Raw genomic sequence first — 108,138 nt, 5'->3', positions numbered from 1 at the left:
GGATCAAACTCTTCAGTTCAAACCTGTTACTGTTTTTCGGTTCCGTTAAGAACCGGTCGCTCACTCAACGTACTGACGAATTGTTCGACTGTCTTTCGACACTCAAACCTTCCTTTCATTACTGTGTGAGACTTGATACTTTCGCTTTACGGCAGACTCCGGAGAGTCCGCCTCGCGTCTCGCATCAAGCGCCCACACTTATCGGCTGTTAATTTTTAAAGATCGATACGCATTTGCTACCGAACCTGCGCCGTGCTGCCAACTTCACAACCATCCGGCACCGCTTCGTTCTGCGTCGCTGCATCTGCAGCAGAGAAACGAGATTATGAAGGCTCTTTTTCGTTTCGTCAACAACATTTTTTCGCTTTCGCTTAAAACTTTGTCGACGCTACGGCCGCTGGTTTCTGCCGCGACCCTCGTTCGCAAACGAGGAGGCGAATCTTAGGCGAACATTCGCCATGTGACAAGGGTTCGATGGAAATGTTTTCCCGCGGCTCATTTGCGCGTGGAATTTACTACTGCGTCCAGCGGGACGGCGTCTGCCATTGCTGCATAGCCAGCATCGCTTGGATGGATGTGGTCGCCACTGTCGAAGTTACGCTGCAGGCGGTCCGGCTGCGCCGGATCACGCAATGCCGCGTCGAAATCCACGACGCCGTCAAAAACGCGGCTGGTCCGAATCCACTGGTTGACGGCGAGTCGGATGCCCTCCCGCTGCGCCGGCAGCGAAGCAGGCGTCAATGTTGCCCCGAACACCTTCACGCCGGCGTGCCGCGCCGACGCAACCACCCGTTGGTACCCCGCGATCAGATCGGGCGCCGTCACCGAGGTGTGCGGGAAGTCGCAGTCGAGGCCGCTCCGGGCCGGCATCGAGGCGAAATTGATGTCGTTGATGCCGATCAGCAGGATCGCCGTCTTGACGCCGGGCCGCCCGAGGACATCGCGCTCGAAGCGTCTGGCGAGCGCATCCCCGTAGCAAGGCGAGTCGCTCAGCAGCCGATTGCCGCTAATGCCGAGGTTGACGATGGCTGTCGTCCGGTCGTTGCTGCCGGCCAGCCGGCGCGCCAACGCGTCCGGCCAACGGTGATTCTGATTCAGGCTGGAGCGCATGCCGTCGGTGATCGAGTCGCCAATGGCGGCGACCGCGGCCGATGACGTCGCCGCTTCTACCGATACCCCGCTCACCCACACGTACTGGGTGAACCGCCCGCGGAACGCTTCGGCGGAAGCATCCGCAGCGTGATTCCCCGGGGCGGAAACGTAATTGACCTGGCTCGATACGCGATGCCACGCCACGATTCGCTGCTCCGGGCCCACGAACGCGCTGATGGCGTACGGTGCGCCTTCGGCGATATCGATCGTGACCGGATCGCTATCCAACTCGCCTCCCGCCGGGATGCTCACCGTAGATTTGCCGCCGAAGGTCACGCGCGCCCCGTCATTAGCCACCGCCGCCGCGCCGCCGGCCGAGCGGGCGATGCGCAAATCTTCAATCACGAGCGGCGTTTTGCCGTACTCGTTGCTGAGGTGGATTCGCGCGGCCCGTCCCGACAGCGTCGGATAAACGATCTGGCGCACGGTGCGTCCGGCGACTTCCGGCGCACGATACAGAGGTGGCAAGTCCGCGCGCTGCGGAATCGGCTGCAGCGCGGTCGCCCAGGCGGCGACCCAGTGCGCGGGGGCATCGGCGGCGAAAACGGTGGGGGAAACAGCGAATTGGGCAAGCAGTGCCGCGCCGCACGCAGCAGCCAGGGTGCGAAGGGTCATTCGGATAGTCGGTTCGAGGCGAAACGTCCATTGTGCCCGAACGCCAGGTCGATCGCGCGCGCCTTGGGTGCTGGGCGTCCGGGCGCCGACTTGGGTGCCGGGCCTTGGGTGCCGGGCCTTGGGTGCCGGGCCTTGGGTGCCGGGCCTTGGGTGCCGGGCCTTGGGTGCCGGGCCTTGGGTGCTGGGCCTTGGGTGCTGGGCCTTGGGTGCCGGGCGTCGAGCGCCGGGTTCCGGGTTCCGGGTTCCGGGTTCCGGGTTCCGGGTTCCGGGTTCCGGGTTCCGGGTTCCGGGTTCCGGGTTCCGGGTGCCAGGTTCCGGGTTCCGCGTTCCGGGTTCCGGGTTCCGGGTTCCCGGCATCTAAACACTAGGTGTCGAACTCAGGGTGCGGGGCCTCGAAATCGAGCCCCGCTCACCAAGCCTCAGACGCCAACCTCACCCACTGCGACCAAGACCAACCCACTACCCACCCACAACCGCACCGTCCCACGCCTTAATACCAGCCGCCCCGCCCCTCACTCACCCGCCATCTTCAGCGCGACCGCCTCCGCCACCTCGATCCCATCGATCGCCGCCGAATAAATCCCGCCGGCATACCCCGCGCCCTCACCCGCCGGATACAAGCCCTCGACATTCATACTCTGATAATCATCCCGCCGACGCACCCGGATCGGCGACGACGTTCTCGTCTCCACCCCCGTCAGCACGGCGTCATGCATCGCAAAACCGGCGATCTTTTTGTCCATCTGCGGCAAGGCTTCGCGAATGGCTTCGATCACGTAGTCGGGCAGCGCGGTGCTGAGATCCGTGGGATGCACGCCCGGCTTATACGAAGGCACCACCGAGCCCAACGACGTGGACGGTCGCCCAGCGATGAAGTCGCCGACCAGTTGCCCCGGCGCCATATAGTTACCGCCGCCCAGCTCGAACGCCCGCTCTTCCCACTTGCGCTGGAACGCGATACCGGCGAGCGGTCCGCCCGGATAATCCTCCGGCGTAATGCCAACGACGATCCCCGCGTTCGCATTGCGCTCCGCCCGCGAATACTGGCTCATGCCGTTCGTCACCACACGGCCCGGCTCCGACGTGGCCGCCACCACCGTGCCGCCCGGGCACATGCAGAAGCTATACACCGCTCGCCCGTTGTTGGCGTGATGCACGACCTTATAGTCGGCGGCGCCCAGCTGCTTATGGCCGGCAAACTTGCCGAACCGGCTGCGATCGATCAAACCCTGCGGATGCTCGATCCGGAAACCGAGCGAAAACGGCTTCGCTTCTATATAGACGCCGCGATCGTTCAGCATCTGGAACGTATCGCGCGCGCTGTGTCCAACCGCCAGCACCACGTGATCGCAGCGCAGCGTCTCGCCGGTCGACAGCTTCAGCGCGCGCACCTTGCCCTGATCGATCTCGATATCGTCGACGCGCGTCTCGAACCGCACCTCGCCGCCGAGCTCATGAATGGTCGCGCGCATCTTTTCGACCATGCTGACGAGCCGGAACGTGCCGATATGCGGCCGGCTCAGGAACAGAATGTCTTCCGGTGCACCAGCCTTGACGAATTCGTCGAGCACCTTGCGGCCGTAATGCTTCGGGTCCTTGATCTGGCTGTACAGCTTGCCGTCCGAGAAGGTGCCCGCGCCGCCTTCGCCGAATTGCACGTTCGACTCCGGATTGAGCACCGACTTGCGCCACAGCCCGAACGTGTCTTTGGTGCGCTCGCGCACGGCCTTGCCGCGCTCGAGAATAATCGGCCGGAAACCCATTTGCGCCAGAACTAGCCCGGCAAACAACCCGCACGGCCCCATGCCGATTACCACCGGCCGCGGCACACTCAACTGCGCCGGCGCCTTCGCGACGAACCGGTACGCCATGTCAGGCGTCACGCCGCAATGCGGCACCTCGGCGAGCCGCTTGAGCGCGGCGGCTTCGTCCGCGACCTCGACATCGACGATGTACGTGAGCTTGATGTCGGCGCGTTTGCGGGCGTCGTGCGCGCGGCGAAACACGGTGTACCGGATGAGCCCGTCAGCGGCCACGCCGAGTTCCACGAGGCGCGCGCGGACGGCGGCGTCGAGGTCGCTATCGGGGTGATCGAGCGGGAGTTTGATTTCGCTTAGACGTAACATGAGTACCGGGGGATGCAGGAAGGCCGCAAATCGCGGCCAATTCGCAATTTTATAGGTTAAGTGTCGGCACGGGGCATCGGCTCCGTCGAAACGACCTTCGCCCTCGGAAATCGTGCCCCCTATCAACACTGACAGTCTGTCTCAAAAAATTTATTAACCGACCGGTCGGTTGGTTTATACTGTCCGCACACAGACAACTTCCGCAGAGAGCGTCCCCATGTACACGCAATCCCTGGATATTCCCGGCAATGTCGCCCCGCTGGATGCGAGCGCGAGTTCGCCCGAGCAGGCGCAATTCGATGCGGTCATGGCCGCCGACGGCAAGATCGAGGCTCAGGACTGGATGCCCGAGGCTTACCGCAAAACGCTGGTTCGGCAGATCTCGCAACACGCGCATTCGGAAATCGTCGGCATGCTGCCGGAAGGCAACTGGATCACGCGCGCGCCCAGCCTGAAGCGCAAGGCGATTCTGCTCGCCAAGGTGCAGGACGAGGCCGGCCATGGTCTCTATCTATATAGCGCGGCGGAGACGCTCGGCGTCTCGCGCGACCAGCTGATCGCCGCGCTGCATTCGGGCAAAGCCAAATATTCGAGCATTTTCAATTACCCGACGCCCACCTGGGCGGACGTCGGCGTGATCGGCTGGCTGGTGGACGGCGCCGCGATCATGAACCAGATTCCGCTGTGTCGCTGCACGTACGGTCCGTATGCCCGCGCGATGATCCGCATCTGCAAGGAAGAGTCGTTCCATCAGCGCCAGGGTTTCGACGCGCTGATGTCGATGATGGCCGGCACCGAAGCGCAGCGCGAACTGGTCCAGCAGGCGGTGAACCGCTGGTGGTGGCCGGTGCTGATGATGTTCGGCCCGAGCGACAAGGATTCGATCCACAGCAATCAGTCGTCGAAATGGGGCATCAAGCGTATTTCGAACGACGATCTGCGTCAGAAATTCGTCGACGCCACCGTCGACCAGGCCAAGGTGCTTGGCGTCACGCTGCCGGATCCGGACCTGAAATGGAACGAAGCGCGCGGTCAGCACGATTACGGCGACATCGACTGGGAAGAATTCTGGCGCGTCGTCAACGGCGACGGCCCGTGCAACCGCGAGCGCCTCGCCACCCGCGTCAAAGCTCACGACGACGGCGCGTGGGTCCGCGAAGCCGCCCTCGCCCACGCCGAAAAACAGCGCCAGCGCGCGCAACAGCACGCCGCCTGATTCGCGCGGCCCGCCAGACAAAGCATCAGGAGATCAGCAATGAACAAGGAATGGCCGATTTGGGAAGTTTTCGTGCGCAGCAAGCAGGGACTCGACCATAAACACTGCGGCAGCCTGCACGCCGCCGACGCGCCGATGGCGCTGCGCATGGCGCGCGACGTCTACACGCGCCGCCAGGAAGGCGTGAGCATCTGGGTGGTGCCGTCTTCGGCGATCACGGCGTCTTCGCCGGCAGACAAGGCGGAGCTGTTCGAACCGGCCGGCGACAAGATTTATCGCCACCCGACGTTCTACACGCTCCCCGACGAAGTCAACCACATGTAAGCGCGGCCATGGACATCACGCCTCAACATCTCCAATACGTGCTGCGCCTTGCGGATACCGCGCTGATTCTCGGTCAGCGCAATAGCGAGTGGTGCGGTCACGGCCCGATCCTCGAAGAGGACATCGCGCTGTCGAACATGAGTCTCGATCTGATCGGCCAGGCGCGCCTGCTGTACACGCACGCTGCGTCGCTCGAACAGCAGCTCACCGGCAAGACCCGCACGGAAGACGACTACGCGTACTTCCGCGCCGAGCGCGAATTCGCCAATTACACGCTCGCCGAGCTGCCGCATGTCGGTCCACTGTGCGGCACGGCGCAAGCCGAGAAGGATTACGCGGTCACGATCGTGCGCAATTTCCTGTACTCGACGTTGATGGTGCATCTGTGGACGGCGCTCACCGCGTCCCCGGACGAGCAACTGGCCGCGATCGCGTCGAAGTCGATCAAGGAAACGAGCTACCACGTACATCACGCAAGCGAGTGGCTGATCCGTTTCGGCGACGGCACCGAGGAATCGCACCGCCGCGCGCAAGCCACGCTCGACTACCTGGTCCCCTACACCCGCGAGTTTTTCAGCGCGGACGCCGTGGAGGAAACGATCGCGGCAGCCGGCATCGGCCCGCTGACGTCGGATCTCGAAGCCGCCTGGCTCGACGACGTGCGCGCCACGCTCGACGAAGCCACGCTGAGCCTGCCGGAAGCGGTCAAGCACATCACGACCGGCAAGCACGGCGAGCATTCCGAGCACATGGGATTCGTGCTGGCCGAAATGCAGAGCCTCGCGCGCCAGCATCCCGGCGCCACCTGGTAATGTGACTCAAGCCAAGCGGCTTAAGCGAGGCAACTTGACCCGCGCGGCTTAACCCAAGCGACCTAACCCAACGGTAAATCGACGATGACGACCTCGACCGCCACCTACAGCACCGACGCCACGCTCGATCGCGCGTGGGCCGTGCTCGAAACGGTGCCCGATCCGGAAATCCCGGTGGTGTCGATCCGCGAACTCGGCATTCTGCGCGACGTGCGCCGCGCCGCCGACGGCACGCTCGAAGTCGTCATCACGCCGACCTACTCCGGCTGCCCGGCGATGTCGCAGATTGCCGAGGACGTCGCGCATGCACTCGACGTCGCGGAACTGACGCCGTATCGGATCGCCACCGTGCTCGCGCCCGCCTGGACCACCGACTGGATGACCGCCGACGCCCGCGAAAAACTGCGCGCCTACGGCATCGCGCCGCCCACCGGCAACTGCGGCTCGGCCGCGGCGCCGCAGGAAAAAGTGATGCGCTTCGTGCCGCGCGCGCTGCCCGCACCGTCGTGTCCGCGCTGCGGCTCGGCGCATACCGAGCGTCTCGCGCAATTCGGCTCGACCGCCTGCAAAGCCTTGTACCGCTGCATCGACTGCCGCGAACCCTTCGACTACTTCAAACCATACTGATATGGCCACCCCGCAATTTCATTCGCTGCGTATCCGCGAAGTACGGCCCGAAACCGCCGACGCGGTCTCGGTCGCCTTCGAAGTCCCCGTCGAACTGCGCGATCACTATCGCTTCACGCAGGGCCAGTTCGTCACGCTGAAAACGCATTTCGACGGCGAGGAAACGCGCCGTTCGTATTCGATCTGCGTCGGCGTCACCGATTACGACCGCGACGGCGAACTGCGCATCGGCATCAAGCGTGTGCGTGGCGGGCGTTTCTCGAACTTCGCATTCGACACGCTGCAGCCCGGCCACACGATCGACGTCATGACGCCGGACGGCCGCTTCTTCACGCATCTGAACGCCGATCAGGGCCAGCAGTACCTGGCGTTTTCGGGCGGCTCGGGCATCACGCCGGTGCTGGCGATCATCAAGACCACGCTCGAAATCGAGCCGCGCAGCACGTTCACGCTGGTGTACGGCAACCGCAGCGTCGATCAGATCATGTTCGCGGAAGAGCTCGAGGATCTGAAGAACCGCTTCATGAACCGCTTCGTGCTGTACCACGTGCTGTCGGACGATCTGCAGGACGTCGAGCTGTTCAACGGCGTGCTCGACCAGCAGAAGTGCGCGGCCTTCATCGAGAATCTGCTGCCCGCCGACGCGATCGACGAAGCCTTTATCTGTGGCCCCGCGCCGATGATGGACGCCGCCGAAGCCGCCCTGAAAGCCGCCGGCGTGCCGCAGGAAAAGGTCCACGTGGAGCGCTTCGGTTCGCCGCTGCCGCAAGCGGGTGTACCGGCCATCGAGATCACCGAAGACACCCCCGCCGCCGATCTGGAGATCGTGCTCGACGGCAAACGGCGCAAGCTGCGCCTGCCTTACCAGGGCGTCAGCGTGCTGGATGTCGGGTTAAAGGCCGGCCTCGCGCTGCCTTACGCGTGCAAGGGCGGCGTTTGCTGCACCTGCCGCGCCAAGGTGCTGGAAGGCGAAGTGAAGATGGACAAGAACTACACGCTCGAAGAGCAGGAAATCCGCGATGGCTTCGTGCTGACCTGCCAATGCCATCCGATCAGCGATCGCGTGGTGGTGAGCTACGACGAACGGTAAAGCGCGCACGGCGCGCGGGCAGGAACGACGCCCGCAATCCTTTGAGCCATTCCACGATCCGCTTACACTAGGGGCCGCTCACGATCGGACACCTGTTCCGGTCGTCGAGCGGCCCTTTTTTGTCCACTGCCGAAGCCACTGCCGATGAGCACGATCCACCTCACCAACGGCGACGTCGCCGCCGAGTCACTGCGCACCGCGCTGCAGCAGGCGGGCCGCGACGATCGCGTGCATGCGCTGCGCGACGATCTGGCGGTCGGCCCGTTGCGCGGCGTCGACGACACGCCCGACGTGCGTGCGGACTTCTGGGAGCGGGTCAGCGCGGACACGAAGCGCGATTTCCCGCGCGAATTCCGCGAGCAGGGCTCGGCGCTGGACGCGATTGCGCGCGGCGAAGCGAACCTGGTGGTCTGGCACGGCGAAAGCGCCGCCGATCAGTTGATGCTGCGTCGCGTCTGCTATTACCTGCGCAACAATCCGCAGCGGCTGAACGAAGTGCGTCTGTCGGTTCGCGATCTCACCGATCCGGGCGCATGGGCGCACAGTCGCAAAGATCACGCAACGTCCGTCGGCATGTTCGCGCCCGATGTGCTGCAAGCGCGTTTGCCGGACGCGGCGCCGATCTCCGTGCTGCGCATCAGCCGGCTCGCGCTCGAATGGCAGGAAGTCAAACACGCGAACGGCGAAACCCGGCGTTGGCGCGACAACACGTTCACGAGCGGCCATTTCGCCGATCTGGACGCGCTGATTCTCGAACACATCGCCGACGGCTGGCAGCCCGCCGCACACATCGCCGCCGAATTGATGGCCGCCGAACTGGGCTTTCTGGTCAGCGACAGCATGGTGCTGTGGCGCTTGCGCGAGTTGTCCTCGACCCGGCGCATCAGGCTGCGCGGCGATGCGAACGCCTGGCGCACGCTGGAGTTGTGCGCGGTGCTCGCTCCCTGTCCACACTAATACAATCAACGACCATGGCCCGCACCCGAGCCCCCGACCACGAAACCCAGCGCGAACAGATTCTGGAACTCGCCGCGGCGAAATTCGCCCAGACCAGCTATCCGAGCACGTCGATGGCGGATCTGGCCGCCGCGAGCGGCACCTCGAAAGCGCGTCTGTACCACTACTACGCGAGCAAGGAAGCGATCCTGTTCGATCTGCTCGACCGCTACACGAAGCGGTTGATGCTGATCATCGCCGAGGTGGAAGGCTCGAGCCAACGCCGCGGCCTGACGGAGCGGGAAACCTTCGCCGAACTGATTCGCGCGTTCCTGTCCGAGTACGAGACGTCGCATAGCCGGCACGTGGCCCTGTTGAACGACGTGAAGTATCTGGTCGACACCCAGCGCGAGGTGATCCTGAACCGCCAGCGCGACGTGGTCGCTGCGTTTGCACGGCAATTGGCACGCGCTTATCCGGAGCGCGCCACGCGCGACAACCAGACCGCGCTAACGATGATGGTGTTCGGCATGATCAACTGGACCTTCACCTGGCTCAAGCCGGACGGCCGGATGAACTACACCGAATTCGCCGAGCAGGTGGTCAACATGGTGGACCACGGATTGAGCTCGGCACCCGCCTGATGGCGCATAGCAGCAATATTCATATGAAATAAACGCTTGCGGCCGCGTACGCTCGGCATTTCGTCATGAACGCTCGTTCATTTTATTTTTTGTTATGAATCAACGCATTAAAAATAGGGCGCAATATTTTTAGGCGTTTAACTCAAAATGAGATACGGGTTTTCCCTAGGATCGAGGTCGGCTTTCCGTTAAAATGATTTTTGCGGTGCACCACGCCGCTTGATCCAAGGAGAACCGGCCATGAACCTGATTACACCCCACGTTGCTGAGCAGATCGTTCCGCACGATCCGTTGTTGCAACCTGCCGGTCGTGCGCCTGCTCTGGTCCGTGAACTCACCGCGGTCGACCGCGAGCGGCTGCTGACCCACTTCCTCGCGCTTGGCGAAGACGACCGCCTGCTGCGCTTCGGCCAGATCGTGCCGAACCACGTGATCGAAAACTACGTCCGCGCGATCGACTTCACGCGCGACACGGTCTTCGGCGTGTTCAACAACCAGTTGCAACTCACCGGCGTCGGCCATCTGGCGTATCTGCCGGCCGAGGGCGACAAGCGCACCGCCGAATTCGGCGTCTCCGTGCTGGAAAGCGTGCGCGGCCAGGGTATCGGCTCTAAGCTGTTCGAGCGCGCCGCCATCCGCAGCCGCAATACGCACATCACCACGTTGTACATGCACTGCCTGTCGCGCAACTCGACCATGATGCACATCGCGAAAAAGGCCGGCATGAAGATCGAATACGCGTATGGCGAAGCCGATGCTTATCTGACGCTGACGCCAGCGGATCAATCGAGCATCATCGCCGAGATGCTGCAGGAGCAGGCCGCCGTGTTCGACTATGCAATGAAGCGCCAGGCGCGTCAGGCGTCGAAACTGTTCGAATCGTTTATGCCGACGGCCGCCGCGGCCTGAGCAGCAAACGCTTCGGCGCAATGACAGAGGGCAGCCCAATGGCTGCCCTTTTTGTTTGGCCCGCGCGTTTCTCCGCTCGGTGGCGGCGGTCTCGCGCCGCGCTTACAAAATAGGCAGCGCCGTTGTCTCCTTGATCGTGTCGAGCGAAAAGCTCGTCTTGACGTCGATCACCGACGGATGATGCAGCAGTTGATCCTGCATGAAGCGGGAAAAATGCGCCATATCCGCCACCTGCACGCGCAGCAGATAGTCCATGTCGCCGGTCATTGCGTGACAGGCGACCACTTCGGGCCATGTCTGCACCGCCGCGCGAAACTGATCCGCGTGCGTGACGTCGCCGCGCGGACGAGGCGCCGGCCCGCCGCGCTTTTCCAGCCGCACGTTCACGTACGCGAGCAGGTCGAGCCCGAGTCGCTGCGCATCCAGCAACGCAACATAGCCACGAATCACGCCGCATTCTTCCAACCGCCGAATCCGCCGCAGACAAGGACTCGGCGACAGATTCACGCATTCGGCGATTTCCTGATTCGACAGCCGACCATTCTCCTGAAGGATCGCCAGAATGCGCCTGTCGATGGCGTCCATCTCAATATCGGCCATTTTCTTCCTTCCACATAAATTATTGCGCTAGAAAATAGCGCCAGCGTATCCATGCGTGCTTTATTTCGCAAGTTTTCGCCGTGATGACGCCTTTACACTGGCGTCATCCGAGTCGCGCTCAAATCCCCTTCCCCACTCGCACAACGCGCCGGCGCACTTCAGGAATCAGGAGACAGACCATGCAGGTTTCAACTTGGGACAATCCCGTCGGCACCGACGGCTTCGAGTTCATCGAATACACCGCTCCGGATCCGGTTGCGCTCGGCAAGCTGTTCGAACAGATGGGCTTCACCGCCGTCGCGCGGCATCGCCATAAAAACGTGACGCTGTATCGCCAAGGCGAGATCAACTTCATCGTCAACGGCGAACAGGATTCGTTCGCGCAACGCTTCACACGCCTGCACGGTCCGTCGATCTGCGCCATCGCGTTCCGCGTTCAGGACGCTGCCAAGGCCTACCAGCAGGCGCTGGAAAAAGGCGCTTGGGGCTTCGACAACAAGACCGGCCCGATGGAACTGAACATTCCGGCAATCAAGGGTATCGGCGATTCGCTGATCTATTTCGTCGACCGTTGGCGCGGCAAGAACGGCGCGGACGCGGGCAGCATCGGCAACATCGACATTTACGACGTCGACTTCGAACCGATTCCGGGGGCGAACCCGAACCCGGTCGGTCACGGCCTCACTTACATCGACCACCTGACGCACAACGTCCATCGCGGCCGCATGCAGGAATGGGCGGAGTTCTACGAGCGCCTGTTCAACTTCCGCGAAGTGCGTTACTTCGACATCGAAGGCAAGGTGACGGGCGTGAAGTCGAAGGCGATGACCTCGCCGTGCGGCAAGATCCGGATTCCGATCAACGAGGAAGGCTCGGAAACGGCCGGCCAGATTCAGGAATATCTCGACGCGTATCGCGGCGAAGGCATTCAGCACATTGCGCTCGGCAGCAACGACATCTACCGCACCGTGGATGGTCTGCGCGCCGCGAACATTTCGCTGCTCGATACGATCGACACTTACTACGAACTGGTCGATCGCCGCGTGCCGAACCATGGCGAGCCGCTCGACGAACTGCGCAAACGCAAAATTCTGATCGACGGTTTGCCGGACGATCTGCTGCTGCAGATCTTCACCGAGAACCAGATCGGCCCGATCTTCTTCGAGATCATTCAGCGCAAGGGCAACCAGGGTTTCGGTGAGGGCAACTTCAAGGCGCTATTCGAATCGATCGAGCTGGATCAGATTCGCCGTGGCGTGGTGCAGGACAAGGCCTGACGGCCGGGTTTGGCTTGATGTGACCGTGCGCGGGCAAACCGCGTGCAACCGATAAGAAGAAAGGGCGAGGATCTCGCGATCCCCGCCCTTTTCATTTGCTCCGTGCTCTTAACGCATATAACGGCTAGTTATCTATCGGCATCGACACACCACCCTAAGCGGTACATCACGAATTCTGGTCTTCCTCGTCTTCCTTGCTGGAGCGCGTCACGCGTTCCATGGCGATGCTCGCGGGCGCCACTTGCGCCGTACGGGTCACCGCATTCGACAAGGCCCCCGCACTGCCCGTACTCGAGCGGACAGGTGCGCTCATGGCGAAAAAAGCGGCCGATACCATCAGGAAGGTCTGGATGTTTCTCGTGTTCATGCGTACTCCTTTTTCTAACTGCCCTGCTGTCGTGAAGCTCCACCGAATGCGAAGCGTTGCGCTGACATTGCTCGCAGGTGGGGTGTTAGACAGGCTTTTCAACTACGGTTCCGCGAATTTGTAGCTTTTACAGCTTGTTACATGCCTGACGTCGAAGATTGCAGCGTGTCGTAATGCGCAGCGCATCGATGCGCCAAACCCCTTGCAGTGCAGCATTTTTGGCGTACTGCGGCGGGTTTTCACCAGTGCTACCATCACTTAAAACACGTCAATATGGCGACCCCGGGCACACGCATTCAAAAGATGCCGAGGCCCAAAAAGTTTTGGTGATCCCAAACTGGTTGGAGGAGTACACATAATGAATGCCCCGCTAGACGCAGGTCAGCGAGCCTCGCTCGAAGCTGCCTTGTCTTCCGTCACGCTCGACGACAAATACACCCTCGAACGCGGCCGCGCGTATATGAGCGGCATCCAGGCGCTGGTGCGTCTGCCGATGCTGCAGCAGGAACGCGACCGCGCAGCCGGACTCAATACGGCCGGTTTCATCTCCGGCTACCGTGGATCGCCGCTCGGCGGACTCGACCAATCCCTGTGGAAAGCGAAGCAGCATCTCGCCGCGCATCAGGTCGTGTTCCAGCCCGGTGTCAACGAAGACCTCGCGGCCACCGCCGTCTGGGGTTCGCAGCAAGTCAATCTGTATCCCAGCGCCAAATACGACGGCGTGTTCTCGATGTGGTACGGCAAGGGCCCCGGCGTCGACCGTTCCGGCGACGTCTTCAAGCACGGCAACTCGGCCGGCTCGGCGCAGCACGGCGGTGTGCTGGTGCTGGCCGGCGACGACCACGCGGCCAAGTCCTCCACGCTCGCGCACCAGTCCGAACACATCTTCAAGGCTTGCGGCCTGCCGGTGCTGTTCCCGTCGAACGTGCAGGAATATCTCGACTTCGGCCTGCACGGCTGGGCGATGAGTCGCTACTCCGGCCTATGGGTCGCGATGAAGTGCGTGACCGACGTGGTCGAATCGTCGGCGTCGGTCGACATCGATCCGCACCGCACCAAAATCATCCTGCCGGAAGATTTCGCCATGCCCGAGGGCGGCCTGAATATCCGCTGGCCGGATTCGCCGCTGGTGCAGGAAGCGCGTCTGCTCGACTACAAGTGGTACGCGGCGCTCGCCTACGTGCGCGCCAACAAGCTGGACCGCGTCGAAATCGATTCGCCGCATGCGCGCTTCGGCATCATGACCGGCGGCAAGGCGTATCTGGACGTGCGTCAGGCGCTGACCGACCTCGGTCTCGACGACGAAACCTGCTCGCGCATCGGCATCCGGCTCTATAAGGTCGGCTGCGTGTGGCCGCTCGAAGCGCAAGGCGCGCATGCCTTCGCGAAGGGCCTCGACGAAATTCTCGTGGTCGAGGAAAAGCGCCAGATTCTCGAATACGCGATCAAGGAAGAGCTGTACAACTGGCCGGATGCGCAGCGTCCGCGCGTGTTCGGCAAGTTCGACGAAAAAGACGGCGCGGGCGGCGAATGGTCGGTGCCGATGGGCAACTGGCTGCTGCCGGCGCATTACGAACTGTCGCCCGCGATCATCGCCAAGGCGATCGCCACACGGCTGGACAAGTTCGATCTGCCGTCGGACGTGCGTGAGCGTATCGCGTCGCGCATCGCGGTGATCGAAGCGAAGGAAAAAGCGCTGGCGCGGCCGCGCGTCGAAGCTGAACGCAAGCCGTGGTTCTGCTCGGGCTGCCCGCACAACACGTCGACCAACGTGCCGGAAGGTTCGCGCGCCATGGCCGGCATCGGCTGCCACTACATGACGGTGTGGATGGACCGCAGCACCAGCACCTTCAGCCAGATGGGCGGCGAAGGCGTGGCGTGGGTCGGCCAGTCGCCCTTCAGCAACGACAAGCACGTGTTCGCCAACCTCGGCGACGGCACCTATTTCCACTCCGGGCTGCTGGCGATTCGCGCGGCGATCGCGTCGAAGGTCAACATCACCTACAAGATTCTCTATAACGACGCGGTCGCCATGACGGGCGGGCAGCCGGTCGACGGCGTGCTGACCGTGCCGCAGATCACGCACCAGCTCGCCGCCGAAGGCGCGACCAAGATCGTGATCGTCACCGACGAGCCGGAGAAATATTCGGCGAACGTCGGGCTGGCGCCGGGTATCGACATTCACCACCGCGACAAGCTCGACGAGATTCAGCGTCAACTGCGCGAAGTGTCCGGTACCACGATCCTGATTTATGACCAGACCTGCGCCACCGAAAAGCGCCGCCGCCGCAAACGCGGTACGTATCCTGATCCGGCACGCCGGGTGGTGATCAACGACGCAGTCTGCGAAGGCTGCGGCGATTGCTCGGTGAAATCGAACTGCCTGTCGGTCGAACCGCTCGACACCGAGTTCGGCACCAAGCGCCAGATCAACCAGTCGACCTGCAACAAAGACTTCTCGTGCGTGAACGGCTTTTGCCCGAGCTTCGTCTCCGTGGAAGGCGGTCAGTTGCGTAAGCCGAAGGCCGCCTCGGGCGCCGCCGGCGACACCCTGCCGCCGGTGCCGGAACCCGACCTGCCGTCCATGGACCGTCCGTACGGCGTGCTGGTGACGGGCGTCGGCGGGACGGGCGTGGTCACGATCGGCGCGTTGCTCGGCATGGCGGCGCATCTGGAGAACAAGGGCGTCACGGTGCTCGACGTCACCGGCCTCGCGCAGAAGGGCGGCGCCGTGATGAGCCACGTGCAGATCGCGAAGCAACCGGCCGACATCCACGCCACCCGCATCGCGATGGGCGAGGCGAGTCTCGTGATCGGCTGCGACGCGATCGTCACGGCCAGCGACGAATGCGTGTCGCGCATGCAGGTGGGCCGCACGCGCGTCGTGCTGAACAGCGCGCACACGCCGACCGCCGACCTGATCAAGAACCCGAACTGGCGCTTCCCGGGCAGCAGCACGGAAGCCGACGTGCGCGCCGGCGCGGGCGAGGACGGTGTCGATACGGTCGACGCGAATCACTTCGCGCTCGCGCTGCTCGGCGACGCGATCTACACGAACCCGTTCGTGCTCGGCTACGCATGGCAACGCGGCTGGGTGCCGTTGACGCATCAGTCGCTGATGCGCGCGATCGAACTCAACAACGTGCAGGTCGACAAGAACCGCGCGGCTTTCGAGTGGGGCCGTCGCGCCGCGCACGATCTGGCCGCCGTGCGCAAGCTGGTGCAGGCGCAAGGCAATGGCGCGAAGGAGGAAACGGCGAGCAGCAAGATCATCGCGCTGCACACGCCGAAAGCGCTCGACACGCTGATCGACAAGCGCGCGGATTACCTCACGGCATGGCAGAACGCCGCGTATGCGGACCGTTATCGCGCGCTAGTGTCGCAGGTGCGGGTGGCGGAATCGGCGCTCGATTCGATCGACAGCCAGTTGCCGTTGACCGAAGCCGTCGCGAAAAATCTGCACAAGCTGATGGCGTACAAGGACGAGTACGAAGTCGCGCGGCTGTACAGCGACCCGGCGTTCATCGAAAAGCTGAAGGCAAATTTCGAAGGTGACTGGAAACTGCATATTCACCTCGCACCGCCGACCTTCTCGAAGAAAGACGCGCGCGGCCATCTGGTGAAGAAAAAGTACGGCCCGTGGGTGTTCAGCGCCATGCATGTGCTCGCCAGGTTCAAGTTCCTGCGCGGCACCGCGTTCGACGTGTTCGGCAAGACGGAAGAACGTCGCACCGAGCGGGCGTTGATCGGCGAGTACGAAGCACTGGTGCGTGAGCTGATCGGCGGCTTGACCACGCAGAAGCGTGAACTGGCGGTGGAGTTGGCGAATCTGCCGGACGGTATCCGCGGCTACGGTCACGTGAAGGAAAACAACCTGAAGGGCGTGCGCGTCAAGTGGAACGAATTGCTGACGCGCTGGCGTTCGCCGGAAGCCGGCAAGACGCAGCACGCGGCTTGATCGGGTAGGTTTGAAATAAAAAGGCGGCGGTCCTCACGGACCGCCGCCTTTTCTCATGGCGATGCCTGAATTACTGCGCGCTCACCCGCTTGCGCGCGTTGGCCGACGCCACCGCCGTCATGTTGATGATCCGGCGCACGGTGGCGGCCGGCGTCAGGATGTGCACCGGCTTTTCCGCGCCCAGCAGGAACGGACCGACCGTCACGCCTTCGCCGCCGATCATCTTCAGCAGGTTGTACGTGATGTTCGCCGCTTCCACGTTCGGCATGATCAGCAGGTTCGCTTCGCCGGTCAGCGTCGTGCCTGGGAACGCCGCCTTGCGCACCGCTTCCGACAACGCCGCGTCGCCGTGCATTTCGCCGTCGATTTCCAGCGTCGGCGCACGTTCCGCGATCAGCTTGCGAGCCGCCGCCATGCGTTGCGACGACGACGACGGCGCGCTGCCGAAGTTCGAGTTCGATAGCAACGCCACCTTCGGCGTGATACCGAACTTCTCGATTTCGCGCGCGGCCAGCATGGTCATGTCGGCGAGTTGCTCGGCCGTCGGCGTTTCGTTCACGTAGGTGTCGCAGATGAACAGATTGCGGCCCGGCAGCATCAGCAGATTCATGGCGGCGAAGTTCTGCACGTCTTCCGCCTTGCCCAGCACCTGTTCGATGAACTTCAGATGCGCGTGGTACTGACCGATCATGCCGCAGATCATGCCGTCGGCTTCGCCGAGGCGCACGAGGATCGCGCCGATCAGCGTGTTGAACTTGCGCATGGCGGCTTTCGCCACGTCCGGCGTGACGCCCTCGCGCGCGCCGACTTCGTGATACGCCTGCCAGCATTGCTGATAGCGCGGATCGTCTTCCGGATCGACGACCTCGAAGTCTTCGCCACACTTCAACTTCGAGCCCATCTTTTTCAGACGCATCTCGATCACCGACGGACGGCCGACCAGAATCGGCTTGGCGATCTTTTCCAGCAGCACGAATTGCGCGGCGCGCAGCACGCGCTCGTCTTCACCTTCGGCGAACACGATGCGCGCCGGCTCCGACTTGGCCGCCTGGAACACCGGACGCATCACCATGCCGGTGCGGTACACGGTCGTGCCGAGTTCTTCGCGGTACGCGTCCATGTCTTTGATCGGACGGGTCGCGACGCCCGAGTCCATGGCCGCTTGCGCGACAGCCGGCGCGATCTTGATGATCAGGCGCGGATCGAACGGCTTCGGAATCAGGTATTCCGGACCGAATTCCAGCGAGTGGCCTTCGTAGGCCTTCGCGACTTCATCACCCTGGTCGGTTTCTTCGGCCAGTTCGGCGATCGCGCGCACACACGCGAGCTTCATTTCTTCCGTGATCGTGGTTGCGCCGACATCGAGCGCGCCACGGAAGATGAACGGGAAGCAGAGCACGTTGTTGACCTGGTTCGGGTAATCCGAACGGCCGGTTGCGATGATGCAGTCCGGACGCACCTTCTTCGCTTCTTCCGGGCGGATTTCCGGCTCCGGATTGGCCAGTGCGAGAATCAGCGGCTGGGTGCCCATCTCGACGACCATTTCCGGCTTCAGCACGCCCGCGCTCGAGCAGCCGAGGAACACATCCGCGCCGCGAATCGCGTCAGCCAGCGTGCGTGCTTCGGTGTTCGCCGCGTAGCGTTCCTTCGACGGATCGAGGTTGCCGCGACCTTCGTAGATCACGCCCTTCGAGTCCGTGACGAGCACGTTCTTCTTCGACAGGCCGAGGTTCACCAGCAGATCCAGACACGCGATCGCCGCGGCGCCCGCGCCCGAGCACACCAGCTTCACTTCGTCGAGCTTCTTGCCGACCACTTTCAGGCCGTTCAGGATCGCCGCCGACGCGATGATCGCCGTGCCGTGCTGGTCGTCGTGGAAAACCGGAATCTTCATGCGCTCGCGCAGCTTCTTCTCGATGTAGAAGCATTCCGGCGCCTTGATGTCTTCGAGGTTGATGCCGCCGAGCGTGGGCTCGAGCATGGCGATCGCCTCGACCAGCTTGTCCGGGTCGGACTCGGACAGTTCGATGTCGAACACGTCGATGCCGGCGAACTTCTTGAACAGACAGCCCTTACCTTCCATGACCGGCTTCGCGGCGAGCGGGCCGATGTTGCCGAGGCCAAGCACGGCCGTGCCGTTCGTGATCACGCCGACCAGGTTGCCGCGCGAGGTGTACTTCTGGGCGTCGAGCGGGTCTTCGTAGATCGCCATACAGGCCGCGGCGACGCCCGGCGAGTACGCGAGCGACAGGTCGAGCTGGTTCGAGAGCGGCTTGGTGGGCGTAACCGAGATCTTGCCGGGTTTCGGAAACTGGTGGTAGGCGAGAGCGCTTTGCTTAAGTTGTTCGTCCATTTTTTGGCCTGCGAGACGTAAGTAATTGGGCCCGGCATACCGCACCGCTGACGACGCTTCCATCTATCGAATTGATGATCGACTGAGGCGCTTGACGCATGCGCCGGTTAGGCGCGACGTCGAACCTCAGCGGAGGACAAGACGGTGCGGAGTGCTACGCGGGTCGGTTAGTGTACACCCCGAATGAGTCGGTGCACTGAGTGGTTAACATGGCTCACCATCGGCGAAACAATGGTGCAGCGCCGCATCCGGCGGGCATTTGACGGGGGTCATGCGGCGTTCCCGTCGGGGGCACGCCGAAGTCCCGTGCGGGTCGTACGGCGACACTGCGCGAGCCATTCGCGCGCACCGTTCGAGCTTAGTCGAGCTCAACGCCGCGTCGCTCGGCAATCAGCAAAAGTGTCGCGAAGATGTCGAGCAGATAGATCGAGGCGAGCAAAGCCAGCGCGGCGCCGAACGAATAGCGCGCGGCCAGCGCGCCCACCACGACCGGCCCGAAACCGCCTACCGCCCGGCCGATGTTGAACAGCACGTTCTGCGCGGTGGCCCGCGCCTCGGTCGGAAAGAGCTCCGAGATCAACGCGCCGTATCCGCCAATCATCCCGTTGACGAATACGCCCATCGCCGCGCCGCCGATCAGCAGCGCCGACGGCGTGGTGAGATGCGCGTAGACGAACACCATCACGACGGCCCCGGCCTGATAGAACAGAAATGTCGGCTTGCGGCCGAAGCGGTCGGCGGCGACTCCAAATAGCCAGATACCGGCCGCCATGCCGAGCACGGTGACCGCGGTCCACACGCCGGATCGGGTCAGCGAATAGCCGAACGTCTTCGACAGATAGCTCGGTAGCCAGATCATCAGCCCGTAATAGCCGAAGTTCTGCACCGAACAGAGAATCACGACGCCGATGCTGGCGCGCGTGGTGCGGCCATCGGCAACCAGCAGTTTCAGTGGCAGCTTGCGCGTGCCGGATGTGCGCCGTGCTGCGCGCTCGGTGAATAGCGCCGGCTCCTCGACCCGGCGACGCACGAAAAACGACACGACCGCGGGCAACAAGCCCAGCGCGAACATGCCGCGCCAGCCAATCAGCGGCAACAGCAGCGGCGTCAGCAACGCGGCCGCCAGTACGCCAAGCTGCCACCCCAGGCCCACATACGAAGAGACGCGCGCCCGCTGCGACGCCGGCCAGGCTTCGGCCACCAAGGTCATGCCAATGCCGAACTCGCCGCCGAGCCCGATTCCCGCGATGGTCCGGTAGACCAGCAGGTCGGTATAACCTTGCGCCAACGCGCACAGGCCCGTGAAGACCGCGAAGATCAGGATCGTCCACGTCAGCATCCGCACGCGGCCGAAATAATCGCTCAATACGCCGAAGATCAATCCGCCCGCGACGGCGCCGATCAGCGTCCACGTCACGAGCGAGCCCGCCTGTGCGGAACTCAGATGCAGATCGGCGGCGATCACCGGCAGCATGAAACCGAGGATCAGCAGATCGAAACCGTCCATCGCATAACCGAGCACCGAGGCAATCAACGCGTGCCCGGCGTAGCCTTGTTTTGCCGATGCGCGGGAGTCGGTGGCGGAGGAAGCGGGGGTCATCGAAAGCATTCCGTAGGTCGGAGGGCGCTGAAGCGATCAGCGGCCCGGGAAATTCGCGTGAGTGTAAAGGCGGCTTTGGCGACTCACAAGCCAACCCAAAAAAGTGCGGCTTGGTCCGCTGCACGCCACGCAAAAAGCCGGCGAAACACACAGGTCGAGCGAGCCGCATCGAAGCCGGCCAGGCCCGGCCGCCCGCGCCGTTATGACCGCCATTCGGCGCCGCGCTGCACAACGGCCTCCTCGAAAGAGCCCGTTTCAGGTAAAATATTGGGCTACGCGCGCAGCAAAAACCGGTCTGCACCACGGGCCGGCAGCGTATTCGCCTGTCAAGGCGCCGCCCGTCAGGGCGGACATACTCCACTTGCTGCGCCACCGGGCTCCGCGCCCGCTTCTCCCCGCTCACACCCAAGGATCCGCCCATGACAGGCTTCGATCGCCAGACGATCTCCGACACGACCGCCAAGATGCTGCTGGAAGTTCAGGCAGTGCACTTCAACGCGGAGAAACCGTATATTTTCACGTCCGGCTGGGCGAGCCCGGTTTACATCGACTGCCGCAAGCTGATCTCGTATCCGCGCGTGCGCCGTGGCCTGATGGAAATGGCTGAAAGCACCATTCTGCGCGACGTCGGCTATGAGCAGATCGACGCGGTCGCCGGTGGCGAAACCGCCGGTATCCCGTTCGCAGCCTGGCTGTCCGACCGCCTGATGGTGCCGATGCAATACGTGCGCAAGAAGCCGAAGGGTTTCGGCCGTAACGCGCAGATCGAGGGGCTGCTGACCGAAGGCCAGCGCGTGCTGCTGGTCGAAGACCTGACCACGGACAGCCGCAGCAAGATCAACTTCATCAACGCGCTGCGCACCGCCGGCGCCACGGTGAACCACTGCTTCGTGCTGTTCCACTACAACATCTTCAAGGAAAGCGTGTCGGTGCTGAAAGACATCGACGTCGATCTGCACGCGCTTGCCACGTGGTGGGACGTGTTGCGGGTTGCCAAGGAAAACAAGTACTTCGACACGAAGACGCTCGACGAAGTGGAAAAATTCCTGCACGCACCGGCTGAATGGTCGGCCGCGCACGGTGGCGCCAACGCGACGCCGCAGTAAGCACCTTGGTTAAGTCCCACGGTCCCAGGCGGACCGGTTTAGCGGGCTTAATGCAAAAGGGCTGCCTGTCGAGACGACAGGCAGCCCTTTTTTTCATTTCGCGCGGATTTATGCGGCTGCGCACCCGCTCATGCCCGATACAGCGCGCGCCGACTTAAGACGCCTTGTCGGGAGACTCCACCGAACTGGACGACAGATTCAGCAGCCCATTGCTTTGCGCGTACTGGAACAATTCGGAATCACGTTCGATACCGAGCTTGCGCATGGCCGTGTTCTTCTGCGTGCTGATCGTCTTGATGCTGCGGTTGAGCTGCTCCGAGATTTCCTTGATCGTCATACCGGACACGAAGCGGCGCACCACCTCGAGTTCGCGCCGCGACAACATCACTTCGTCGGTCTTGCCGCCGGCGTTCATGCGCAGCGTATCGAGCGAAGCTTTAACGGACGGACTCATGTATTCCACCTTGCGGCTCACGTGCTGCACCGCAAGACCAATGTGACTCAGGTCGTCCGACTTATTCACGACCGACGTCACGCCGAGCTCGCTCAGCCGCTTCAACAGCGCGGCGTTCTCCAGCATGGTTAGCACGACGATGGGAAGGTTGGGGAAATTGCGGCGCAAATACCCGATGAGCGGCAACCCGTCGCCGTACTGCCCGCCGGGCATGGCGAGATCGGTGACGAGCACGTCGCAGGCCACCGTTTGCAGCACCTTGATCAATTCTGTGGACTGCCGCGCACGCGCGACGACCTGTAGACCGGGGAACTTGAGCAAAGCCTGCTCGGCGCCGAACAGAATTACCGGATGGTCGTCGGCGACCACGACCCTGACTGGATCTTGCATTGCCCTCCCCTCGACGGATAAAACTCTCTCCAGAACTTCTGACATGCTTTTCTATTGTAGGTATTGAATCGGATGAAAACGCGGTCGATGTTGGCGCGGACAATTCCTCCGACTATAGCCGATATTCCATTCGCAAATTTCAGCCAACGACAACAATGATGTATCGCACAGCTAATGTTAGACATGATTCGACCTGACGGCACAAAATAGGGACAATAATGATGCGAGGACGACCGCCTCGCGCCCTGACAGGAGAACCGGTACATGCGCTCGCGTTGCCTGGTTGTTTCGCTTGCTTCGCCGTTGCGCCGTACGTTGTCTTTTGTCTGCGCCGCGCTGGGGGTCGCGCTGTTCGCGGCGTATAGCCCGCATGCGCTATCCGAGAACGTATTTACGCTAACCAGCGCGAGCTTCCACGCGGGCGGTACGGTAGCGGACGCTCAGGTTTTCAATCAGGACGACTGCAAAGGCGGCAACCGCTCGCCGCAACTCACCTGGCACGACGCGCCGCCCGGAACCCGTAGCTTCGCCGTTACCATTTTTGACGAAGACGCGCCCGGCCGCGGCTGGTGGCATTGGGCGGTGGCCGGCATTCCCGCCAGCGTGCAGAGCTTGCCGGAGAACGCGAGCTTTTCCGGCTTCCTCAGCAAACTGGGCGCGGTCGAAGCGCGCAACGATTTCGACGTCGACGGTTATGGCGGCCCGTGCCCGCCGGCAGGTAAGCCGCACCGGTATATCGTCACCGTGTATGCACTGGGCACCGCCGATCTGCGCCTCGCGCAAGGCCGTCCCGCGCTGATGTTCGATCACGAGATCGGCACCGCTACGCTCGGCAGCGCGCGAATGGTGGTGAGCTACGGGCGGTGATGCGGGCTGCGGACCGCCAACCGTGTTGGGCGTGATTCAACGGCACGGGCGGAGGGCGGCAGCATGGCAGACCCCGGGCAAGACCCAGCGCAGACCTAGCAAAGCTCCAGACACGCAACACCGCTCAACCGCCGTTCACGACCGGCACGAACTCCACGTTGGCCTGCAGTTTGCGTCGGATTGCCGTCCGCGCGAAATTTCTGTCATCCGCGCACGCTAATGTGCCGGGGAGCGCCACGCGCGATGCTTGGGTGTTGCCGCCTCGCCAGGTGTGCGCACTATTGCCGTGCCTTATCCCATCCTGATTACCTTTGCTGGAGATTGCCATGTCGAAGATCGTGATCGTTTATCACAGCGGCTACGGCCACACGAAAAAAGTCGCCGAAGCCGTGCTGGCGGGCACCCTCGAAACCGGCGCCGAGGCGCGCCTGCTGCCGGTCGGCGAGATCGACGACGCCGGCTGGGAGGAATTGGCCACGGCCGACGCGATTATCTTCGGCGCGCCGACCTACATGGGCGGCCCATCCGCCGACTTCAAGAAATTCGCCGACGCGAGTTCGAAACCGTGGTTCGGCCAGACATGGAAGGACAAGATCGCCGCGGGCTTCACCAACTCGGCGACCATGAATGGCGACAAATTTTCGACCATTCAGTATTTCGTCACGCTGGCAATGCAGCACAGCATGATCTGGGCGGGCACCGGCATGATGCCGTCGAACACCAAAGCCGCGACCCGCAACGACCTGAATTACGTGGGCGGCTTCACCGGTCTGCTGACGCAGTCGCCGGCGGATGCGTCGGCGGAAGAAGCGCCGCCCGCCGGAGATCTGGAAACCGCGCGGATGTTCGGCGCGCGCGTTGCCGGCGTAACGGCGCGCTGGCTGGCGGGCGCTCCGCGCTGACAACACCGCGCCGACGCGCGACGCTGACGTGCTGACGTGCTGACGTGCTGCCGCCCTTGATACGCCGAGGCACTGCCGCACGGGCGCCGCCACCGCCCTGCCGCCAACCGGCGTTCATCGGCGCTCATTCAGGCCGTAACGGGTCACGCCGATGTCACTTTCAGCGCGCATCGTGCTTTTTCCAGCACGCTTTTTTCGCCCCCTTTCGCGCGCCGGCGACTGTCCGGTCTTAAAATAGCGTTCCGGCGCCAAGTCGCGCCCTGTTTCCAGCAAGCCAGTGAGATCGAGATGAGCACGAAAGTTTTTGTCGACGGACAGGAAGGCACGACCGGCCTGAAGATTTTTGAATACCTGTCGCAGCGCGCCGACGTTGAGATCCTGCGTATCGAAGAAGCGAAGCGTAAGGATATCGAAGAGCGCCGTCGTCTCATCAATGCGTCGGACGTCACGTTCCTGTGTCTGCCGGACATCGCTTCGCGCGAATCCGCGTCGCTGGTCGATAACGAGCACACCGTGCTGATCGACGCGAGCACCGCCTTCCGCACCTCCGCCGACTGGGCGTACGGGTTGCCGGAACTGGCTCATTCGCAGCGCGAACGTCTGCGCAGCGCAAAACGCATCGCCGTACCGGGCTGCCATGCGTCGGCCTTCGTGCTGGCCATGCGTCCGCTGGTCGAAGCCGGCGTGGTACCGGCCGAGTTCGCCGCGCACGCCTATTCGATCACCGGCTACAGCGGCGGCGGCAAGAAAATGATTGCCGACTACGAAGCCGGCGGTAACGACAAGCTCAAGAGCCCGCGTCCGTACGCGCTCGGTTTGACGCACAAGCATCTGCCGGAAATGGCCGCGCACACGGGGCTGAAGTCGGCGCCGGTGTTCACGCCGATCGTCGGTGATTTTTACAAGGGTCTGGCGGTCACCACGTTCTTCTCGCCGGGCCAACTGGCCAAGAAGACGACGCCGCAAGACGTGCAGGCGCTGTTCGCCGAATACTACGCGGGCGAAGTGTTCGTGCATGTCGCGCCGTTCGACGCGGCAACCAACCTGGACGACGGTTTCTTCGACGTGCAGGCCAACAACGACACGAACCGCGTCGACCTGTTCGTGTTCGGCAACGCGGAGCGCTTCGTTACCGTCGCGCGTCTGGACAATCTGGGTAAGGGCGCCTCCGGCGCGGCGATCCAGTGTATGAACCTCGCCATCGGCACTGCGGAAGACAGCGGTCTGAAACGCTAGGCGGATTCAATAAGACGGCGGCGCCTTCGCCGTTAATCCGTCGCCCCAAAAAGCCGGTCTTCACAGACCGGCTTTTTTGTTTTAAAAAACATGCGCGCTGAATCCCACTTATTGATTTTAATGAGTAGTATCCCGTATTACTTAAAAAATCAAAATCGGACTGCTCACTGTCGTGCGGTAATTCATTCCTGAAAATGACCCGCGTCGCATAGTTTTCCGCATAGGGAAACTCCGGATTTTTTCTCGAACGGTCGTTCGAAGATGATAGGAGCATTTTGCTGAAACGCCTGCCTGGTAAGGCGCGTGCGGGGAGGCGACAAACCCCTCTTACAGCTCGAATTTATTTTTTGTTTAAAAGGGCCGTCGGCGTCCACCCTGTATGCGTCCGGCAAAAACTGTGCTGTTTGAATCGAGCTTTTTAGACGGCTCATTCAATTGACAGGCATTAAGTGCGCAGCGAAATTAGTTCGCACAATTACAGGAAGGGAGACAGCAGCATGGCGCACGCCATTACTCGAGGCCTGGCGTTGGCATTGGCCACGGCCCCATTGCTCATCGCATGCGGCGGCGGCAAAGCCGGCGATCCGGGCGCGGTCAACGCCCCGCAATGCTCGGGCGCGAGCTGTGGCGTGCAAGGTCCGCCGGCCTCCGGCACCTCGGCGTCGCTCTGTCCCGCGACCGCCGACATCGGCAAGTCCACCTTCCTCGGTGGCGCGGGTAGTGGCGAAGTGGTGCAGTTGAACATCAACGCGACAGCCATGACGTACACGCTGAAGTGGCTCGCGTCGCCGATCCCGTTGGCCACCGGCACGGTCTCGCCCACGCGCGCCGGCACGCAAATCACCGGCGCGGTGATTCACCCGCCCACCGGCGCCCTGCCGACCGCCGAACAGATCCGCTGCGCGTTCATTCTCGGCGCGGGCACCGGCACGGCTTCGGACGGCTCTACGTACACCACACCCGATTTCGTCAACAACCCGAACCCGCCGATGATCCTCGTCGGCCAAGGCGTGGCCGGCGGCGGCATTCCCGGCGCGACCGTGCAATATGCGGGGATTCTAGGTATCGGCGCCGTGAACCAGCGGCATTTCGATTTCTATCCGTTCCTCGGTTTCGCCAGCACGACGACCGACATCACCAAGCTGCCCGGCACGTACAACGGCTTGCTTTATCACCTGTCGCCGACCGCGAACTACGAGACCGTCGCGACCAATTCCGTCGAAACCTTCGACGCCAGCGGCAACTGCACCTCACCGAGTTCGAGCGGCTGCCTGTCGACCGGTAACGCGCTCACGCTCAACAGCAACGGCTACTTCGACAGCAGCAATCCGCCGCAGATCGTGCCGAGCGGCGGCAGCCCGGCGCCGCTGCGCACCGGCAACTTCGGCACCGCGCACATGATTCTCGGTCAGGTGAACGGCGCCACGGTCCCGCTGGTGGTGCGCACCGGTTCGGTCAACACGAACACGCTGCAGATAGACGACGAATCCGGCATCGCCATGCTCGCCGCGGCGACCCCGCTCGCCTCGGGCGGTTTCGACGGCGGCTACGTGGGCGCGGATTCGAACTTCAAGTACACCGCAACGTTGATCCAGGGGGCGGTTGGCACGTTCATCAACCCGAGCACGTCGGGGGCGGAAAGCGGCTTCGGTCTCGGTTACGGCTTGCCGAGCCCGGGGCTGGTCGGTGTGCAGGACACCAACGGCAAGACCGGCCTCGCGATCGCATCGGGCGGCTTGTACGCGATCGTGATTCAGGGCGCGGAGAACGGCGGCATCACGTCGACCTCGGCTAACTCGGACACCCCGAGCACGCCGTACTTCGGCATCGGCGCACAGATCAGCAAGTAAGCACAAGCAGCACGAGCCGTACGCAACACCACTAAAGCAAAAGGTGGCCGGACTGAGAGCCGGCCACACACAACGAGAAAATTCTGGAGGCGGTATGAATTGGAGATTCCTTTCGGTGCTCGCTCTTGCAGCACCGTTGCTCGGGGCATGCGGCGGCGGCGGGGGCGGCGATGGGCCGGTGACGGAAGTGCGTCTGTGTCCCTCGTCGCTCGATTACACCACCACGTTTACGGGCGGCGGCGGTGACGGCGAACTGGTCAAGCTGCAGCTCGACACGACCAAAATGACGTGGCAGATCAATTACGTCGAATCGCCGATCCCGGCGACCACCGGCACCGTCGTCCCGACGCGCGCGGGTCAGACTGCCAGCGGCACGCTGACCCAAGAAACCCTGCTGCCGACTAACAAGCTCAATCAGTGCGCGTTCCGCCTGAACGGCGCGAGTCTCGACCCGACTCGCCCAGCGCGGATTTTCGTCGGTGAAGGGGTGGCGGGCGGCACGATCCCCGGTGCGGAAATCTCGTTCGGCGGGATTCTGGGCGTCGGCGCCGTGCCCGATACGACCTTCCCGTACTACCCGTTCATCGGTTTTTCGTCGATTGAAACGAATCTCGCGAACGTGGCCGGCACGTATAACCAACTCGGTTATCACCAGGTGCCGTCGCAAAACTTCGCGCCGGTCGCGGTCGACTCCAGGATCACGATCAACGCGGACGGTACGTGGACGGAGTGCGACAACTCCGGCATCAACGCCGGCAAATGTCAGCAGCCCGGCGGCAACTTCGCACCGGCCGCGGACGGCAGCGGCGCGTTCCAGACCAACAACTTCCTTGGTCAGGCGAAGCCGACGCTCGCCGCTACGCCGGAAGCGCGCGGCTACATGATCGTGGGCAAGCTGCGCGGTCAACTGGTGCCGATTCTGGTGCGCACCGGCGCGGCGAACTCGTCGGTGACCGTGCCGCAAAACGGCGCACTCGGGCCGTACGCGGACGACGAATCGGGCATCTCGATCCTGTCGCCGCAAACGTCAGTGGCGTCGGGCTCGCAGAACGGCGAGTACATCGGTGTGGATAGCCAGTTCGACTATCGCACCACCGCGCTCGAGGGTGCTCAGGCCACGCTGCTCGATCCGTTCAACGCGTCGCAGGCATCGCTCGCGACGGCGCTGAATCTGGACTTCACGCAGGCCGTGCCGGGCGTGGTCACGACGACGCAAGTGGGCGCCAGCACCGGCACCACGCCGACCGGCAAGATGATCTTCACGGGTGGCGTGTTCGGCTACCTCGATCTGACCAACGCGGCCTCGCCGTACTTCACGATCGGCGCCTTCGTCCAGTAATGGACGTGACCCGCGCCGCCAACCCGCAACGAGGCGTTCGCGCCCCGGCTGCCGCGCCCGATCAGCGCGCGGCAGCCGGTGTCCACCGACTATCGAGCGCAACGGCCGGGCCGCCAACCCGCCGCCGCTCGACGCGCGCGATAGATGCAACGAGCGCCAGAGGAGAAACAACATGAAAAAAATCTGTCTCGCGATACTGTCCGTTTGCCTGTCCGCCAGTGCCTATGCCCAACACGCGGGCGACAACGTCGCCGTGCTCGGCTGGTTTCACGTGATGCCGCAGGATTCGAGCACGCCGCTCACCACCAATGTCGCGCCGACGCCGATCAACACGCCGCTGCGTCTGCCGAGCTCGTTCACGTCGTCGGGCACGGGTTTGTCGACGGGGAGCGCCGATACGGTCGGCCTGGTGTTCAGCCATTACCTCACCGATCACATCGCCGTCACGACGGTGGCGGGCGTGCCGCCGGTGTTCAAGATTTACGGCCACGGCACGATCAAGCCGCCGGGACCGGCGGGCGCGTTGGGTCAGCAGGATCTGGGCGACCCGCAGGCCAATCCGATCGTGAAGAGCGTGCGTCAGTGGAGCCCCGCGCTGCTGTTCCAGTACTACTTCAATGAACCGACGGCGAAGTTCCGGCCGTTCGTCGGTATCGGCGTGTCGTACAACTTCTTCTCCGATATTCAGCTGAGCCCGAACTTCGTCACGTCGACGCAGAACAACCTCGGCGCCGTGCTGGCCGCAGGCGCCGGCAAGCCGGGGCAGACGCAGGTGTCGGCGAAGGCGTCGTCGTCATGGCAGCCGGTGTTCAATGCGGGTCTGGCGTACAACATCACCGATCACTGGGGTCTGGTGGCATCGGTCACGTACATTCCGCTGAAGACGACCTCGTCGGTCATCATCAAGGCGGCGGATGGCACCGAACTCGGCGTCTCCAAGGCGGAACTGAAAGCGGACCCGATCATTTCGTTTCTGGCGGTCTCGTACAAGTTCTGAGTTCGATGGTGCTCTGGCAAGCGACCAGCGAGCGCCGCGAATCGCAAACGACAAAGCCGGCGGCCCTGCGAAGGGGCCAGCCGGCTTTGTCGTTTCTTGCTTCTGAAGCCCCGGGAAATGCCGGGCAAAAAAAAGCCCGCCTAGTTTGGCGGGCTGAATCCATATCAGAGGAGACATGGAGGAGACAAGACGAACTATAGCAAATGGTTTGGTGCGGCGCAACATTCTTATTAGGGATGACCCTCGGCGTTGTCGTCGTGCGACACAGCATGAGCGCGCGGCCGGCGCCTGGTGTCTAGTGCCTAGTGCCGCACCAGCGCCATCATCGCGCCGAAGCCGACGAACACGCCGCCAGTGAGTCGGTTGAACATTTTTGCGACGCTGCGGCTTTTCAGCTTCGTGCCGATCCGCGTGCCGAAACCCGCGTACACCAGATACCAGCTCACTTCGATCACGGCGAACGTGGCCACCAGCACGCCGAACTGCGGCAACTTCGGCTGCGCGGCGTCGATGAACTGCGGCAGCAAGGCGGCGGCGAACAGAATGGCTTTCGGGTTGCTGCCGGCCACCAGGAAGCCATTGCGAAACAGCGCGACGCGCGAGCGCGCGGGCTTCGCGGCCAGCGCGTCGGCCTGGTCGGCAGCCGCTTCGTCGGCCGGCGCGCGCCATGCCTTGACGCCCAGATAGATGAGGTAGGCCGCGCCGATCAGGCGCAGCGCGTTGAACATGGCCGGCCAGGCGGCCAGAACCACGCCGAGCCCCGCTGCAGACACCGCGAGCATCGACACCAGCGCCGACAGGCAGCCCGCCATCGTCGCACTGGAGCGGCGCAGACCGTGCTGGGCGCCATGCGTCATCACGAGCAGCATGTTCGGGCCGGGAATCGCGGATACGACGAAAACTGTGGCGACGAACAGCCACCAGGTATGCAGAGTCATGACAATCGCGGTGAATGAAGGACGGGCGGACATTATGCCCGCCCGCGCCGATCCGCGACGTGGAGCACGCGGGTAAGGGCTTTTGCAGAGCGCGGCGCGCGGAACTCAAGGTGTTCGCTTCGCCTCTGCCCGTGCCGCTGTCTCTACCTTGGCCCGTGCCGTTCGCGCCGCAGCCCTGGCGCCCTTAACGCCCTGCGCGCCGCGCAGCCACCTGCCCCAGCACCGCGAAATCCTTCTCGCCGTCGCCGTGCGCCACCGCTTCGAGCAAACTGTCGCGCACCACGCTCGCGATCGGCAGCGGTGTGTTCACTGCATCGGCGGCGGCCAGCGCGAGGCGGATATCCTTCAGGCCGAGCCGCGCCTTGAACTGCGCCGGCTCGTACTGCTGCTCGGCGATCAGCTTGCCGTATCCCGCATACACGGGCCCCGGAAACAGGCCGCTCGTGATGACGTCGAGGAAATCCTGCATGGCGAGACCGTGACCGGTCACCAGCGTGGCGGCTTCGCCGAGCGTCTCGACCGCCGCGCCCAGCATGAAGTTGGCGGCCAGCTTCATCACGTTCGCCTGCTGCGGCAACGAACCGATACGCCACGTCTTCTGGCCGATCGCGTCGAAAATCGGCTGCACGCGGTCGATCGACTCCGCCGGACCACCGGCGACGATCGTCAGCTTCGCCGCCGCCGCGGCGTCCGGCCGACCCAGCACTGGCGCGGCAACGTAGTGCACTCCGCGCGACGCATGGGCCGTCGCCAGTTCCTCGGCCAGCGCCACCGAGATCGTCGCCATGTTCACGTGGATCAGACCGCGCGGTGCGTGTTCCAGCAGCGACGCGGTGATCACGTCACGCAGCGCGGCGTCGTCGGCGAGCATCGAGAACACGGCATCGCCCGCAAACGCTTCGGCCGGTGTCGCGACGATGCGCGCCCCGGCGTCAGCGAGCGCTCGCGCCCGTTCCGGCGAGCGGTTCCACACCCGCACCTGATGCCCGGCTTTCAGAATGTTTGCAACCATCGCGGCGCCCATCTCGCCGAGACCGATAAAACCGATGTCCATCTGTCGCTCCGTCTTCTAAAGAACTGGCAGTAAAGCACACTCATGCGACACCCGCAGGGCAGCGCGCAACGGAAGGCGGTGCCATACTCCAGAAATGGTGACCGCGACTTTCCGCTTCTATGAGGAGCTGAACGATTTTCTCGCCCGGCCGCTGCGTCGGCGCGCGTTCAGCTACGCCTGCGCGCCCGGTGCCACCGCCAAACACATGATCGAAGTACTCGGCGTGCCGCATACCGAAGTCGAGCTGATTCTGGTGAACGGCGAGTCGGTCGGTTTCAATCACCCTCTCGCGGACGGCGACCGCGTCGCTGTCTATCCGAAGTTTGAAGCGCTCGACATCCAGCCGCTCCTGCGCGTGCGCGAACGGCCGCTGCGCGTGGTGCGCTTCATTGCCGACGCGCATCTCGGCGGCCTTGCGCCACTGCTGAGGCTGGCCGGCTTCGACACGCTCTACGACAACCACTATCCGGACGCCGACATCGAAGCGCTCGCGGCCGCGCAACAACGCGTCGTGCTGACGCGCGATCGCGAGTTATTGAAACGCCGCAGCATCACGCATGGTTGCTACGTTCGCACGCTAAAACCGCGTGAGCAACTGCGCGAAGTGTTTGAACGGCTCGATCTGGCCGGCAGCGCGACGCCGTTCCGGCTATGTCTGATGTGCAACGCGCCGTTGCGGCGCATCGCCAAGGAGGAAGTGGGCAGCCGCGCGCCCGACGGCGTGCTGCAACGACATAACCAGTTCGTCACCTGCGACGTCTGCCTGCGGGTGTTCTGGGAAGGCACGCACTGGCAACGAATGCGCGCGCTGATGGACAGCATGGCCGCCGCGCCGGACCAATCAAGCTAAGTGCCGCTCAGCCGACTCGCCGCGCCGCGGAATCCCGCCGCTCGCTCGACGCCCGGCGCGATGCGTACAATGCGGGGTTTACTTATCTGCAGAGGCCTTCCAAATGGCGATGAAAAAAACCGACCTTGAAAAGAACAAGGCACTCAAGCTGAACAACGCAATGAAGCTGTCCACCGCCGATCGCTTCGGCAAAGCCGCCGCGGCCGACCCGAAGCTCGATCGCCGCGAACAGCGCAAGCTGGATCAGGCGCAAGGGCTTGTGGCGTTCGCGTGCAAGCTGAACAGTGAACTGGTCGAGGAGCTCAAGAAGCGCGCGGCCACGCATCCCGATGGCATGAGCGGGCTGCTCGACGAAGTCATCAAGCGTGGCCTCGCGGGCTGAGTGCCGCGAACCGGGGCGCGCGTGAGGCGCGCCGAAAAATGCAAAAAGGCCAGAGCACGAGCTCTGGCCTTTTTGCTGGCGATGCCATTAACCGAACCACGCTACACCGGCCGGCTAGCGGCGCAGTGCGGCGATCCAGCCTGACTCGCCCGGCAAACCGGAGACAGCTTAGTTTGCTGCGCCCTTGTCGTTCGTGCCAGCTGCCGAAGCTGCTGCAGCGACCGGAGCACGCTTGCCGTGCGTCTTCAGCTTCTTGACGTGATGCTTCTTCGGCGCGCTTGCTGCTGCAGCCGGTGCTGCTGCGTCCGATGCCTGTGCGAAAGCTTGAACGGAAACCAGTGCGATCGAAGCTGCTGCGAGCGAGACGATAACTTTTTTCATGTGTTGTTCCCCAAACCTGGACGACTGAGTCAATGTGAATGAAATAGCTGCACGGTGAAGCAGACAGGGCTTGAGGCGCCTTCCCGCTCCCCGCGGGAGAGTATTACCCAGTGTAGGCGGTTTGTCATGCCCAAAACTCGATATGTATTTTCCGGGAGACAGCTTGCTTTCGAGACGCTTTCACTCGTTAAGCATCCCATACCAGGGGGATTACTGAGTACCGCTCAAACGAGATTGCGCAGCAGGCTCGCGGTTTCCTGCAAGGTCGGCAAAACCCGATGCAGCGCGGCATTCGCCGACTCCTGGCCGATCGGCATGCTAACGCTGATCGCCGCTACCACCGAGCCGTGCCGGTCGCGCAACGGCACCGCGACGCCGCGCACGCCGAGCTCGAGTTGCTGATCGGTGACGACATAGCCGTTGCGGCGAATCTCGCCGAGCACTTCACGCAAGCGCTCGATCGTGGCATAGGTGTGCGGCGTGAACACCTTGATCTGATACGTGGCGAGCCATTGCTCGATACTTTCCGGTGCCTGAAACGCCAGCAGCACCAGCCCCGCCGACGACAACGGCGCCGGCACGCGCGAGCCGAGCACGAAGCCGACCGCCATCGCCCGGTTCACGCCGTTGCGCGCCACGTACACCACGTCGTGTTCGTCGAGAATCGCGACCAGCGCGGTTTCCTGCACGGTCGCGGTAATGCGCTGCAGAAACGGCTGCACGGTACGCGGCAAACGCGCCGAGTCCAGGTACGACTGGCCGAGCCGCAGCACGCGCGGCGCCAGCCAGAACAGCTTGCCGTCGGTGTCCACGTAGCCGAGTTCGCCCAGCGTCAGCAGATAGCGGCGCGCCGCCGTGCGCGACAGCCCCGCACGGCTGGCCACCATGGTCGGCGTCATGCGCGCGTGTTCTTCGTCGAATGCTTCGATGATCGCCAACGCTTTAGCCGCGCCGGCGATCCAGTCTTTCTCGTCCATTGAACTTGCCTGAAAAACAGCCGGCCTGGCGGTGGGCCGTGTCATGGGTCGTACGCCCGTTGCGCGATTATCGCGCGAGTCGATACCGGAATCGGTGTCGGTAGAAGTGTTGGAGTCGGTCGCGGGGCGAGCGATCTCCGAATCGATAGGCCACTGTGTCATTTGAAATCCCAACGCATTTGTTCAACGATGCCCACACCGCGCGACGTCCGCACACACTCACTGACATAGTCGGTGAACGGCAGGGGTTCGAATCCGATTTCGTCACGCAGACGCCGGTTGTCGAACGCATAGTCCAGCTCCGCGAAGCCCGCATATAAACGCAACGCGTGTTCGATCAGCCGGCCGCTACCGCTTCGGTCCCGGCCCACCACCTCGCGCGCGATCTTGCCGAAGTCGCGCACGCGGCACATCGAATAACGGCGGCCCGAGGTGCCGGTGGCTTCATCCATCGCGCTGATGATCTGGCCGACGGTCGGCGCCTCCGTGCCCGCCGACACGTGATAGGTGTCGAACGCCAGCGTCGGCTTCACCGCCAGCAAGGCAATCGCACGCGCGCAGTCGTCGGCGGTGACTACGTCGAGACGGTTCATCGCGCGCGCGGTGAAGCGCCGCGCGCCGTGCACGACGCGAAACACCCAGAAAATGCTCGCCGACGGCAGCGTGCCGAGCACCGTATGACCGACCACGATCGACGGTCGCACCACCACCAGCGGCAAGCGCGGATACGTGGTGCGCAACAACCGTTCGACTTCGCGCTTGCTGCGCGTGTACGGCACGATGTGGTTCGTCTCGCCATAGCCGAACGGCGATTCCTGCACGTTCGCGCCGCATTGCGTGCCGCACGCCATGGCCGTGCTCACATGCACGAAACGCCGCAACGTCTTGCTGCCGGCAAAGCGCGACGCAAAGCGCAAGGTGTCGCCCACATTGGTATCGAGCACTTGCGAGTTGGTCGAAAACGACGCCAGCGCCGCGCAATTGATCACGTGCGAGACCTTCGCGAGACGCGCCAGATCGATCTCCGAAAACGCGCCGCCGAGTTCACCGACCATCACGTTGACTTCGGTGATACGGTGCGCGCGGTTATGCGACAGACCGCACCGCCGAGGCCCGCAGCCGGGCGAGCGCGTCGGCCACGCTCACGCCGCGCACCAGGCACACCAGCCGCCCGGCAAGGCCGGCGTTGATCAGGGTCACCAGCAGATTGCCGCCGATAAACCCGGTCGCGCCGGTGAGCAGCAAACTGTCGACGCCCAGCGCCTCGCCGCGCACCGGTGAAACGAGACTGTCCTGCCACGCGCTGGACAGCGGGGTTTGCCATGCAAACATCGCAAGCTCCTTGATAAGACGTCGGTCCGGCGAGCCGATCGACCGACAGGATCAGTAGCGGTAGCTGATCGACGTGATCGCGAAATAGTTGTTCTTCGACTGCACGATCGGGCTGTTCGCCGACGCGCCCAGCAGACGCGTCACGCCGCCTTCGGTATGCACCGACCAGCGCGGTGAAAACATGTAGGTCCAGCCGAGCGAGACCTTCGCGCTGTCGAAACCGCCTTTCACCGAATACGGACGGAAACCGCTCGCGAGCGATTGCGCGTCGGTGACACCGAAGAAGGTCTGCGTGTAGCGACCGCTGCCGGCATGCAGCGAGCCGCTGACGTTGATGATGTTGTCGGCCGTCTGCAGCACCGGCACCACCACGTCGAAGTGGCCGCTGGTGCCATGGCTCGTGTGGGTGACCGGCTGATCGAGCGTGACGCTGACGGTCGACGCGCCGAACACGTGCGCGCCGACGGTGAACGACATCATCACGGAGCCGGGAATCCGTCCCATGCCCCGGAGATAGTCGGAACCCGGCAGGTCGGCGCGATTGCGGTCAGTTCGGCCGAAGTCGTAACTCAGCGCCGCCGACGCGAACATCCCGTTGGCGAAGTCGTGCTTGTAGCCGAGCCCCTCGGTCGGGCTCAGAAAGATGCCGTTGCTGAACTCCGCGGAAATCAGCGGCGCAACGAACGGACGGTAATCGCGGCTGCCCTGATAGCGCGGTCCGACGCCGCCCGCCAGGGAAAACGTATAAAAGTTCTCGGCATAGGTCAGCGACGAGCAGGTCAGGCCAAAGAGCGGAACACACAGAGTCAGCAGGCGTTTGAGCACGGTCAGATCTTTTTATTGAGACGGAGACCGCAGTCTAGGGACGTCGCCCCGCCCCGTCTGTCCTGAAGTTGGGGGAATGTGTGCGCAATTGTGTTCAAGTGTTCGAGAGTGTTCGCGGCATATCCCGTTCAGGCAGGCACGGATAGAATCAGCGCCTGCTAGTGGAGACCTTTATGAACGACGCCCCCCTCAAGACCAGCGTGCTGCTGATCGAGGACGACGATCGGCTCGCGCAGTTGATCGGGGAGTATCTGAACGGCTACGAATTCAATGTGACGATCGTGCGGCGAGGCGATACGGCGGTGGCCGCCGTACATGAACACAAGCCGGCGCTGGTGATCCTCGATCTGATGCTGCCCAATCTGGACGGAATGGAAGTCTGCCGGCGAATTCGCAGCTTTTCGCGTGTGCCGGTGCTGATGCTGACGGCGCGTGTCGACGTGTACGACCAGATCGCCGGTCTGGAAACGGGCGCCGACGACTACGTCCTCAAACCGATCGAACCGCGCGTGCTGGTCGCGCGAGCACGGGCCCTGCTGCGGCGCGCGCAGCCTGCGGAAAGCGCGCCGCCTTCCGCGCAGGACGACACGCTAAGCTTCGGCGAACTCGTGATCTCGCCGCCCGATCGCGCGGTGAGCTGGCGCGGTCAGCCGGTCGAGCTGAAAACGACGGAATACAACCTGTTGCTGATCCTCGCGCGCGCCGCCGGCACCGTGCTAAGTCGCGACGACATTCTCAAGCAACTGCGCGGGATCGAATTCGACGGAATCGATCGCACTGTCGACGCCGGTATCTCGCGGCTGCGCCGGCGTTTCGAAGACGCGTCGCCCGAACCGCACAAGATCAAGACGATCTGGGGACGCGGCTACCTGTTCAGCCCGTCGGCATGGGAGGAATAAATGCTGCGCTCACTCGTACGCTTATATCTGGTGGTGCTGATCGGCGGCGCCATTGCCATCGTCTTCATCAATCAATCGTTCGGCAAGCTGTTTCACGGGCGCGTCACGACGCTGGAGCGCAACGTGAACAACGCTTACGCGTTCGTGCTCGACGATTATGTGCGGCGGCATCCAGGCGCGGAGCGCGGCCCGGCGCTGGCGGCACTGCAACAGCACGGCCGCAACGGGTTCACGTTGACGAACCTGGCCGACGTCAAGGCCGGGATGAACGAACAGCGCTGGAGCGAATTGCGCGACGGCAATCTGGTACTCGACGACAACGCGACCAGCTATTACCTGCCGCTGCCCGACGGCATCGTCGTTCATGCCAAGCGTAGCGAAGTGTCGAATTTCGATGTGGAGGCGCTCGCCTATGGCTTGTTCGCGCTCGCCATTCTGCTCTCGGTGATTCTGTGGGTTCACTATCACTGGCGCGATCTGCGCCAGCTCGAAGCCGCCGCGCGCGCGTTCGGCTCCGGCAATCTGTCGACCCGCGCGCAGTTGTCGCGCAAGTCGAATATCTACGAGTTGTCGCAGCAATTCAACGAAATGGCGCGGCAGATCGAAGCCTCGATCCTGCATCAGCGCGACATGATGCACGGCATCTCGCACGAGCTGAAGACGCCGCTCGCGCGGCTCGAATTCGGCCTCGCGTTGCTGCAATCGCCTGAGTCGCCGGATCGGCAACGCGAACGTCAAATGGCGTTGCGCCAGGACGTGCGTGAGCTGGACGAACTCGTCACCGAGTTACTGACCTTGAGCCGTCTGGAGCAAGGCGAGGATCATCTGGTGCTGATGCGGGTGTCGGTCGACGAGTTGCTCGATAGCGTGGCCGCGAGCATGGCCAACGACGTGGCCGATCGGTCGTTGGTGCTGTCGGTGTCGACGGCGGGCGGGAGGCAGGGCGAGTCCACGCATCATGTCTGCGACCCGAAACTGGTCGCGCGCGCCTTGCTGAATCTGCTCCGTAACAGCACGCGCTACGCACGACAGGCCATCTCACTGCGCGCTGAAATCGGCGCGGCGGGCGCGCTGGTGCTGACCGTCGACGACGACGGCCCCGGCATTCCGCTCGCCGACCGCGAGCGCGTGTTCGAACCGTTCCATCGGCTCGACTCGAGCCGCGACCGGCACACCGGCGGCTTCGGCCTCGGGCTTGCGATCGTGCGGCGCGTCGCGCTGGTTCATGGCGGCGATGTGCGACTGGAGTCGGCGGCGTCGGGGGGAGCGAGGTTCGTCGTGACGCTGCCCGCGTTGCCTCTAACGGTTTCGGTTTCTGTTACGGGGAAAGACGCTGCGTCGTAATGGACAATACGGAACACTGCGATACACCGCGCCGTGTGTTCCGTCGATCAGCTTCGACCGCCTTGCTGCTGCATCCACTCTTCGAAAGACCCGCTTTGAAACCTGACACTCGCCAACACCTACGCGCCAATCTGCTGATGCTGATCGCCGCGATGATCTGGGGCTCCGCCTTCGTCGCGCAACGCCTGAGTCTCGACGCGATCGGCCCGTTCCTGTTCACCGGCCTGCGTTTCCTGCTCGGCGCGCTGGTGGTGCTGAGCCTGATCGTGTGCCTACGACGCCCCGCGCTGGCCGAGTTGACGAAGCACGGCCCCGGCGGCTCTCGCGAACTGCTCGGGGCCGGGGCGCTGCTCGGTCTCGTGGTGGCCGCGTCGATCTCGCTGCAGCAGATCGGTCTGCAATACACGAAGATCGCCAACGCTGGTTTCATCAGCTCGCTCTATGTGGTGATCGTGCCGCTGCTGGGTGTGCTGTTCCGGCATCGCACCGGCGTCGGCACCTGGTTGGGCGCGACGCTTGCGGCCATCGGCATGTATTTTCTGAGCGTCGACGAGCATTTTTCGATGCTGTACGGCGACTGGTATCAACTCGGCGGAGCGCTGGTGATTTCCGTACAGATGATGCTGGTGGGTCGTTTCGCGCTACGGCACGACACCTTGATGCTGGCGCTGGTGCAGTTCGTGACGTGCGGGATCGCGTGTCTCGCGGTCGGCCTGGTTGTCGAGCCGGTCAGTCTCGCGGTGATCGTGCGCGCCGCGCCGACGATTCTGTATGGCGGAGCGTTGTCGGTCGGCGTCGCGTACACGATTCAGGTGGTCGCGGCAAAGCATGCGGCGCCGTCGCATGCCGCAGTGATCTACAGCATGGAAGGCGTGTTCGCCGCGCTGGCGGGCTGGCTGGTGCTCGGCGAAACGCTGTCGACGCGCGCACTGTGCGGATGCGCGCTGATGCTGGCGGGGTTGATCGTGTGTCAGGTGATGCCGGTTTGGGGGCGCGGACGGGAGCGCTTGCCCCGCGCGTCGTCCTGAGGGCGCGGCGCGAGGGGCCCGCGTGATGGTGGCGAGGCGGCACGCGGCGCTTTCCGGCAGCTTTGTGCCGCGGGCCAGATTGCGGTCAAGCCGCTTGCGGGTGCGCAAACAGACTGGGCGTATCCGCTGTCGGCGGAAACACGCACCAGCAGCCGTCGTCGTGACGAAAGAAAAAAAGACCGCGTGAGTTCGAGACCGCATCGAGCGACGTCTCCACGCGCACATAACGCCGGCCGCCCAGGCGAGTGCGGCTGAATTCAGTCACGTGAACCGATTCCGTCGACGCCGGCGCTAGCCATTTTTCCACCAGAAAACGCAGCGATCGTTCGCTCGCGGTTCTCATGATCCGCTCCGGATCGGCTTGTCGTGGTGGGCGTCGCGCGTGGCGTCGGCGCTGGCGTCGGTATTGTCAGCGTCGTCGCGATCTTCAGCGTTCGCGTCGTGTTCCGCCGAAGCAAGGGCGATGGCCCGGTTGGTGGCTGCCGCCCGCAGCGTGCTGCAATGGGTGGCATGTCGGATATCCGAAAGAAGCCGGACGAGCTGTCGTGCTGTTCTGCGTTTCATTACACACCCCCGCACTGCACCAATAACCTCAGAAACTACTTTAACTCTATGCCTGGATCGGCGTTGCCGAAATGATTTCGACGAAATAGCAACAGTCGCGCTTGCAAAAACAGACACGCAATCTTCGTACCGTCCAGCTTGAGGGTGCGCGTGCGGTGCGTGATGGTATGTACGCTGGCGAGCGCTGGGGAGGGATGAAAAGTGTGCTGCCCGGAGGGTGGAAATTGGGCCGCCCATCAGAGTTATCCACAATTGCCTATGAATAACTTCGGGATAGGCCATGGAACAGCCTGTGTGCGGATTCTTGATAAGACAACGTGGCAGGCAAGCCCCATCAAAGTTATACCAGCTTTGTAGTTTTTCTACAGACGTGTTCCGCAGGGTTTGAGAGTTTGCATGACCTTGATGTGACAGAACATTTGGGAGTTATCCACAGAAGGGGTTAACCCTTGTTAACTATTACTACATATGTATACGAAAGAAGTAAAAGACATAGGATAAGTGCCGCATCGCGGTGAGATTGAAGGCTGAACAACGCTTGATCAGCCTTCGGCTCGATGGGTGTTACGGGTTTAATGCGTGAATGCCGTTACGTTTACTCACGCACACTCATTCCGGTAAACACCTCACGGCGCGACGCTCGCTCCGCTCGCCGGCTGCGCCGCAGCGGCCTTGTCGATGGCATCGAGCAAGTCGGGAACGGGAACCGGCGTTGGCTTTGGCGTCGTGACTTCCACTGGCATCGGCAACAGCCGCGTTTCGATGCGGTTACTCACCACCGGCTGCGTACGCACAACCGTCTGCAGGTAATGATCGACCAGACCGAAGAAACGATCGTAAAACTTGCCTGATGGAATGGTCTCGCTTGAAATCTTGACCATCGCGTCGCTGTTCGAGCGGATCGGCAACGACAGCGAGCCCAGCACGCTCAACCCGACGCTCGCTGAAGTGTCGCTTTTCTTCAGCGCAAAACCGTTTTGCACGGCGTTGACGTAAACGATGCTTGTATCGCTCGCCTCTTCCCCTGGCGTACAGACCACGTGAAACTCAACGACGATGTGGGTATCGCCCGTCGGCTGAAAATTCTTTGTTCCGTCGACGGTGTCGTTGCGCGTCATCGTCGTCAGGTAGCCCTGGCTCAACAAGGCGCGGCGCGCGGCTTCGCAGGTATCCGTGGTGCTCGAATTGAAATTGCGGGCGTACGGACTGGCGCCGGTTTCGAATAATTCCTGCTGGAATTTCGGCTGCGGCGTGGTGTTGCAGGCGGCAAGGGTCAGCAGACCGAGCAGCGCTGCGGCGGTAGGTCGGGAAAACAAGGTCAGCATGGTCGTTCGGAAGGGTGGCGCTGCACGAGCGCGAATGGGAAAGCATTGTAGAGCGGTTGCCTGACGTGCGTAAAAAGCACGCAGCGCACGGCCGATGTCAGCTCGTTTGACGCTGGAAGATCACTCGCCGAGGCGGGTTGCCGTAGAGAAAGAGAGCGCGGCGCGTGACGCCAAGGGTGCTCAAGGCCGCAAGAAAGCGGCCGGAAGGAATTTTCAGTTCGACGTTGCGGCCGTGCCGCTCGCGCCAATCGCACCGGCGGCCGGCACGGTAAACGCATTGACCCAATTGTCCGACGTCGCGCAGCGATCCGCTTCGCACATACCGCCCTGCGCACCCGGATGCGGAGCGGCATCTTGCGACGGAGCGACCGCGGCAAAGTCTTCCACGCGCAGGCTCACCTTCTGCGCGTAGGCTTTCGAGCCGCCGTAGCTCTTCAACGCCGCGCTCAGATCGCCGTTCGCGGAACGCATGTAGCCGTACAGAATCGCCGAACCCACTTCGATGTTCGCGGTCGGCTCGGTGAGATCCTTCACGTTTCGCAGCAAGCCCCGATGCGCGCCCGGCACGACCTGCATCAACCCGGTCGCGCCGTTGGCGCCCTTGGCTTTTTCCTTGAAGCGGGATTCGATCGAGATGATCGCCAGCAGCAAAGCCGGCGGGAGGGAATATTTCGATGCAGCGGACTGCACCGCGTCGGAAATCTTTTGCGCTTTTTCCGTCGCCAGACCGAATTTCTGCGTCAGATACGCGGACATGCGGTCGCTGTTTTCGTCAGCCGTTACGGTCTGCACCAGGCCGAGCGAAAGCACGATCAGGCAAAGTAATCGGCTCATGACAGTGGACGGAAGATAAAAAGGATTCGCGCATTATAGCTCTGCCCCCAAATGAGGCACCCAAACACGGAAAATCGTCTTAAGAATCACCGGAGTTTGGGTGGTTGGCGCGGTTCATTTCCCGCGTTTGGGTGGCGGCACGTAGCCGTCGTTCAGCGTGGTCAGGAATGCGGCGACGTCGTCGATATCGCGCTCCGACCAGACCGGGCGTTCGCCGGCTTTGCGGGTCAACGGTTCGTCCGTCGTATCGACGTTGACGCGCAGCGCAACCGGCAGATCGTTGAATTTGTCGACCTTGCCGTGCGCGTCTTTTGGATACCACTTCGCCGGATTGGTGTCGCGCTGCACGTAGAAGCGCAGTGCGTCTTTCAGCGTGTGAAAGCGGCCGTTGTGGAAGAACACCTGGCGTGTCGCGGTGTTGCGCAGCGACACGGACTTGAAGAGCCCGCAGTTGCTTTTGTCGCTTGCCTGATCCGTGCGCAGCGGTCCACATAAGCCCATGTCGAAGTACTTCGGATCCGCATTCGCGCGCAACTCAGGATTACGCGGCACGCCCAACGCCTGGAAATTGAAGTCTGTGAACAGCGGATGCGACCCGTCGACACCCACCTGGTCGATATGGCAGGAGGCGCAATTGCCCCCCGTCGGATTGTCGAACAGCTTTTTGCCTCTCAATTCTTGCGCCGTTAGTTGCGATTTGCCATCCAGGTACTCATCGAACTTGCTGGTATACGGATGAAAACTCGGGTCTTCGAGTTCGAAGCGCTCGATCGCATACATCGCCTGCGTCAACGCCTTGGTGCGGTCCGCGAAGATGTTCTGACCGAACACCGCCTTGAAGCGCGCCGCGTAAGGCGTCTGCTCGAGCTTCGCGAGCACTGCCGCCGGGTCCTTATTGGCCATCTCGTCCGGATTGAGCAGCGGGAAGCTGGCCTGTTCGTGCAGATGGTTGAAGCGTCCATCCCAACCGAAGCCACCCACCGGCGCGTTGTCCGTTTCGCTGAGTCGCTCGGACAGGCTGGCCGCCTGCGCGTGACTCCAGATCGGCGTGCGGTTCAGCACGTAGCGCAGGCTCGGCACAGCGCGCGTGCCTTGCCTGCGCATGTCGGGGCCACCCAACTGCGCGGCAAGGCCGTTAGGCGGCCCGTACGCGTGCGACGGGCTATGGCAACTCGCGCACGACATCTTGCCCGAGGCCGACAAGGACGCATCGAAGAACATCAGCTTGCCGAGCGCGGCGGCGTCGCTGTAGAGAGGCTTCGCATCGGCCGAAACCGGCTGCGGCGCCGACGTGGCCGAGGCGTTGCCTGCAACCGCCGTCGACGCTGCCGCCGTCGACGCGGCACACATCAAGCCGGCAAGCGCCGCCCATCGCGCGGTAGCACGCACCGTCAATCGCATCACAGAAAACCGCATCGCGTCGCTTACAGGTTCGTGAAGATATCGCTGCCGAAGCCGACGAGACCCGCCTGCCCTGCATAGCCGAGATAGCCTAACTGGAAGATGTCTTCAATGCTCTTGAGCATCGAATAGTGGTTGTACGGCACCGTCGACACCGTGCCCGGCTTGATGAACTTCGAGATCATGACCGCACCGGTCTGGTCGCCGCCGAAGCTCTGCTTGGTCAGGTTGATCGTCAAGCCCTTGTAAGTCAGCGACGACGTCTGCGGGAACGGCGCCAGATTCGGCCCCGGCTGCTGGCTGCAGCAGGTCGCGCCGGAAAAAATCAGATCCTCGCTCGACGCCGTCTGCGTCACGGTGGCGTAACTGCTTTCGTCGAAGTTGATGATCAGCAGCCCGTCCTGCTGGAAGGCCGGCGACGCCGTGATAATCGGCACCCACTTCTGCAGGAACGTATTAGCGCTCGTCAGGCCGCCCGGCTGGCCGTTCACGCACGGCGAGTCGTGACCGTCGTCGCACAGGCTCGGCGTGATCAGGTTGAAGTTCGCGGTGGTCGAGACGGATTGCAGATCCGTCGTGAGCTTGTTCAGATTGACGACGTTCTGCCCGCAGTCCGCCGAGTCGATGATCGAATGGAAGTACATGAACGGGTTGTGGCGCGTCGCGTACTGATCGCCCAACGGCACCGCCGCGCTCGGCGCTTCCGCCGTCTGCGTCAGGTCGGTCGTGTTGAGCGTCGGGTGGCCGCAGGTGGCGGCTTCGCGCGTCGGGTCGTTGCCCATGTCGCCTTCATAGCCCTTCCACGTCAAGCCCGCCGCCTTCAACTGATCCGGCAGCGTCTTGATGCTGGCCGGATACACGCAGCCCGAGCCGATCGCCTGACCGTCCGGCGTCATGCCGGTGAGCTTGTAGTCTTCGTAGGTGACGCAGTCGTTGTCGGTGTCAGGCGTCGGCGCCTGACCGCTGATCATCGAGATGTAGTTGTCGAGACTCACGTGGCCGGTACCGTAATACTGCTGCACCATCGCGCCTTGCGAGGCGAGCGTTTGCGCCAGATACGGCGCCTTGCTGTTCGCGCCGAAGGTGGTCGCGTAGTTTTCGTTTTCGAGCGTGATGACGAACACGTGCTTGATCTGCTGCTGTCCGGCCGCTTTGATCGACGACGACGATGAGCCGCACGCCGCGACGATCACCCCGATCAAGGCCGCGCAAACAACCATGAATAAAGCACGCAAGCTGCTGCGTTGTGACATGTTTTTTGCCCCTGAGTATTGCCGTTTTGGATGGGGGCAAACTCTAGGCAGCGCGCATGACTTTGGCGTGACTATTGCCGCATTTTCGTCATATGTAGGTCATATAGCGCGACGTATAGGCATGCACTGAAATGCACCGCCCAGCATTTTCATTGAGCGTAACGACGATGCAGCGTCGCGACGACTTCGGCAACCTTCTCGCGCAGTTCCGGCGGCGCCAGCACTTCCGCCTCGCTGCCGAAACGCAGGAATTCCGCGCACGCCTGTCTCGTCGAACCGACCGGCAAGGTCACCGTGCGCCAGCCATCCGCGGGATCGGGTTCGCCGATTGTCGCGGCCGCACGCGCGAACGGCGACGTGAACGCCTCGAGCATCTGCACGCCCCATGGCGAAAGACGCAAGGTGGCTTCATTTGCGTACAGCTCCTCGGACAAACGGCGCGTGCTGTCCTGCCAGTAAGCGGCGAGATCGAACGTGGGCGGCCGCTCGAAGGTCTCGTCAAGCAGGCTCAGTTCGAGAATGCGCGCGATCCGGTAGATACGAACGTCCGCGTCGACGCGTCCGACCACATACCACGCGCCGCTTTTCAGCACGACGCCGAGCGGCTCGATGCGCCGAAACTTTTCGGCTTTCCAGCTCTGGTAACGAATCTGCAGCGGACATTGCTCCCACACTGCACGCGCGATCAACGGCAGATGCGCGGGCTGATCCGCGTCCGAGAACCATGCCGGCGCGTCGAGGTGAAAGCGCGAACGCATGCGCTCGGCGGTGGAGCGCAGTTCGACCGGCAGCGCGGCGAGCAATTTGGTTTGCGCGCCGGCCATCACGGCACCCAGACCGAGCGCCTGCACCGGCCCGGGCAAACCCGACAGAAACAACGATTCCGCTTCCTGCGGCGACAGTCCGTTCAAGCGCGTGCGATACCCGTCGAGCAGGCGATAACCGCCTTCCGCGCCGCGCTCGCTATGAACCGGCACGCCCGCGGCGCTCAACGCGTCGATGTCGCGATAGACGGTGCGCAGCGAGACCGCGCATTCGTCGGCGAGCGACTGCGCGGTGACGCGGCCGCGTGCCTGCAACGTCATCAGGATGGAAAGAAGGCGACTGGCTCTCATGCGCTCCAGTGTAGTCATACCTGACAGAAACTGACAGGTATGGAGGCTTAGGATGAGACCAGTCCGGCGCTCGTGTTGCCCCACTCTCGCTGCCGCCGGTCCCTACATTGACCTCATTCTGGAGACTGCTCGCCATGACAACCGACCGCACGATCACCCTGTTCCATTCGCCGCAATGCCGCTCCGTCAGCGCGCTCACGCTGCTGGAAGAACTCGGCGCGCCGTACCAACTGAAGGTGCTGAACATGAAGGCCGGCGAGCAGCGCAAAGCGCCGTATCTCGCCATCAATCCGCTCGGCAAGGTGCCGGCGATTCTGCACGGCGACGCGCTGGTCACCGAGCAGGTGGCCATCTTCATCTATCTCGCGGATCTGTTTCCCGAGGCGGGCCTCGCCCCAGCGCTCGACGATCCGCGCCGTGGTCCGTATCTGCGCTGGCTCGTGTACTACGCGGCGTGCTACGAGCCGGCGCTGGTCGACAAAGCCATGAAACGCGAGCCGGCGCCGCTCGCCACGTCGCCTTATGGCGACTTCGATTCGATGCTCGGCACGCTGGCGAGTCAATTGCAGGCGTCGCCGTATCTGTTGGGGAACACGCTGTCGGCGGCGGACATTCTGTGGGGCATCGCGCTGCACTGGGGAATGATGTTCAAGCTGGTGCCGGAAACGCCGGTTCTGCAGGCATACGTCGAGCGCATTTGCTCGCGGCCGAGTTTCGTCGCGGTGAATGAGCGGGACGTCGCACTGGCGGCCGACCATGCGGCGGCAGTGAGCGGCGCTTGAGAAAGTGGGTGGCTGGCAAGCATGCTGGTCGGCCGGCCAAGTCCGCGGGGATTTGAGACAATGACGGTCGCCGGTGAATGTCTTGCCGGGACAAACGGGCGCAGTTGGGCCTTCCGCGCAGATGCCGCCCTCTTGAACAAGCGATGTTTTCAGGTATGAGCAAGACCGCCTTTATTCCCAGCGTGCCCGCGAAGTCGGAAGACGAATTCGAGGTTTCCGCGACGTCCAAACTGGCCGGCTACCGGCGTTTCTTCGGCGTGTTGAAAGTGGTGCGAACCACCGACGGCCGCGTGCTGTTTCCATTCGACGGTGCGCCCGAGCTAGGCCCGTATGCGACCAAGCTGGAAGCGGTCGCGGCGGCGCAGGTTTATGGCGAACATATCGTGGCCAGTGACCTGGCGCGGCCCGAGCTTTGATGGGTTGTGGTTCTGTCGCGGGTCATGGTCGCGCAGCGCGACGCCGGTGCTAACTTTCAAGAATTGCCAGCAGCCGCTTCGACCCACGCCTTAAAACAGTTCAACCGCGCGCGAGTCTGCCTCCGATACCAGAAGCCAGCAATCGGCTCCATGACCCATCGAAGCCACGCAGGCGACGTGCGGAAGTTGTAGGTGAACGTGACGCGACATTGCGTCGGCGATTCCGGGCGAAATTTCCATCCACCACTGAAGCTGGCTAGCAGGCGCGGTCCTTCGATCATCGAAACGGCGGCCACGTGCGGCGGCTGAAACGACACATAGCGCGAGACCATCACCAGACCGCCTGCACTTTCGATGTACTCGTCGACGCCCACCGCCGGCGCCATTGCTCCGTTAAGCAATTCGGAGCGGGTCGCAAACGGATCCCACTCTGGCCGACGAGCGTAGTCCTGGGAAAGCGCGAAGAGGCGATCCGCGCGTCCCGCTACCAAGGTGCTGACGAAAAATTGCACGATGGTTAGCGACGGCGGTCGGCGAGGTAGGAGGATGGGCTGCGCGGCGTATGCAATCTGCCACCGCTGTCAGCCCGCCCCACCCTCACTCCACCGTCACCGATTTCGCCAGATTCCGCGGCTTATCCACATCCGTACCGCGCGCGCACGCCGTGTGATACGCCAGCATCTGCAGCGGCACCACGTGCAGGATCGGCGACAACAAACCATAGTGCTCCGGCATACGGATCACATGCAGGCCTTCGTCGTTGACGATCTTCGTATCCGCATCCGCAAACACATACAACTGGCCGCCGCGCGCACGCACCTCCTGAATATTCGACTTCAGCTTTTCCAGCAGCGCGTCGTTCGGTGCCACCGTCACCACCGGCATCGCCTCGGTCACGAGCGCCAGCGGCCCGTGCTTCAACTCGCCGGCCGGATACGCCTCGGCATGAATGTACGAAATCTCCTTGAGCTTCAGCGCGCCTTCGAGCGCAATCGGATAATGCAGACCGCGCCCGAGGAACAACGCATGTTCCTTGCGCGAGAACTCTTCCGACCACGCGATGATCTGCGGCTCCAGCGCCAGCACGCTATTCAGCGCGGCCGGCAGGTGACGCAACTGCTTCAGATATTCGGCTTCCTGCGCGTTGCTCACGCGCCCGCGCAGCTTTGCAAGCGTCGCGGCGAGCACGAACAGCGCGACCAGTTGTGTCGTGAATGCCTTGGTCGACGCGACACCGATCTCGCGGCCGGCATGCGTGAGGAACGACAGTTCGGTCTGACGCACCATCGCGCTCGTGCCGACGTTGCAGATGGCCAGCGTGTGCTTATGCCCCAGCGACTGCGCATGCTTCAGCGCCGCGAGCGTGTCCGCGGTCTCACCGGACTGCGAGATCACCACGACCAGCGCTTTCGGATTCGGTACCGACTCGCGGTAGCGATACTCGCTGGCAATTTCCACCTGGGTCGGAATCTTCGCGATCGATTCGAGCCAATACTTCGCCGTCAGCCCCGAGTAGTAGCTCGTGCCGCAAGCGAGAATCAGCAGGCTGTCGATCTCCGCGAACACCTTGTCCGCGCCTTCGCCGAACAGCGACGCGTCGAACGAATCCGCTTGCGGAATCGTGTCGGAGATCGCGCGCGGCTGCTCGAAGATTTCCTTCTGCATGAAGTGACGATAGGGCCCAAGTTCGACCGCGCCACCGTATGCCGCCACCTGACGCACGTCGCGCTGCGCTTCATTGCCGTCGCGATCGGCGATACGCACGCCTTCGAGCGACAACTCGCACACGTCGCCTTCTTCGAGGAAGATGAAACGCTCAGTGCTGCCCGCGAGCGCGAGTGCGTCCGACGCGAGGAAGTTCTCACCGTTGCCGAGCCCGACCACCAGCGGCGAACCCTGACGCGCGCCGACCACCGTATGCGGCTGGTCCTTGTGCAGGACCGCGATCGCATACGCGCCGTGCAGCTGCGCCACCGCTTCACGCACCGCGGCGAACAGATCGCCGCGATACAGGCTGTGAACCAGGTGAGCGATAACCTCGGTGTCGGTCTGCGAGACGAACGTGTAACCCTTGCTGCGCAGCATTTCGCGCAGCGACTCGTAGTTTTCGATGATGCCGTTGTGTACCAACGCGAGCGCATCTTTCGAGAAGATGGGGTGCGCATTGTCCGTGACCGGCGCGCCGTGCGTGGCCCAGCGCGTATGCGCGATACCCGTGATGCCTTCCAGATGGCTCTCGCGAACCTGCTCGTCGAGATCGGCGACACGCGCCACGCTGCGAGCGCGACGCGGACCGTCCGCGCCGAGCACGGCCACGCCGCACGAGTCGTAGCCGCGATACTCGAGGCGACGCAGTCCTTCGATCAGGACGGGAACGATGTTACGTTGCGCAACCGCGCCAACAATGCCACACATGGCTTATTCCTTTTCAGTGCTGGATTGCAAGGAGCGCGCTCGAAGCGCGCGTCATGTTCATCAGCTCTTCTTCTTGGTCGGGCGAACGTAGCCCGTCTTGCTAGTTTGCGTCTTGTCGTTCAACACCAGCTTGTCGGCTTCGACGTCTTTCCACACCGTGGTGCCCGCCGCGATCGTCACGCCACGCCCGACCCGCACCGGCGCGACCAGTTGCGTGTCCGACCCGACGAAGACGTCGTCTTCGATAATAGTGCGGAATTTGTTTGCGCCGTCGTAATTGCAGGTGATGGTGCCCGCGCCGATATTCACGCGCGCACCGATGTCCGCGTCGCCGATATACGTGAGGTGATTCGCTTTGGAGCCGCGACCGAGCACGGCGTTCTTCACTTCGACGAAATTGCCGACATGCGATTCATCCGCCAGCGACGCGCCGGGCCGCAGCCGCGCATACGGTCCGAGCACGACGTTCGCGCCGACCTCGGCGCCTTCAATATGGGTGAACGCATCGACACGCGTACCCGCGCCGATCGTTGCATTGCGGATCACGCAGTTCGGCCCGACGGTGACGTTGTCGGCCAGCGTGACGCGGCCTTCGAACACGCAATTCACGTCGATCGACACGTCGCGGCCGCATTCGAGCGTGCCGCGCACGTCCAGACGCGCCGGGTCGGCCAGCGTCACGCCGGCCACCAGCAACGCCTCCGCGAGTTCGCCCTGATAAATTCGTTCGAGCTCGGCAAGCTGCTGCTTGCTGTTCACGCCAAGCGTTTCCCACTCTTCGTCCGGCTGCGTGGTCACGACTTCGAGGCCTGCCTCGATCGCCATTTCGACCGCGTCGGTCAGATAGAACTCGCCTTGCGAATTGTCGTTTTTCAAGGCCGCCAGCCAGCCGGCGAGCCGCGCGGTCGGCGCCACGACAATGCCCGTGTTGATTTCGGCGATCTTGAGTTGTTCGGGCGACGCGTCTTTCTGCTCGACGATGCGCGACACCTTGCCCGCCGCGTCACGCACGATGCGGCCGTAGCCGCTCGGGTCCGCGAGGGTGACGGTCAGCACGCCGTAACCGCCCTCGCCCGCCCGGTCGGTCAGCGCGCGCAGCGTGCTGGCGCGCGTGAGCGGCACGTCGCCGTAAAGCACCAGCGTGGGCGCACTCGGGTCGAGCAGCGGCAGAGCCTGCTGTACCGCGTGGCCCGTGCCGAGCTGTTGTTCCTGCACGGCGAACTGAACGTCCGGCGCCGCCACCGCCTGGCGCACGGCTTCGGCGCCATGACCGATCACCACGACGAGACGCGCGGGATTCAGCGCGCGGGCGGTGTCGATGACATGAGCGAGGAGTGGCCGGCCGGCCAGCGGATGGAGCACCTTGGGTAGCGCGGACCGCATGCGCTTGCCGGTGCCTGCCGCCAAAATAACGATGTTCATGGCGTCGGCGAATAGACGAGTTTGGAGGCGCCGATTCTATCATGCAGCCCACCGCCGACACCGTTGCGAAACAGGCTATAACCGGCTGAAATGCCCGTAGTTCGGGCGTTTTCGTTAAAGATCGTCGAATTGAACGATTGAAATCGACTTCGATGCACCGAGCATCGCGCCGTCGTCCGACCCGGTCGAGCACGGCTCTTCGTCGAATGCAATGTCGCCTTGCGGATCGGCCTCGCCGGTGGCGCGCAGGCCCGCGAACGGGAACAGCTTGTGATCCATCAAATGCGACGGCACGACGTTCGACAATGCATTGAACATATTTTCGATACGCCCCGGGAAACGCTTTTCCCAATCGCGAACGAGCGCCTTCATTTCCGCGCGCTTCAGGTTCGGCTGGCTGCCGCACAGGTTGCACGGAATGATCGGGAATTCACGCAACGCCGCATATTTCTCGAGGTCGGTTTCCTTCACGTAGGCGAGCGGCCGGATCACGATGTTCTTGCCGTCGTCGGATTGCAGCTTGGGCGGCATGCCCTTCAGCTTGCCGCCGTAGAACATGTTCAGCAGCAGCGTTTGCAGGATGTCGTCGCGATGATGGCCGAGCGCGATTTTGGTCGCGCCAAGCTCACCCGCGACACGGTACAGAATGCCGCGACGCAACCGCGAGCACAGCGAGCAGGTAGTCTTGCCCTCCGGCACCAGCCGCTTGACGATGCTGTAGGTGTCCTGGTTCTCGATGTGAAACGGAATGTCGAGCTGCTTCAGATACTCGGGCAGCACGTGCTCCGGAAAGCCCGGCTGCTTCTGGTCGAGGTTCACCGCGACGATGTCGAAGTTGATCGGCGCACGTTCGCGCAGCCGCATCAGGATTTCGAGCATGGCGTAGCTGTCTTTACCGCCCGACAGGCACACCATCACCTTGTCGCCTTCCTCGATCATGTTGAAGTCGACGACCGCCTCGCCGACCTGGCGCGCGAGCCGCTTGAACAGCTTGTTGTTCTCGTACGCTTCTTTCTGCTCGCGGCGCGTGAGCGGCACCTTCGCCGGCGCGGCGGCCGCGGTCTGGTTCAGGATGTCGGGCGTGGCCATGACTCAATCCTCCTTGACGCGGAAGACTTCGACGCCCACCGCGTCACAGTCGGGATAGACGTCCGGTTTTTCGGTCGACACGCGCGCGGCCCGCACCAGCGGATGCTCGAGCATGGTCTTGACGAGGTCGTCGCAGAGCGTTTCCTGCAAGTGGATATGGCCTTGTTCGACGCGACGCGCGATGGTCGAGCGCATGAAGTCGTAGTCGACGACTTCGTTCAGCTTGTCCGCCACCGGCGTGGACAGCGCGAGCGGCACGAACAGTTCGACGTTGATCACGACGCGCTGTTCGCCACGCTTTTCGAAGTCGTGCACGCCGATGTTGATGTGCACTTCGTAATTGCGCAGAAAGAGCCGGCGGCAATCGGCGAGCCGGGGATGCGAAAGAGCGGCAAACATGTTCGTTCCAGTCGAAAAAAGCGTGCGGAGCACGCAAAGGGCATTTCAGGCGCCCGTCAAAAACATAACGTCGCGCGGCAGGGGCACCAGGTGCTGCCCGCCGTCGACCACCAGCGTCGTTCCGGTGACGCCCGCTGCATCGGCGAGATACAGCGCGGCGGCGACAATATCCTCGGGCCGCGACGCGCGGCCCAAAGGCGTAGTACGGTGAGCGGCGGCGAAACCGTCCGGCGTTTGATCGCCCGATTGCATCGTCAGGCCGGGCGCGAGCCCGACCACCCGCACTTTCGGCGCCAAAGCCTGCGCCAGCGCCACCGTGGCTGTCTGCAACGCCGCCTTCGACAGCGTGTACGACAGGTAATCCGGATTCATGTTGTACAGCTTCTGATCCAGCACGTTGATCACGACACCACGCTGGCTTTCGTCGCTTCGCGCGGCCTCCGGCGTGGCTTCGTGGAGCATGCGCGCCAGCACCAACGGCGCGCCGACGTTCATTGCGGTCAGCTTGAGCAACAACGCGTAGCCGACATCGAGCGCCGTATCTTCTTCAAAACGCGACGCGTTGTTGACGATGCAGGCCGGCCGGCCCAGCGCCGCGATACAGGCAGGCAACAGCCGTGCGACCTGCTCCTCGTCGCCCAACTCGGCCTGGAGCGCGACCGCCCGGCGGCCCAGCGCGACGATTTCGGCGACCACCTGATCGGCGGGTTCGCGCGATTCGCCGTAATGCACCGCCACGTCCCAGCCGCGGGCGGCGAAGCCGAGCGCGAGCGCGCGCCCGATGCGGCGCGCGGCGCCGGTAATCAGCACGATTCGCGGCGCGTCAGGCGCACGGACAGCGGCGGTATCCAGAGAGGCGGTCATTTACAATGCGGGGATGAATCCGAAAGCTCACCAACCCGATAGTTTACCTGCTCCCGGCCCGAGCGCGCTGGCGCAGTCGGAAGCGCTGGTCGCGCAACTGCGCGCGGAGCTCGACAGCGCCGGCGGCTGGCTGCCGTTCGACCGTTACATGGAGCGCGCGTTGTACGCGCCGGGACTCGGCTATTACAGCGGCGGCGCCCGCAAATTCGGCCTGCGTGGCGACGACGGCAGCGACTTCGTCACCGCGCCGGAATTGTCGCCGTTGTTCGCCACGACACTGGCGCGACCGCTGGCCGAAGCATTGCGGGCCAGCGGCACGCGCGAGGTGATGGAATTCGGCGCCGGCACGGGCAAACTGGCTGCCGGCCTGCTCAGCGCGTTCGAGGCGCTGGGCGCGGAATTCGACAGTTACGCGATCGTGGATTTATCGGGCGAATTGCGCGAGCGCCAGCGCGAAACGATCGAAGCGGCCGCACCTTCGCTTGCCGCCAGGGTGCGCTGGCTGGACGCGTTGCCGGAGCGCTTCGAAGGCGTGATGATCGGCAACGAAGTGCTGGACGCGATGCCGGTTCGGCTGTTCTCCTTCAACACCGGCGTGTGGCATGAGCGCGGTGTCGTGTCGCACAACGGCGTGTTTGCGTTTGAAGACCGTGTTGTGTCTGCGGCAGACGACCTCGCGCTGCTGTCCGAAATCGACACCGAAACCGCCAACGACGCCTACGTGACCGAAACGCACGAAGCCGCGCGCGCCTTCACGCGAACCATCTGCACAATGCTCGCGCGCGGCGCGGCGTTTTTTATCGACTACGGATTCCCGCGTCACGAGTACTACCACGCGCAACGCGCGCAGGGCACGCTGATGTGCCATTACCGGCATCGCGCGCACGGCGATCCGTTTCTCTATCCGGGCTTGCAGGACATCACCGCACACGTGGAATTCACCGGTATCGCCGAAGCGGGCTGCGAGACAGGCGCGGATCTGCTCGGCTTCACGTCGCAAGCGCGGTTTCTGCTGAACGCCGGGATTACCGAGGCGCTGTCGGAAATCGATCCGTCGGACACGAAACGGTTCTTGCCCGCGGCGAATGCGGTGCAGAAGTTGTTGTCCGAGGCCGAGATGGGTGAACTGTTCAAGGTGATCGCGTTTTCGCGCGGTCTGGACGACACGTTGCAGGCGTTTTCGAGCGGCGACCGCTCGCATACGCTGTGATTTTTTGCCTGATCCGGCTCGGGAACGCGCGATGATCCGCTGGCTGTTGACGACGTTCGTAGCGGTGGCCGTGCTGTCGGCCTGCTGGCCATGGCTAAGAAAAATCGGCATTGGACGCATGCCCGGCGACGTGACCTTGCGGCTGTTTGGTCGCGAATATCCGTTTCCTTTCATGTCGACCCTGGTGCTGTCGATGCTGCTGTCATTGCTAGCCAGACTGTTGTAGTTGCGCTTTATCAACCCATCGCCGCTTCCACCGCCCGAATCCGCTCCTTGTGCACCGCGTCCTTGATTCCCGCGGGCGCATCGGCCAACCGCTTCGCCACCGCGCCGGCATCGACACCACGCGCCGCGACGAGCGCCACGCGCAGCCGCTCGGCCTGCGGATAATCCCGCGCCTCGAAACCCAGCCGTCCACGCGCATCCGCCTCGCAAGCCTGCAACGCTTCCGCGAAGCGCGCCGGCTTGCGAATCGCGTCGCTGCGCTCGAGCAGCCTCACCAGCGCGGCCGCGCCCATTTCCATCACGCGATGAATGTTGCCGTGCTCCCGCGCGACCAGCAGCGCAAGGTCGCGGCACTCGTTCGGCACGCGCAGGCGCTCGCATAAAGGCTTCAGCAGATTCACGCTGCGCTCTTCATGGCCGATGTGGCGGGGCAACACGTCTTGCGGCGTAGTGGCTTTGCCGAGGTCGTGCGTCAACGCGGCAAAGCGAACCGGTAACGCGTAGCCCTGGTGCGCGGCGTGATCCACCACCATCATCACGTGCACGCCGGTGTCCACTTCCGGGTGATAGTCGGCGCGCTGCGGCACACCGTATAGCGCGTCGACTTCCGGCAGAATCCGCGCCAACGCGCCGCATGCACGCAGCACCTCGAACATGCGCGAAGGCTTCTTCTCCATCAGGCCGCGCGACACTTCCTGCCAGACGCGTTCGGCAACCAGCGCGTCCACTTCGCCATCGGCCACCATTTTGCGCATCAGCGCCAGCGTATCCGGCTCGACCGTGAAATCCACGAACCTCGCGGCGAACCGCGCGATTCGCAAGATCCGCACTGGGTCTTCGAGAAACGCATCGCTGACATGACGAAAGAGTCGCGCCTGCAAATCCCCCTGGCCGTTGAACGGGTCGATCACCGGACCCGTCAATTCGCCGTCCGGCCGCACTTCGCGCGCCATCGCGTTGATGGTCAGGTCGCGGCGCGCCAGGTCTTGCTCCAGCGTCACGTCCGGCGCGTAAAAGAACTGGAAGCCGTGATAGCCCGCCGCCGTCTTGCGCTCGGTGCGCGCGAGCGCGTATTCCTCATGCGTCTGCGGATGCAGGAACACCGGAAAGTCCTTACCCACCGGACGGTAACCCTGCGCCACCATCTGCTCGGGCGTCGCGCCGACCACGACGTAATCGCGATCCTGCACCGGCACGCCCAGCAACTCGTCGCGAACCGCGCCGCCTACCACGTAGAGTTTCATGGGCATACGTCTTGATCGGGAAGCGCGTGGGTTTCGCGCAGTGAGTCGTCGATCCAGGCTTGCACGGCCGGCAGCGCGGTCACGCGGCGGACGTAGGCCAATGCCGTTTCAGACAACGCCGGTTGCCAGGTGTTGAAGCGCATCGCCACCGGCGCGTACATCGCGTCGGCAATGCTGAATTCGCCGAACAGGAACGGGCCGCCGTACGTGTCGAGGCAGTCGCGCCACACGGTGTCGATTCGCGCGATGTCGGCCAGCGCACCCGGCGTCGCGTTCTTGCCGGGAAACGATGCGCGAATGTTCATCCACATGTTCGAGCGCAGTTCGCCGAAACCCGAATGCATCTCGGCGCTCACGCTTCGCGCGTAGTTGCGCGCCGCCGCATCGCGCGGCCATAGCGCGTGTTCCGGGAAACGCTCGGCCAGTGTCTCGGCGATCGCCAGCGAATCCCACGTGATCTGTCCGTCGTCGCCGATCAGACACGGCACCTTGCCTGGTCCGCGCGGCGCTTGCGCCAGGATCGCGGCCGTCGTGCCGGGTTCGCGCAAATGAATCAGCACCTCGTCGAAGGGAATGCCGAAATGCTTCAGCAGCAGCCATGGGCGCATCGACCACGACGAATAATTTTTGTCACCAATGAGCAGCTTCATGCTTCTTGTAGGGGGAGAAAAAAGTGAATTCAGCGTCCCGCGCTGGCGCGGAACGTATCGAAACGCGAGCGCGTCGACGCGCCGGTCAGATAGGCGGGTGCAATGGTTTCGATACTGGTCGGCTCGATACCGAGTTCAGGCGCGAGCGGCCCGCTCAATACGTTGTCGACTTTCATCGAATCCAGATTGTCGCGCGATATCATCGGCTCGCCGGGCGCCATTTCAAAGGTCAGCGCCTGCAGGCGCGCGAACGCTTCCGGCAGACGAATGATGCGCGCGTGCTTGCCGATCACGTCGCCGCAATAGGCGACGAGGTCTTCGAGCGTGTAGACGGTCGGGCCGCCGAGCTCATACGTATGGCCGCTGGCGGCGTCCATGTCGAGCACGTTGATGATGGCTTTCGCCACGTCGTCGACATACACCGGCTGGAATTTCGCATCCGGCATGGCGAGCGGAATCGCCGGAAACATCTTCTGCAGAAACGCGAACTTGTTGAGAAACTGGTCCTCCGGCCCGAACACCACGGACGGACGGAAAATCGTCCACGCCAGATTCGCCGCATGGACGGCCTTCTCGCCGTCGCCCTTCGAGCGCGTGTACATGCTCGGACCGTTCGAATCGGCGCCGAGGGCGCTGATATGAATCAGGCGATGCACGCCCTTGCCCTCGCACGCCGCGACGATTTTGGTCGGCAGCTCGACATGCATGCGCGCGAACTCCGGACCATAGGGTTTGCCGCGTTTGCCGTGCAGCGTGGCCACGAGATTGATCACACAATCGGCGCCCTCGACAAAACGCGCGAGCTGAACCGGATCGAACACGTCGGCTTCGATCACGTCGATGGGTAACAGCGTGAGATGGCGGGCGTTGTAGCGCCGCCGGGTGGCGATACGCACGTCTTTGCCCATTTCAACGAGCGCATTGACGAGGTGACTGCCGATAAAACCGGAACCGCCGATGATAGCAACGGCTTGATGTCGCATTTTCGACTCCCTGGTGGAAGCCGCTGCAAGGGCTGGCGTGACGCACCGCCGCCCCGGTCGAACACGGACCCGAGCGGCGGCGGCACGGCGCTTACGGTGCGATATAACCCAGACGCGCCTTCAGCGATTGCGGACGGCCTTCGAACAATGCCGCGTAGTAGACCGTGTTGGACAACACATTCTTGACGTAGTCGCGGGTTTCCTGGAACGGGATCGCCTCGGCGAAGATCGCGCCTTCCACCGGACGCTGCAACGATTGCCGCCAGTTGCGCGGCCGGCCCGGACCGGCGTTATAGCCGGCGGTGGCGAGCACGGCGGACCCGTCGAACTGATTGTAGATCATGGACAGGTAGTTGGTGCCCAGCAGGATATTGGTGTTGATGTCGTTCATCTGCTCGCGCGAAATCGTACCGAGGCCGATCTTCTTGGCGACCAGTTGCGCGGTGCCCGGCATCAACTGCATCAGGCCGCTCGCGCCGACTTCCGAACGCGCGTTCATGATGAAGCGCGATTCCTGACGGATCAGCCCATAGGCCCATTCCACGTCGAGCCCATTCGACTGCGAATCGCGCTCCACGATATCGCGGAATGGCGACAGGTAGCGCAGCGAGAAATCGTGTTCGCTCTTGGTGCGGTCCGCCGTGTTCACCGTGCGGTCGTACAACTGGATACGGCGCGCGTATTCGGAGGCGGCGATCAGTTGCCGGTCGCTCATGTTGCGCAGCGGCCAGTTCCATTCGCGATTGCCTTCGAGCCGCAGATTCAGCGCGTAGAAACGCTGCGCCAGATCGAAACCCGGCGTGTTGCCTGCCTGCTGAATTTCGGCGTCGGTCACCGCGGTTTTCGGCGGTACCGTGATCTTCTGGCCGAGTTCTTCCATGGCCAGTTGGCCGTAGAAGTTGAAGCCCTGCGAGATCGATTCGAATTCCTGGTTGGCTGTCGCCGTGTCGCCTGCCTGCTTCAACGCGCGTGCATGCCAGTAGATCCACGAAGGCTGATTGCGCAGCGCGGCCGGCATCTGCTCGATCGACCAGCGCACCATGGTCCAGTCGCCGGCCAGCAGCGCGGTGCGCGTGCGCCATTCATACGCGGGATTCGACAGAGGCGCGTTCACCGACAGGCGATACCAGTCCACCGCGCTCGGCATCTGTTTGGCGGCAGCCTGATACGCAATCGTGCCCCAGCCGATCGCGCGTTCGGGCGAACTCAGCGACGGCGCCACCGATGCAAACGTGGCCGCGGCCATGGCCGGGTCGTTGCGCGCCATGCGCGTGATCGCCAGCAACGCCAGTTGATGCGACTGCGCGTCCGGACCGACGCCACGCGCCAGCAGCAACGGCGGCGTGCTGGTGGCCTGGCCGAACAGCACCGGATCGGGCGGCTGGTTGCTGAGCGCGTCGACGAGCTTGCTGCCGGTAGCGGTGTAGTTCTGCTCGTACGCGAGACGGATCTGCTGCCAGATGTCGTCGGTGCTGAACTGGCGGCTCACGCCCAGCGAGGTGATCAGATCGACGCAGCCGTCGCCGTACCACTTCGGATCGACCAGCAGCGCACGCGCCGCGTCGGCGACATTTTCACCGCGCGACGCACGCGATTCGAGCGCATAGCACTTCACCTGCGTATCGTCGTTCAGCACGAAGCGCGCATATTGCTGGTCGAAGTTGCGCCAGTCGTGACGCGCGCCTAGCACCGTCAGGTAGTCGTTACGCAGACGGTCGGCGATCGCCTGACCGTCGTACTGCTGCAGGAAGGCCAGCACGGGCGCGTCCGGCGCGTCGATGCGGGCATGCCCGCTCGAGTCGAACAACTGTGGCTTGAGCTGGAAGTACGCCAGATAAGAAGGCGCGGGATAGTTCGGGATCATGCTCGCCAGCTGGGCTGCACGCGCCGCGTCGTTATTGCGGGCGGCCTCGCGAAGCTGGACGAAAATCTGGTCGTCGTTCGAGAGCTGCGAAATGGGAATGGGCTTGACGGCTGAGGCCGTGCTGCACGCGACGAGCGCCGCAGCGGCGAGCGCCAGACCGGCCGCGCGATATACTCGGTAAAGGCGTTTTGACATCGTTGTTTCTGGAGCGCGAATTGAACCCAAGCATAGCATGCAACCCCGTCGCCGAATCGAAAAAGGCGCTGCGTCGAATGCTATTGGAAGCCAGGCTACAAGCGGCTTCCGAGCCGGCTTACAATGCCGCGCTCGGACGTCGCATGCTCGACGTGTTGAAGCGCCATGACGTGCGCAGCGTCGGGTTCTACTGGCCGCTCAGCGGCGAGTTCGACGCGCGCGGCGCGATCGCGCTGTGGCTCGCGGCGGGCGCGCAACGCATGGCCAGTTTGCCGGTGGTGCGCGAGCGCGGCGTGCCGCTCGAATTTCATGCATGGACGCCGGATGCGCCAATGAAGCTCGGCCATCACAAGATCGCCGAGCCGACTTCCGGGCAGGTGGTGATTCCCGATCTGCTGTTCGTGCCGTGCGTCGGTTTCGACGCGGCAGGCTACCGGCTGGGTTATGGCGGTGGCTATTACGATCGCACGCTAGCGGCGTGGCCGGGGGCGACGCAACCGCTCACCGTTGGCGTCGCTTATGAAGCGTGCCGGACCGACGCATTGCAACGCGAAGCTCACGACATGCCGCTCGACCTGATCGTGACCGAGGCAGGGATTTATCCGCACCCGGTAAGTTGAGCGGTCGGCTGAAGCGGCGAGAAAGCCGGGCCTCGATCCCGGAGTCGGCGTTCATCTGGTGAGTGCGTCAGGCGCCGACTCGTCCAACCGCCCAAGCCGTCAACGCACAACTCGCCGCACAACCCGACGCCCAACTATAAAGAAGCCGCCGCCCGCGCCGCCGTGTCGTACAAGCCGGACGCGTTGCGCATCAGTTGCGCGGCCTCGCCGATCTGCTCGTTGGTCAGGCCGCTCTCCTTCAACGTCGAAATCAGGCAGCTTTCGCGCACCTCGCGATACCGCATGCACAACTCGCGGCCGGCATCGGTCGCCGAGAAGAACACTTCCTTGCCGGTCTTTTCGCTTTTTACATACCCTCTAGCTACGAGCTTTTTCAACGCGTAGGTGGCGACGTGCGTGTCCTCGATATTCAGCACGAAGCAGATGTCCGCCAGCTTCTTGCGCCGCTCGCGATGGCTGACGTGGTGCAGCAGCGAGACTTCGATGGCGGTCATGTCCTTTTCGCCGGCCGCCGACATGCAGCGCACCATCCACCGGTTGAATGCATTGCCCGCCATGATCAGCGCGTATTCGAGTTCGGACAGTTCCGCGCTGCTGTCGGACACGAGGTGCTCCGACGAAACGATCTTGGTGGGATGGCGCGACATGATGACGATTCTCGGCAAACAGGATGGGAAGGTGTCGGGAGTGTACGACGAGCGATCGGTCCCGGCGAGCCTGGCAAAAACGCTTATTGAGAAATTGTTGATATTTTATTGATAATGTACGCTTCAACCATCGCGAACCCGATGCCGTTAATAGGGGCAGCAGGTCCGCCAGATGTTCGACTCCTCCGACTCGACCTGGGCCCTTAAGCCATGAGCCAACCAAGAATCTTCCCGCTCGGCGATGCCGCGCTAGTCTGCGAAGCGCCGCCGCCCGCCACGCTGGACTGCCAGCGGCGGGTGTGGGCGGCCGCCGCGGCCGCAAGCGACTGGCCGCACGTGCTGGAAGTCGTGCCCGGCATGAACAACCTGACGCTCGTGTTCGATCCGCTCGAGGCCGACCCCGAGGCGCTTGCCAGCCAGTTGCAGGCGGCCTGGGACGCGGCGGCCGAAGCGCCGGTAGCCGGACGGGACGTCGAGATCCCGGTGCAATACGGCGGCGAGTTCGGTCCCGATCTGCAGACGGTGGCCAATCACACCGGTTTGAGCGTGCGCGAGGTGGTCGAACGTCATTCGAATGCCGGGTACGTGGTGTTCTTTCTGGGGTTTCAGCCGGGCTTCGCCTACATGGGTGGGCTCGACGCCGCGCTGCACACGCCGCGCCGCGCGTCGCCACGGCTCGAAGTGCCGGCGGGCTCGGTTGGGATCGGCGGTGAACAGACCGGCATTTACCCCGCCACGTCGCCCGGCGGCTGGCAGTTGATCGGCCGCACCGATCTGCCGCTCTTCGACCCGGCGCGCCGCCCGCCCACGTTGCTGCAACCGGGCGACCGGGTGCGCTTCACCATCGCGGGGATACACGCATGATCGATGTGATTCGCGCGGGTCTGCTGACCACGATTCAGGATCTCGGCCGTCACGGCTACCGGCATCTCGGTGTGGCGATGGGCGGAGCGCTCGACCGGCTGTCGCTCGAAGTCGGCAACCGGCTGGTCGGCAATCGGCCCGATGCGGCCGGACTGGAAATCACCTTCGGCCCGACCGTGCTGCGGTTTTTGCGCGCCACGCGGGTCGCCATCACCGGCAGCGAATTCGGCGCGACGCTCGACGGCAAGCCGGTCTATTCATGGTGGAGCTTGCCGGTCAAGGCCGGTCAGGAGCTGGTGCTGAACGCGGCCAGGCGCGGCATGCGCGGCTATGTGTGCGTGGCGGGCGGCATCGACGTGTTGCCGATGCTGGGCTCGCGCAGCACCGATCTGGCCGCTCACTTCGGCGGACTCGGCGGCCGCGCCCTGCGCGACGGCGACCGCCTGCCGGTCGGCGCGCCGCCGCCGCGGGGCCATCTCGGCTTCACGCCCGAGGCGCCGGAATTCGGCGTGAAAGCGCCCTCCTGGTGCAAGTTCGTGCTGGTGCAGGAGCCGCTGCGGCGCGGCCGGCATCCGTCGGGCGTACCGTGGGCGGTGCCGATTCGCGTGCTGCGCGGCCCCGAGTACGACAGTTTCACTGAAGCCGCGCACGAGTCGTTCTGGTCCGACGAATGGCTCGTCACGCCGAACAGCAATCGGATGGGTTATCGCCTTGCCGGCAGCGAACTCAAACGCACGCGGAAAACCGATCTGCTGTCGCACGCGGTGCTGCCCGGCACGATTCAGGTGCCGCCGAACGGCCAGCCGATCGTGCTGATGAGCGACGCGCAAACCACCGGCGGTTATCCGAAGATCGGCGCGGTAATCCAGGCCGATCTGTGGAAACTGGCTCAGGTGCGCCTGAACGCCGCGGTCCGATTCATTCCGACCACGCCTTACGAGGCGCGTCAGGCCTTACTGGAAGAACGCACGTATTTGCGGCAGATCGACGCCGCAATCGCGATGCATGAAGAACGCTGCGCGCGCCAGATGGCTGTCGCGGCGCTGTAAAAACGGGCGCTCTGGGCCCGATGCTGCGAAGGACTGCCTTCGCCGCAACAAACCCGGGGCGGCCCGGCGTTGTCTTGAGAGTAGAGGAACACCATGGAAATCGATTTGAACGCCGACCTCGGCGAAGGCTGCGGGTCCGACGAAGCGCTGCTCGACCTCGTCAGTTCGGCGAACATCGCGTGCGGCTGGCATGCGGGCGGCGCCAACGCGATGCGCGACTGCGTGCGCTGGGCGGTGGAAAAAGGCGTCTCGATCGGCGCGCATCCGAGCTTTAACGATCCGGAAAACTTCGGCCGCAAAGAGATGGACCTGCCCGCCAACGACATCTACGCGGGCGTGCTGTATCAGTTGGGCGCATTGTCCGCGATCGCCCAGGCCGAGGGCGGGCGCATCGCGCACGTCAAGCCGCACGGCGCGCTTTACAACCAGGCCGCGCGCGATCCGAAGATCGCCGACGCGATCGTTTCCGCCGTGCACGATTTCGATCCGTCGGTGGCGGTGTTCGCGCTCGCCAACAGCGGACTCGTCACCGCCGCGCGCAACGCGGGCCTGACCGCCGTCGAGGAAGTGTTCGCCGACCGAGGCTATCGCGCCGACGGGTCGCTGGTGCCGCGCAAGGACCCCGGCGCGCTGCTCGACGATGAAAACCAGGTGCTGGAACGCACGCTCGCGATGGTGCGCGAGCAACGCGTGCAAGCCGTGGACGGCCAATGGGTGCCGCTGAACGCGCAGACCATCTGCCTGCACGGTGACGGCCCGCACGCGCTCGCCTTCGCGCGGCGGATTCGCGGCGCGCTCGAAGACGCCGGTATCGAAGTCCACGCGGCCGGCGCGACGCGCGTGTGAGCCGCAGCGCGCCGGGTTGGCCGCAAATCAGTGAATAGACCCCGTTGTGATGCCCTGAACGCCCCGCTGCACGCGGGGCGTTTGCCAGGCGCACGACGCATCGCAGCACCCGCAGTCAATCAGCATCAAATGATGCATCAGCATCAGCAGACGTAGTACCGCAGCGATATAGGCAGGTGTAGCGCAGATGTTGTTTTTCGAAGCAACGCGGCCGTCAAGAGCCGCGGCAACAAAACGGCGCAAGACTCACGACGCGCCGGCACACGTTAGCCGTCACAAGCGGCAAGGTTGAAACCCTGTTTGGAGATCCAGATGCAGACAACCGTCAGTCTATGGCCGCTCATCGGCGTGGCCGTCATCATCGTCGGCTTTTTATTGCGGTTCAATCCGATGCTGATCGTGGCCGTCGCCACGATCGTCACCGGTGTGGCCGCGCACTTCCCGCCTGAAAAAATCCTCGCCGAAATCGGCACCGGCTTCATCAAAACCCGCAACATCCCGCTGATTATCTTTTTGCCGCTCGCGGTGATCGGCCTGCTCGAACGGCATGGCTTGCGTGAGCGCGCGCAAGCGTGGATCGGCGGCATCAAGGCCGCTACGGCAGGACGTCTGCTGATCGTCTATCTGCTGATTCGCGAGTTGACGGCGGCGGTCGGCTTGACCGGCCTCGGCGGTCATCCGCAGATGGTGCGTCCGCTGATCGCGCCGATGGCCGAAGGCGCGACGGAAACCCGCTTCGGCAAGATCAGCGACGCGGTGCGTTTCAGGTTGCGCGCGTTCGCCGCCGCCACCGACAACGTGGGCCTGTTCTTCGGCGAGGACATCTTCGTCGCGTTCGGTGCGATCGTGCTGATGACCACCTTCCTGAAAGAAGCGGGCATTGTCGTCGAGCCGATTCACGTCGCGGTCTGGGGCATTCCCACCGCGATCTGCGCGTTCCTCGTTCACGGCTTCCGCCTTTATCTGCTCGACCGCAAACTCGAACGCGAATTGCGCGGCAATGCCGCGGCCGCCGGCGCCACGGTCGCGCCGACGCAATCCGCCGCAGGAGACAAAGCATGACGCTCACGATCAACTATCTGTTCTGGCTGCTGGGCGTGGTGCTGCTGGTGATCGGCGGCATGATCGTCACGGACAAGGCGCACCCGCGCCGTTTCACCGCCGGCGGCTTCTGGATTCTCTATGCGTTCATTTTTCTGATCGGCGACAAGCTGCCGCCCGCCGTGGTGGGCGCGGCCGTGATCGTGATGGCGTTGATCGCCGGCTTCGGCGGCGTTACCGCCGGCAAGGCGAAAACGCTGTCGCTCGAAGCACGCAAGGCGAGCGCCGCGCGGCTCGGCAACAAGCTGTTCATTCCCGCGCTGACCATTCCGGTCGTCACCGTGATCATCACGCTGTCGGCGAGCCATCTGATCTTCGGCGGCATGCCGCTGATCGAGAAAGCCAACGTCACGTTGATCGGCTTCGGCATTGGCTGCGTGATCGCGCTCGCGATTGCCTGTGTGCTGACGCGCGACACCGTCGGCCAGTCGATGAAAGAAGCGCGGCGCCTCGTCGATGCGTTGTCGTGGGCCGCAGTGCTGCCGCAGATGCTCGGCATGCTCGGCCTCGTGTTCTCGGACGCCGGCGTCGGCAAGGCCGTGGCACACGTAACCACCGCGTATATCAGCCTCGACTACCGCTTCATCGCGGTGGCGGTGTACTGCATCGGCATGGCGCTTTTCACGATGGTGATGGGCAACGGTTTCGCCGCCTTCCCGGTGATGACGGGCGGCGTCGGCGTGCCGATTCTGGTGGGCGTGTTCCATGGCAACCCGGCGGTGATGGTCGCGATCGGCATGTTCAGCGGCTATTGCGGCACGCTGATGACGCCGATGGCCGCGAACTTCAACATGGTGCCGGCCGCGCTGCTGGAATTGCCGGACAAGAACGCGGTGATCAAGGTACAGACTCCGACCGCCTTGTCCTTGCTGGTCGTGAACATCCTTCTGCTGAACTTTCTGATGTTTCTGTAGGGCGCTTGCATTTCAACGCGGTAGATGTTGGTGTATCGCGGAATCTTTCCGCGATACACCGATGACCTACGACGCAGCGCATGACGCCGCGTATGACGATTACGCATCGCAATTGGGATGCTTCCGAGCGCTGCCCGACGGGGCGGAACCTAGCATGGTGGATTTATCTCCCCGCCACGCTCGCCGGCGCGTGCAACGCGCGCCGGCGGCACTCCCAAGCAGGTTTCCATGGAACAGCCTTCCCACGTCGACGACACAGGTACCGATACGCCGCCGTCCCATCTCGCCGCGTTGATCGACGCCGCCCTCGCCTCACATCGAACCGGCCAGCCACGCGCCGCCGAATCCCTCTACCGCCAGGCGCTCGCACTCGATCCCGCCAATCCACGCGTGCTGCACTACTTCGGCGTGCTGCACTACCAGCGCGGCGATCATGAAACCGCCGCGCGGTTGATGAACGAAGCGCTCAGACTCGACGGCGACGACGCCGCCTGCTGGAGCAACCGGGGTCTCGTGGCCGCCGCACTCGGCCATGCCGGCGAGGCGTTGGCCTGCTACGAAGAGGCGCTGCAACGCCAGCCGGATTTCGCCGACGCGCACAACAACTGCGGCGTCGCGTTGCAAGCGCAAGGCGCATTCGGCGAAGCGATCGAACACTACCGGCAGGCGCTGGCGTCGAATCCCGCAATGGTCGACGTTCATCTGAACCTCGGCACGGCGCTGGCCAGGCTCGACCGTTTCGACGAAGCGCTGGCGTGCTACGGCAATGCGCTATCGCTCGATCCGCAATCGGCCCAGGCGCACTTCAACGCGGGGAATGCACACAACGCGCGTGGCCATCACCAGGCAGCCGTTGTCAGTTTCGAACGAGCGTTGGCGCTGCGGGTGGATTACGTGGAAGCACATATCAACCTGGGCAGCCTGGTCGGCAAGCGCGGCGATTATGCGGGCGCCGAATCGCACTATCGGCGTGCGGTCGCGCTTAAACCGACTCCGGCTCATCTGGTGTGCCTTGGCGGCTCGCTCGGCGCGCAAGGTCGCCTGGATGAGGAGGAGGTTTTTTATCGCCGCGCGTTGGCGCTCGATCCGAATTACGCGGACGCGCATCAGAATCTCGCGTGGCTGCTACTCAAGCGTGGCGACTACAGGCAGGGATGGGCCGCCTTTGCGCGGCGCTGGCGGCAAAGCGACTACGAAGCGCTCGCGATTCCCGGCGTGGCGGAATGGCGCGGCGAGCCGCTTGCCGGACGCCGTTTGCTGGTGGTCGGCGAACAGGGTTTCGGCGACCACTTCCAGTTCCTGCGCTTTGCACGCGTGCTCGAACGACTCGGCGCGACGGTCGATCTGTGCGTGTGCGAACCCCTACTGCCGTTGGTGGAGCGCATACCGGGCGTGCGCCGCGCATTCAGCGGCCGGCCCGATTTCCACTACGATTCGCCCTACGATTTCTGGGTACCGATGATGAGCGTGCCATCGTGCATCGGCACGGAGTTGTCCACCGTACCCGCCCAGGTGCCGTACCTATTCGCGACACCAAAGAAGATCGCGGCGTGGCGCAAGCGCATGGGCGCTGCCGGTCAGACGCAGCGCAAAGTCGGCCTGGTCTGGGCCGGTAGCCCGACGTTCGGTAACGACCGCTACCGTTCGATCGCATTGACCGAACTGCACCGACTCGGCGCTCTGGACAACACGGCCTGGTACGCGCTGCAGAAAGGCCCCGCGCACGCGCAGTTGGCCGACGCGCCGGCCGCTTTCGGCGCCCACGATTTCACCGCCGAATTGGCGAGCTTCGAGGACACCGCCGCGCTGATCATGAATCTCGATCTGGTCGTCGCGGTGGACACGGGCGTCGCCCATCTGGCCGGCGCGTTGGGTAAGCCGGTGTGGTTGCTGCTGCCCGCTAACGCCGATTGGCGCTGGCTGGAGACACGCTGCGACTCGCCGTGGTATCCCGGCATGACGCTGTTCCGGCAGACGACGCTGGGCGATTGGACACCGGTGGTCGAGCAAGTGTATGAGGCGTTGCGCAACGGCCGCCGCTAGGCCCGCACTGCCGGCCCGCACTGCCGGCCCGCTGCGAGCCCACGCCGCGCCTCGCCCAACGCTCGCCAGCATCGCCGCACAACATACCGCCCAACCACGCGCAGGATCAAGGGCGCCGACGCTGCTGCGCCATCATGTAGGCGCGCAACAACTTGTTGATGCGCGTCTGATAACCCTGCCCCTGTTCCTTGAACCAGCTCAGCACGTCTGCGTCGAGGCGCATGGTCACCGCCTGCTTAGGCGGAACATGCAGCTCGGCGCGCTCGAAGAAGTCGCCCGCCAGTTCGGGCATTTCGCTCGTATCGATCTGCTCGTCTTTGGACGATGCAAGTCGCTTCCAGTCAGTTGCCGATTTCTTTTTCACCCTTTCACCTCTGCCAGTTTGCCGCGACGGCGCCCGTTTCAGTCAGTGCCAGACACGCTGCCTGTATTGCGTGATTTCGCGGCGGGTTGCCTTGCGCGCCGAAATGATCCGCAGCACGTTTTCGTCGCGCTCCACATACACCACCACGCCGAGGATCACCGATATACAACCCAGCGCTATCCAGCGCTCCTCGCCATAGTCTTCGCGCTGATCCAGCGCCGTCAGTACGGGATGATTGAACACGTCGATCGCATCGCTGAAATCGATGCCATGTTTGCGGATGTTGATCTGATTCTTGATTTCGTCCCATTCGAAAAGCACACGCCACCTGTATTGACGTTTGTACATACATCATAGCATGCAAGAACACGCCATGTCAGCGTGCGCCGCGAGCATTTTGCGGCACACGTCAGCATCGGACTGGCGGTGTGGAACCTCGTTCCTATTCTGGCCGAACGGCCGACCCGGCTTAGGACGCCGCGTCAATCAGGGGAGTCTTGCGCACCCGGACCATGGTGCGAATTTCAATACGCATCCACCACGAAACCGTGTTGCCGCAACAGTTGCAACACGCCTTTGCGGCCGCCCAGATGCAATGCGCCGATCGCCACGAACACCGGTTTGTTCGGTGCGGCAATCAGCAACATGCGCGACACGAAACGCCGGTTGCGTTCGTAGACGATGCGGTTGTCGATCGAATCGGAGACGCGCTGGTCACGCGCGAGTTTTTCGGATTTGGCCGCCTGCCAGGCGGCGATCGCATCGGCGTCGCCGACGCGCCACAAGCGGTGCAGGGTCCGCACGTCTTCGACGTTTTCCGCAGGCGTCTGCACGAGGTCCTGCGCCAGCATCTCGCGCTGCTGCGCGAGCGAGAGCCCGGTGAATGCGCGCATTTGTTGCGGCAGGGTTTCGAGTCCGACGATCTTGCCGCGCGTGCGGATATACACGTTCTGCAATTGCGCTTCCGTGCCGTACTCGGTTTGCAGGCCGGCGCTCAGCGAATCGTAGGTTTCGACCACCAGCGACGCGAGCCACGGCCGCATCTTCTTGATCGCGTCCAGCGCGGCGGGATTGCCCCGCAGACGAAAGGCCAGCTTGCGCCATAACGGATCGGGTAACAGACCCGGCAGACAGTCGCGCCGGCACACGCCGTACTTCGACACGTCGTCTTGCGAGACCAGTAGTTCGTCGGGTGAGAGTTCGAGCGCCAAAGTCGGCGACGCCGCCAGGGCGCCGAGGATGGGCGCACGGAACGGCTGTTTGGCAGGATAGTCGGCGGGATCGCCGACATGCAGCGTGCCCAGAACGTAAATGGTGGTGGTGCCGCGTGTCGCGACGTAGAAAGGCATGCGCGCCGGCTGTTGACGCACCGGGCCGCTCGCGGTGGTGCCCGGCGAAGCGGGCGGCGGGTTGAAACCGGGCACGCTGGCGCGCGGGGGCGCCGGCATGCTGGGCGGTGGCGGCGCCGCACGCCCGGCCTGGCCTGGCGCATTGGCGGCCGCCCCAGCAGCCTGCGCGAGTCCGATCGGCAGCACATGCAACGTCATGCCCGGCGGCAAGACCGAACCGATGCCGAACACCGAACAGGCGAGCACGGCGCCGGTCAGCGCACGCCTCCTCCAGCGCCGCGCGAAAGCGGCACGGCGGCCGCCATCACGCGAGCGGCGCGTAAAACGACGCGCCGCCACCCCATCAGGCATTCACGTCCCCCACCTCCTCGGCGCGGTGACACGACACCTGGCGGCCGTCTACTTCACGCAGCTTCGGCTCTTCACTGCGGCAGCGGTCGATCGCATACGGGCAGCGCAGGTGAAACGTGCAACCCGACGGAGGATTCAGCGGCGACGGCATCTCACCTTGCAGCTTGATCTTGATGGTGCGATCCGCCTCGAAGATGGACGGCGTGGCCGACATCAGCGCGCGCGTGTACGGATGCCGCGGGTTCGAGAAAATCCGTTTCTTGTCGCCGAGTTCCGCCACGCCGCCGAAGTACATCACCATTACGTCGTCGGCGATATGCTCGACCACCGAGAGGTTGTGCGAGATGAACACGTAGCTGGTCTTGAACTGTTCCTGCAGGTCCATGAACAGATTCAGAATCTGCGCCTGGATCGACACGTCGAGCGCCGACACGGGTTCATCGGCGACCACGATCTGCGGGTCGAGAATCATCGCGCGGGCAATCGCCACACGCTGGCGCTGGCCGCCCGAGAACATATGCGGATAACGCTTCGCGTGTTCCGGACGCAGGCCGACGGTACGCATCATCTGCGCGATCCGTTCGGCGCGTTCGGTCGCGCTCAGTTGCGTGTTGATCGCGAGCGGTTCTCCGAGCGTCTGCTCGACGGTCTTGCGCGGATTCAGCGACGCAAACGGATTCTGGAACACCATCTGCACGCGCCGCCGCAATGCGGCGATCTTCGCGTGATCCGCACCAGCCACGTCTTCACCGTCGATCATCAACCGGCCCGCGCTGGGCGCCTCGATCATGGTGAGCTGGCGCGCCAGCGTCGATTTGCCGCAACCGGATTCGCCGACCACGGCCAGCGTCTTGCCGCGCTCGAGCGCGAACGAGACGCCGTTCAACGCCTTCACGGTGCCCGACGAAAACATGCCGCGTTTAACGGAGTAGTAACGCGCGAGCTGGTCGGCGACCAGCACGTGATCGCCCGCATGGTTCGACTGGCGCCGCGTTTCGGGTACAGCGTTCATCGTGCGCCTCCATGGGTGTGAACGTTGGCGTCGCCGCTCAGGTTCAGGGGTTTGATGCAGCGCACGCGCGCCACTTCGGCATGGCCTTGCACGGGCGCCAGCGCCGGACGCGCCTTGGTGCAGTCGTCGACGACGTACTTGCAACGCGGTGCGAACAGACAGCCCTTGGGCCGGTCGTCGCGCCCCGGCACCATGCCCGGCAACGCGGCCAGCCGCACCGCGCCGACGTTGTGCTCGGGAATTGCCGCCAGCAGCGCTTCCGTGTACGGATGATGCGGCGCGGCGAAGATATCGGGCACCCGGTTCGTTTCGATCACTTCGCCAGCGTACATGACCGCGACGCGTTGCGCGACCTCGGACACCACCGCCAGATCGTGCGAGATCAGCACCAGCGCCATGCCGCGTTCCTTCTGCAGCTTGATCAGCAACTCCATGATCTGCGCCTGGATCGTCACGTCGAGCGCCGTGGTCGGTTCGTCGGCGATCAGCAGCTTCGGGTTGCAGGCAATCGCCATGGCGATCATCACGCGCTGGTTCATGCCACCGGACATCTGATGCGGAAACGAACCGATGCGGCCTTTCGGGTCGGGAATGCCGACCTGATCGAGCAGCTCCAATGCGCGTTTGTCCAGCGCGCTGCCGCGCAGCCCTTCGTGCAGCTTCAGCACTTCCTTGATCTGATAGCCGACCGTGTAGCTCGGATTCAGGCTGGTGAGCGCGTCCTGGAACACCATCGCGATGTCTTTGCCGATGACCTTGCGGCGTTCCTTCGCCGAGGCTTTCAACAGGTCGCGGCCATTGAAGGTGACTTCATCGGCCGTGACTTTGCCAGGGGCGTCGATCAGGCCCATCAGCGCCATCATCGTGACGCTCTTACCCGAACCGGATTCGCCGACCACGCCGACGACTTCGCCCGGCGCCACATCGAGGCTGATCCGGTCGACCGCAGGCAGTCCGTTGAAATTCACCGCCAGGTTGCGGATGGTCAATAGATTGGTCATATCACGCCATCCGTTTCAGTTTGGGGTCGAGCGCATCGCGCAGCCCGTCGCCGAGCAGGTTGATGGCCAGCACCGAGATCACGATGGACAGGCCGGGCAAGGTGACGATCCACCAGGCGTTGTCGATGTAATCGCGCGCCGAAGCCAGCATCGCGCCCCACTCCGCCGCGGGCGGTTGCACGCCGAGGCCGAGAAAGCCGAGCGCGGCCGCGTCGAGAATCGCCGACGAAAACCCCAGCGTGGCCTGCACGATCAGCGGCGCGGTGCAGTTGGGCAGCACTTGCGAGAACATCAGCCGCAAGGTGCCCGCGCCCGCGACGCGCGACGCGGTCACGTATTCCTTCTGCAACTCGCCCTGCGCGGACGCGCGCGTCAGACGCACATATCCCGGCAACGCGACGATCGCGATGGCCAGCATCGTATTGACGAGACCCGGACCGATGATCGCCACCACCGCGACCGCGAGCAGCAGCGACGGCAATGCGAGCAGCACGTCCATGATGCGCATGATCGGCGTATCGGCCCACTTCTCGAAGAACGCCGCGATCAAACCGAGCACGATGCCCGGAATCAGCGCGAGCACCACCGAAACGAAGCCGATCCAGAACGACAGCCGCGCGCCGTACATGAGACGCGAGAGGATGTCGCGGCCCGCTTCGTCAGTGCCGAGAATGAACTTCCAGTTGCCGCCGTCGAGCCAGGCGGGTGGAATCTTCACGCTGTCGCGGTATTGCTCGATCGGGCTGTGCGGCGCGATCAGCGGCGCGAAGATCGCGATGAAGATCAGCGCCAGCACGATGATGCCCGCAGCGACCGCACCGCGGTTGCGCGAGAAATTCGCCCAGAATTCACGGGCGGCGATAGCACGGCCGCTGGGCGGCGTGACCGCTTGGGGGACTGTATTTTGAATGTCAGCCATAGTGATTTACCTCGTATGGCGGATGCGTGGATTGAGCACGCCGTACAACAGGTCGACGAACAGGTTCACCACGATCACCAGCGTGGCGATCATCAGGATACCGCCCTGCACCACCGGATAATCGCGCCGGCTGATCGCGTCGATCAGCCATTTGCCGATACCCGGCCACGAAAACAGCGTCTCGGTCAGCACCGCGCCCGCGAGCAGTGTGCCGACCTGCAAACCGATCACCGTCACGACCGGAATCAGCGCATTGCGCAACGCATGCACGACGATCACGCGTGCCGGCGACAAACCCTTCGCGCGCGCGGTGCGGATGTAATCCTCACGCAGCACTTCGAGCATCGACGAACGCGTCATACGCGCGACGACCGCCAGCGGAATCGTGCCGAGCACGATGGCCGGCAGGATCAGATGGCTCAGCGCGGACTTGAACGCGCCTTCGTCGGTCGACATCATTGCGTCGATCAACATGAAACCCGTGACGTGCGGAATGTCGTATTCGACCGCGATGCGGCCCGACACCGGCGTCCAGCCGAGCTTCACCGAGAACAGCATGATGAGGATCAAGCCCCACCAGAAAATCGGCATCGAGTAGCCGGTCAGCGCCGTGCCCATCACGCCGTGATCGACCACCGTACCGCGTCGCAACGCCGCGAACACGCCGGCGGGCAGGCCCACGATCAGCGCGAACAGCATGGCGCAGATCGACAGTTCGATGGTGGCGGGAAAGCGCGCGAGGAATTCGCCCATCACGCTGGTATTGGTGATGATCGACATGCCGAGGTCCCCATGCAGCGCGCGGCCGACGTAGTGGACGTACTGCATCGGCAGGGGTTCGTCGAGCCCGAGCCGGTGCAGCGCCGCGGCGTGCATCGCGGGATCGACGCCGCGCTCGCCCATCATCACTTCGATGGGGTCGCCCGGAATCAGGTGAATCAGCGCGAACGCAAGGATCGTGATGCCGATGAAAGTCGGAATCACCATGCCGATGCGGCGCAAAACAAAGCGGAACATGATTGTGTCCCTATGGTCTTGATGAAGAAAAAACGCAACCGGCGACGAGGGCTTGTGACCCCGGTCGCCGGACCATTTCGACCAGTTTTCTAACCGTGCGAAAAGCGTACTGCGTAACTATTACGATTCGCCAGGCGAATTACTTGACGCTGACGCCGTCGAAGCGCGCGTAGCCGAGCGGTTCGATGCGCATGTCGACCACCTTCTTGCTAACCGGCTGGTAAACCGTGGAGTGAGCGATCGGCGAGAACGGCAGTTGCTGCGCGAAAATCTGCTGCGCCTGCATGTAAGCCGAGGTGCGGCCGGCCTGATCCGACGTGACGCGGCCCTTCTGGATCAGATCGTCGAACGGCTTGTAGCACCACTTCGAGAAGTTGTTGCCGTTCACCGCTTCGCAGCCGAGCAACGTGCCGAGCCAGTTGTCCGGATCGCCGTTGTCGCCGGTCCAGCCAATCAGCATCGTGTCGTCTTCACCCGCGTGCGCGCGCTTAATGTACTCGCCCCATTCATACGTGACGATCTTCGCCTTCACGCCGATCTTGGCCCAGTCGGCCTGGATCATTTCCGCCATCAGACGGGCGTTCGGGTTGTAGGCGCGTTGCACCGGCATCGCCCACAGCGTGATGTCGAAGCCGTTCGGGAAACCGGCCTTCGCGAGCAGTGCCTTGGCCTTGTCCGTATCGTAGGACGCACTCTTCAGGTTCTTGTCGTACGACCATTGGGTCGGCGGCATCGGGTTCGTCGCGGCCTGGCCCGCGCCTTGATACACCGAGTCGATGATCGCCTTCTTGTTGATCGCCATGTCCAGCGCCTGACGCACTTCGAGCTTGTCGACCGGCTTGTGCGTGACGTTGTACGCGAGATAGCCGAGGTTGAAGCCCGGTTGCGACGGCATGTCGAGGCTCGATTCAGCCTTCAGCGGCGCGATGTCGGCCGGACGCGGATAGCTCATCACCTGGCATTCGTCGCGCTTGATCTTCTGCACGCGCACACCGGCGTCCGGCGTGATCGAGAAGATCAGCTTGGAGATCTTCACTGCGTTCGGCTTCCAGTAATCCGGATTGCCGTCGAAGCGGATCGTCGCGTCTTTCGTGTAGCTGCGGAAAATGAACGGACCCGTGCCGACCGGGTACTGGTTGATGTCGGCGGCCTTGCCGGCCTTCATCAACTGGTCGCCGTATTCGCTCGACAGGATCGACGCGTATTCCATCGCCAGATTCTGGATGAACGGCGCGTTGACTTCCTTCAGCGTGAACTTGACCGTGTACGGGTCGACCTTTTCGACGCCGGTGATCAGCTTGTCGAGGCCCATGTCCGTGAAGTACGGGAACTGGACCGGATACGCCTTATGGAACGCCGAGTTCGGGTCGAGCATGCGCTGGAACGTGAACAGGACGTCGTCCGCGTTGAATTCGCGGGTCGGCTTGAAGAACGACGTGGTCTGGAACTTCACGCCGTGACGCAGATGGAATGTGTACGTCTTGCCGTCCGGGGACACTTCCCACTTTTCGGCGAGGCCCGGCTCGACCTTGGTGCCGCCGCGCTCGAATTCGACGAGGCGGTTGTAGACGGTGAACGTGTTAGCCGTGAAATCGGTGCCCGTGGTGTATTGGGCCGGATCGAAACCCGCGGGACTGCCTTCTGAGCAGTAAACCAGGGTTTTATTCGGAATCTCGGCGCGCGCGACGCTCGCGCCCACCAGCGATGCCGCTGCGGCGGCGACGAGCGTCGTAACACGCACGGCGCGCAACAGATTGTTTTGCTTCATGTTTCCTCCAGGATCGGGGCCGGCTGTCGCCGGCGTAGCGCGATCTTACTTGAGCTTGGCTCGGGGCAACAAGCGGAGGAAATTACCCGTGTTGACGATCGGAAACCTTTAGGGCAGAGGGCGCTCCGCGCGCTGGCGCTGGGCGGCCGGCCGACCGCAGAGGGTGGGGACGGAAAAAAGCGTGGCGGCCGTGGCTATTTCATGCCAAGCATAGGACTCGTGGCGCTCGGTCGGCGCGGCGCCCGGGTGGTGCGGCGCAAAAAAAACCGCGCGGCTTGGGTCGGCCGCGCGGTTTCTCATCCCGATCCTGACGAACCGGATCTCAGGCGTGCAGACGTTCGCAGATCGCCTTGGTCGCCGCGGCGCCGTTCAGCGTATAAAAATGCAAACCCGGCACGTTGGCGTCGAGCAGGCGCTCGCACAGATCCGTCACCACGTCGAGCCCGAACGCGCGGATCGACTCGCGGTCGTCGCCGAAGCTTTCCAGCCGGCGCGCGACCCAACGCGGCACTTCCGCGCCACACATCTCGGAGAAGCGCATCAGTTGCGAGTAGTTCGTGATCGGCATGATGCCCGGCACGACCGGCACATCCACGCCGAGCTTCTGCGCGTCGTCGACGAAACGGAAATACGCGTCCGCATTGAAGAAGTACTGCGTAATCACCGAGTTGGCGCCGGCCTTCACCTTGCGCACGAAATTGTCCATATCGTGACGCGGCGAACGCGACTGCGGGTGGTATTCGGGGTAACCGGCCACCTCGATCCAGAACCAGTCGCCAAACTCGGCGCGGATGAAGCTCACCAGTTCCGACGCATAGCGCAACTCGCCGACTTCGCCCATGCCGGACGGCAAGTCGCCGCGCAGCGCGACGATATGGCGAATGCCATGCGCGCGGTATTCGTTGAGAATCGCCCGCAGGCTGTCTTTCGACGAGCCGATGCACGACACATGCGGCGCGGCTTCGATGCCTTCCCTCGCGATATCGACGACGGTATCGAGCGTGCCCTGCTGCGTCGAGCCGCCAGCGCCAAACGTGACGGACACGAACTTGGGCTTGAGCGGCGCGAGCTGCGCACGCGTCGCGCGCAGCTTGTCGACGCCTTCCGCGGTTTTCGGCGGGAAGAATTCGAATGAAAGTTCGATGGGTTTCATGATTCAGTAGGTCAACCGAGACTGCGGTTGCCGAAAATAATCGCGGACAGGATCCACGAAACGATGCTGTACAGAATCGAGCCGATGAACGCCGACCAGAAACCCGACACTTCGAAGCCCTTCAGCAGCGACGCGCACAGCCAGAAGCACAGCGCATTGACCACCAGAATGAAAAGCCCGAGCGTCAGAATCGTGACGGGCAGCGTCAACAGGATCAGCACCGGACGCAGGATCGTATTGATCAGTCCGAGCACCACCGCGACGATCAGGGCGGTGCCGAAACTACGGATATGGATCGACGGAACGAGGTAGGTGATGATCAGGAGCGCGAGCGCGTTGATCAGCCAGGTCAGCAGCACGGTCATGTAGAGCTCCTTTTAAACAGGATGTCCGGTAACGGAGAAACGCGCGCGGAAAAGCGCGAAACGGCACAAAAAGACGGCGATGGCGAACAAAGCGGCGCATCATGCGCCGCCCTGTCGTCAAACTGTCATGCCGTCAAACCAGCCGCGTGCTTAATAGCGGTAGTGGTTCGGCTTGAACGGGCCGTTCTTGTCGACGCCGATGTAGCCGGCCTGTTCGTCCGACAGCACGGTCAGCTCTGCGCCAATGCGCGCCAGATGCAGGCGTGCGACCTTCTCGTCCAGATGCTTCGGCAGCACGTACACCTTGTTCTCGTACTTCTCGCCCTGCGTGAACAGTTCGATCTGCGCGAGCGTCTGGTTCGTGAACGAGTTCGACATCACGAACGACGGGTGGCCCGTCGCGCAACCCAGGTTCACGAGGCGGCCTTCAGCCAGCAGAATCACGCGCTTGCCGTCCGGGAAAATGATGTGGTCGACTTGCGGCTTGATGTTGTCCCACTGGTACTGACGGGTCGACGCAATGTCGATTTCCGAATCGAAGTGACCGATGTTGCAGACGATCGCGTTGTGACGCATGGCCGCCATGTGATCGTGGCCGATCACGTGGAAGTTGCCGGTTGCCGTCACGAAGATGTCGGCTTTGTCGGCCGCGTATTCCATCGTCACCACACGGTAGCCTTCCATCGCCGCCTGCAGTGCGCAGATCGGATCGATTTCGGTGACCCACACGGTTGCGCCCAAGCCGCGCAGCGATTGCGCGCAGCCCTTACCCACGTCGCCGTAACCGGCCACGACCGCGATCTTGCCCGCGATCATCACGTCGGTCGCGCGCTTGATGCCGTCGACCAGCGACTCACGGCAACCATACAGGTTGTCGAACTTCGACTTGGTGACCGAATCGTTGACGTTGAACGCCGGGAACGGCAGGCGGCCCTCCTTTTCCATCTGATACAGACGGTGCACGCCGGTGGTGGTTTCTTCCGTCACGCCCTTGATATGCGCGAGGCGCGTGGAGTACCACGTCGGGTCCGCATCCAGATGCGAAGCGATCGACTTGTACAGCGCGACTTCTTCTTCGTTGGTCGGTTTCGAGATGACCGAACGGTCTTTCTCCGCTTTCGAGCCGAGGATCAGCAGCAACGTGGCGTCGCCGCCGTCGTCGAGAATCATGTTGGCGAATTCGCCGTTCGGCCATTCGAAAATGCGGTGCGAGAACTCCCAGTACTCGTCGAGCGATTCGCCCTTGAACGCGAACACCGGCACGCCGGCCTTGGCAATCGCGGCGGCGGCGTGGTCCTGCGTCGAGAAGATGTTGCACGAGGCCCAACGCACGTCGGCGCCGAGCGCGGTGAGCGTCTCGATCAGCACGCCGGTCTGGATCGTCATGTGCAGCGAGCCGGCCACGCGCGCGCCCTTCAGCGGTTGCTGCGCCTTGTACTCTTCGCGCGTTTGCACGAGGCCGGGCATTTCCGTCTCGGCGATGGTCAGTTCCTTGCGGCCCCAGTCGGCGAGCGACAGGTCGGCAACGATGAAGTCCTGGGAAGCTTGGGAATCGATTACTGCGGCGTTCATCACGCCCTCCTTTCTAAGAAATTGACTAGAAATTTGACGTGAGCGCGGTTCGATGCGGTGGTGGCGAAAGCGCTACGCGCATTCGACCCTCCGATTGAAGCCTTCGAGCCTGGCGGGCGGCCGGCGAATGTCGATTCGCGGTACCCGTCGCAACGCTCCTCGAAGGCGAACGGCGATTGTAGCAAATCGAGATGGCTTGGTGGCGAGCTTCGGTGTTTCGTGCGGGCCGGCTTGCGCGAGCGGAAAACGGTGCGCGGCGCAGGCTTGGTTCAGCTTTTGGTGCGCGGCTTATGACGCATCGGTCGAGGTGTGGTGGCGGGGCCGATGTGGCCTACGCCGGCGTCACGTTCGTGACGAAAGCCGCGCGTAATCGATCGATGCCCGCTCGCGCGCTATCCACGAAACGCTGTGAAAAATGAAACGCGTCGGCCACATCGGCGGGGTCCGGCTGGTGCAAACCCAGCGCGATGCGGAAGTAGCGTTCGGCGTGAATGCCCGGGTGGTAATGCATGCGCACGCGGGGCCTGTCATCGAGACGCCGGTTGCCGAAGATGTCGCGCAGCGCCCACGAAAACGCGCCGTCTTCCCCACCGATGCGACGAAACACCGGGTCCATCGGAAAACCGCCGAGCGCCGCGAACGCCGCGCGCCGGATGATCAGGCTGCTCGGCACCGTATTGCTGAGCGTCGTAGTGTGCGTGGTGAAGTCGGGGTGCGCGGTGAGGTCGGCAGGGAAACCGGCGTACTCGACGTCGAGGCGCACGGCCATGTCCGCCGGATTCCGCTCGAGGAAATCGGCGGCGGCAGTCAGCGCGCCGGGCAGGTACTCGTCGTCGGCATCGAGAAAGGCGAGCCGATCATGCGACGCGTGCAGCGCGCCCCAGTTGCGCGCCCGCGCGGCGCCGCCGTTGCACGGCATGGACAGCAGGCTCACGCGCGGGTAGAGCGACGCGCAATAAGTCACCATGTCGGCCGACGCATCCGACGAGCCGTCGTCGACAACAATGATCTGTGCCGCTTCGGGCTGGATCAGGCAGCTTTGCAGCGCGCGGACCAGCGTCGGCGCGGCGTTGTAGCACGGGATGATGATGGAAATCGGTGTCATGGATCGAAACGGAACACAGCCGGCCGCAAAAAAGAGCCGCCGATGGTATCCCGCTTGCGGCAGCGCCCATCCTGAAATGCCCGCGCGGCAAATCGGCGACCCGCGCCAGTCTTTTGACGAGGGTCACACAACTTGCGCCGCCGCATAAATGGCATGACTTACAATCCTCGGGATCATTCCAATTTGGAATTCTGGAGCCTGAGATCGTGGAACTACGTGCGTTGCGGTATTTCGTCGAAGTGGTTCGTCAACAGAGCTTCACCGTCGCCGCCGAGCAGATGTTCGTCACGCAACCCACCATCAGCAAGATGGTGAAGTCGCTGGAAGACGAGATCGGCTCGCCGTTATTGCTGCGCGACGGGCGGCAGATGGTGCTGACCGACGCCGGCCGGATCGTCTATCAGCGCGGTCAGGACGTGCTGGCGGCGCACGCGCAATTGCAGGCCGAGTTGAACGATCTCGACACGCTCGGCCGGGGCGAACTCACCATCGGCATTCCGCCGATGGGCGGTTCGCTGTTCACGCCCGCCATCGCCGCGTTCCGCCAGCGCTACCCGAAAATCGAACTGAAGCTGTTCGAGCAGGGTTCGCGCGCGATCGAAACGGCGCTGATCAATGGTGAGCTGGAATTGGGCGGCGTGCTGCAGCCGGTCGATCCGGAAAACATCGAGGTGCTGCCGATCACGTATCAGTTGCTGTGGCTCGTCGCCCGCACCGGCTCGCGCTGGGACGGACTGCATGAGGTGCCGCTCGCGCAGTTGGCCAACGAACCGTTCGTGTTCTACGGCGAGAGTCTCGCGCTCAACGATGTGGTGCTGAATGCGTGCCGCACGGCCGGTTTCGCACCGACCATCGTCGGGCGCAGCGGGCATTGGGATTTCATGGCGGCGCTGGTGCAGGCCGGCGTCGGCATTGCGTTGTTGCCGGCGCCGTATTGCCGGCGACTCGATCCGGCGCAGTTCACCTGTCGGCCCGTGGCGGAGCCCGAGATTCCGTGGGAAATGGCGATCGGCTGGCGCCGCAACGGTTATCTGTCGCATGCGGCGCGCGCATGGCTTGACGTCGCGCGCGAGGCGTTGCCGGGTCAGGCCGCCGATGACTTCATGCTGGGGCCGGGCATCGGTGTAAGCGGTATCACGGTGCCGGCGCCGACGGGCAAGTAACGCCCGACCGCCGCCGGCGCGCGGTTCGCGCGCGTTGGTTGCACGCTACGGTTCGGGCTGAGTCGGTGTCGATGAAGACCTGGCGCGTCGCGTAACCCGGCTTCACGCCGCTGAAGCCGCTAACCCGTTCGTTCGCGGCGTCGCCGGGGTTTGTCCTGCCTGGCCCGCCGGCGCATCGCGTCGGCTCGCCGCGATCAGTTCGGCCGCGCGCTCACCGATCATCACCGTCGGCGCATTGGTGTTGCCGCCGATCAGCGTCGGCATGACCGACGCATCGACGATCCGCAGCCCCGTCACGCCTCGCACCCGCAATTGAGGATCGACCACCGACCGCGCGTCGCCACCCATCCGGCAGGTTGCCACCGGGTGATAGATCGTGTCGGCATGTTCCGCGATGGTTTGCCGAAGCGCCTCGGCCGTCTGCCCAGGCTGCGTGTACAACTCCGCGCCGCCATGCAGCGCGAGCGAAGGCGCATCGAGAATGCGCCGCGCCATCTGCGCGCCCTCCACCAGCAGGTCGAGATCGCGCGAATCGCTGAAGAAGCGCGGATCGATCACGGGCGCCGTGCGCGCGTCCGCGCTCGCCAGCGTCACGGAGCCGCGACTGTGCGGCCGCAACACGCACACGTGTAGCGAGTAGCCATGACCCCAATGCATATGCCGGTTGTGATCGTCGACCAGCGCCGCGCAGAAATGCAATTGCAGATCGGGCCGCGCGAGCGTCGGACGGCTCTTCAGAAAACCGCCCGCTTCGGCAACATTGCTCGACAGCATGCCGGTGCCGTGACGCATGAAAGTGACGAACTGCGGCAACATTCGCGCGATGCCACGCAGCGAAAACCCCGTCGGCTCGATCGACGACACCCGCTTGTTGATCGTGAAATCGACGTGGTCGATCAGGTTCTGCCCGACCTCGGGCGCATCGTGCAGCACGGGAATGCCTAGCGACTGCAAATGCGCGGCCGGTCCGATGCCCGAACACATCAGCAGTTGCGGCGAATTGAACGCGCCGCCCGCCAGCACGACTTCGGCACGCGCCTCAAGCGTTTCGCGGCGACCGCCCCGCACGATCTCGACGCCGCTCGCGCGCTTGCCGTCGAAGTTCACCCGCAGCACCGTCGCATTCGCGATCTGATGCAGATTGGGCCGCTCGCGATCGTAGATATACGCGCGCGCCACGCTGCAGCGGCGTCCGTCGCGTTGCGTGACCTGGTAGAAGCCGATGCCTTCCTGATCCGCGCCGTTGAAATCGCGATTCGGCTTGTAGCCGGCTTCGAGCGCCGCCTGCACGAAGCGCTTCGAAAACGGATTCTGATAGCGCAGATCGGAGACGGTGAGCGGGCCGGCGTCGCCGTGCCATGCATCCGCGCCGCGCTCGTTGCCTTCGGCGCGGCGGAAATACGGCAGCACCTCCGCCCATGACCAGCCGTCGCAGCCGAGTTGCGCCCATTCGTCGTAATCGAGCGGATGGCCGCGCGTGTAGATCATCGCGTTGATCGCACTCGACCCGCCAAAGCCGCGCCCACGCGGCTGATAGCCCTGCCGTCCGGCGAGACCGGGTTGCGGCGTGGTCAGGTAGCCGTAGTTGGTCTTGAGCTTGTTCGGCACGACAGCCGCGACGCCGACCGGCATGTTGACGAACAGATTACGGTCCGTATGCGGTCCGGCTTCGATCAGGGCGATCGTCGCGTCGGGACAGCTATCGGCAAGACGGCTTGCCAGCGAGCAACCGCCCGAGCCCGCACCGACGATGATGTAGTCGTATTGCATCCGCTCCTCCTGACGACCCGCGCCGGGGCCGCATTGGGGCCGCGTTGCTCGCGAACCCTGTCTCGTGCACACTTGTCTACGTGTGTTTCAACGGCATTGTAGGGAGCGTTGGGAGGCGGCGGCAGCTTCGCGCCAGAGCGATTACTCTAAACGGAAGACCCATCGCACCCCTATGATGAAAGACGCGCGCCAGCCCGCCGGACGGCCGCGCCAGCGCGCCACGGCGCATTCAAACACGGCACGGTGAGCGTCGTCCTCATAGCGTGCGGCACGACACGCAGCGCTCGAACAGCACCCCGCCGAACGGCACCGGCGAACTCGCGGCGAACGGAGACAGCAGATGGAACGGCATAGCTTCGGCCAGACTCACGAGGTGACGAATCAGGTTCCGCCGCTGGCGGACTACAACCTGTTCGCGAGCGACGCCGCGTTGTCCGCCGCTCTAGAACGCGACGGCGCGCAGTGGCATCGCGATGCCTTGCTGCGGCACGGCGCGGCGCTCACCACGCCCGACACACTCGCCCTCGCCGAACTGGCCAACCGTCACACCCCGGAACTGTTCACGCACAACCCGCGCGGCGAGCGGATCGACGCGCTCGAGTTTCATCCGTCATGGCATACGCTGCTGTCGCTGCTGCGGCGCGAAGGTCTGCACGCGCTGCCGTTTTCCGATCCGCAGCGCGGCGCGATGGTCGCGCGCTGCGCCGGCTATTTTCTGCACGCGCAAATCGAATCCGGCTCGCTGTGCCCGCTGACCATGACGTTCGCGAGCATTCCCGTGCTGCAGCGCGAACCGGCGCTGTTCGACAAGCTACGCGACAAGCTCTACGCGCGCGACCATGATCCGCGCGACGTGCCGCTCTCGCACAAAGGTTCCGCCATGATCGGCATGGGCATGACCGAGAAGCAAGGCGGCTCGGACGTGCGCAGCAATCAGACGCGCGCCTATGCCACAGCGGGCAGCGGCCGCGGTGGGGCCTATCGGCTGGTCGGCCACAAGTGGTTTTTCTCCGCGCCGCAATGCGACGCGCATCTCGTGCTCGCCCGCACCGACGAACACGAAGGTCTGTCGTGCTTCTACGTGCCGCGCTTCGCGCCGGACGGCCGCAAGAACAACGTGCAGATCCAGCGTCTGAAAGACAAACTCGGTAACCGTTCGAACGCGAGCAGCGAAGTCGAATTTCTCGACGCGTTCGGCATTCTGATCGGCGACGAAGGGCGCGGCGTGCCGACCATCATCGAGATGGCGAACTACACGCGGCTCGATTGCGTGATCGGCAGCGCGGCGTTGATGCGCGCGGCACTGGTGCAGGCAATTCATCATGCGCGACACCGCAGCGCGTTCGGCCGCCAGTTGGCCGAACAACCGTTGATGCGCAACGTGCTGGGCGATCTGGCGCTGGAGTCGGAAGCGGCCACCGTCCTGTTCATGCGACTCGCGCGTGCGTTCGAGTCGAGCGCGGACGCGTCGTCCACTTCGTCGGTCGAGCGCGCGTGGCGGCGCATCGTCACGCCGGCGTCGAAATACTGGGTGTGCAAACGCGCGCTGGAATTCACCGGCGAGGCGATGGAAGTCTGGGGCGGCAACGGTTACGTCGAAACGGGGCCGATGGCGCGTTTCTATCGCGAAGCGCCCGTGAATTCGATCTGGGAAGGCTCCGGCAACGTGATGTGCCTGGACGTGCTGCGTGCCATGGAGCGCGAGCCCGACGCGGCCCAGGCGCTGTTCGCCGCGTGGCAGGCGGACGCGCATGCGCAGCCCGCACTGCGCGCCGCGCTCGGCAAGCTCGCCGCCGCGCTCAACGGGCCGGCCGACCAGCGCGAAGCGTCGGCGCGGCGGATCGCCCAGCAGATCGTGCTGATCGCGCAGGCGGTCTTGCTGGTCCAGCATGCGCCGGCCGACGTTGCCGACGCGTTCATTGCGAGCCGGCTCGCCGACGACAGCGGCGCAAGCGGCCGCGTGTACGGCACGTTGCCGGCGAGCGTCGACCACGCTGCAATCATCGAGCGGGCATTTCCCGCCTGATATCCGGCAACAGAGCTTCAGGCACACCGCACCGACAGCATCGATAAACCAATAAAGCGCGATGCAAACGCGCACCGACATCATCAGGGAGTGGACACACATGAAGAACGATCTGCCCGAGGTCGCCGCGCTCGAAGCGCTGCTGCGCGATCAACGCCACGCTTATTTGCGCGCGCCGTATCCGTCATGGGAGACACGCGCCGCGCACCTCAAAGCGCTGCGCAAAGTCATGCTCGACAACCGCGACGCGCTCGCGGAGACCATGAACGCCGACTTCGGCAACCGGGCGAAACAGGAAGTGCTGCTCGCCGAATTCCTGCTGGTGAAGGAAGAAATCGACGCCGCGCTGCGGCACGGCAAGCGCTGGATGAAAGCGCAACGCCGCAGCACCAACAAGTGGCTGCTGCCGGCCCGCGCGAAGGTGGTGCCGCAACCGCTCGGCGTGGTCGGCATTATCGTGCCGTGGAATTATCCTGTGCTGCTCGCCGTCGGCCCGCTGATCAGCGCGCTGACCGCCGGCAACCGCGCGATCATCAAGATGTCGGAATTGACGCCGCGCACCTCGGCGCTGTTCGAACAGTTGATCGGTCAGACCTTCGCGCGCGATCACGTCGCGGTGGTGAACGGCGACGCGACACTCGCCGCCGCGTTCAGCGCGCAGCCGTTCGACCATCTGCTGTTCACCGGCTCGACCAAGGTCGGCCACGAAGTGATGCGCGCCGCCGCCGAGCATCTGACGCCGGTCACGCTGGAGCTCGGCGGCAAATCGCCGGCGCTGATCGGCGCGCATGCGCGCTTCGATAACGCGGTGGACAACCTGATCGCCGGCAAGACACTCAATGCGGGCCAAACCTGTATCGCGCCGGACTACGTGCTGGTGCCGCGCGGCAAGGAGCAGGCGTTCGTCGAACGGGCCCGCGCGCGGATGGCGAAGATGTACCCCGGTTTCGCCGGCAATCCGGATTACACCTCGATCATTTCGGCACGCCACTTCGACCGTCTGGAACGTCTCGCGGACGAAGCCCAGGCCGCCGGCGCGCAACTACATACGCTCACCGACAGCTCGCCCGATCCGGCGAGCCGCCGTTATCCGCTAATCGCCGTGACGAACGCGCCCGACGAATGCGCGTTGATGCAGGAGGAGATTTTCGGGCCGCTGCTGCCGATCGTCCCGTACGACACGCTCGACGACGCCATCGCGTGGATCAACGCCCGGCCGCGTCCGCTCGCGCTGTATCTGTATGCGGACGACGCCGCCACCATCGAGCGCGTGACGCATGAAACGATTGCCGGCGGCATGGCGATCAACGAGACGCTGATGCATCTGGCGTGCGAAAGCCTGCCGTTCGGCGGCGTCGGCGCGAGTGGGATGGGTGCATATCACGGTTACGAAGGCTTCGTGACCTTCTCGAAGATGAAGCCGGTGCTGACGCAGGCGCGCCTGAACGCGCGCGGATGGATCTCGCCGCCGTACGGCAAACGGGTGAATGCGCTGCTGAAGCTGATGATGCGATTTTGACGCGGGCGCTCAGCGCCCTGCCGTGCCGCCCTCTACTTCCGTGGCGACCACATCGGTGACATCGTTCGCGTCGTCGGCATCGGCGCCTGGCGCGGGTTCGCTCTCCGCGCCGCTTTCCAGCCTGTGCAACCACGCGAGCATTTCCGCCACGGCCTGATAAAGCTGCGGCGGAATCCGCGAATCCAGATCCACCTGCATGAGCAGCGACACCATCTCCGGTGCCTCGTGAACGTACAGGCCGGCTTCCTTGGCGCGCTGCACGATCATCTCGGCCAGCATGCCGTAGCCTTTCGCGATCACGCGCGGCGCGGGGTCGCCCCCTTTGGCGTCGTAGACGAGCGCGGCCGCGCTGCGGCGGTGTTTGCGGCTCATCACATCTCCCAGTCGAAATCGTCGAGCGCGGCGCTCTTCGGCGTCCGCCGGCCCGCCGCTTTATCCGCCGCCGCCGAAGCCGATGCCGAGCGCGCATACGCCGACGCCGCCGCCTGCGCGGCCGCTGCGGCGCCCGACGCGCTTGCGCCGGTCGACGGCGCGCCGCCGCCGATCTCGCGAATCGTCAAGCCGTTCAATTCGATCCCCGCCGCCGCCAGCCGCTGACGGAAATTCTCACCCTGCATCGCCAGCCGCGCCGCGCCGACGGGGCTCGCCTGCACCCGCGCGACGAGGCGCGTGCCGGTCAGCGTCAATTCCGCGTCGACGGTGCCGAGCGTGGGCAGCGACAGCGTCAGACGGGTGCGCCACGGCTGGTCGTCCTCGCTCGCCGCGCCTCCGCCACTACGGTCCCATTCGTCGCCGTCCTGTTCGATGGTCCAGTCGAGCTTGGCGCCCGGCCACGCTTCGCCGGTCCAGCGGAATTGCCCGGTCGCGAGCATGTCCAGTTGCTGGCGCACCAACGGCACGGTCGCGGGATGCACCGCTGCCGCCATCGATTGCGAACTCTGCGACGCGCCGCCGTCGGCTGCCTGCGGCGTCGCGCTATGCAGATTGGCATGCGTCGCCTGGCCGTTCAGATCCGACAGCGAGCTGGCCAGCACCTCGCCGGCCACGAAGCGCGCGGTTTGCGCGTTCGGAATGGGTTGCTGCGCACGCGCGGCGTTGGCGTCCTGCGCGCCGTTCGGCTGGCCGTTGTTGGGCGCGGCGCCCATACCCTGGCGGGTCGACGCCGTCGATGCACTCGCCTCGCCGCCATCGCTCGCCCAATCGAGCGGCAATTGCGCGGCGGCCACCAGCTTGTTTTGCGCCTCGTCGGCCAGACTCGCGGGGGAACGCTGGCCCGCCAGCCATTGCGCGAGATGGGCCTCGTAGAAAAGACCGCTGTCGCCCACCGTCTGTTCGAGCGCGGCCGCGAGCGCCGCCACGGGCACCTGCGCCGCCGCGACATTGGCGGTGGCCGCGGTTGCGACGGTATTCGGATTGGGATTGGCCGCAGCGGAAGCCGCCGGCGTATCGAACAGCGGCAAGGCACCGACTTCGACGTCGAGCGCCGGTGCGGCAGGCCAGATCGGCGCCTGACCGAGCACGGCGGGGGTCGCTTCGCCGCCGGAGCGCACGATCGCGCTCAGGGTCAACGCGACGGCGGACAGCGCGGTTTGGGCGGAAGGTTGCGGTGCGGGTGTCGCGACAGGCGCAATGGTGGTCGGCGCGGTATCGACGCTCGCCGCGCCGGTTTGCGACGCGGTCGCGCTGCCGGGGGCGATATTGAGCAGACTGTCGATCCGGTTCGCTAGCAGCGAAGCGACGGCCGTGTCGATTCCGTTCATGCCGATTCCTTGGTCACATTGCGGCAGTGCGCTCAAATACAGTCAGTCAGGCGAAGCGGCGGGGATTACAGCACAGGCGCGGCGCGCGGGCGGCAAGGCGTCACACGGGCAGCGCGGACTCAGCGCGCCCCGTACAGCTCCTTGAGCACGCGCGTCGGCCGGCCTGCGAATAACGCCGACAGATTCGCCATGCGCGGATTCGCCAGATCGCGGATCGCGGCGTCGTCGGCGAGAATCTGCCGGATCAGCGCGTATTTGCGTAATCGCTCCGATTCGTCGAGCCTGACGCCGGTCTCGGCGTCCTTCAACGCGTCCACCAGATGCCGGTATTCCTCTTGCAAGTGGACCAGATCGTTCCACAACGCGCGCTTTGCAGCTATCAGCATGCGGCAGGAAATCGCTGCGATCGCCTCGTAGCGGGCGAAGTATTCTGCGTTCGATGTCATCTCATGCTTTCCGCGGCCGGCTGGGCCGCCATCCGCGCGATTTCCGGGGCGATCCCGATCCATGCCTCTTCGAGTGTCGCCAGCAGGCCGTCGACCTCGACCAGCATCGCCTCGCTCTGTTTTACGTTGGCTTCGAGCAGACGGCGCGACATATAGCCATATAGCGCGTCCAACCGCCCCGCAATCTCGCCGCCCGCATCAACGTTGAGCGACTGCTGCAGCCCGCTTTCGACGATCTGAATCGCCTTGCCGATCGCCTCTCCACGAGCCGGCACATTGCCCTGCTGCAAATGCATGCGCGCCTGCGCGATCGCCTGCCGGGCGCCCTGATACAACATCACGATCAGACGATGCGGACTCGCGCCCATCACCCCTGTCTCGACGCCCACGCGTGCGTACGCATTGGCTCCAGAGTGTCCTGGGGAAAACATCGGCGCTCCTCCTCTCTTGCACAGCGGTTGGTCATGACATTCCGTCCGGGCACGTTGCCGCACCCGGATTTCTGCCTGTATCTGGTTATCGGATACGCAGCGGGAAAGCTTTAGGCCGGTGTAAGGAGGATTAAGGCGTCATGTGACGCGGCCCGCCAGGGCCACACGGCAAACGGCGGTTCGGGCGGGCGGGTGAGCCTTGCCGCCCGAACGCACTTAAACCTGCATCTGCATGATGTCGTTGTAGGCGGACACCAGTTTGTTGCGCACCTGCAGGCCGAACTGGAAGCCGATATTGGCTTTCTGTCCGTCGACCATCACGTCGTTCAGCGACACGTTCGACGCGCCGAGTTCGAACGCTTTCGATTCGTTGGCGGCGGTCATCTGATCGCCGCTGATCTTGTCCAGCGACGCTTTCAGCGCGGACGCGAAGCCGCCGGCCGTAGCCGCACCGGACTGGTCGGCGACGGTGTTATTGCCGCCGGCCGCTTGCGCCGCCATCGACTGCATCTGTTGCAGCGCCGACGAAAGCGCGTTCACGGGCATAGTCATGTTCTCTCCAGGAATGACGACCGGCATGCCAGAACCGTACCGATCTGGGATGAAAGCATAGCAGCGGCGCATACGGGAAAGCCCCGAAACTAGGGGGGAAACCCCGCTCTATTCAAGCAATCGGCTTGAGCCGCGCTGCGGATAATTTCAATGGTGAAAGTCTCTGTCCGTACGCCCGCCGACCTCGGTGCGGTGAGGCGGCAGAACGCAAAGGCATCCCGGAGATACCCGACGCATGGATTCGTCAGCCAACTCTTTGATCAACCCCGACGCCCGCATGGGCCTCGCCGGCGCGCAGCCCGGCACCGGTGTCCCCGGTGCAGGCCAGGCAGGCGGCGGCGCGGACCTCGGCGGCCTGGGGGGCAACCTCGGCGGCAACTTTGGTCAGCGCCTGTCGGGCCTCGCGCAAATGCGCGGCAACCCGCGTGCCCCGCTGATTTTCGCGGTCGCGCTGCTGATCGCCGTGGTCGCGGGCCTGTTCCTGTGGTCGCGGGCGCCGGACTACAAGGTGCTCTACAGCAACCTGTCCGACCGCGACGGCGGGGCGATCATCACCGCGCTGCAGGCCGCCAACATTCCCTACAAGTTCTCCGACTCCGGTGGCGCGATTCTCGTCCCGTCCGAACAGGTGCATGAAATGCGTCTGCGGCTCGCGTCGCAAGGCTTGCCCAAGAGCGGCTCGGTCGGTTTCGAACTGATGGACAACCAGAAGTTCGGCATCAGCCAGTTCGCCGAGCAGATCAACTATCAGCGCGCGCTGGAAGGCGAACTGGAACGTACGATCGAATCGATTTCGTCGGTGAAGTCGGCCCGCGTGCATCTGGCGATTCCGAAGCCGTCCGTGTTCGTGCGCGACAAGGAAGCGCCGTCGGCGTCCGTGCTCGTCAATCTGTATCCGGGCCGCGCGCTCGACGAAGGCCAGGTGCTGGCGATCACCCATATGGTGTCGTCGGCGGTGCCGGATATGCCGGTCAAGGGCGTCACCATCCTCGACCAGGACGGCAACCTGCTGACGCAGCCGTCCGGCGGCAGCGGTCTGGACGCTTCGCAGCTCAAGTACCGCCAGCAGATCGAACGCAACACCCAGCAGCGCATCGACTCGATCCTCGCGCCGCTGTTCGGCGCCGGCAACGCGCATTCGCAGGTCAGCGCGGATATCGACTTTTCCCGTACCGAACAGACCTCGGAAAACTACGGCCCGAACGGCAACCCGCAGCAGGCGGCGATTCGCAGCCAGCAATCGAGCAGCGCCACCGAAATGTCGCAAGGCGGCGCGTCGGGCGTACCGGGCGCGCTGTCGAACCAGCCGCCGCAACCGGCTTCGGCGCCGATCAACGCGCCGAATGGCGCAAGCGGCGTGACCACCACGCCGGTCAGCGACCGCAAGGACTCGACCACCAACTACGAACTCGACAAGACGGTACGTCACCTCGAACAGCCGATGGGCGGCATCAAGCGTCTGTCGGTGGCGGTGGTGGTCAACTATCTGCGCGTGGTCGACGCCAAGGGCCACGTGACGATGCAGCCGGTCACCGCCGACAAGCTCGCGCAGGTCAATCAGCTGGTGAAGGACGCCATGGGCTTCGACGCGTCGCGCGGCGACTCGGTCAACGTGGTCAACAGTTCGTTCAGCACCGAAGTCGATCCGAACGCCGACCTGCCATGGTGGCGCACGCCGGACATGATCGCGCTCGCCAAGCAGATCGCGACCTACCTCGGCATCGGCGCAGTCGCCCTGTTCCTGTACTTCGTGATGGTGAAGCCGGCCCTGCGCCGCGCATTCCCGCCGCCGGAGCCGGTCGCTGTCGCCGCGCTGAATTCGCCGGACGAGCCGATCCTGCTGGACGGCATCCCGGCCGCCGAGCGCGCGGGGGTGAGCACCGTCGCCGAACTGGAAGGCGACGCGGAGATGCTGGCGCTCGAAAACGCCAAGCACAAATATGAGCGGAACCTGGAATTCGCCCGCAGCATCGCGCGCCAGGATCCGAAGATCGTTGCAACCGTCGTGAAAAATTGGGTGACTGATGAGCGCTGAAGGCGTAATGAAGAGCGCGCTCCTGCTGATGTCGATCGGCGAGGAAGAAGCCGCGCAGGTATTCAAGTTCCTCGGGCCGCGTGAAGTCCAGAAGATCGGCGTGGCGATGGCCGCGCTGAAAAGCGTGACCCGCGAACAGATCGACGTCGTGCTGCAGGAGTTCGTGCGCGAGGCCGAACAGCACACCGGCATGTCGCTGGATTCGAACGAGTACATCCGTTCGGTGCTGACCAAGGCGCTCGGCGACGACAAGGCCGGCGCGATCATCGACCGGATTCTGCAAGGCAGCGATACCAGCGGTATCGAAGGCCTGAAGTGGATGGACTCGGCAGCCGTCGCGGAACTGATCAAGAACGAGCACCCGCAGATCATCGCGACGATCCTCGTTCACCTGGACCGCGATCAGGCGTCGGAAATCGTCGCCTGCTTCACGGAACGGCTGCGCAACGACGTGCTGTTGCGGATCGCGACGCTCGACGGCATCCAGCCGGCCGCGCTGCGCGAACTCGACGATGTGCTGACCGGTCTGCTGTCCGGCAGCGACAACCTTAAGCGCAGCCCGATGGGCGGGATCCGCACGGCGGCCGAAATTCTCAACTTCATGTCGAGCAACCATGAAGAAGGCGTCATCGAGAACGTGCGCCAGTACGACGCGGAACTTGCGCAGAAGATCATTGATCAGATGTTTGTGTTCGAGAACCTGCTCGATCTGGAAGACCGCGCGATCCAGCTGCTGCTGAAGGAAGTCGAGTCCGAAGCGTTGATCATCTCGCTGAAGGGCGCGGCGCCCGCGCTGCGCCAGAAGTTCCTGTCGAACATGTCGCAGCGTGCTGCCGAACTGCTCGCCGAAGACCTCGATGCGCGCGGCCCGGTCCGCGTCTCCGAAGTCGAGACGCAGCAGCGCCGCATCCTGCAGATCGTGCGCAACCTGGCGGAAAGCGGCCAGATCGTTCTAGGCGGCAAGGCGGAAGATGCATATGTCTGATCAGAACTCCTCGGCGAAGGAACGGCTCTCGGCCTACCAGCGCTGGGAGATGGCCTCGTTCGATCCGGTGCCGCCGGCGCCGCCCGAACCCGAAGTCGACGACGGCGCGTTCGAAGCCGAACTCGAACGCCTGCGCGACGCCGCTCATGCACAGGGCATCGCTTCCGGTCATGTGGCGGGTCAGGCGCTTGGTTATCAGGCGGGTTACGACCAGGGCCATGCGCAAGGTTTCGAGCAAGGCCAGAGTGAAGCGCGCGAAGAAGCGGCGCGGCTCGCGGCGCTGGCCGAGACCTTCAAGGTGGCGCTCGAAGGCGCGCAGGGCGCGATTTCCGACACGCTGGTCGCGCTCGCGCTGGACATTGCGCAACAGGTCGTGCGCCAGCACGTGCAGCACGATCCGACCGCGCTGATCGCCGCCGCGCGTGAAGTGCTGGCCGCGGAGCCCACGCTGATCGGCGCGCCGGCCTTGATCGTGAGCCCCGCCGATCTGCCCGTCGTCGAAGCCTATCTGATGGAAGAGCTGCAAACGCGCGGCTGGACCGTGCGGACCGATCCGGCGGTGGAACGCGGCGGCTGCCGCGCGCAAGCCGCCACCGGCGAAGTGGATGCCGGCATCGACACGCGCTGGGAGCGCGTCGCCGCTGCGCTCGGCAAGGTGAGCACGTGGTGAAGCCGACGCTCGAAGATATCCGCGCCAGCGACCTGACGCCGCTCGAGCGCGAACTCGCGCTCGCGTCGTTCGGCGCCGAAGCGCTGACGGATAGCCCGGCAACGGGCGCCGCGGATATGGCCTCGGCCGGTTCGACCCAGCGCGATCCGGCGCTGGCGCATCCGGCCACCGGCGCGGCGGCCAGCCGCGAATCCGCCGCCGCCAAGCTTGCCGCCCAGGCCGCATCCGGCACGGCCTCGGCTGCTGCCGCTGCCGCGCAAGCTCACGCCCCCTACGATCCGGCGCTCGACAACAACCCGCACATGCAAGCCTGGCGCGGCCGGCTCGACGCGCTACGCGCGCGCAACGCGATCGCCAAGCCGATGCGAGCCTGCGGAAAGTTGACGCGCGCCGCGGGCCTGGTGCTGGAAGCCGTGGGCCTGCGGCTGTCGGTGGGCGCCGAAGTGATGATCGAACTGCCGCCCGGCAGTTCGCGGCCGATGGCCGAAGCCGAAGTGGTCGGCTTTGCCGGCGACAAACTGTTTCTGATGCCGACCACCGAAGTGATCGGCCTGCTCCCCGGCGCGCGCGTCTATCCGCTCGAAAGCGCGCCGATCGCCGATCCGATGGCGGGCGCGAAACGCCTGCCGGTCGGCTGGGAATTGCTCGGCCGCGTGCTGGATGCGTCCGGCCGTCCGCTCGACGGGCTGGGCCCGCTCGGCACGCATGCCGACGCGCCGCTGTCCGCGCCGGTCATCAATCCGTTGCATCGCGAGCCGATTCACAAGGTGCTCGACGTCGGCGTGCGCGCGATCAACTCGCTGCTAACCGTGGGCCGTGGCCAGCGCATGGGTTTGTTCGCCGGCTCGGGCGTCGGTAAGTCGGTGCTGCTCGGCACGATGGCGCGCTACACCAGCGCGGAGGTGATCGTGATCGGCCTGATCGGCGAGCGCGGCCGCGAAGTGAAGGAATTCATCGAACAGATTCTCGGCGAGGAAGGCCTGGCGCGCTCAGTGGTGATCGCCGCCCCGGCCGACGTTTCGCCGTTGCTGCGGATGCAGGCCGCGTCGTATTCGACCTCGCTGGCCGAGTATTTCCGCGATCAGGGCAAGCACGTTTTGCTGCTGATGGACTCGCTGACCCGCTACGCGATGGCGCAGCGCGAGATCGCGCTGGCCGTGGGCGAACCGCCCGCCACCAAGGGCTATCCGCCGTCGGTGTTCGCCAAGCTGCCGGCGCTGGTGGAACGGACCGGCAACGGTCCGGCGGGCGGCGGTTCGATCACCGCGTTCTACACCGTGCTGACCGAAGGCGACGACCAGCAGGATCCGATCGCCGATTCCGCGCGGGCGATTCTGGACGGCCACATCGTGCTGTCGCGCTCGCTGGCCGAGGCTGGACACTATCCGGCGATCGACATCGAAGCGTCGATTAGCCGGGCAATGACCGCGCTGATCGACGATAACCATCTGGAAAAGACGCGTATGTTCAAGCAGATGCTGTCGCGCTATCAGCGCAACCGCGATCTGATTAACGTCGGCGCCTATTCGAGTGGGCGCGACGCGCTGCTCGACCGGGCGATTGCGCTGTATCCGCGGATGGAAGCCTTTTTGCAGCAAGGTTATCGCGAGTGCGCGAACTTTGAACCGAGTCTCGAGATGCTGGACGCGCTGTTTGCCCAAGGAGGCTGACGATGGCGAAACACTTTCCGATCAAGACCCTTATCGGCCTGGCTCAGGACGATGTCGATGCCGCCGCGCAACGTCTGGGCCGCGCGCAGCGCGAGCGCAACGACGTAGAGGCGCAGCTCGACGCACTCGTGCAGTACCGCGACGAATATCACGCGCGTTTCACGGCCACAGCCCAAACGGGCATGCCAGCCGGCAACATGCGTAATTTTCAGGCCTTTATCGACACGCTCGACGCCGCCATCGACCAGCAGCGCAATCTGCTGGTGACGGCCAACGCGCGGGTCGAGGCCGCCAAGCCCGACTGGCAACGCCAGAAGCAGAAACTCGGCTCGTACGAAGTGCTGCAGGCACGCGGCGACGCGGCCGAAGCGAAAACCCTGGCGCGGCGCGACCAGCGCGACGCCGACGAACACGCCGCCCGAATTCTGAGGATGCGTGCCGAAGGCGCATGACGCACCCCGGCACGATACCCGCCTCGATTGACTGAACACCCCGTTTGACGGATTGACAGGATTCCCTATGTCGCCACTTTCACAGATCGGCTCACTGCTCGGCACCGCCAGCAGCTCGTCCACGAACGCGGCGATCGCCGCCGCGGCGAATGTCCAGCCGTTCTCGCAAACGCTGCAGCAGAGCATCGACCAGCAAAGCAGCGCGGCGGCGCAGAGCGCCAAACAGCAGGCGGCAGCGCAACAGGCTGCCCAGCAAGCCGCGCAGCAGCAGCAGGCTGCGCAGCAACAGGCCGCGCAGGCCGCAAGACAGCAACAGGTTGTACCGACGCCGGCTTCCCCGCCTGCGGCTTCGTCGGCTTCATCCGCGTCGACGTCGAGCGTGCATGACGCGCCGCCGCCGCCCGATCCGTCCACGAAGAGCGCGAGCGACGCAAACAGCAGCAGCAATGCGACGGGTACGACGACGTCGGCTTCGTCATCGGGCAATGCGCAGCAGGCGGCGACGGGCAATACGACGAACCCGTCGGCCAAATCCGGCAACGCGGCGAACCAGGCCAATGCGGGCACGACGTCCTCCGCCGCGGCGGCTCAAGCGCAGGCCCAGGCGCAAGCTCAGGCCGACGCAAACGCCGTGGCGACCCCGACGCTTCCGGATCCCACGACGGCCGCGACCGATCTGCCGGACACCCTGGCGGGCACGACCGCTGACGGCACGACGAGCGGCACGTCGGGCAAGAAAACCGGCGCAACGGATTCAAAAACATCGCAGGACGCCTTGCAGGCAGCGTTGGCCGCACTGGCAAGCGGCCAGGGCGTGGTGCCGCAACAGGCGCTGGCGAGCGGCGCAGCGGCGGGTGCAGCGACGATGGCGGGCGGCACGGCCGGGGCGAATGGCGATCTGAACGGCACGACGGACGGCAAAACGTTGGCGGCGGGGTTGTTTGGCGACGGCAAGGGATCGAGCGCGTCGAAGACCGCGCTGACGGCGGCGGTGACGGCGGATCCTTCCGCAGCGGCCAAGGCGGCGGCGGACACATTGGGCGCGAGTGTTGCCGGCGCCGGCGCTCAGACAGACGATCTGGGCTCGTTCAAGAATGCGGCTGACGCGGCGACCGCCGCGCTGGCCGCGACGCAGGCTGCCGCAGGTGCGGCGAGCGTGACGACGGCGGTGCAGAGCACCGCTAACGCCGGGGCGGCACAGGTAGCGAATGCGTTGGCGCCGCAGGTGGGCACGACGGATTGGGAAGACGCGTTCAGTCAGAAGGTGGTGTTTCTGTCGAATGCGCATACGCAGAGCGCTGAGCTGACGTTGAATCCCAAGGATCTGGGTCCGTTGCAGGTTGTTTTGCAGGTTGCCGATAACCACGCGCATGCGTTGTTCGTCTCGCAGCATCAGTCGGTGCGGGAGGCGGTCGAGGCCGCGCTGCCGAAGTTGCGGGAGGCGATGGAGCAGAACGGGATCGGGCTGGGGAGCGCAAGCGTGAGTGATGGGTTTGCCCGGCAGCAGGGCGGGCAGCAGTCTGGGGGGGCGTCCGGTGGTGGTGGGAATGGGCGTAGTGGCGGTTCTTTTGCCTCCGGCAGTGGGGATGATTCGGCTTCTGGCGTTGTTGCTGTTCCCGTTAAACGGACTGTTGGGCTGGTTGATACTTTTGCCTAGTTGGCTTGCTTTTTGGTTTTGTTGGCCTTTCCTTGCTTTGTTAGTGGTCTATTGGCGTTCCCCCTGTGCGGGGGGCACCTACTTTTCTTTGCCTGCCGCAAAGAAAAGTAGGCAAAAGAAAGCGGCTCACACCGCTAATTCTTAAGCGGGTCCCCCGCGCAGTCACGGTAGTGGCTCATCTGGAATCGGTCCCCTCGCACATTCCGCGTTCGTGACACAGCAATCATTCATCCCGCCTCGCGCTTCGCGCTCGCCGGAACGGTTCGGCCGGTAGTTTCGGTTGCTCCGTGGGGGCCGTCGGCTTCGCCTCGGCGAGGTGCCCCAAAAACCGGCGGTTAATCCGCCTGGGGTTTGGAGTGCCCGGGGGCGCGCGCAGCGCCGCCGGATGAATGACTGCTTTGTCACTGGCGCGAAGTGTGCGAGGCCCCGGATTCCAGATGAGCCACTATCGTGGCTGTGCGAGGGACCCGCTTAAAAGTTAGCGGTGTGAGCCGCTTTCTTTTGCCTACTTTTCTTTGCGGCATGCAAAGAAAAGTAGGTGCCCCCCCGCACAGGGGGAACGCCAATAGACCACTAACAAATCAAGGAAAGGCCAACAAAACCAAAACACAAAACCCAACAGCCCCCCGCCAGAGCCAAAAACTAAAAACCAGAGATAGCCCTCAATAACCCTTCTTTTCGACCCATCGCGCACCGCGCAAATCAACAACAATCACCATCACCAGCACTAAAGGCAAGCAAAGCAAACCTCATGGCAACCACAACCGCAAACCAGCAAGCCGTGCCCGCTTCCCCGGGCCCCTTGAAGCGCATCATCCTGATCGCCGTCATCGCGATCATCGCCGCTGGCGCCGCCGGCGCGGGTGTGTGGTTCTTCATGTCCAAACGCGCGCCCGTCGCCGCATCGACTGAAGCCGCCGCGCCGACGCCGCCCGCCGTGCCGCTGTTCTTCCCGCTCGAATCGATGACCGTCAACCTGCAATCGGACGACGGCCAGCAACACTTCCTGCGCATCGGCCTGACGCTCAAGCTCGGCGACGCCCGCACCCAGCAGGAACTCACCGACCATATGCCGGAAGTGCGCAGCCACATCCTGCTCGCACTGTCGAACAAACACCCGGAAGATCTCGCCCCGCTCGACGGCAAGCGCGCACTCGCCTCCGAACTCAAGACGCTGATCGAACAGCCGACCGACAAGGGCGCAGCGCCGATCCACGTCGAGGACGTGCTGTTCACCGAATTCGTCGTGCAGTGACGTCCCCAGTGACGTTGCATAGCGCTGCCACCATCAACCGCCACGGTACGCACGAGGAATAAGGAATGGGCCACGAAGAGTTCATGTCCCAGGAGGAGGTCGATGCCCTCCTCAAGGGCGTCACCGGCGAAACGGATTCAGAAGCCGAGACCAGCGAACGTGTGGGCGTACGCCCCTACAACATCGCGACGCAGGAACGCATCGTCCGCGGCCGGATGCCCGGCCTCGAAATCATCAACGACCGCTTCGCGCGTCTGCTGCGCGTGGGTATCTTCAACTTCATGCGGCGCTCGGCGGAAATCTCCGTCGGTCCGGTGAAGGTGCAGAAGTACAGTGAATTCACCCGCAACCTGCCGATCCCGACCAACCTGAATCTGGTCCACGTGAAGCCGTTGCGCGGCACCTCGCTGTTCGTGTTCGACCCGAACCTGGTGTTCTTCGTGGTCGACAACCTGTTCGGCGGCGACGGGCGTTTCCATACCCGCGTCGAAGGCCGCGATTTCACGCAGACCGAACAGCGCATCATCAACAAGTTGCTGAACCTGGTGTTCGACAACTACACGGCGTCGTGGAAAAGCGTGCGTCCGCTGCAGTTCGAATACGTGCGCTCGGAAATGCACACGCAGTTCGCCAACGTGGCGACGCCGAACGAAATCGTCATCGTCACCCAGTTCTCGATCGAGTTCGGCACGACCGGCGGCACGCTGCACATCTGCATGCCGTATTCGATGATCGAACCGATTCGCGACGTTCTGGTGTCGCCGATTCAGGGCGAAGCACTCGAAGTCGATCGCCGCTGGGTGCGCGTGCTGTCGCAGCAGGTCCAGGCCGCGGAAGTGGAACTGACCGCCGACCTCGCGCAGGTGCCGATTACGTTCGAAAAAATTCTGAACATGCGCAAAGGCGATGTTCTGCCGATCAACATTGCCGAACACATCACCGCGAAGGTCGATGGCGTGCCGGTGATGGAATGCGGCTACGGTATTTTCAATGGTCAGTACGCGTTGCGGGTCCAGAAAATGATCAGCGCAGCCGACACGATGAAGGAAGGTGGATATGAGTGATCTGAACGCAAAGCCTGAGACCGAGCTGGCCGGCACTGCGCCCCAAATGGCGGCCGACGAAGTTTCGGCCGACGACGAAACGGCAATGGCGGACTGGGCCAGCGCCCTCGCCGAGCAGAACGACAACGAAGAAATCAACCCGACCACGGCGGGCGTGTTCCAGCCGCTGTCAAAGGTCGAACCCACCACGACGCGCAACGACATCGACATGATTCTGGACATTCCCGTCCAGATGACCGTCGAACTCGGCCGCACCAAGATCGCGATCCGCAACCTGCTGCAACTGGCGCAGGGTTCGGTGGTGGAACTGGACGGCATGGCCGGCGAACCGATGGACGTGCTGGTCAACGGCTGCCTGATCGCGCAAGGTGAAGTGGTGGTGGTGAACGACAAGTTCGGTATCCGTCTGACCGACATCATCACGCCGTCCGAACGTATCCGGAAGCTGAATCGATGAAACGCCTTGCCGGTCGCGCTTCGGCCTCGATCGCCCTGCTAGCCGCGCCGCTTGCGGCGCTCGCGGCCGACATGAACGCGGTCAACAACGCCGCGAAGATCGCCTCCGGTGTCGGCGCCGGAACGGCCGTTCCGGCACTGGGCGTCGGTGCGGTCTTGCAAACCATCTTCGCGTTGCTGGTGGTGATCGGCCTGGTGTTCGCGTGCGGCTGGCTCGCACGCCGTTTCGGCCTGCAGCCGGCCAGTCGCGGCGGCCTCGTGAAAACCGTCGGCGGCGCCTCGCTCGGCGGCAAGGAACGCGTCGCGGTCGTCGAAATCGGCGATACGTGGCTCGTGCTCGGCACGGCGCCCGGCAATGTGCGACTCCTTCATACGATGCCGGCCGGTTCGGCCGCGCTCGATCCCGCCGGCGTCGCCTCGCCGGCCTCGCCCGGCACGGGCGCCGCCTTGCCCGGCAGCTTCGGCCAACGCTTTCGCGATGCGTTGAAAGGCGAAGTGGGCAAACGTTTCAACGGGCAAGGCAACGGGGTTCGTTAATGCAGTTCAGTCTTTCTTCAGCGCGTCACGCGCAATCCGCTCGCATGCCTCGCACCGATTCGTCCGCCATTGCCGCGCTCGGCCGCGTAAGCCGCCGCGTCGCACCGCTGGCCGTCCCGGCGCTGCTGCTCGCGTTGCCGACGCTGTCGTTCGCGCAAGCCGCCGGTTTGCCGGCCTTCAACACGAGCCCCGGCCCGAACGGCGGTACGACCTATTCGCTGAGCGTGCAGACCATGCTGCTGCTCACGATGCTGTCGTTCCTGCCGGCGATGGTGCTGATGATGACGAGCTTCACGCGCATCATCATTGTGTTGTCGCTGCTGCGCCAGGCGCTCGGCACGGCCACCACGCCGCCGAACCAGGTGCTGGTCGGTCTCGCCCTGTTCCTCACGCTGTTCGTCATGTCGCCGGTACTCGACAAGGCCTACAACGACGGCTACAAACCCTTCTCCGACGGCACGATTCCGATGGAAACGGCGGTCAACCGCGGTCTCGCGCCGTTCAAGACCTTCATGCTGCGGCAGACCCGCGAAACCGACCTGGCCTTGTTCGCCCGTATCTCGCACGCCGCGCCCATGCAAGGTCCGGAAGACGTGCCGCTGTCGCTGCTGGTGCCCTCGTTCGTCACCAGCGAACTGAAAACGGGTTTCCAGATCGGCTTCACGATCTTCATTCCGTTCCTCATCATCGACATGGTGGTGGCGAGCGTACTGATGTCGATGGGGATGATGATGGTGTCGCCCGCCACCATCTCGCTGCCGTTCAAGCTGATGCTGTTCGTGCTGGTCGACGGCTGGCAGTTGCTGCTCGGCTCGCTCGCGCAGAGCTTCGTTTAAGCACGCTATTTAATCGGGCCTCGCGCCCGCCACGCTCTCCGGTTCCCTCGCCATGAATCAAGAATCCGTCATGACGCTCGCGCACCAGGCCATGTATGTCGGCCTGCTGCTCGCCGCGCCGCTGCTGCTGGTCGCGCTGGTGGTCGGTCTGGTGGTGAGCCTGTTCCAGGCCGCCACGCAGATCAACGAAACCACCTTGTCGTTCATTCCGAAGCTGCTCGCGATTGCCGTGACCATGGTGATCGCCGGCCCGTGGATGCTGACCACCATGCTCGACTATCTGCGCCAGACGCTCACCAATATTCCGACGCTCGTCAACTGAGCGCGGCGCCGGTCCTCGCTCCCCCTTCCCCGCTGTCATGTTCTCCGTCACCTACGCGCAACTGAACGGATGGCTCACGGCCTTCCTGTGGCCGTTCGTGCGGATTCTCGCGCTGGTCGCCACCGCGCCGGTGCTCGGCAACAAAGCGCTGCCGATGCGCGTGAAGATCGGCCTCGCGGCCTTCGTCACGATCATCGTCGCGCCCACGCTCGGCGCGATGCCGCAATTCACGGTGTTTTCCGGCGCGGGCGTGTGGATCATCATCAATCAGTTTCTGATCGGCATCGCGCTCGGCGTGACCATGCAGATCGTGTTCCAGGCGATTAGCGCGACCGGCGACTTCGTCGGCCTCGGCATGGGGCTCGGCTTCGCGACCTTCTTCGACGCGCAGGCGAGCAGTTCGAGCCAGGTGCTGTCGAGCTACATGAACACCATCGCAATGCTCGTGTTTCTGGTGATCGACGGCCATCTGCAAATGATCAGCGCGCTGCTCGCCACGTTCCAGTCGGTGCCGGTGTCGGCGAATATCCTCGGCGCGCCCGGCTGGCACACGCTGGCCATGTTCGGCAACACGGTGTTTTCGGCGGGCCTGCTGTTGTCGCTGCCGGTTGTGGTCGCCTTGCTCATCACCAACCTTGCGCTCGGCATTCTGAACCGCGCGGCGCCGCAAATCGGCGTGTTCCAGATCGGTTTTCCGCTGACCATGCTGATCGGCATGCTGCTCCTGCAACTGATGATCCCGAACATGATTCCGTTTTTCATGCGGCTGTTCGACATCGGTATCGATCAGATGGGGCGCGTGGCCGCCGGGTTTCGGTAGATAGCAAGAGTTAACCGAAGCGAAACAAAGCGACAAAACAGAAAGGGCGGATCCGGTTCACACCGGATTCCGCCCTTCTTCGTTTCAGACTGCTTCGACGCTTAGTTCAGGTACTGGAACAGCGAGATGTTCTGAATCTTCGCGAACGCTTGCTGGGCCGCTTGCAGCGCATTCTGCGTCAGCGTGTACTGACCGATCGTCTTGACCATGTCGGTCTGCGTCAGATCCGCCAGGTTGCTCGCGGTCTGCAGCGTGTTGGTCTGCGTGACCGTCTGCAAGGCCTGCACTTCGTTCATGCGGCCACCCACGGTTGCCTGCGCCGTCTGCACGTTGTTCATCGTGTTTTCGAGCTGCGTCATGCTGGTGGTCAACTGGCTCTGGAAGCTGGCCGTCTGCGCGCCCGGCGTGAGCGGCGTTTGCAACGTGGTGATCAACTGGCTCAGATTGGCGAACACGTCCATGCTGCCCTGCGTCGCCGGCGTCACCGTAAAGCTGTCGCCCGAATTCGGCGCGCCGCTGATCGACACCGACTGGCCGCCGACGGTGATCGCCGAGCCGGCCGTGAACGGCTGCGCGCCGCCGGTGGTTGTCGTGCCGGTCGCCGGATCGGTCTGGCTCACGGTGTACGTGGTCGCCGACACGAAGTTGATCTTGTAGGTGTCCGCGTTGGTCGGGTCGGTCGGATTGGTCAGGCTGACGCTGCTGACCACGCCGGTGCCGGTGTTGCCGGCCGTTGCCGCCGGCACCGCGCTGGTGCCGATCGACGCGACGCTGCCGAAGATCGCGAGGCCGTTATCGCCCGTCTGCAAGGTACGCGAGCCGGTAATCTGCACGACCGGCGCGCCGGTGTCGCCCGAATACGTCACGGCGCCGGAGGCGGTCGTCGAGTACGGCTGGGCGCCGCTTTGATAGCCGGCGAACAGGTAGTTGCCCTGCGGATCGGTGGAATTGGCGAGCGTCATCAGCTGGCTGCGCAAGCTCGTCAATTGCGTGGCGAGCGCACCACGGTCGCTGTCGGTCAGCGAACCGTCGCCGGCGCGCAGCACCAGCGTATGAATGGTGGTCAGCACGGTGTTGACGCTGCCGAGCGTCGAGTCTTCCTGCTGCATCGACGCGAGCGCGGAAGTCTGGTTGGTCGTGTACTGCGCAAGGGTCGTGGCCGTCGAGCTCAACTGCACGGCCTGCGCCGCGCCGAGCGGATTGTCCGACGGCGTGGACAGACTCACGCCGCTCGAAATCTCGGCATAGATCTGCGACAACTGAGCTTGCTGGTTGCTCATTGTCTGCACGTTCATGTTGAAGTACTGCGCGCTGGAGATACGCATGTTCAACGCCTCACTGGAAGATGCCGAGCAACGTCTGGAACAGGGTCTGCGCGGTCTGAATGACCTTGCTGTTCGCCTGATAGAGCTGCTGATACTGAAGCAGATTGGCTGCTTCCTCGTTAATGTTCACGCCCGAGACCGACTGCTGCGCCGTGGTGATCTGCGTCACCAGCGCGGTTTGCGCCGTGCTCGCCGTCTGCACCTGGTTGGTCTGGTTGCCGATCTGGTTGACGTAGTTCGCGTACGCGCCGCTCAGCGTGACCGTGCCGCCCGCCAACGCCTTCGCGGTGGACAGGTTGGACAGCGCCAGCGCGTTGCGGCCGTCGCTGGTCGCGCCGGTGTTCGGGCCAATGGTGAATTTGTCGCCGGCGGCCGGTGCGCCGCTGATGGTCATCGTGACCTTGTTCATCTGGCCGGCGGCCGGATTGGTGATCGTCAGCGTCGCGCCGTTGGCCGTCGAATACGGCACCACGGTGGTCGCGTCGGTAATCGGATAGCTGGTCGGCGGCGTGCCGGCCACGGTCACCGTCGAGCCCGCCGGAAAACCGGTCAGACCCGTGCCGTTGTACGCCAGCGTGGTCGTCGAGTTCGGCATCGTGTAACCGGCCGTCACCGACGGCGAGGTGATCGTCGCCGTGCCGGTGTTGGTCGTCGAAGCGGCCACCTGCAACGGCAGCGCGGCGGCGATCGCAGACGGATCGGTCGATGCGGTCGCGAAGCTGTTCAACGCGCCGCGGGTCGGCTCGACCGTGAACGAGTCGCCAGCGTTCATCGTGCCGGTGGTCGAAAAATTCAGGCCGTTGATCGGCTGGCTCAGATTGGTCGCCGAGCCCACTACCGCGCCGCTCGAGTTGTCGGTCAGCGTGTAGGTGGTGCCGTTGAAGGCCAGCGTGTAGTCGCCGGTGGTCGGCTGCGCGGGGTTCGCGAACGAAACGTTCAGCGACGCGTTGCCGGTGTTCTGCGTGTTCGCGTAGACCGTCGGGCTGCCCACCGAAAACAGCGCGCCACCCTGGGCGCCGCCGAGCGTAATGCCCAGGCTGTTTTGCGCGTTGACCTGCGCGGAGAAGCTCACGGCGATCGCGCCGAGTTGCGCTTCACCCGGATCGAGCGTCTGGCTGCGGAACTGCAGCAAGCCGCCCAGCGAACCGCCGGTGATCTTGCTGTCGGGCAGGTTTTGCGGTTTGGCGGCCGGATTCGCGCCGGCCTGGCCGAGGTACTGCACCGACAGTTCGCTGGAGTCGCCCGCCGACGGCGCGGTGCCCAGGTTATAGCTGTTGGTGGACGACACGAGCGGCTGCCCGTTGCCCATGAACACGCTATAGCTGCCGTTGCTGTTGACGACCTGCACGCCCACCAGTTGCGACAGATTCGACACGGCGAGGTCGCGCTGATCCATCAACTGGTTCGGCGGCTGGCCTTGCGTGCTGGCCTGAGCGATCTGGCCGTTCAACTGGGCGATCTGCTGCGTGTAGCTGTTGATCTGCGAAACGGTATTGGAGAGCTGCGTGTTGACGCTCTGGCGCAGCGAGTCGTATTGCTGGCCGGCGGCATTGATCTGGTTCACGAGCGTCTGCGCGCCGCTCACCGCGGTCTGGCGGGTCGACAATGTCGACGGGCTGTTCGAGACGTTCTGCAGGCCGGTGAAGTAGCTGGTGATCGCGCTCGAAATCCCGGCAGTCGGGCTGCCGATCAGATTGTTCAACTGCGAGATCAGCGTGTTGTAGGTCGACAGCGAGCTACCCGACGCTTGCGCGTTGTTCAGCTGGGTGGTCAGGTACTGGCTGTACTGGCGCGTCACCGTGGTGGTCGAGACGCCTTGCGGCAGATAGCCGGAACCCGTGTACTGGCCGCCGCTTTCCGCGTAGACCGGGGTTTCGATCGTATAGCCGGGCGTCGACGCGTTGCTGATGTTCTGGCCGGTCGTCGTGAGTCCCCACTGGGCTGCGTTCAGTCCACTGAGGCCGAGATTGATGAGATCTGACATGCGTCATCCTGAAGGGCGACATCGACCGCATGCCGCCGCGTTGCTTGAACAGTCTGTTTAACGGCCTCGATGCGGAAAAATTGAGGCCGTTCCGATGCGTGTTCAACGTTTGTTTCAACGTTTGCGAGGCCGCGCCGTCCGGCCTCGTGTCCCATCCGCGAGCGCTCAGCGCACCAGCGAGCGACGCTTCATTTCGAGCTGCGTGATCAGCCGTTGCAGCGTGTTCTCGGCGCTGCCCGGCAACGTCAGAAAACGGAAGCCCAACTGGTAGCGCTGCGTGCCGTTCGGCAGCGCAGTGGAACGGTGCGACACCAGTTGCAGATCGAGCGAAAGACGGCCGAGCGCGCCGAGCACCAGTTCGCAATCGACGAGGCGCGTGCCCATCGGCAATTCGGCCACGCGTTCGTCAGTGGTGCGCATGCCGACGCCGCCCAGCGACAGGTCGTGTACTTCGAAGCGGAACTTATCGCCCTCCGGCAACAGGCCGGTACACATATACGGATCGAGAATCGGCGCATCGACGCGGAAATACTCGCGCCGCTGCACGTAAAACAGCACCTCGGGGAAGTCGGCTTCGAACGCCGGCAGCCCTTCGTAGCGGGTTTCGCGCGGGGTGGCGGTGGCGAACTCCACCCGCACGCCGTCCGGCTGCGCGTGAAACTGACAGCGCGGCGCGGCCAGCAGGCCCTGGTTCTGTTCGGCGAGCGCGCCCCAATCGAACGTAAAGGTGCGTCCGCGCACGTCGACGTCGAGCAGCCGCGTGACGAGCTGGCCGCCCGCGTATTGGGCAGTGAGGAAATCGCCGCGATTGACGAGATTGCGTAGCTGTACGCCGATCTCCAGCGGATTGCGTCGACCGAAGTCGTTGGCACTTTCGTCTAGGGGAGCGTGCGGCTGGCCGGGCGCGTCGGTCTGGCCATTCGACTGGTTCATATCCATGGGCTTGCCGGTATGCATGTTCTTGCGGGCGCGTGCCAAGGCTCCTGCCGGGGCATTCGCGCGGTCTTCATCGAAGCCGCAGCACGCGCATTCAACCGGACATTACTACGCTTTCCGGTATCGGATCTAACTGATTAGCGGCATCGCCAGACCAAAATTTAGGGGCCTGTAATGAATTATTTGCCGCAAACGTTAAAACCACCCGGTTCAACCCATCCGCCTCGCGCGGCTGGGCCGGCTGCCTTGGGCAACCGGCCTCGTCCGTCTTGTTATGCACCTGGCCCCGTCGCGTGCATGGGATATCGCTCAGCCCATCTTCTGCATGATGGACATCAGTTTTTTGGCGTAATGCGGGTCGGTCGCGTAACCGGCGCGCTGCATGCCGTTGGCGAAACCGCTCACGTCGTGCGCCGAGTTGATGACCTGTGCATAACGCGGATTGCCCTTGAGCAGACTCGCGTAATCGGTCATCGCTTCCTGGTACGAGTCGTACGCGCGGAATTTTTCGACGGTGCGCTGCGGCTTGCCGTTGACATATTCGGTCGTGACGGTCGAAACGGTCTTGCCGGTCCAGTCCTTGGTCGCCTTGATACCGAACACGTTGTGGCTGGTCGAGCCGTCGGTCTTCTTGATCTCGCTCTTGCCCCAGCCCGATTCGAGCGCGGCCTGACCGATGATGAAGCGCGCCGGAATGCCGGTCGCCGCGCTGGCGGCCTGAGCCGGTGCGGCGAGCTTGTCGACGAACGCGTCGACTTTCGGCGAGCTGCCGTCGCCCTTCAACGGCGGCGTCAGCGCGCTATTGGCCGAGTAACCCTTGCCCATGGCCAGCTGGCCGTTGGCTTGTGCATTGCCATACGCTTTCGCAAGCGCGTTCAGCGCCGCGGTCTGGCCTTCGTCGCCGCCGCTACCGCCGCCCAGCGCGTTGGCCATGCCGGCGAGACCGCCCGCGCCACCGGCGCCGCCGGTCTGGATGCCCTGGTTGCGCATCAGTTGCTTGAGCATGGCATCGGCCACGCCGATACCCTTTTGCGACAACTGCTGCGACATCTGCTGATCCATCATCGACGTGAAGGTCGCGCTGTCATGCGAATCGAATGGACCATCCTGCGGCGTCGCATCGCGCATGCTTTTCAGCATCATTTGCGTGAACACCGCGTCGAACTGCTGCGCGGCCATCTTCATGCCGGCCTGCGGCGACGCTTTCACCTGCGCGCTCAGCTTGCTGAAACCCTGAACGTCGAGCGCGAAGCGCTGGGTCAGCTCGTTGGCCGCATTGGCCGAGTTGGCGGAATTGATCGTGTCCGAATTCATCTGCTGTCTTCCTTAGATGATTTCCAGGTCGGCGCGCAAAGCGCCCGCTGCCTTCATGGCCTGCAGGATCGACATCAGATCCGCGG

General features: G+C 63.8%; 103 protein-coding genes, 1 pseudogene and 1 riboswitch (1 of these 105 cut by a window edge). Of the genes and pseudogenes, 49 read left to right on the top strand and 55 right to left on the bottom strand.

The features are described from left to right. Nucleotides 1-495: 495 nt before the first annotated feature. Nucleotides 496-1,767 (bottom strand): SGNH/GDSL hydrolase family protein, encoded by a 1,272-nt coding sequence (locus tag BX591_RS22380; protein WP_111933490.1) that lies wholly within the window; start codon nt 1,765-1,767, stop codon nt 496-498. A 512-nt stretch (nt 1,768-2,279) separates the two neighbouring features. Next, complete coding sequence (locus tag BX591_RS22370; RefSeq protein ID WP_111933488.1) at nt 2,280-3,893, bottom strand: NAD(P)/FAD-dependent oxidoreductase; 1,614 nt, start codon at nt 3,891-3,893, stop codon at nt 2,280-2,282. A gap of 217 nt (nt 3,894-4,110) precedes the next feature. Between BX591_RS22370 and paaA the strand changes: the two genes are divergently transcribed. The 8 genes from paaA to BX591_RS22330 all read left to right on the top strand — a co-directional run bounded on the left by paaA (nt 4,111) and on the right by BX591_RS22330 (nt 10,451). Further along, nucleotides 4,111-5,109, top strand: coding sequence for a 1,2-phenylacetyl-CoA epoxidase subunit PaaA (paaA, locus tag BX591_RS22365; protein WP_111933487.1), 999 nt, complete (start codon nt 4,111-4,113; stop codon nt 5,107-5,109). A 39-nt stretch (nt 5,110-5,148) separates the two neighbouring features. Continuing rightward, nucleotides 5,149-5,433 (top strand): 1,2-phenylacetyl-CoA epoxidase subunit PaaB, encoded by a 285-nt coding sequence (paaB, locus tag BX591_RS22360; RefSeq protein ID WP_105510011.1) that lies wholly within the window; start codon nt 5,149-5,151, stop codon nt 5,431-5,433. A gap of 8 nt (nt 5,434-5,441) precedes the next feature. Then, nucleotides 5,442-6,245, top strand: coding sequence for a 1,2-phenylacetyl-CoA epoxidase subunit PaaC (gene paaC / locus BX591_RS22355; RefSeq protein WP_111933486.1), 804 nt, complete (start codon nt 5,442-5,444; stop codon nt 6,243-6,245). Nucleotides 6,246-6,329: 84 nt separating this feature from the next. Continuing rightward, nucleotides 6,330-6,872: a 1,2-phenylacetyl-CoA epoxidase subunit PaaD gene (paaD, locus tag BX591_RS22350; RefSeq protein WP_111933485.1), complete on the top strand. Its 543-nt coding sequence runs from the start codon at nt 6,330-6,332 to the stop codon at nt 6,870-6,872. 1 nt (nt 6,873) lies between these two features. Continuing rightward, nucleotides 6,874-7,962 (top strand): 1,2-phenylacetyl-CoA epoxidase subunit PaaE, encoded by a 1,089-nt coding sequence (paaE, locus tag BX591_RS22345; protein WP_111933484.1) that lies wholly within the window; start codon nt 6,874-6,876, stop codon nt 7,960-7,962. Between the two features lie 144 nt (nt 7,963-8,106). Then, complete coding sequence (locus tag BX591_RS22340; RefSeq protein WP_111933483.1) at nt 8,107-8,919, top strand: DUF1835 domain-containing protein; 813 nt, start codon at nt 8,107-8,109, stop codon at nt 8,917-8,919. Between the two features lie 14 nt (nt 8,920-8,933). Further along, complete coding sequence (locus BX591_RS22335) at nt 8,934-9,542, top strand: TetR/AcrR family transcriptional regulator (protein ID WP_111933482.1); 609 nt, start codon at nt 8,934-8,936, stop codon at nt 9,540-9,542. Nucleotides 9,543-9,782: 240 nt separating this feature from the next. Next, nucleotides 9,783-10,451: a GNAT family N-acetyltransferase gene (locus tag BX591_RS22330; RefSeq protein ID WP_111933481.1), complete on the top strand. Its 669-nt coding sequence runs from the start codon at nt 9,783-9,785 to the stop codon at nt 10,449-10,451. Nucleotides 10,452-10,553: 102 nt separating this feature from the next. Here BX591_RS22330 and BX591_RS22325 read toward each other — a convergent pair whose 3' ends face one another. Then, nucleotides 10,554-11,051, bottom strand: coding sequence for an Lrp/AsnC family transcriptional regulator (locus BX591_RS22325; protein WP_111933480.1), 498 nt, complete (start codon nt 11,049-11,051; stop codon nt 10,554-10,556). 179 nt (nt 11,052-11,230) lie between these two features. Between BX591_RS22325 and hppD the strand changes: the two genes are divergently transcribed. Beyond that, the gene (hppD, locus tag BX591_RS22320) at nt 11,231-12,328 is read left to right on the top strand and encodes a 4-hydroxyphenylpyruvate dioxygenase (RefSeq protein WP_111933479.1); all 1,098 of its coding nucleotides are present in this window, start codon (nt 11,231-11,233) and stop codon (nt 12,326-12,328) included. A gap of 166 nt (nt 12,329-12,494) precedes the next feature. Here the strand turns inward: hppD and BX591_RS22315 are convergent, their stop codons facing one another. Continuing rightward, complete coding sequence (locus tag BX591_RS22315; protein WP_111933478.1) at nt 12,495-12,695, bottom strand: hypothetical protein; 201 nt, start codon at nt 12,693-12,695, stop codon at nt 12,495-12,497. 358 nt (nt 12,696-13,053) lie between these two features. Here BX591_RS22315 and BX591_RS22310 point away from each other — a divergent pair, with 358 nt between their 5' ends. Continuing rightward, a complete protein-coding gene (locus BX591_RS22310; protein ID WP_111933477.1) occupies nt 13,054-16,653 on the top strand; it encodes an indolepyruvate ferredoxin oxidoreductase family protein in 3,600 nt (1,199 codons plus the stop codon). 70 nt (nt 16,654-16,723) lie between these two features. Here the strand turns inward: BX591_RS22310 and BX591_RS22305 are convergent, their stop codons facing one another. Both BX591_RS22305 and BX591_RS22300 read right to left on the bottom strand, forming a co-directional pair. After that, nucleotides 16,724-19,006 (bottom strand): NADP-dependent malic enzyme, encoded by a 2,283-nt coding sequence (locus BX591_RS22305; RefSeq protein WP_111933476.1) that lies wholly within the window; start codon nt 19,004-19,006, stop codon nt 16,724-16,726. Nucleotides 19,007-19,364: 358 nt separating this feature from the next. Continuing rightward, nucleotides 19,365-20,606 carry an MFS transporter gene (locus tag BX591_RS22300; protein ID WP_176343110.1) on the bottom strand — a complete coding sequence of 414 codons (1,242 nt, stop codon included), beginning with the start codon at nt 20,604-20,606 and terminating at the stop codon, nt 19,365-19,367. A gap of 419 nt (nt 20,607-21,025) precedes the next feature. On the opposite strand from BX591_RS22300, the gene BX591_RS22295 reads away from it, so the two are divergent. Then, the gene (locus BX591_RS22295; protein WP_111933474.1) at nt 21,026-21,712 is read left to right on the top strand and encodes an orotate phosphoribosyltransferase; all 687 of its coding nucleotides are present in this window, start codon (nt 21,026-21,028) and stop codon (nt 21,710-21,712) included. 154 nt (nt 21,713-21,866) lie between these two features. Here the strand turns inward: BX591_RS22295 and BX591_RS22290 are convergent, their stop codons facing one another. Beyond that, nucleotides 21,867-22,556: a response regulator gene (locus BX591_RS22290; protein ID WP_111933473.1), complete on the bottom strand. Its 690-nt coding sequence runs from the start codon at nt 22,554-22,556 to the stop codon at nt 21,867-21,869. Between the two features lie 264 nt (nt 22,557-22,820). On the opposite strand from BX591_RS22290, the gene BX591_RS22285 reads away from it, so the two are divergent. Further along, nucleotides 22,821-23,423 carry a YbhB/YbcL family Raf kinase inhibitor-like protein gene (locus BX591_RS22285; RefSeq protein WP_111933472.1) on the top strand — a complete coding sequence of 201 codons (603 nt, stop codon included), beginning with the start codon at nt 22,821-22,823 and terminating at the stop codon, nt 23,421-23,423. Between the two features lie 124 nt (nt 23,424-23,547). On the opposite strand, the gene BX591_RS36190 is transcribed toward BX591_RS22285, so the two are convergent. Then, the gene (locus tag BX591_RS36190; protein WP_146749809.1) at nt 23,548-23,751 is read right to left on the bottom strand and encodes a hypothetical protein; all 204 of its coding nucleotides are present in this window, start codon (nt 23,749-23,751) and stop codon (nt 23,548-23,550) included. Between BX591_RS36190 and BX591_RS22280 the strand changes: the two genes are divergently transcribed. The 5 genes from BX591_RS22280 (at nt 23,750) to BX591_RS22260 (ending at nt 29,747) form a co-directional block, all read left to right on the top strand. Continuing rightward, nucleotides 23,750-24,325, top strand: a complete 576-nt coding sequence (locus BX591_RS22280; RefSeq protein ID WP_111933471.1) for a flavodoxin family protein — start codon at nt 23,750-23,752, stop codon at nt 24,323-24,325. The genes BX591_RS36190 and BX591_RS22280 overlap by 2 nt on opposite strands. A gap of 288 nt (nt 24,326-24,613) precedes the next feature. Further along, nucleotides 24,614-25,561 (top strand): N-acetyl-gamma-glutamyl-phosphate reductase, encoded by a 948-nt coding sequence (argC, locus tag BX591_RS22275; RefSeq protein ID WP_111933470.1) that lies wholly within the window; start codon nt 24,614-24,616, stop codon nt 25,559-25,561. A gap of 497 nt (nt 25,562-26,058) precedes the next feature. Next, entirely contained in the window at nt 26,059-27,411 is a 1,353-nt protein-coding gene (locus BX591_RS22270) for a DUF2957 domain-containing protein (RefSeq protein ID WP_111933469.1), read from the top strand. 94 nt (nt 27,412-27,505) lie between these two features. After that, nucleotides 27,506-28,750 (top strand): DUF2957 domain-containing protein, encoded by a 1,245-nt coding sequence (locus tag BX591_RS22265; protein WP_111933468.1) that lies wholly within the window; start codon nt 27,506-27,508, stop codon nt 28,748-28,750. A gap of 172 nt (nt 28,751-28,922) precedes the next feature. After that, nucleotides 28,923-29,747 carry an OmpW/AlkL family protein gene (locus BX591_RS22260; protein WP_111933467.1) on the top strand — a complete coding sequence of 275 codons (825 nt, stop codon included), beginning with the start codon at nt 28,923-28,925 and terminating at the stop codon, nt 29,745-29,747. A gap of 302 nt (nt 29,748-30,049) precedes the next feature. Here the strand turns inward: BX591_RS22260 and BX591_RS22250 are convergent, their stop codons facing one another. Then, nucleotides 30,050-30,685: a LysE family translocator gene (locus BX591_RS22250; RefSeq protein WP_111933465.1), complete on the bottom strand. Its 636-nt coding sequence runs from the start codon at nt 30,683-30,685 to the stop codon at nt 30,050-30,052. A 184-nt stretch (nt 30,686-30,869) separates the two neighbouring features. Further along, entirely contained in the window at nt 30,870-31,739 is an 870-nt protein-coding gene (locus BX591_RS22245; protein WP_111933464.1) for an NAD(P)-dependent oxidoreductase, read from the bottom strand. Between the two features lie 94 nt (nt 31,740-31,833). On the opposite strand from BX591_RS22245, the gene BX591_RS22240 reads away from it, so the two are divergent. After that, a complete protein-coding gene (locus tag BX591_RS22240) occupies nt 31,834-32,589 on the top strand; it encodes a Mut7-C RNAse domain-containing protein (RefSeq protein WP_111933463.1) in 756 nt (251 codons plus the stop codon). A gap of 103 nt (nt 32,590-32,692) precedes the next feature. Further along, the gene (locus tag BX591_RS22235) at nt 32,693-32,971 is read left to right on the top strand and encodes a hypothetical protein (RefSeq protein WP_111933462.1); all 279 of its coding nucleotides are present in this window, start codon (nt 32,693-32,695) and stop codon (nt 32,969-32,971) included. 168 nt (nt 32,972-33,139) lie between these two features. Here the strand turns inward: BX591_RS22235 and BX591_RS22230 are convergent, their stop codons facing one another. The 4 genes and pseudogenes from BX591_RS22230 to BX591_RS22215 all read right to left on the bottom strand — a co-directional run bounded on the left by BX591_RS22230 (nt 33,140) and on the right by BX591_RS22215 (nt 36,486). Beyond that, on the bottom strand, nt 33,140-33,352 hold the full coding sequence (locus tag BX591_RS22230; RefSeq protein ID WP_111933461.1) for a hypothetical protein: 213 nt from the start codon (nt 33,350-33,352) through the stop codon (nt 33,140-33,142). A 224-nt stretch (nt 33,353-33,576) separates the two neighbouring features. Beyond that, a complete protein-coding gene (locus BX591_RS22225) occupies nt 33,577-34,329 on the bottom strand; it encodes an IclR family transcriptional regulator domain-containing protein (RefSeq protein WP_111933460.1) in 753 nt (250 codons plus the stop codon). A gap of 158 nt (nt 34,330-34,487) precedes the next feature. Continuing rightward, a pseudogene (locus BX591_RS22220) lies at nt 34,488-35,661 on the bottom strand (SDR family oxidoreductase). Between the two features lie 51 nt (nt 35,662-35,712). Further along, on the bottom strand, nt 35,713-36,486 hold the full coding sequence (locus BX591_RS22215) for a MipA/OmpV family protein (RefSeq protein WP_111933459.1): 774 nt from the start codon (nt 36,484-36,486) through the stop codon (nt 35,713-35,715). Nucleotides 36,487-36,659: 173 nt separating this feature from the next. Between BX591_RS22215 and BX591_RS22210 the strand changes: the two genes are divergently transcribed. The 3 genes from BX591_RS22210 to BX591_RS22200 all read left to right on the top strand — a co-directional run bounded on the left by BX591_RS22210 (nt 36,660) and on the right by BX591_RS22200 (nt 39,757). Further along, on the top strand, nt 36,660-37,385 hold the full coding sequence (locus BX591_RS22210) for a response regulator (protein WP_111933458.1): 726 nt from the start codon (nt 36,660-36,662) through the stop codon (nt 37,383-37,385). Further along, on the top strand, nt 37,386-38,729 hold the full coding sequence (locus BX591_RS22205; protein ID WP_111933457.1) for an ATP-binding protein: 1,344 nt from the start codon (nt 37,386-37,388) through the stop codon (nt 38,727-38,729). Between the two features lie 95 nt (nt 38,730-38,824). Continuing rightward, nucleotides 38,825-39,757, top strand: coding sequence for a DMT family transporter (locus BX591_RS22200; RefSeq protein ID WP_111933494.1), 933 nt, complete (start codon nt 38,825-38,827; stop codon nt 39,755-39,757). Between the two features lie 85 nt (nt 39,758-39,842). Here BX591_RS22200 and BX591_RS22195 read toward each other — a convergent pair whose 3' ends face one another. The 7 genes from BX591_RS22195 to BX591_RS22165 all read right to left on the bottom strand — a co-directional run bounded on the left by BX591_RS22195 (nt 39,843) and on the right by BX591_RS22165 (nt 46,249). Further along, nucleotides 39,843-40,100: a hypothetical protein gene (locus tag BX591_RS22195; RefSeq protein WP_111933456.1), complete on the bottom strand. Its 258-nt coding sequence runs from the start codon at nt 40,098-40,100 to the stop codon at nt 39,843-39,845. Then, on the bottom strand, nt 40,097-40,321 hold the full coding sequence (locus tag BX591_RS22190; RefSeq protein ID WP_111933455.1) for a hypothetical protein: 225 nt from the start codon (nt 40,319-40,321) through the stop codon (nt 40,097-40,099). Before BX591_RS22190 ends, BX591_RS22195 begins: the two co-directional genes overlap by 4 nt. A 626-nt stretch (nt 40,322-40,947) precedes the next feature. Further along, on the bottom strand, nt 40,948-41,646 hold the full coding sequence (locus tag BX591_RS22185; RefSeq protein WP_111933454.1) for a DUF2242 domain-containing protein: 699 nt from the start codon (nt 41,644-41,646) through the stop codon (nt 40,948-40,950). A gap of 213 nt (nt 41,647-41,859) precedes the next feature. Then, the gene (locus tag BX591_RS22180) at nt 41,860-42,480 is read right to left on the bottom strand and encodes a lytic transglycosylase domain-containing protein (RefSeq protein WP_111933453.1); all 621 of its coding nucleotides are present in this window, start codon (nt 42,478-42,480) and stop codon (nt 41,860-41,862) included. A 114-nt stretch (nt 42,481-42,594) separates the two neighbouring features. Then, a complete protein-coding gene (locus BX591_RS22175; RefSeq protein WP_111933452.1) occupies nt 42,595-43,881 on the bottom strand; it encodes a cytochrome-c peroxidase in 1,287 nt (428 codons plus the stop codon). A gap of 23 nt (nt 43,882-43,904) precedes the next feature. Next, nucleotides 43,905-45,134, bottom strand: a complete 1,230-nt coding sequence (locus BX591_RS22170; protein ID WP_244147090.1) for an alkaline phosphatase family protein — start codon at nt 45,132-45,134, stop codon at nt 43,905-43,907. Between the two features lie 149 nt (nt 45,135-45,283). Next, the gene (locus BX591_RS22165; protein WP_111933450.1) at nt 45,284-46,249 is read right to left on the bottom strand and encodes a helix-turn-helix transcriptional regulator; all 966 of its coding nucleotides are present in this window, start codon (nt 46,247-46,249) and stop codon (nt 45,284-45,286) included. A 134-nt stretch (nt 46,250-46,383) separates the two neighbouring features. On the opposite strand from BX591_RS22165, the gene BX591_RS22160 reads away from it, so the two are divergent. Together BX591_RS22160 and BX591_RS22155 are read left to right on the top strand one after the other, a co-directional pair. Then, nucleotides 46,384-47,031: a glutathione S-transferase family protein gene (locus BX591_RS22160; protein WP_111933449.1), complete on the top strand. Its 648-nt coding sequence runs from the start codon at nt 46,384-46,386 to the stop codon at nt 47,029-47,031. Nucleotides 47,032-47,186: 155 nt separating this feature from the next. Beyond that, a complete protein-coding gene (locus BX591_RS22155; protein ID WP_111933448.1) occupies nt 47,187-47,447 on the top strand; it encodes a DUF6723 family protein in 261 nt (86 codons plus the stop codon). A 56-nt stretch (nt 47,448-47,503) separates the two neighbouring features. Here BX591_RS22155 and BX591_RS22150 read toward each other — a convergent pair whose 3' ends face one another. The 6 genes from BX591_RS22150 to BX591_RS22125 form a co-directional block, all read right to left on the bottom strand. After that, a complete protein-coding gene (locus tag BX591_RS22150; protein WP_111933447.1) occupies nt 47,504-47,959 on the bottom strand; it encodes a type II toxin-antitoxin system RatA family toxin in 456 nt (151 codons plus the stop codon). Nucleotides 47,960-48,044: 85 nt separating this feature from the next. Then, nucleotides 48,045-49,862 (bottom strand): glutamine--fructose-6-phosphate transaminase (isomerizing), encoded by a 1,818-nt coding sequence (glmS, locus tag BX591_RS22145; RefSeq protein WP_111933446.1) that lies wholly within the window; start codon nt 49,860-49,862, stop codon nt 48,045-48,047. Between the two features lie 60 nt (nt 49,863-49,922). After that, entirely contained in the window at nt 49,923-51,284 is a 1,362-nt protein-coding gene (gene glmU, locus BX591_RS22140) for a bifunctional UDP-N-acetylglucosamine diphosphorylase/glucosamine-1-phosphate N-acetyltransferase GlmU (protein ID WP_111933445.1), read from the bottom strand. Nucleotides 51,285-51,398: 114 nt separating this feature from the next. Then, nucleotides 51,399-52,373 (bottom strand): tRNA 2-thiocytidine(32) synthetase TtcA, encoded by a 975-nt coding sequence (ttcA, locus tag BX591_RS22135; RefSeq protein ID WP_111933444.1) that lies wholly within the window; start codon nt 52,371-52,373, stop codon nt 51,399-51,401. A 3-nt stretch (nt 52,374-52,376) separates the two neighbouring features. Further along, nucleotides 52,377-52,772 (bottom strand): dihydroneopterin aldolase, encoded by a 396-nt coding sequence (locus tag BX591_RS22130; protein WP_035554606.1) that lies wholly within the window; start codon nt 52,770-52,772, stop codon nt 52,377-52,379. 45 nt (nt 52,773-52,817) lie between these two features. Continuing rightward, nucleotides 52,818-53,636 (bottom strand): SDR family oxidoreductase, encoded by an 819-nt coding sequence (locus BX591_RS22125; protein WP_111933443.1) that lies wholly within the window; start codon nt 53,634-53,636, stop codon nt 52,818-52,820. A 13-nt stretch (nt 53,637-53,649) separates the two neighbouring features. On the opposite strand from BX591_RS22125, the gene BX591_RS22120 reads away from it, so the two are divergent. Together BX591_RS22120 and BX591_RS22115 are read left to right on the top strand one after the other, a co-directional pair. Next, nucleotides 53,650-54,846 carry a class I SAM-dependent methyltransferase gene (locus tag BX591_RS22120; RefSeq protein WP_111933442.1) on the top strand — a complete coding sequence of 399 codons (1,197 nt, stop codon included), beginning with the start codon at nt 53,650-53,652 and terminating at the stop codon, nt 54,844-54,846. 31 nt (nt 54,847-54,877) lie between these two features. Then, complete coding sequence (locus BX591_RS22115) at nt 54,878-55,072, top strand: DUF2905 domain-containing protein (protein ID WP_105510051.1); 195 nt, start codon at nt 54,878-54,880, stop codon at nt 55,070-55,072. A 10-nt stretch (nt 55,073-55,082) separates the two neighbouring features. On the opposite strand, the gene BX591_RS22110 is transcribed toward BX591_RS22115, so the two are convergent. From BX591_RS22110 to BX591_RS22095, 4 genes are all read right to left on the bottom strand, one after another. Beyond that, the gene (locus BX591_RS22110; protein ID WP_111933441.1) at nt 55,083-56,315 is read right to left on the bottom strand and encodes a multifunctional CCA addition/repair protein; all 1,233 of its coding nucleotides are present in this window, start codon (nt 56,313-56,315) and stop codon (nt 55,083-55,085) included. Beyond that, a complete protein-coding gene (locus tag BX591_RS22105) occupies nt 56,312-56,965 on the bottom strand; it encodes a glutathione S-transferase family protein (protein WP_111933440.1) in 654 nt (217 codons plus the stop codon). The genes BX591_RS22110 and BX591_RS22105 overlap by 4 nt, the downstream gene beginning before the upstream one ends. Before the next feature lie 29 nt (nt 56,966-56,994). Continuing rightward, entirely contained in the window at nt 56,995-57,948 is a 954-nt protein-coding gene (locus tag BX591_RS22100) for a complex I NDUFA9 subunit family protein (RefSeq protein WP_111933439.1), read from the bottom strand. 91 nt (nt 57,949-58,039) lie between these two features. After that, nucleotides 58,040-60,007: a lytic transglycosylase domain-containing protein gene (locus BX591_RS22095; protein WP_111933438.1), complete on the bottom strand. Its 1,968-nt coding sequence runs from the start codon at nt 60,005-60,007 to the stop codon at nt 58,040-58,042. Nucleotides 60,008-60,084: 77 nt separating this feature from the next. Between BX591_RS22095 and BX591_RS22090 the strand changes: the two genes are divergently transcribed. After that, nucleotides 60,085-60,627, top strand: a complete 543-nt coding sequence (locus BX591_RS22090; protein ID WP_244147089.1) for a 5-formyltetrahydrofolate cyclo-ligase — start codon at nt 60,085-60,087, stop codon at nt 60,625-60,627. A 134-nt stretch (nt 60,628-60,761) separates the two neighbouring features. On the opposite strand, the gene BX591_RS22085 is transcribed toward BX591_RS22090, so the two are convergent. Continuing rightward, the gene (locus BX591_RS22085; RefSeq protein ID WP_035554587.1) at nt 60,762-61,274 is read right to left on the bottom strand and encodes a winged helix DNA-binding protein; all 513 of its coding nucleotides are present in this window, start codon (nt 61,272-61,274) and stop codon (nt 60,762-60,764) included. Between the two features lie 210 nt (nt 61,275-61,484). Here BX591_RS22085 and pxpB point away from each other — a divergent pair, with 210 nt between their 5' ends. From pxpB to BX591_RS22055, 6 genes are all read left to right on the top strand, one after another. Continuing rightward, the gene (gene pxpB / locus BX591_RS22080) at nt 61,485-62,138 is read left to right on the top strand and encodes a 5-oxoprolinase subunit PxpB (RefSeq protein WP_111933437.1); all 654 of its coding nucleotides are present in this window, start codon (nt 61,485-61,487) and stop codon (nt 62,136-62,138) included. Next, nucleotides 62,135-63,187: a 5-oxoprolinase subunit C family protein gene (locus tag BX591_RS22075; protein WP_111933436.1), complete on the top strand. Its 1,053-nt coding sequence runs from the start codon at nt 62,135-62,137 to the stop codon at nt 63,185-63,187. Before pxpB ends, BX591_RS22075 begins: the two co-directional genes overlap by 4 nt. 93 nt (nt 63,188-63,280) lie before the next feature. After that, nucleotides 63,281-64,033 (top strand): 5-oxoprolinase subunit PxpA, encoded by a 753-nt coding sequence (gene pxpA, locus BX591_RS22070; RefSeq protein WP_111933435.1) that lies wholly within the window; start codon nt 63,281-63,283, stop codon nt 64,031-64,033. 312 nt (nt 64,034-64,345) lie between these two features. Further along, on the top strand, nt 64,346-65,095 hold the full coding sequence (locus tag BX591_RS22065) for a DUF969 domain-containing protein (protein WP_111933434.1): 750 nt from the start codon (nt 64,346-64,348) through the stop codon (nt 65,093-65,095). Further along, a complete protein-coding gene (locus BX591_RS22060) occupies nt 65,092-66,048 on the top strand; it encodes a DUF979 domain-containing protein (protein ID WP_111933433.1) in 957 nt (318 codons plus the stop codon). Before BX591_RS22065 ends, BX591_RS22060 begins: the two co-directional genes overlap by 4 nt. A gap of 228 nt (nt 66,049-66,276) precedes the next feature. Further along, nucleotides 66,277-68,091, top strand: a complete 1,815-nt coding sequence (locus tag BX591_RS22055) for a tetratricopeptide repeat protein (RefSeq protein WP_111933432.1) — start codon at nt 66,277-66,279, stop codon at nt 68,089-68,091. A 106-nt stretch (nt 68,092-68,197) separates the two neighbouring features. Here the strand turns inward: BX591_RS22055 and BX591_RS22050 are convergent, their stop codons facing one another. The 12 genes from BX591_RS22050 to BX591_RS21995 form a co-directional block, all read right to left on the bottom strand. After that, nucleotides 68,198-68,455 (bottom strand): BrnA antitoxin family protein, encoded by a 258-nt coding sequence (locus tag BX591_RS22050; protein ID WP_035562590.1) that lies wholly within the window; start codon nt 68,453-68,455, stop codon nt 68,198-68,200. Between the two features lie 42 nt (nt 68,456-68,497). Then, complete coding sequence (locus BX591_RS22045) at nt 68,498-68,776, bottom strand: BrnT family toxin (protein WP_111933492.1); 279 nt, start codon at nt 68,774-68,776, stop codon at nt 68,498-68,500. A gap of 203 nt (nt 68,777-68,979) precedes the next feature. Next, nucleotides 68,980-70,155, bottom strand: a complete 1,176-nt coding sequence (locus BX591_RS22040) for a TraB/GumN family protein (protein ID WP_111933431.1) — start codon at nt 70,153-70,155, stop codon at nt 68,980-68,982. Continuing rightward, nucleotides 70,148-71,167 (bottom strand): peptide ABC transporter ATP-binding protein, encoded by a 1,020-nt coding sequence (locus BX591_RS22035; protein WP_111933430.1) that lies wholly within the window; start codon nt 71,165-71,167, stop codon nt 70,148-70,150. The genes BX591_RS22040 and BX591_RS22035 overlap by 8 nt, the downstream gene beginning before the upstream one ends. Further along, complete coding sequence (locus tag BX591_RS22030) at nt 71,164-72,168, bottom strand: ABC transporter ATP-binding protein (protein ID WP_111933429.1); 1,005 nt, start codon at nt 72,166-72,168, stop codon at nt 71,164-71,166. Before BX591_RS22030 ends, BX591_RS22035 begins: the two co-directional genes overlap by 4 nt. Before the next feature lies 1 nt (nt 72,169). Beyond that, nucleotides 72,170-73,087, bottom strand: a complete 918-nt coding sequence (locus BX591_RS22025) for an ABC transporter permease subunit (RefSeq protein WP_111933428.1) — start codon at nt 73,085-73,087, stop codon at nt 72,170-72,172. 6 nt (nt 73,088-73,093) lie between these two features. After that, entirely contained in the window at nt 73,094-74,104 is a 1,011-nt protein-coding gene (locus BX591_RS22020) for an ABC transporter permease subunit (RefSeq protein WP_111933427.1), read from the bottom strand. 139 nt (nt 74,105-74,243) lie between these two features. Beyond that, entirely contained in the window at nt 74,244-75,872 is a 1,629-nt protein-coding gene (locus tag BX591_RS22015; protein ID WP_111933426.1) for an ABC transporter substrate-binding protein, read from the bottom strand. 322 nt (nt 75,873-76,194) lie between these two features. Continuing rightward, on the bottom strand, nt 76,195-77,025 hold the full coding sequence (gene metF, locus BX591_RS22010; RefSeq protein WP_111933425.1) for a methylenetetrahydrofolate reductase [NAD(P)H]: 831 nt from the start codon (nt 77,023-77,025) through the stop codon (nt 76,195-76,197). Nucleotides 77,026-77,036: 11 nt separating this feature from the next. Next, nucleotides 77,037-77,390: a phage holin family protein gene (locus tag BX591_RS22005; protein ID WP_111933424.1), complete on the bottom strand. Its 354-nt coding sequence runs from the start codon at nt 77,388-77,390 to the stop codon at nt 77,037-77,039. Between the two features lie 150 nt (nt 77,391-77,540). Beyond that, nucleotides 77,541-78,962: an adenosylhomocysteinase gene (gene ahcY, locus BX591_RS22000; protein ID WP_111933423.1), complete on the bottom strand. Its 1,422-nt coding sequence runs from the start codon at nt 78,960-78,962 to the stop codon at nt 77,541-77,543. 33 nt (nt 78,963-78,995) lie between these two features. Beyond that, nucleotides 78,996-79,129, bottom strand: a riboswitch (S-adenosyl-L-homocysteine riboswitch). 164 nt (nt 79,130-79,293) lie between these two features. Beyond that, on the bottom strand, nt 79,294-80,067 hold the full coding sequence (locus BX591_RS21995) for a glycosyltransferase family 2 protein (RefSeq protein ID WP_111933422.1): 774 nt from the start codon (nt 80,065-80,067) through the stop codon (nt 79,294-79,296). Between the two features lie 206 nt (nt 80,068-80,273). On the opposite strand from BX591_RS21995, the gene BX591_RS21990 reads away from it, so the two are divergent. Beyond that, nucleotides 80,274-81,230, top strand: a complete 957-nt coding sequence (locus tag BX591_RS21990) for a LysR family transcriptional regulator (RefSeq protein ID WP_111933421.1) — start codon at nt 80,274-80,276, stop codon at nt 81,228-81,230. A gap of 102 nt (nt 81,231-81,332) precedes the next feature. Here BX591_RS21990 and BX591_RS21985 read toward each other — a convergent pair whose 3' ends face one another. Then, nucleotides 81,333-83,000, bottom strand: a complete 1,668-nt coding sequence (locus tag BX591_RS21985) for a GMC family oxidoreductase (RefSeq protein ID WP_111933420.1) — start codon at nt 82,998-83,000, stop codon at nt 81,333-81,335. Between the two features lie 340 nt (nt 83,001-83,340). Between BX591_RS21985 and BX591_RS21980 the strand changes: the two genes are divergently transcribed. Both BX591_RS21980 and BX591_RS21975 read left to right on the top strand, forming a co-directional pair. Continuing rightward, complete coding sequence (locus tag BX591_RS21980) at nt 83,341-85,026, top strand: isovaleryl-CoA dehydrogenase (protein ID WP_111933419.1); 1,686 nt, start codon at nt 83,341-83,343, stop codon at nt 85,024-85,026. Between the two features lie 100 nt (nt 85,027-85,126). Beyond that, nucleotides 85,127-86,545: a coniferyl aldehyde dehydrogenase gene (locus BX591_RS21975; protein ID WP_111933418.1), complete on the top strand. Its 1,419-nt coding sequence runs from the start codon at nt 85,127-85,129 to the stop codon at nt 86,543-86,545. Between the two features lie 9 nt (nt 86,546-86,554). Here BX591_RS21975 and BX591_RS21970 read toward each other — a convergent pair whose 3' ends face one another. From BX591_RS21970 to fliE, 5 genes are all read right to left on the bottom strand, one after another. Further along, nucleotides 86,555-86,917 (bottom strand): EscU/YscU/HrcU family type III secretion system export apparatus switch protein, encoded by a 363-nt coding sequence (locus BX591_RS21970; protein WP_111933417.1) that lies wholly within the window; start codon nt 86,915-86,917, stop codon nt 86,555-86,557. Beyond that, nucleotides 86,917-88,305, bottom strand: coding sequence for a flagellar hook-length control protein FliK (fliK, locus tag BX591_RS21965; RefSeq protein ID WP_111933416.1), 1,389 nt, complete (start codon nt 88,303-88,305; stop codon nt 86,917-86,919). The genes BX591_RS21970 and fliK overlap by 1 nt, the downstream gene beginning before the upstream one ends. 119 nt (nt 88,306-88,424) lie before the next feature. Further along, nucleotides 88,425-88,751, bottom strand: coding sequence for a flagellar protein FliT (locus BX591_RS21960; RefSeq protein WP_111933415.1), 327 nt, complete (start codon nt 88,749-88,751; stop codon nt 88,425-88,427). Then, nucleotides 88,748-89,182 carry a flagellar export chaperone FliS gene (gene fliS / locus BX591_RS21955; RefSeq protein WP_111933414.1) on the bottom strand — a complete coding sequence of 145 codons (435 nt, stop codon included), beginning with the start codon at nt 89,180-89,182 and terminating at the stop codon, nt 88,748-88,750. The genes BX591_RS21960 and fliS overlap by 4 nt, the downstream gene beginning before the upstream one ends. A gap of 216 nt (nt 89,183-89,398) precedes the next feature. After that, nucleotides 89,399-89,734, bottom strand: a complete 336-nt coding sequence (fliE, locus tag BX591_RS21950; protein WP_111933413.1) for a flagellar hook-basal body complex protein FliE — start codon at nt 89,732-89,734, stop codon at nt 89,399-89,401. A gap of 235 nt (nt 89,735-89,969) precedes the next feature. Here fliE and fliF point away from each other — a divergent pair, with 235 nt between their 5' ends. The 13 genes from fliF to fliR all read left to right on the top strand — a co-directional run bounded on the left by fliF (nt 89,970) and on the right by fliR (nt 102,493). Further along, the gene (gene fliF, locus BX591_RS21945) at nt 89,970-91,769 is read left to right on the top strand and encodes a flagellar basal-body MS-ring/collar protein FliF (protein WP_111933412.1); all 1,800 of its coding nucleotides are present in this window, start codon (nt 89,970-89,972) and stop codon (nt 91,767-91,769) included. Further along, complete coding sequence (gene fliG / locus BX591_RS21940) at nt 91,759-92,754, top strand: flagellar motor switch protein FliG (protein ID WP_111933411.1); 996 nt, start codon at nt 91,759-91,761, stop codon at nt 92,752-92,754. The genes fliF and fliG overlap by 11 nt, the downstream gene beginning before the upstream one ends. Beyond that, nucleotides 92,741-93,424: a flagellar assembly protein FliH gene (gene fliH, locus BX591_RS21935; RefSeq protein WP_176343109.1), complete on the top strand. Its 684-nt coding sequence runs from the start codon at nt 92,741-92,743 to the stop codon at nt 93,422-93,424. The genes fliG and fliH overlap by 14 nt, the downstream gene beginning before the upstream one ends. Then, nucleotides 93,418-95,094 carry a flagellar protein export ATPase FliI gene (gene fliI / locus BX591_RS21930; protein ID WP_111933409.1) on the top strand — a complete coding sequence of 559 codons (1,677 nt, stop codon included), beginning with the start codon at nt 93,418-93,420 and terminating at the stop codon, nt 95,092-95,094. The genes fliH and fliI overlap by 7 nt, the downstream gene beginning before the upstream one ends. Before the next feature lie 2 nt (nt 95,095-95,096). Further along, complete coding sequence (gene fliJ, locus BX591_RS21925; protein ID WP_111933408.1) at nt 95,097-95,546, top strand: flagellar export protein FliJ; 450 nt, start codon at nt 95,097-95,099, stop codon at nt 95,544-95,546. Between the two features lie 67 nt (nt 95,547-95,613). After that, nucleotides 95,614-97,203 (top strand): flagellar hook-length control protein FliK, encoded by a 1,590-nt coding sequence (locus BX591_RS21920; RefSeq protein ID WP_111933407.1) that lies wholly within the window; start codon nt 95,614-95,616, stop codon nt 97,201-97,203. A 751-nt stretch (nt 97,204-97,954) separates the two neighbouring features. Continuing rightward, the gene (gene fliL, locus BX591_RS21915; protein WP_111933406.1) at nt 97,955-98,458 is read left to right on the top strand and encodes a flagellar basal body-associated protein FliL; all 504 of its coding nucleotides are present in this window, start codon (nt 97,955-97,957) and stop codon (nt 98,456-98,458) included. Nucleotides 98,459-98,523: 65 nt separating this feature from the next. Beyond that, nucleotides 98,524-99,522: a flagellar motor switch protein FliM gene (gene fliM, locus BX591_RS21910; protein WP_111933405.1), complete on the top strand. Its 999-nt coding sequence runs from the start codon at nt 98,524-98,526 to the stop codon at nt 99,520-99,522. Next, entirely contained in the window at nt 99,515-99,979 is a 465-nt protein-coding gene (fliN, locus tag BX591_RS21905; protein ID WP_111933404.1) for a flagellar motor switch protein FliN, read from the top strand. Before fliM ends, fliN begins: the two co-directional genes overlap by 8 nt. Then, nucleotides 99,976-100,515, top strand: coding sequence for a flagellar biosynthetic protein FliO (gene fliO, locus BX591_RS21900; protein WP_111933403.1), 540 nt, complete (start codon nt 99,976-99,978; stop codon nt 100,513-100,515). The genes fliN and fliO overlap by 4 nt, the downstream gene beginning before the upstream one ends. A gap of 44 nt (nt 100,516-100,559) precedes the next feature. Next, nucleotides 100,560-101,351, top strand: a complete 792-nt coding sequence (fliP, locus tag BX591_RS21895; protein ID WP_420849403.1) for a flagellar type III secretion system pore protein FliP — start codon at nt 100,560-100,562, stop codon at nt 101,349-101,351. 52 nt (nt 101,352-101,403) lie between these two features. Beyond that, nucleotides 101,404-101,673 carry a flagellar biosynthesis protein FliQ gene (gene fliQ, locus BX591_RS21890; protein WP_035554507.1) on the top strand — a complete coding sequence of 90 codons (270 nt, stop codon included), beginning with the start codon at nt 101,404-101,406 and terminating at the stop codon, nt 101,671-101,673. Nucleotides 101,674-101,710: 37 nt separating this feature from the next. Further along, nucleotides 101,711-102,493, top strand: coding sequence for a flagellar biosynthetic protein FliR (fliR, locus tag BX591_RS21885; RefSeq protein WP_111933401.1), 783 nt, complete (start codon nt 101,711-101,713; stop codon nt 102,491-102,493). Between the two features lie 101 nt (nt 102,494-102,594). Here fliR and flgL read toward each other — a convergent pair whose 3' ends face one another. The 5 genes from flgL to BX591_RS21860 form a co-directional block, all read right to left on the bottom strand. Further along, nucleotides 102,595-103,818, bottom strand: coding sequence for a flagellar hook-associated protein FlgL (gene flgL, locus BX591_RS21880; protein WP_111933400.1), 1,224 nt, complete (start codon nt 103,816-103,818; stop codon nt 102,595-102,597). A gap of 10 nt (nt 103,819-103,828) precedes the next feature. After that, a complete protein-coding gene (gene flgK, locus BX591_RS21875; RefSeq protein WP_111933399.1) occupies nt 103,829-105,802 on the bottom strand; it encodes a flagellar hook-associated protein FlgK in 1,974 nt (657 codons plus the stop codon). A gap of 165 nt (nt 105,803-105,967) precedes the next feature. After that, on the bottom strand, nt 105,968-106,741 hold the full coding sequence (locus BX591_RS21870; RefSeq protein WP_176343112.1) for a flagellar brake protein: 774 nt from the start codon (nt 106,739-106,741) through the stop codon (nt 105,968-105,970). A 306-nt stretch (nt 106,742-107,047) separates the two neighbouring features. Beyond that, nucleotides 107,048-108,052 (bottom strand): flagellar assembly peptidoglycan hydrolase FlgJ, encoded by a 1,005-nt coding sequence (flgJ, locus tag BX591_RS21865; RefSeq protein ID WP_111933397.1) that lies wholly within the window; start codon nt 108,050-108,052, stop codon nt 107,048-107,050. A gap of 12 nt (nt 108,053-108,064) precedes the next feature. Next, nucleotides 108,065-108,138 carry the final stretch of a flagellar basal body P-ring protein FlgI gene (locus tag BX591_RS21860; RefSeq protein WP_111933396.1) on the bottom strand. 1,114 nt of this gene lie beyond the right edge of the window, so 74 of the gene's 1,188 nt are visible here — the last part of the coding sequence; the start codon falls outside the window, past its right edge; the stop codon is at nt 108,065-108,067.

It is taken from the genome of Paraburkholderia bryophila, from assembly GCF_003269035.1.
Classification (GTDB): domain Bacteria; phylum Pseudomonadota; class Gammaproteobacteria; order Burkholderiales; family Burkholderiaceae; genus Paraburkholderia; species Paraburkholderia bryophila.
Note: the sequence above shows the minus strand (reverse complement) of the source record. Positions and strands in the feature narration are given on the sequence as shown.

Coding starts and splice junctions, on each gene's coding strand:
- BX591_RS22380 (WP_111933490.1), bottom strand. CDS start 1,767: ATGACCCTTCGCACCCTGGCTGCTGCGTGCGGCGCGGCACTGCTTGCC.
- BX591_RS22370 (WP_111933488.1), bottom strand. CDS start 3,893: ATGTTACGTCTAAGCGAAATCAAACTCCCGCTCGATCACCCCGATAGC.
- paaA (WP_111933487.1), top strand. CDS start 4,111: ATGTACACGCAATCCCTGGATATTCCCGGCAATGTCGCCCCGCTGGAT.
- paaB (WP_105510011.1), top strand. CDS start 5,149: ATGAACAAGGAATGGCCGATTTGGGAAGTTTTCGTGCGCAGCAAGCAG.
- paaC (WP_111933486.1), top strand. CDS start 5,442: ATGGACATCACGCCTCAACATCTCCAATACGTGCTGCGCCTTGCGGAT.
- paaD (WP_111933485.1), top strand. CDS start 6,330: ATGACGACCTCGACCGCCACCTACAGCACCGACGCCACGCTCGATCGC.
- paaE (WP_111933484.1), top strand. CDS start 6,874: ATGGCCACCCCGCAATTTCATTCGCTGCGTATCCGCGAAGTACGGCCC.
- BX591_RS22340 (WP_111933483.1), top strand. CDS start 8,107: ATGAGCACGATCCACCTCACCAACGGCGACGTCGCCGCCGAGTCACTG.
- BX591_RS22335 (WP_111933482.1), top strand. CDS start 8,934: ATGGCCCGCACCCGAGCCCCCGACCACGAAACCCAGCGCGAACAGATT.
- BX591_RS22330 (WP_111933481.1), top strand. CDS start 9,783: ATGAACCTGATTACACCCCACGTTGCTGAGCAGATCGTTCCGCACGAT.
- BX591_RS22325 (WP_111933480.1), bottom strand. CDS start 11,051: ATGGCCGATATTGAGATGGACGCCATCGACAGGCGCATTCTGGCGATC.
- hppD (WP_111933479.1), top strand. CDS start 11,231: ATGCAGGTTTCAACTTGGGACAATCCCGTCGGCACCGACGGCTTCGAG.
- BX591_RS22315 (WP_111933478.1), bottom strand. CDS start 12,695: ATGAACACGAGAAACATCCAGACCTTCCTGATGGTATCGGCCGCTTTT.
- BX591_RS22310 (WP_111933477.1), top strand. CDS start 13,054: ATGAATGCCCCGCTAGACGCAGGTCAGCGAGCCTCGCTCGAAGCTGCC.
- BX591_RS22305 (WP_111933476.1), bottom strand. CDS start 19,006: ATGGACGAACAACTTAAGCAAAGCGCTCTCGCCTACCACCAGTTTCCG.
- BX591_RS22300 (WP_176343110.1), bottom strand. CDS start 20,606: ATGACCCCCGCTTCCTCCGCCACCGACTCCCGCGCATCGGCAAAACAA.
- BX591_RS22295 (WP_111933474.1), top strand. CDS start 21,026: ATGACAGGCTTCGATCGCCAGACGATCTCCGACACGACCGCCAAGATG.
- BX591_RS22290 (WP_111933473.1), bottom strand. CDS start 22,556: ATGCAAGATCCAGTCAGGGTCGTGGTCGCCGACGACCATCCGGTAATT.
- BX591_RS22285 (WP_111933472.1), top strand. CDS start 22,821: ATGCGCTCGCGTTGCCTGGTTGTTTCGCTTGCTTCGCCGTTGCGCCGT.
- BX591_RS22280 (WP_111933471.1), top strand. CDS start 23,750: ATGTCGAAGATCGTGATCGTTTATCACAGCGGCTACGGCCACACGAAA.
- BX591_RS36190 (WP_146749809.1), bottom strand. CDS start 23,751: ATGGCAATCTCCAGCAAAGGTAATCAGGATGGGATAAGGCACGGCAAT.
- argC (WP_111933470.1), top strand. CDS start 24,614: ATGAGCACGAAAGTTTTTGTCGACGGACAGGAAGGCACGACCGGCCTG.
- BX591_RS22270 (WP_111933469.1), top strand. CDS start 26,059: ATGGCGCACGCCATTACTCGAGGCCTGGCGTTGGCATTGGCCACGGCC.
- BX591_RS22265 (WP_111933468.1), top strand. CDS start 27,506: ATGAATTGGAGATTCCTTTCGGTGCTCGCTCTTGCAGCACCGTTGCTC.
- BX591_RS22260 (WP_111933467.1), top strand. CDS start 28,923: ATGAAAAAAATCTGTCTCGCGATACTGTCCGTTTGCCTGTCCGCCAGT.
- BX591_RS22250 (WP_111933465.1), bottom strand. CDS start 30,685: ATGACTCTGCATACCTGGTGGCTGTTCGTCGCCACAGTTTTCGTCGTA.
- BX591_RS22245 (WP_111933464.1), bottom strand. CDS start 31,739: ATGGACATCGGTTTTATCGGTCTCGGCGAGATGGGCGCCGCGATGGTT.
- BX591_RS22240 (WP_111933463.1), top strand. CDS start 31,834: ATGGTGACCGCGACTTTCCGCTTCTATGAGGAGCTGAACGATTTTCTC.
- BX591_RS22235 (WP_111933462.1), top strand. CDS start 32,693: ATGGCGATGAAAAAAACCGACCTTGAAAAGAACAAGGCACTCAAGCTG.
- BX591_RS22230 (WP_111933461.1), bottom strand. CDS start 33,352: ATGAAAAAAGTTATCGTCTCGCTCGCAGCAGCTTCGATCGCACTGGTT.
- BX591_RS22225 (WP_111933460.1), bottom strand. CDS start 34,329: ATGGACGAGAAAGACTGGATCGCCGGCGCGGCTAAAGCGTTGGCGATC.
- BX591_RS22210 (WP_111933458.1), top strand. CDS start 36,660: ATGAACGACGCCCCCCTCAAGACCAGCGTGCTGCTGATCGAGGACGAC.
- BX591_RS22205 (WP_111933457.1), top strand. CDS start 37,386: ATGCTGCGCTCACTCGTACGCTTATATCTGGTGGTGCTGATCGGCGGC.
- BX591_RS22195 (WP_111933456.1), bottom strand. CDS start 40,100: ATGAGAACCGCGAGCGAACGATCGCTGCGTTTTCTGGTGGAAAAATGG.
- BX591_RS22190 (WP_111933455.1), bottom strand. CDS start 40,321: ATGAAACGCAGAACAGCACGACAGCTCGTCCGGCTTCTTTCGGATATC.
- BX591_RS22185 (WP_111933454.1), bottom strand. CDS start 41,646: ATGCTGACCTTGTTTTCCCGACCTACCGCCGCAGCGCTGCTCGGTCTG.
- BX591_RS22180 (WP_111933453.1), bottom strand. CDS start 42,480: ATGAGCCGATTACTTTGCCTGATCGTGCTTTCGCTCGGCCTGGTGCAG.
- BX591_RS22175 (WP_111933452.1), bottom strand. CDS start 43,881: ATGCGATTGACGGTGCGTGCTACCGCGCGATGGGCGGCGCTTGCCGGC.
- BX591_RS22170 (WP_244147090.1), bottom strand. CDS start 45,134: ATGTCACAACGCAGCAGCTTGCGTGCTTTATTCATGGTTGTTTGCGCG.
- BX591_RS22165 (WP_111933450.1), bottom strand. CDS start 46,249: ATGAGAGCCAGTCGCCTTCTTTCCATCCTGATGACGTTGCAGGCACGC.
- BX591_RS22160 (WP_111933449.1), top strand. CDS start 46,384: ATGACAACCGACCGCACGATCACCCTGTTCCATTCGCCGCAATGCCGC.
- BX591_RS22155 (WP_111933448.1), top strand. CDS start 47,187: ATGAGCAAGACCGCCTTTATTCCCAGCGTGCCCGCGAAGTCGGAAGAC.
- glmS (WP_111933446.1), bottom strand. CDS start 49,862: ATGTGTGGCATTGTTGGCGCGGTTGCGCAACGTAACATCGTTCCCGTC.
- glmU (WP_111933445.1), bottom strand. CDS start 51,284: ATGAACATCGTTATTTTGGCGGCAGGCACCGGCAAGCGCATGCGGTCC.
- ttcA (WP_111933444.1), bottom strand. CDS start 52,373: ATGGCCACGCCCGACATCCTGAACCAGACCGCGGCCGCCGCGCCGGCG.
- BX591_RS22130 (WP_035554606.1), bottom strand. CDS start 52,772: ATGTTTGCCGCTCTTTCGCATCCCCGGCTCGCCGATTGCCGCCGGCTC.
- BX591_RS22125 (WP_111933443.1), bottom strand. CDS start 53,636: ATGACCGCCTCTCTGGATACCGCCGCTGTCCGTGCGCCTGACGCGCCG.
- BX591_RS22120 (WP_111933442.1), top strand. CDS start 53,650: ATGAATCCGAAAGCTCACCAACCCGATAGTTTACCTGCTCCCGGCCCG.
- BX591_RS22115 (WP_105510051.1), top strand. CDS start 54,878: ATGATCCGCTGGCTGTTGACGACGTTCGTAGCGGTGGCCGTGCTGTCG.
- BX591_RS22110 (WP_111933441.1), bottom strand. CDS start 56,315: ATGAAACTCTACGTGGTAGGCGGCGCGGTTCGCGACGAGTTGCTGGGC.
- BX591_RS22105 (WP_111933440.1), bottom strand. CDS start 56,965: ATGAAGCTGCTCATTGGTGACAAAAATTATTCGTCGTGGTCGATGCGC.
- BX591_RS22100 (WP_111933439.1), bottom strand. CDS start 57,948: ATGCGACATCAAGCCGTTGCTATCATCGGCGGTTCCGGTTTTATCGGC.
- BX591_RS22095 (WP_111933438.1), bottom strand. CDS start 60,007: ATGTCAAAACGCCTTTACCGAGTATATCGCGCGGCCGGTCTGGCGCTC.
- BX591_RS22090 (WP_244147089.1), top strand. CDS start 60,085: ATGCTATTGGAAGCCAGGCTACAAGCGGCTTCCGAGCCGGCTTACAAT.
- BX591_RS22085 (WP_035554587.1), bottom strand. CDS start 61,274: ATGTCGCGCCATCCCACCAAGATCGTTTCGTCGGAGCACCTCGTGTCC.
- pxpB (WP_111933437.1), top strand. CDS start 61,485: ATGAGCCAACCAAGAATCTTCCCGCTCGGCGATGCCGCGCTAGTCTGC.
- BX591_RS22075 (WP_111933436.1), top strand. CDS start 62,135: ATGATCGATGTGATTCGCGCGGGTCTGCTGACCACGATTCAGGATCTC.
- pxpA (WP_111933435.1), top strand. CDS start 63,281: ATGGAAATCGATTTGAACGCCGACCTCGGCGAAGGCTGCGGGTCCGAC.
- BX591_RS22065 (WP_111933434.1), top strand. CDS start 64,346: ATGCAGACAACCGTCAGTCTATGGCCGCTCATCGGCGTGGCCGTCATC.
- BX591_RS22060 (WP_111933433.1), top strand. CDS start 65,092: ATGACGCTCACGATCAACTATCTGTTCTGGCTGCTGGGCGTGGTGCTG.
- BX591_RS22055 (WP_111933432.1), top strand. CDS start 66,277: ATGGAACAGCCTTCCCACGTCGACGACACAGGTACCGATACGCCGCCG.
- BX591_RS22040 (WP_111933431.1), bottom strand. CDS start 70,155: ATGCCTGATGGGGTGGCGGCGCGTCGTTTTACGCGCCGCTCGCGTGAT.
- BX591_RS22035 (WP_111933430.1), bottom strand. CDS start 71,167: ATGAACGCTGTACCCGAAACGCGGCGCCAGTCGAACCATGCGGGCGAT.
- BX591_RS22030 (WP_111933429.1), bottom strand. CDS start 72,168: ATGACCAATCTATTGACCATCCGCAACCTGGCGGTGAATTTCAACGGA.
- BX591_RS22025 (WP_111933428.1), bottom strand. CDS start 73,087: ATGGCTGACATTCAAAATACAGTCCCCCAAGCGGTCACGCCGCCCAGC.
- BX591_RS22020 (WP_111933427.1), bottom strand. CDS start 74,104: ATGTTCCGCTTTGTTTTGCGCCGCATCGGCATGGTGATTCCGACTTTC.
- BX591_RS22015 (WP_111933426.1), bottom strand. CDS start 75,872: ATGAAGCAAAACAATCTGTTGCGCGCCGTGCGTGTTACGACGCTCGTC.
- metF (WP_111933425.1), bottom strand. CDS start 77,025: ATGAAACCCATCGAACTTTCATTCGAATTCTTCCCGCCGAAAACCGCG.
- BX591_RS22005 (WP_111933424.1), bottom strand. CDS start 77,390: ATGACCGTGCTGCTGACCTGGCTGATCAACGCGCTCGCGCTCCTGATC.
- ahcY (WP_111933423.1), bottom strand. CDS start 78,962: ATGAACGCCGCAGTAATCGATTCCCAAGCTTCCCAGGACTTCATCGTT.
- BX591_RS21995 (WP_111933422.1), bottom strand. CDS start 80,067: ATGACACCGATTTCCATCATCATCCCGTGCTACAACGCCGCGCCGACG.
- BX591_RS21985 (WP_111933420.1), bottom strand. CDS start 83,000: ATGCAATACGACTACATCATCGTCGGTGCGGGCTCGGGCGGTTGCTCG.
- BX591_RS21980 (WP_111933419.1), top strand. CDS start 83,341: ATGGAACGGCATAGCTTCGGCCAGACTCACGAGGTGACGAATCAGGTT.
- BX591_RS21975 (WP_111933418.1), top strand. CDS start 85,127: ATGAAGAACGATCTGCCCGAGGTCGCCGCGCTCGAAGCGCTGCTGCGC.
- BX591_RS21970 (WP_111933417.1), bottom strand. CDS start 86,917: ATGAGCCGCAAACACCGCCGCAGCGCGGCCGCGCTCGTCTACGACGCC.
- fliK (WP_111933416.1), bottom strand. CDS start 88,305: ATGAACGGAATCGACACGGCCGTCGCTTCGCTGCTAGCGAACCGGATC.
- BX591_RS21960 (WP_111933415.1), bottom strand. CDS start 88,751: ATGACATCGAACGCAGAATACTTCGCCCGCTACGAGGCGATCGCAGCG.
- fliS (WP_111933414.1), bottom strand. CDS start 89,182: ATGTTTTCCCCAGGACACTCTGGAGCCAATGCGTACGCACGCGTGGGC.
- fliE (WP_111933413.1), bottom strand. CDS start 89,734: ATGACTATGCCCGTGAACGCGCTTTCGTCGGCGCTGCAACAGATGCAG.
- fliF (WP_111933412.1), top strand. CDS start 89,970: ATGGATTCGTCAGCCAACTCTTTGATCAACCCCGACGCCCGCATGGGC.
- fliG (WP_111933411.1), top strand. CDS start 91,759: ATGAGCGCTGAAGGCGTAATGAAGAGCGCGCTCCTGCTGATGTCGATC.
- fliH (WP_176343109.1), top strand. CDS start 92,741: ATGCATATGTCTGATCAGAACTCCTCGGCGAAGGAACGGCTCTCGGCC.
- fliJ (WP_111933408.1), top strand. CDS start 95,097: ATGGCGAAACACTTTCCGATCAAGACCCTTATCGGCCTGGCTCAGGAC.
- BX591_RS21920 (WP_111933407.1), top strand. CDS start 95,614: ATGTCGCCACTTTCACAGATCGGCTCACTGCTCGGCACCGCCAGCAGC.
- fliL (WP_111933406.1), top strand. CDS start 97,955: ATGGCAACCACAACCGCAAACCAGCAAGCCGTGCCCGCTTCCCCGGGC.
- fliM (WP_111933405.1), top strand. CDS start 98,524: ATGGGCCACGAAGAGTTCATGTCCCAGGAGGAGGTCGATGCCCTCCTC.
- fliN (WP_111933404.1), top strand. CDS start 99,515: ATGAGTGATCTGAACGCAAAGCCTGAGACCGAGCTGGCCGGCACTGCG.
- fliO (WP_111933403.1), top strand. CDS start 99,976: ATGAAACGCCTTGCCGGTCGCGCTTCGGCCTCGATCGCCCTGCTAGCC.
- fliP (WP_420849403.1), top strand. CDS start 100,560: ATGCCTCGCACCGATTCGTCCGCCATTGCCGCGCTCGGCCGCGTAAGC.
- fliQ (WP_035554507.1), top strand. CDS start 101,404: ATGAATCAAGAATCCGTCATGACGCTCGCGCACCAGGCCATGTATGTC.
- fliR (WP_111933401.1), top strand. CDS start 101,711: ATGTTCTCCGTCACCTACGCGCAACTGAACGGATGGCTCACGGCCTTC.
- flgL (WP_111933400.1), bottom strand. CDS start 103,818: ATGCGTATCTCCAGCGCGCAGTACTTCAACATGAACGTGCAGACAATG.
- flgK (WP_111933399.1), bottom strand. CDS start 105,802: ATGTCAGATCTCATCAATCTCGGCCTCAGTGGACTGAACGCAGCCCAG.
- BX591_RS21870 (WP_176343112.1), bottom strand. CDS start 106,741: ATGGATATGAACCAGTCGAATGGCCAGACCGACGCGCCCGGCCAGCCG.
- flgJ (WP_111933397.1), bottom strand. CDS start 108,052: ATGAATTCGGACACGATCAATTCCGCCAACTCGGCCAATGCGGCCAAC.